The sequence below is a fragment of the Citrobacter sp. CK206 genome, assembly GCF_030333125.1.
In the GTDB taxonomy this organism is placed as follows: domain Bacteria; phylum Pseudomonadota; class Gammaproteobacteria; order Enterobacterales; family Enterobacteriaceae; genus Citrobacter_B; species Citrobacter_B koseri.
In genome coordinates this window covers 1-114,731 of record NZ_JAOWGM010000023.1, presented here as the reverse complement: position 1 = coordinate 114,731, position 114,731 = coordinate 1, and the positions used below count along the sequence as shown (strand labels likewise).

The following is a 114,731-nucleotide window of genomic DNA, read 5'->3' as shown; positions in this document are numbered from 1 at the left end:
GTCGTCCTGCCGCGCGTGCTTTCCATTCATCAGGTGAAACAGCTCGCCCGCGTCACGCCCGTGCCGCTGGAGGTCTTCGCCTTCGGCAGCCTGTGCATTATGGCGGAAGGCCGTTGCTACCTCTCCTCTTATCTGACGGGTGAATCCCCCAATACCGTCGGCGCCTGCTCTCCGGCCCGCTTCGTGCGCTGGCAACAGACCCCTCAGGGGCTGGAATCGCGCCTGAACGAGGTGCTCATCGACCGCTATCAGGACGGTGAGAACGCCGGTTATCCAACGCTGTGTAAAGGTCGCTATCTGGTTGATGGCGAGCGCTACCACGCGCTGGAAGAACCTACCAGCCTCAACACGCTGGAACTGCTGCCTGACCTGCTGGCGGCGAATATCGCCTCGGTGAAAATTGAAGGGCGTCAGCGCAGCCCGGCGTATGTCAGCCAGGTGGCGAAAGTGTGGCGTCAGGCGATCGACCGCTGCATGGCCGACCCGCAAAACTTCGTCCCGCAAAGCGCCTGGATGGAGACGCTTGGCTCCATGTCCGAAGGCACTCAGACCACGCTTGGCGCGTATCACCGTAAATGGCAGTGAGAGAAGCAATGAAATATTCCTTAGGGCCGGTGCTTTACTATTGGCCGAAAGAGACGCTGGAAGCATTTTATCAGCAGGCCGCCACCAGCAGCGCCGACGTGATTTACCTTGGCGAAGCGGTGTGCAGCAAACGCCGCGCCACCAAAGTGGGCGACTGGCTTGATATGGCGAAATCCCTTGCCGGAAGCGGCAAGCAGGTCGTGCTCTCCACGCTGGCGCTGGTACAGGCCGCCTCTGAATTAGGCGAACTAAAACGCTATGTGGAAAACGGCGACTTCCTGCTGGAGGCCAGCGACCTCGGCGTCGTGAATATGTGCGCCGAGCGCAAGCTGCCGTTTGTCGCCGGTCATGCGCTTAACTGCTATAACGCGGTAACGCTGCGTCTGCTGCTTAAACAGGGCATGGTGCGCTGGTGCATGCCGGTCGAGCTTTCCCGCGACTGGCTGGTGAATCTGCTGAACCAGTGCGATGAGCTCGGCATCCGCAATCAGTTTGAAGTGGAAGTGCTGAGCTACGGTCATCTGCCGCTGGCGTACTCCGCCCGCTGTTTTACCGCGCGTTCGGAAGACCGCCCGAAAGACGAGTGTGAAACCTGCTGCATCAAGTACCCGAACGGGCGTAACGTGTTGTCGCAGGAGAATCAGCAGGTGTTCGTGCTTAACGGTATTCAGACCATGAGCGGCTACGTTTATAACCTCGGCAACGAACTGACCTCCATGCAGGGGCTGGTCGACATTGTGCGCCTTTCCCCGCTGGGTACGGAGATATTCGCCATGCTCGACGCCTTCCGCGCCAATGAAAACGGCAGCGCGCCGTTGCCGCTGGCCGCGCACAGCGACTGCAACGGTTACTGGAAACGCCTGGCCGGTCTGGAACTACAGGTGTGACTGAACCTTGCCGGATGGCGGCATAAATGCCTTATCCGGCCTACAATGCGCTTGTAGGCCTGATAAGCGAAGCGCCATCAGGCAGTTGATGTTTGCTCCCCGCCTTATACCGCTCACTTTGTTAACAACGGTAATCAAATTTTAATGCAGTATTAAATGATTCACCGACGACAAAGTGAGCCGTTATGACTGACAAAACCATTCCATTTTCGCTGCTGGATCTGGCACCGATCCCCGAAGGCTCCTCTGCGAAAGAGGCCTTCTCACACTCACTGGATCTCGCCCGTCTGGCAGAGCGGCGCGGCTATCACCGCTACTGGCTGGCGGAACATCACAACATGACCGGTATCGCCAGCGCGGCGACATCGGTGCTGATTGGCTATCTGGCCGCCAATACCACCACATTGCATCTGGGTTCTGGCGGGGTGATGCTCCCCAACCACTCGCCGCTGGTTATCGCCGAGCAGTTCGGTACGCTGAATACGCTCTATCCTGGACGGATTGATCTGGGCCTGGGGCGCGCGCCGGGAAGCGATCAGCGCACCATGATGGCGCTGCGCCGTCATATGAGCGGCGATATTGATAATTTCTCGCGCGACGTCGCTGAACTGGTGGACTGGTTCGACGCGCGCGATCCCAATCCGCATGTACGCCCGGTTCCGGGCTATGGCGAGAAGATACCGGTGTGGCTGCTGGGTTCCAGCCTGTACGGTGCACAGCTGGCGGCGCAGCGTGGTCTGCCGTTCGCCTTCGCCTCCCACTTCGCGCCCGATATGCTGTTCCAGGCGCTGCATCTCTATCGCACCCAGTTCAAGCCGTCCGCGCGGCTGGAAAAACCGTATGCAATGGTGTGCATCAATATCATCGCCGCTGACAGCAATCGCGATGCGGAATTTCTGTTTACCTCTATGCAGCAGGCGTTTGTGAAACTGCGTCGCGGCGAGACCGGGCAGCTACCCGCGCCAATTCAAAATATGGATCAGTTCTGGTCGCCGTCCGAGCAATATGGCGTGCAGCAGGCGCTGAGTATGTCGCTGGTGGGCGATAAAGCCAAAGTGCGTCACGGGCTGGAATCTATTCTGCGCGAAACGCAGGCGGATGAGATTATGGTCAACGGGCAGATTTTCGATCATCAGGCGCGGCTGCATTCGTTTGACCTGGCGATGCAGGTGAAAGAAGAGTTGGTGGGGTAGTGCGTTGTTTTGCCCGGTGGCGCTTCGCTTACCGGGCCTACGAGATTGTTCAGGCCGGATAAGGCATAGCCGCCATCCGGCACAACAAACTTACTGGTACACTGGTAACAGGTTCACGCTCGACAGAATATGCACCAGCGCATTGCCGATACCGAATACCAGAATCAGCGCAATCATCGGCTTGCCGCCCCAGACGCGGAATTTCGGGCTGCCGAAGCGTTGGCGTGAAGCTCGCGCCAGCAGAGCCGGAACAATGGCTGCCCAGATGGTTGCCGCCAGCCCCGCATAGCCAATAGCATACAGGAACCCGTTCGGCCACAGCAGACCGCCAATCACCGGCGGCAGGAAAGTCAGCAGCGCAGTTTTGAAGCGCCCCAGCGCCGAATCATCAAAACCAAACAGATCCGCCAGATAGTCAAACAGACCGAGCGTCACGCCGAGGAACGAACTCGCCACCGCAAAGTTAGAGAACACCACCAGCAGCAGATCCAGACTGCGGCTGTTCAGTACGCCGCTCAGCGCCTGTACCAGCACATCAATATTACCGCCCTGCTGCGCAATACCGATAAACGCCGGGCGCGGAATATTACCCATCGTACCCAACAGCCAGATGGTATACAGCACCAGCGCCATCAGCGTACCGTACACCAGGCATTTCACGATGGTACGCGGATCTTTACCGTAATATTTCATCAGGCTTGGCACGTTGCCGTGATAACCAAACGACGCCAGACAAAACGGCAATGTCATCAGCAGGTACGGCGTGTAAGACGCGTTGCTTTCGGCTACGTTAAACAGCGTCGCCGGCGTGACGTGCCCCAGCAGACTGCCGAAGGTCAGAAAGAAGGTGATGACTTTCGCGCCCAGTACAATCGCCGTCATCCGGCTAACCGCTTTCGTACTCAACCAGACGACAAAGGCCACCAGCAACGCAAACGCAAAACCTGCTGCCCGCGCCGGAACGTTCAGCGACATTTCAGCAAAGGTATGATGCAGAATCGAGCCGCTCGCCGAGATATAGGCGTAGGTCAGGATATAGAGCACAAAGGCAATAGAGATCCCATTCACCACGTTCCAGCCTTTACCCAGCAGGTCTTTGGTGATGGTGTCAAAGCTGGAGCCAATCCGGTAGTTGAGGTTGGCTTCGAGGATCATCAGCCCGGAATGCAGCATACAGAACCAGGTAAACACCAACGCCGCCATCGACCAGAAGAACCACGCACCGGACATGACCACCGGCAGGGAGAACATTCCCGCGCCAATAATGGTGCCGCCGATGATCACCACGCCGCCAAGCAGCGAAGGTGACGTTTGGGTGGTGGTTAGTGTTGCCATTCAGCCCTCTCTCCAGTGAATAATATTGCGACTGCATTTTATTGTGTCGCACTGTACCAGTACACGAGTACAAAAGAAATAAAAAAAGCCCCGATCGCAATCATCGGGGCTGTATATTTTACTTTACGGTGCGAGACCGCGATTTAGCGTGAATTACGCATCACCGCCGAAACGACGACGACCGGTGGAGTCGTCACGACGCGGCGCACGGCCTTCACGACGCTCACCGCTGAAACGACGACCATCACCACGGCCACCTTCACGACGTTCGCCGCCAAAACCACGACCGCCTTCACGACGCTCGCCACCGAAGCTACGACCACCGCCACGACGCTCGTTACCGGAATGCGGTTGCGCATCGCCCAGCAGCTGCATGTTCATCGGCTTGTTCAGGATGCGGGTGCGCGTAAAGTGCTGCAACACCTCACCCGGCATACCTTTCGGCAGCTCAATGGTGGAGTGGGAAGCAAACAGCTTGATGTTACCAATGTAACGGCTGCTGATGTCGCCTTCGTTAGCAATCGCGCCAACGATATGACGCACTTCAACACCGTCATCACGGCCCACTTCAATGCGGTACAGCTGCATATCGCCAACGTCACGACGTTCACGACGCGGACGATCTTCACGGTCACCACGATCAGCACGCGGGCCACGATCGTTACGATCGCGCGGACCACGGTCATCACGGTCACGGAATTCACGTTTAGGACGCATCGGCGCATCCGGCGGTACGATCAGCGTGCGTTCGCCCTGCGCCATTTTCAGCAGTGCGGCAGCCAGCGTTTCGAGATCCAGCTCTTCGCCTTCTTCGGTCGGCTGGATTTTCGCCAGCAGCGCGCGGTACTGATCCAGATCGCTGCTTTCCAGCTGCTGCTGAACTTTCGCTGCAAATTTTTCCAGACGGCGTTTGCCCAGCAGTTCTGCGTTCGGCAGTTCCACTTCCGGGATGGTCAGCTTCATGGTGCGTTCAATGTTGCGCAGCAGACGACGCTCGCGGTTCTCAACGAACAGCAGCGCGCGGCCAGCACGACCCGCACGACCGGTACGGCCGATACGGTGAACGTAAGACTCGGAGTCCATCGGGATATCGTAGTTTACAACCAGGCTGATGCGCTCAACGTCCAGGCCACGGGCCGCAACGTCAGTTGCAATCAGGATATCCAGACGACCGTCTTTCAGACGCTCCAGAGTCTGCTCACGCAGCGCCTGGTTCATGTCGCCATTCAGCGCGGCGCTGTTGTAACCGCTACGCTCCAGCGCTTCAGCCACTTCCAGGGTCGCATTTTTAGTACGAACGAAGATAATCGCCGCATCAAAATCTTCAGCTTCCAGGAAACGCACCAGCGCTTCGTTTTTACGCATGCCCCAGACAGTCCAGTAGCTCTGGCTGATGTCAGGACGCGTGGTCACGCTGGACTGAATGCGCACTTCCTGCGGCTCTTTCATAAAGCGGCGGGTAATGCGACGAATCGCTTCCGGCATGGTGGCAGAGAACAGTGCGGTCTGATGACCTTCAGGAATCTGCGCCATGATGGTTTCAACGTCTTCGATGAAGCCCATACGCAGCATTTCGTCGGCTTCGTCCAGCACCAGACCGCTCAGTTTAGAGAGATCCAGCGTGCCGCGTTTTAAGTGATCAAGCAGACGTCCCGGCGTACCGACAACGATCTGCGGCCCTTGACGCAGGGCGCGTAACTGCACGTCATAACGCTGGCCGCCGTACAGGGCAACCACGTTCACGCCGCGCATATGTTTAGAGAAATCCGTCATGGCTTCAGCAACCTGAACCGCCAGTTCGCGGGTCGGTGCCAGCACCAGAATCTGAGGTGCCTTCAGCTCAGGATCAAGATTGTTAAGCAGCGGTAAGGAGAACGCTGCGGTTTTGCCGCTACCGGTCTGGGCCATACCCAGAACATCGCGACCGCCCAGCAGATGCGGGATGCACTCTGCCTGGATTGGAGATGGTTTTTCGTAACCCAGATCGTTAAGGGCGTCAAGGATAGGAGCCTTCAGGCCCAGATCTGCAAAAGTGGTTTCGAATTCAGCCATGTAGTACGTGTGCCTCAAAATTAATGGCGGCCAGTCTACATAACTCATCATGAAATTGATCTGCAATTTTCATTGAAAAGTGTGAACCGGCTCAAAGTAGGTGTATTAACGAACAACAACGCCCTCACCCGTGAAGGTGATGGCAATCAAAAAGATTACGGGCTGATGTGTACGTCAGCTATTGCTGGTCCGATTCTGCCAGGTCATCTTGGTCCTGGCCCAGGAGCGATAATTCCAACAATGCGTATCGGTGCTCAACAAAGTTATGAACGTTGTTAGCCACCGCCAGTTTGAACAATGCCGTAGCGTTGTCCAAATCCCCCAGACTTAGGTAATACTTACCTAAATAGAAGTTGGTTTCACTGAGATGCTCAGCGAGCGAGGTGTTATCCGTTGCGTCCGCCTTCAGGCGTTCCATCAGCGTTGCTTCGCTAATGTTGCCCAGGTAGAACTCGACAATGTTCCATCCCCATTGTTCTTTATCCGATTTCTCGAAGCGTTGCTTTAACGCTTCTTTCGCCTGCTTCTCATCGAGCTTCTGCTCAGCGAGATAAAGCCACAGGCTGCGGAAAGGATCATTGGGATCGTCTTGATAAAACGCCAGCAGATCATCTTGCGCTAACTTGTCGCGACCGCCGTAATACAATGCGATACCGCGATTTAAGTACGCGTAGTTGTAAGTTGGATCAAGCTCAAGTACAGAATCAAACGCTTCATAGGCAGCATCAAAATTGCCTGCCTGCGTTAAATAAATGCCTAAGTAATTGAATACTTCAGGCATATCCGGTCGGATTGCCAGCGCTTGTGAAAAATCATTTCGCGCTAATGCCCTCAGACCCAGACTATCATACAACACTCCGCGCTCATATAAAAGCTGTGCGCGTTCGTCATCGGTTAAAGCCCGACTGGCAAGAATTTGTTCCATGCGTGCCAGAATCACTTCCTGCTGCAAAGTCGGTTGCAATGGCACCGCGAGGACTTCACTCTTACGCCAGGCAGAGTTGCTGCATCCTGCCAGCGTGAGTGCTGTCGCAACGAAACACCAGCGCAAAAAAGGCTTCATTTCCCACTCCCGAAGACAACGATTGAATGAACGTCCTGTTCCCCGGTTGCTGACAAGGCGTCCTGCCGGGTCAAAGGCCCTCCGCCAAAGCGGAGGGCAAATGGCAACCTTACTCGCCCTGTTCTGCTGCCGGAGCTTCCGGCGCAGCAGCTGGTTGAGACTGCTCAGTTGCTTCTTTAATGCTCAGACGTACGCGGCCCTGGCGATCAACTTCCAGAACTTTAACCGGTACTTCCTGACCCATTTGCAGGTAATCGGTCACTTTCTCTACGCGCTTGTCAGCGATCTGAGAGATGTGTACCAGACCTTCTTTACCGCCGCCAATGGCAACAAACGCGCCAAAGTCAACGATGCGGGTCACTTTACCATTGTAGATACGGCCCACTTCGATTTCCGCAGTGATCTCTTCGATACGACGGATAGCATGTTTCGCTTTTTCGCCGTCGGTCGCCGCGATCTTCACCGTACCGTCATCTTCGATTTCGATGGTGGTGCCGGTTTCTTCGGTCAGAGCACGGATAACAGAACCGCCCTTACCGATAACGTCTTTGATCTTGTCCGGGTTGATCTTGATGGTGTGGATACGCGGAGCGAACTGAGAAATGTCGCCACGCGGCGCGTTGATCGCCTGTTCCATCACGCCCAGGATGTGCAGACGCGCACCTTTTGCCTGGTTCAGCGCAACCTGCATGATCTCTTTGGTGATACCTTCAATTTTGATATCCATCTGCAACGCAGAGATACCGTCGCGGGAACCCGCCACTTTGAAGTCCATATCGCCCAGGTGGTCTTCGTCGCCCAGGATGTCAGACAGAACAACAAAGTTGTCGCCTTCTTTCACCAGACCCATCGCGATACCCGCAACGGCCGCTTTAATCGGCACGCCTGCGTCCATCAGCGCCAGGGAAGCGCCACACACGGAAGCCATAGAGGAAGACCCGTTGGATTCGGTGATTTCAGACACCACGCGAACGGTGTACGGGAATTTGTCCATTTCCGGCATAACTGCCAGAACGCCGCGCTTCGCCAGACGACCGTGACCAATTTCACGACGCTTCGGAGAACCGACCATGCCGGTTTCGCCAACGGAGTACGGAGGGAAGTTGTAGTGGAACAGGAAGCTGTCAGTGCGTTCGCCCATCAGTTCATCAAGAACCTGCGCGTCACGAGCGGTACCCAGCGTCGCCGTGACCAGCGCCTGCGTTTCGCCACGAGTGAACAGCGCGGAACCGTGAGTACGCGGCAGCACGCCAGTACGCACGTCCAGGCCACGGATCATGTCTTTTTCACGGCCATCAATACGCGGCTCGCCGGCCAGTACGCGGCTACGAACAACGTTTTTCTCGATAGCGTGCAGGATTTCGCCCAGTTCGTTTTCGTCCAGGGTTTCGTCTTCTGCAACCAGCGCAGCGATGGTTTCAGATTTGATCACGTCAACCTGAGCATAACGCTCCTGTTTGTCGGTGATACGGTAAGCGTCGCTCAGGCGAGCTTCGGCCAGTGCAGCAACGCGCGCGTTCAGCGCTTCGTTTACCGCTTCCGGCTGCCAGTCCCAACGCGGTTTGCCCGCTTCTTTCACCAGATCGTTGATGTTCTGAATCACAATCTGCTGCTGCTCGTGGCCGAATACCACGGCGCCCAGCATGGTGTCTTCGCTCAGCAGTTCTGCTTCGGATTCAACCATCAGAACAGCCGCTTCAGTACCGGCAACCACCAGGTCCAGCTTACTTTCTTTCAGTTCGTCCTGAGTCGGGTTCAGTACATACTGGTCATTGATATAACCAACACGCGCGGCGCCAATCGGGCCGTTGAACGGAATGCCGGACAGAGACAGCGCGGCGGAAGCACCGATCATCGCGACGATATCCGGGTTAACCTGCGGGTTAACGGAAACGACGGTTGCGATAACCTGAACTTCGTTAACGAAGCCTTCCGGGAACAGCGGACGAACCGGGCGGTCAATCAGACGCGCGATCAGGGTTTCGCCTTCGCTCGGACGGCCTTCACGACGGAAGAAGCTGCCCGGGATACGGCCAGCAGCGTAAGTACGCTCCTGATAGTTAACGGTCAGCGGGAAGAAATCCTGGCCCGGCTTCGCTTTTTTCTGACCAACAACGGTAACGAATACCGCAGTGTCATCCATGCTTACCATAACGGCGGCAGTTGCCTGACGCGCCATCATGCCAGTTTCCAGCGTAACGGTATGCTGACCGTACTGGAATTTACGAACGATCGGATTAAGCAAAATAATACCCTTTCTTAATTTTTGACGGCACACTCAGGCGCCATCGTTAATACCCGATCTTCTGCGCATCCTCGCGACTAATGACAACCCTAACCCATGCTCTTTGGGTGAAGCCTCTCATTAGCCGCGCGAACCTCTGCAACGGAAGATCATCCATAGCAACAATACATTAGTTTCCAGTGAATTGCTGCCGTCTGGTTGAAAAAAGGGGCCATGAAGGCCCCCTCTTTCTGAAACTCGCAAGAATTAGCGACGCAGACCCAGACGCTCGATCAGCGCGGTGTAACGTGCAACATCTTTACGTTTCAGGTAGTCGAGCAGTTTACGACGCTGAGAAACCATGCGCAGCAGACCACGACGGCTGTGGTGATCTTTTTTGTGCTCTGCAAAGTGGCCCTGCAGGTGGTTAATCTGTGCAGTCAGCAGAGCAACCTGAACTTCGGTAGAACCGCTGTCGTTAGTACCACGACCAAACTCAGAAACGATTTTAGCTTTAGCTTCAACGCTTAGAGACATGATGAACTCCAAAAATAATAAAGAATGAAAGGGTGCCAATCTCTAATTCAGCGACCCCATGTAAACGCCGCGCGAACTTGTTAAAAAATTTACGTGACGTTAAGCGGCGGTATTCTACTCGTAGCGTCCTGTTATCGCAAGACGGAGCAGCATTACGCCGGGTACTCAACCACTAACCGACGAGGCGCCACGCGGCCTTCATCGTCGATTTCGCCCATGCCAATAAATTTTTCGTCATCACCTTCCGTCACGCGAACCAGCCCTTCAAGCGGCACGCCTGTCGTCCGTACCGGGTTACCGTTTTTAAAGTAAACCGATGACGTTAAAGGAAGATTGACAACTGGATAGTCCGAAGCCGGACTGTCCATCGGCATCAGCAGCGGATCTAACAGTTGCGCAGCCGGAATATCCTGCCGTTCCGCCTGTTCAACAAGCTCACGTAGCTGTTCCAGCGTGACCATACGGTCAACCGGATATTTACTGACCGCCAGACGTCGCAGGAAGATCACATGCGCGCCACACCCAAGTTTCTCACCCAAATCATCGATAATGGTGCGAATGTAGGTGCCCTTCGAGCAGTGAACCTCCAGCTCCAGTTCATCCCCTTCATGGCGAATAAACAGCAGTTCGTAAACGGTAATCGGGCGGGCTTCACGGGGAACTTCAATCCCCTGACGCGCATATTCGTAGAGCTTCTTGCCCTGATACTTCAGCGCCGAATACATCGATGGAATCTGCTCGATATCGCCACGGAACGTCTCCAGCGCGGCAGCTAACTGCTCTGCGCTGAAGGTCACCGGACGTTCCTGCACGATTTGACCATCGGCATCGGAGGTGTCGGTACGCTGCCCCAGGCGGGCAATCACGCGGTAACGTTTGTCAGAATCCAGCAGATACTGCGAAAACTTTGTCGCTTCCCCAAGGCAGATGGGCAACATGCCCGTCGCCAGCGGGTCCAGCGCGCCGGTATGTCCGGCACGGTTGGCGTTATAGATGCGTTTTACTTTCTGCAAGACGTCATTGCTGGACATGCCCTGCGGCTTATCCAGCAGCAGGACGCCGTGAATGTCGCGACCACGACGACGAGGACGACTCATTAGTCCTCCTTGCTGTCGTCCGGGTTCACACGACGTTCTTCGTCATGTTTCACCACGTTAGTCACCAGGTTAGACATACGCATCCCTTCAACCAGCGAGTTGTCGTAGAAGAAGGTCAGTTCCGGCACGATACGCAGACGCATCGCTTTCCCCAGCAGGGTACGGATAAAGCCAGACGCTTCCTGCAACGCTTTGATGCCCGCTTTTACCGCGTCTTCATCTTTGTCGTTCAGAAAGGTGACATACACTTTGGCATAGGCCAGATCGCGGGACATCTCCACACCGGAAACGGTGGTCATCATGCCAAGACGCGGATCTTTAATTTCGCGTTGCAGGATGATAGCGATCTCTTTTTGCATTTCCTGGGCTACGCGCTGCGGGCGACCAAATTCTTTCGCCATAATAAATTCTCCAGAATAAAGACAAAAAAGGGGCCAAAAGCCCCTTTTTAAATTTCATGCCGGGTGGCGTGGGCTATAAACTGTAGGCCTGATAAGCATGGCGCCATCAGGCATTACATTGCCGGATGGCGGCGTAAACGCCTTATCCGGCCTACAACCCGGCCGACCTTACGCAATCGTACGTTGGATCTCGATGATCTCGAACACTTCGATCATATCGCCAACGCGAACGTCGTTGTAGTTCTTAACGCCGATACCACATTCCATGCCGTTACGGACTTCGTTAACGTCATCTTTGAAGCGGCGCAGGGATTCCAGCTCGCCTTCGTAGATAACCACGTTGTCGCGCAGTACGCGGATCGGGTTGTGGCGTTTAATCGTACCTTCAGTAACCATACAGCCTGCGACAGCGCCAAATTTCGGTGATTTGAACACGTCACGGACTTCAGCCAGACCAATGATCTGCTGTTTCAGTTCTGGAGACAGCATGCCGCTCATTGCCGCTTTCACTTCGTCGATCAGGTTATAGATGACGGAGTAGTAGCGCAGATCCAGGCTTTCCGCTTCAATCACTTTACGCGCAGAGGCATCAGCACGCACGTTGAAGCCAACCAGGATCGCATTGGATGCAGCAGCCAGGGTTGCGTCGGTTTCGGTGATACCACCTACGCCGGAACCGATGATCTTCACTTTAACTTCGTCGGTAGACAGTTTCAGTAAAGAGTCGGAGATTGCTTCCACAGAGCCCTGAACGTCCGCTTTCAGCACGATGTTCACTTCATGAACTTCGCCTTCGGTCATGTTAGCGAACATGTTCTCAAGTTTAGATTTCTGCTGACGCGCCAGTTTAACTTCGCGGAATTTACCCTGACGATACAGCGCAACTTCACGGGCTTTCTTCTCGTCACGAACCACGGTCACTTCATCACCGGCAGCCGGAACACCGGACAGACCCAGGATCTCAACCGGAATGGACGGACCCGCTTCCAGCACTTCCTGACCCAGTTCGTTACGCATTGCACGAACGCGGCCATATTCGAAGCCACACAGGACGATGTCGCCTTTGTTCAGCGTACCTTCACGAACCAGGACGGTTGCAACCGGACCACGACCTTTATCCAGGAAGGATTCGATTACCGCGCCGCTCGCCATGCCTTTACGAACTGCTTTCAGTTCGAGGACTTCAGCCTGCAACAGGATTGCATCCAGCAGTTCGTCGATGCCGGTACCCGCTTTTGCAGATACGTGGACGAACTGGCTTTCGCCGCCCCACTCTTCCGGCAGGATGCCGTACTGGGACAGTTCGTTTTTAACACGATCCGGATCGGCTTCTGGCTTATCGATCTTGTTCACCGCAACCACAACCGGCACACCCGCCGCTTTCGCGTGCTGGATAGCTTCGATGGTCTGCGGCATCACGCCGTCGTCTGCCGCCACAACCAGAACAACGATATCCGTTGCCTGCGCACCACGAGCACGCATAGAGGTAAACGCGGCGTGACCCGGGGTATCCAGGAAGGTGATCATACCGTTGTCGGTTTCAACGTGGTAAGCACCGATGTGCTGGGTAATGCCGCCCGCTTCGCCAGAGGCAACTTTCGTTGAACGAATGTAGTCCAGCAGAGAGGTTTTACCGTGGTCAACGTGGCCCATGATGGTCACAACCGGAGCACGCGGTTCTGCCGCCGCACCTGTATCACGGTCGCTCATTACCGCTTCTTCCAGCTCGTTTTCACGACGCAGGATAACTTTATGGCCCATCTCTTCAGCAACCAGCTGTGCGGTTTCCTGGTCGATGACCTGGTTGATGGTTGCCATCGCGCCCAGCTTCATCATCGCTTTGATGACCTGAGAGCCTTTTACCGCCATCTTGTTCGCCAGCTCGCCAACGGTGATGGTTTCACCAATCACAACGTCACGGTTAACAGCCTGAACCGGTTTCTGGAAGCTCTGTTGCAGAGCAGAACCTTTACGGTTTTTACCGCCTTTACCGCCGCGAACGGCCGCACGGGCTTCTTCACGATCGGCTTTCGATTCAGAGTGTTTGTTGCCTTTTTTCGCCGGACGCGCTGCTTTCGCATTGCGACTACGACCACGGCCGCCTTCAACTTCACGGTCGTTTTCGTCTTCGGCCTGGCGGGCGTGTTGAGACGTGGTAACGTGATAATCGCTGGTGTCTTCAGTCGGCTCCGCGTTATCAGTCCATTTGTTCTCTTCCGCCATGCGGCGAGCTTCTTCTGCTACGCGACGCGCTTCTTCTTCAAGTTTGCGACGCGCTTCTTCTTCCGCTTTACGCTTCAGCTCTGCTGCTTCATTTTCACGGCGGGCTTTTTCGGCCTGGGCGGTTTTGGTCATATCGTCAGTCTGTTGATTGCTCACTTTGTCTTTTTCCGCAGCTTCACGTTTCGCTTTTTCAGCGGCGTCACGTTTAGCTTGTTCTGCGGCCTCACGGTCAGCTTTTTGTTGCGCCTCGCGTTTGGCTGTTTCTTCTGCCTCACGACGGGCTTGCTCTTCCGCTTCACGCTGCGCCTGCTCTTCCGCGGCGAGACGTTCTGTCTCTTGCGGATCGCGTTTCACAAAGGTGCGTTTCTTGCGGACTTCGATTTGTACCGATTTACTTTTTCCACCGGTACCTGGAATATTCAACGTGCTGCGCGTTTTACGTTGCAGCGTCAACTTATCCGGCCCTGAACCATTTTCACGATTCAGGTGCGCCAGTAAAGTCTGTTTTTCTTGTGCGGACACAGAGTCATCAGCAGACTTCGGGATACCGGCATCAGCGAATTGCTGTACCAGGCGATCCACGGAGGTCTGTATCTCTGCGGCCAGCGCTTTTACGGTTACATCTGTCATGCTGTTCCTTCCTGCTACAGTTTATTACGCTTCGTCGCCGAACCAGCAAATATTACGGGCAGCCATAATCAGCTCACCGGCTTTTTCGTCGGTCAACCCTTCGATATCAGCCAGATCATCAATGCCCTGCTCAGCGAGATCTTCCAGCGTACAAACACCACGGGCAGCCAGTTTGAATGCCAGGTCGCGACCCAATCCTTCCAGATTCAGCAGATCGTCAGACGGTTTGTTATCACCAAGGCTTTCTTCCTGGGCCAGTGCCAGAGTGGTCAGTGCGTTTTTGGCACGCTCGCGCAGCGCTTCAACGGTCGGTTCATCCAGCCCGTCGATTTCCAGCAGTTCTTTCATTGGCACGTAGGCCAGTTCTTCCAGCGTCGCGAAACCTTCTTCAACCAGTACGGTTGCGAACTCTTCATCAATATCGAGATATTTGGTGAAGGTATCGATAGCTGCATGTGCTTCAGCCTGATGCTTAGCCTGCAAGTCATCAACCGTCATCACGTTAAGTTCCCAGCCGCTCAGTTGCGCAGCCAGACGGACGTTCTGACCATTACGTCCGATCGCCTGAGCCAGGTTACCGGCTTCAACAGCGATATCCATGGTGTGTTTATCTTCATCCACCACGATAGAAGCGACGTCTGCTGGCGCCATCGCGTTAATCACGAACTGCGCCGGGTTATCATCCCACAGGACGATATCGATACGCTCGCCGCCCAGTTCAGTAGAAACGGCCTGAACGCGCGCACCACGCATACCCACACAGGCGCCGACCGGATCGATACGCTTGTCGTTGGTTTTCACCGCGATTTTCGCACGGGAACCCGGATCGCGGGCCGCCGCTTTAATTTCGATGACTTCTTCGCCGATTTCCGGTACTTCGATACGGAACAGCTCGATCAGCATTTCCGGTTTGGAACGCGTCACAAACAGTTGCGCACCGCGCGCTTCCGGGCGAACGGAGTACAGAACGCCACGAATACGGTCGCCAGGACGGAAGTTTTCGCGCGGCAGCATATCTTCACGCAGGATCACGGCTTCAGCATTGCTGCCCAGATCCAAAGAGATGTTGTCGCGGTTTACTTTCTTCACCACGCCGGTGATGATTTCGCCTTCGTGCTCGCGGAACTGATCGACCACCATCGCACGCTCGGCTTCACGAACTTTCTGTACGATAACCTGTTTTGCCGTCTGGGTGGTGATACGGTCAAAGGTGACAGATTCAATCTGATCTTCAACGTAGTCGCCCAGGTTCAGGCTTTCGTCTTCAAAACGCGCCGCTTCCAGCGTAATTTCTTTTGTCGGCAGCGTGACTTCTTCTACGATTAACCAACGACGGAAGGTATCGAAATCACCGCTTTTACGATCGATTTGTACGCGAACATCGATCTCTTGTTCGTATTTTTTCTTCGTTGCTGTAGCCAGCGCACTTTCCAGCGCTTCAAAAATCTTCTCGCGTGGCAGCGCTTTCTCATTGGAAACGGCTTCAACAACGGCCAAAATTTCTTTGTTCATCGCGGGCTTTTCACCTCAATCCAGACTATTAAAAGTGGGGAACCAGGTTCGCCTTCTGGATATTACTCAGCGCGAACACTTCATCTTTACCTTCGACTGTGACAGTGATCATTTCACCGTCAACCGCTTTGATAACGCCCTGCCATTTACGACGGTTTTGTACCGCCATACGAAGTACCAGCGTCACTTCTTCACCCAGGAAACGCGCGTAGTGCTCAGCCGTGAACATAGGACGGTCGAGACCTGGCGAGGAGACTTCCAGGTTGTATGCCACAGTGATGGGATCTTCGACATCCAGCACCGCGCTCACCTGGTGACTCACATCAGCACAATCATCAACATTGATGCCATCTTCACTATCAATATAGATGCGCAGTGTGGATGTGCGACCGCGAATAAATTCGATGCCGACCAGTTCGTAACCTAAGGCTTCAACTGGCGCTGTAATCATCTCTGTTAATTTTTGCTCTAATGTGGACAAGCCCACCCCCAAGACATAAAAAAAGGGCCTAAAGCCCAGTTATTCTGTAGTCAGATAACAAAAAACCCCGATAAATCGGGGCTTTAGATAACTGAACCCTATAACCGCAACTGCGGTCTGGAGAACCTTCCGAAAGAATTTTTTTCAAATCCAGCTACGAAGGCCTAAGTCTTCACAGTATATTTGAAAAAGAACTCTAAGGGAAAGTGGTTGCGGGGGCCGGATTTGAACCGACGACCTTCGGGTTATGAGCCCGACGAGCTACCAGGCTGCTCCACCCCGCGCCTGAAACGTGGCAAATTTTACTCGCTTTGGGTAAAAGATGCAAATACTGCTGGGATTTGGTACCGAGGACGGGACGTAAAATCTGCGCGTATTATATTGATTCAATATGCGATATGTCAACCGCGTTAATAATATGCACATGAATGAATACTAACCCGGCCTCCGTTAAGAAACCGTACCAGTCAGGAAAGAAGCCACCCCATACCGTTTTTTAACGAAATTATCACTAAACTCTTCCTGTCATCCGTAAAAGATGATTAAATGAAAACTCACTTATTTTGCATAAAAATGCACTGAGAGCAGAAAGCCGATCTCTTCATCAGTCTATCAAGCAGGGTTTTATTTATGACGACGATTCTCAAGCATCTTCCGGTAGGTCAACGTATTGGTATCGCTTTTTCCGGCGGCCTGGACACCAGTGCTGCACTGCTGTGGATGCGACAAAAAGGCGCTGTCCCTTATGCATATACTGCGAATCTGGGTCAGCCGGATGAGGATGACTATGACGCCATTCCTCGTCGCGCAATGGAATACGGCGCAGAGAACGCTCGCCTGATTGATTGCCGTAAACAGCTGGTTGCCGAAGGGATCGCCGCGATCCAGTGCGGCGCTTTCCATAACACCACCGGCGGACTGACCTATTTCAACACCACGCCGCTGGGCCGCGCCGTTACCGGCACGATGCTGGTCGCCGCGATGAAGGAAGATGGTGTTAACATCTGGGGCGACGGCAGTACCTATAAAGGAAACGACATCGAGCGTTTCTACCGTTACGGCCTGTTGACCAACGCGGAGCTACAGATTTACAAACCGTGGCTGGATACCGACTTTATTGATGAGCTGGGCGGTCGTCATGAGATGTCCGAGTTTATGATTGCCTGCGGTTTCGACTACAAGATGTCCGTCGAAAAGGCCTATTCCACTGACTCCAACATGCTCGGCGCGACCCATGAAGCCAAAGATCTGGAATTCCTGAACTCCAGCGTCAAGATCGTCAATCCAATCATGGGCGTCAAGTTCTGGGATGAAAACGTGAAAATCCCGGCGGAAGAAGTTACCGTGCGCTTTGAACAGGGGCATCCTGTCGCGTTGAACGGTAAGACCTTCAGCGATGATGTTGAACTGATGCTGGAAGCCAACCGTATCGGCGGCCGTCACGGTCTGGGTATGAGCGATCAGATTGAGAACCGTATCATCGAAGCGAAGAGCCGGGGTATCTATGAAGCGCCGGGGATGGCGCTGCTGCATATTGCCTACGAGCGTCTGCTGACCGGCATCCACAACGAAGACACGATCGAGCAGTATCATGCGCATGGCCGTCAGTTAGGCCGACTGCTGTATCAGGGCCGCTGGTTTGACTCCCAGGCGCTGATGCTGCGTGACGGTCTGCAACGTTGGGTGGCCAGCCAGATTACCGGTGAAGTCACGCTGGAGCTGCGTCGTGGTAACGACTACTCGATCCTGAATACCGTCTCTGACAATCTGACCTACAAACCAGAGCGTCTGACGATGGAAAAAGGAGACTCCGTGTTCTCGCCGGATGACCGTATCGGTCAGTTGACGATGCGCAACCTGGATATCACCGATACGCGTGAAAAACTGTTTGGTTATGCGCAGTCAGGCCTGCTTTCCGCCTCTTCCGCGACAGGTTTGCCGCAGGTTGAGAATCTGGAAAACAAAGGCAAGTAAGTTAACGGACAACGATTAAAGGCCGCGTAAGCGGCCTTTTTTGGGCGGTGTAGGCCTGATAAACAAAGTGCCATCAGGCACATTACGTAACATGTCGGATGGCGGCGTAAACGCCTTATCCAACCGACAAAAACAAAGTCTATAACCCCCGCGGAATGCAGACGAAAAAAAAGACGCTTTTCAGCGTCTTTCTTTCGGAATATTGGTACCGAGGACGGGACTTGAACCCGTAAGCCCTATTGGGCACTACCACCTCAAGGTAGCGTGTCTACCAATTCCACCACCTCGGCACGGAAATCTTAGTGTGGGATATCGCTGCTCGGCTGTGCCGGTGCAACTGGCTGAGTCTGCTCGTTTTTTGCCGGAGCGCTCAGATTTTCCCACTCACTTCCTTTATTGGTCTTGTTGCTGTTGATATTGCCCAGCGCCAGACTGATGATGAAGAACAGCGTTGCCAGCACAGCCGTCATACGGGTCATGAAGTTACCAGAACCACTTGAACCAAACAGCGTAGCGGAAGCGCCTGCTCCAAAGGAGGCTCCCATATCAGCGCCTTTACCTTGCTGTAGCATGATCAAGCCTACCAGGCCAATTGCCACAATAAGGAAAACTACCAAAAGAGCTTCGTACATAATCAACCTGTTCCTTGCGGAGTTGCCGCATACCAATGCTTCAACCAATAAAGCGGGATAATTTACTGTTTCCCACTGAAGCGGGTGTGAATACTAACCAAAGCGAATGACCTTCGCAAGGGCAATTTTAGTGCATTGTATCAACTGCGGAAAAAAACAGCAAAAAGGTCTTTTTCCTGCAACAAAAAGGCGGCAAACGCCGCCTTTTTAGTCACTTATCACCAGGATTAAACCGCTTTTACGGCATCCGCAATACGATGAGCAAACTCAGTAACCTGCGCTTCATCCTCGCCTTCTACCATTACGCGAATTAACGGTTCAGTACCGGACTTACGCAGCAGCACGCGACCACGATTTCCCAGCGCCGCTTCGACTTCCGCCGTCACAGCCTTAACGTTGTCATTCTCCAGCGGATCGCCGCTACCGGCTGCATAACGTACGTTAACCAGAATCTGCGGGAACATTTTCATGCCGCTGCACAAATCGTGCAGACTCATGTGGTTACGCACCATCGCCGCCAGAACCTGTAGCCCCGCGACAATACCGTCACCGGTGGTGGTTTTATCCAGCAGAATAACGTGGCCGGAGTTTTCCGCCCCAATACGCCAGCCTTTTTCTTGCAGTTTTTCCAGCACGTAGCGGTCGCCGACTTTAGCACGCGCGAACGGAATGCCCAGCTGTTTCAACGCCAGCTCCAGGCCCATGTTGCTCATCAGCGTACCGACTGCGCCACCGCGCAGTTGACCCTGACGCAAACCTTCGCGGGCGATGATATACATGATCTGATCGCCATCGACTTTATTCCCTTCATGGTCAACCATGATCACGCGATCGCCGTCGCCGTCCAGCGCGATCCCTAAATCGGCTTTCTCCGCGATCACGCGCGCCTGTAGCGCACGCACATCCGTAGCGCCGACTTCTTCATTAATATTGACGCCGTTCGGCTCACAGCCAATCGCAATGACATTCGCACCCAGTTCACGCAGGACGTTCGGTGCAATGTGATAGGTCGCGCCGTTGGCGCAATCCACAACAATCTTCAGCTCATTCAGGCTCAGTTCGTTCGGGAACGTACCTTTGCAGAACTCAATGTAGCGCCCCGCAGCATCCACAATACGGCTGGCTTTACCCAGCTCTGAGGAATCCACGCAGGTGATCTCTTTTTCCATCTCTGCTTCAATAGCCTCTTCAACTTCATCAGGCAGTTTGGTGCCGTCAATGGAGAAGAATTTAATCCCGTTGTCATAAAACGGGTTATGCGAAGCGGAGATAACGATCCCGGCCTCTGCACGGAAGGTTCGGGTCAGGTAAGCCACCGCAGGCGTCGGCATCGGGCCGGTAAAAGAGGCAGACAATCCCGCCGCCGCCAGACCGGCTTCCAGCGCAGACTCCAGCATATAGCCAGAAATACGCGTGTCTTTACCGATAATGATTTTACGTGAACCATGACGCGCCAGCACTTTCCCTGCGGCCCAGCCCAGCTTAAGCACAAAGTCAGGAGTAATGGGCGCATCGCCTACACGACCACGGATCCCATCGGTGCCAAAATATTTACGATTACTCATAGCGTTTATTTTCCTTTGCAGACAGGGTGGCTTCTACCACACGCATCGCTTCTACGGTTTCTTTAACGTCATGGACACGAATGATATGCGCCCCCTGCATTGCGGCGATAACCGCACACGCCAGGCTCCCGCTCAAACGATCGGAGGGCCCGACGTTGAGCAACTGACCAATCATCGATTTACGTGACATTCCCACCAGCAGCGGCAGGTTAAAATGATGAAACTCCGCCAGACGTGCCAGTAACGTATAGTTATGGGAGAGATTTTTACCGAAACCGAATCCCGGGTCGAGCAACAATTTCTCTTTTGCGATGCCAGCCCTTTCACAGCGTGCTATTTGGTCAATAAAGTAGCGATTGACCTCCGCAAAAACGTCTTCGTACTTTGGCGCTTCCTGCATTGTTTTAGGCTGCCCTTGCATATGCATCAGGCAGACCGGTAAACCAGTCTCAGCCGCCGCCTCAAGCGCGCCCGGTTCAGAGAGGGAGCGAATGTCGTTGATGATGTGAGCGCCCACTCTTGCCGATTCCCGAATCACCTCCGGTTTTGAGGTATCCACTGAAATCCATACCTCAAAACGCTGGGCGATGGACTCAACTACCGGGATCACGCGTTCCAGTTCTTCTTCAACGCTGACATCCGCCGCGCCAGGTCGCGTTGATTCGCCGCCGACATCAATAATCGTCGCTCCGGCGTTAATCATCAGATTAGCGTGCTTCACCGCCTCCACCAGCGTATTGTGCGTCCCGCCATCGGAGAAAGAATCCGGCGTGACGTTCAGGATGCCCATTACGTGTGGGTGAGAGAGATCCAGCGTGGAGCCCTGGGCGAAGAGTTTCATAGCTAATCCTTCTGATGTTATTTCAAATATAAAAAACCCCGGAGCAAGCCCCAGGGTTTCGGTGAAGCAGAGTCATCAATAACAGATAACTTATTTGTCGCCTAACTGCTCTGACATGGTGTTGCCTGGGTTCGGCGTACGCGGTTCATCAACCGGGCGCGGCGCACGAGGCGTGCCATTGTTGTCAGAGTTGTTGGTGCCGTTCGGATCTTCCCAGCCAGCCGGCGGGCGAACTTCGCGGCGCGCCATCAGGTCATCAATCTGCGGCGCATCGATGGTCTCATACTTCATGAGCGCATCTTTCATTGCATGCAGGATGTCCATATTGTCATTCAGGATCTGACGAGCACGATTGTAGTTACGTTCAATCAGCGCTTTCACTTCCTGGTCGATGATACGCGCGGTTTCATCAGACATGTGTTTGGCTTTCGCAACGCTACGCCCCAGGAACACTTCACCCTCTTCCTCTGCATACAGCAGCGGACCGAGCTTATCGGAGAAGCCCCACTGGGTGACCATGTTACGCGCCAGGTTAGTCGCGACTTTAATGTCGTTCGACGCACCGGTAGAAACATGCTCTACGCCATAGATGATCTCTTCCGCCAGACGACCGCCGTACAACGTGGAGATCTGGCTTTCCAGTTTCTGACGGCTGGCGCTAATCGCGTCGCCTTCAGGCAGGAAGAAGGTCACACCCAGCGCACGACCGCGCGGAATAATCGTCACTTTATGCACCGGATCGTGCTCTGGAACAAGGCGACCAATAATCGCATGGCCTGCTTCGTGGTAAGCGGTAGATTCTTTCTGCGCTTCCGTCATCACCATGGAGCGGCGTTCCGCACCCATCATGATTTTGTCTTTCGCTTTCTCGAACTCAACCATGGATACCACACGCTTGTTGCCACGGGCAGCAAACAGTGCCGCTTCGTTCACAAGGTTCGCCAGATCGGCGCCAGAGAAGCCTGGCGTGCCGCGTGCGATGATTGCCGCATCGATATCCGGCGCCAGCGGTACGCGACGCATATGCACTTTCAGGATCTGCTCACGACCACGCACGTCTGGCAGACCTACCACGACCTGACGGTCGAAACGGCCAGGACGCAGCAGCGCAGGGTCAAGTACGTCTGGACGGTTAGTCGCCGCGATAACGATGATACCTTCGTTACCTTCAAAGCCGTCCATCTCAACCAGCATCTGGTTCAATGTCTGTTCACGTTCATCATGACCGCCGCCCAGACCCGCGCCACGCTGGCGGCCTACGGCGTCGATTTCATCGATGAAGATAATGCACGGCGCCGCTTTCTTAGCCTGTTCGAACATGTCACGCACACGAGATGCGCCAACACCGACGAACATTTCGACAAAGTCAGAACCGGAAATCGTAAAGAACGGGACTTTCGCTTCGCCTGCGATAGCTTTCGCCAGCAGGGTTTTACCCGTACCCGGAGGACCGACCATCAGGACGCCTTTCGGGATTTTACCGCCCAGCTTCTGGAAGCGGCTTGGTTCACGCAGATACTCGACCAGCTCAGCCACTTCTTCTTTCGCTTCGTCACAACCTGCGACATCGGCAAAAGTGGTTTTGATCTGATCTTCCGTCAGCATGCGCGCTTTACTCTTACCGAACGACATGGCGCCTTTGCCACCGCCGCCCTGCATCTGACGCATGAAGAAGATCCAGACGCCGATCAGCAACAGCATCGGGAACCAGGAAATAAAGATTGAAGCCAGCAGGCTCGGCTCTTCAGGTGGTTCGCCAACAACCTTGACGTTTTTGGTCAGCAGGTTATCAAGCAGCTTCGGATCGTTAACCGGAATGTAGGTCGTGTAACGGTTACTATCTTTCTTGGTAACGTTGATCTCACGTCCGTTGATACGCGCTTCACGAACCTGGTCCTGGTTGACCTCTTGCAGGAAGGTAGAGTAATCCACCTTACGGCCATTAGACTCGCTGGGCCCAAAGCTCTGGAATACTGACATCAGCACAACGGCAATGACCAGCCAGAGTATTAGGTTTTTCGCCATGTCACTCAAGGGATTAACCTCTTATTACAACTGTGTTAAAAACAGCGTCAGGATACTCTATATCCAGCTTCTTTCAAACTTTCGTCTGAAATCCCCCGGTTATGGTTTTCGCCCGGTCGCTACAATATACACTTCGCGTGAACGCGCACGCGAAGAGTCCGGCTTACGAACTTTAACCTTCGTAAACAGGGAGCGAATTTCCCTTAGGTACTCATCGAAACCTTCGCCCTGGAACACCTTCACTACAAAACTTCCACCTGGCGCCAGCACATCACGACACATTTCTAACGCCAGTTCCACCAGATACATGGCGCGGGGGATATCCACCGCCGGTGTTCCGCTCATGTTTGGTGCCATATCTGACATGACAACTTGTACTTTACTGTCACCCACGCGTTCCAGCAGCGCTTTCATAACAAGTTCATCACGAAAATCGCCCTGAAGAAAGTCCACACCAACGATAGGATCCATAGGTAAAAGATCGCAAGCGATGATACGGCCTTTGCCGCCAATCTGCGTGACCACATACTGTGACCAGCCTCCCGGCGCAGCACCGAGGTCGACAACCGTCATCCCCGGCTTAAAAAGTTTGTCACTTTGCTGTATTTCATCAAGTTTAAACCAGGCACGGGAACGTAACCCCTTTTTCTGCGCCTGTTGAACATATTTATCGCTAAAGTGTTCCTGAAGCCAGCGACTCGAGCTGGCAGAACGCTTTTTACCTGTCATTTAACTTTCCCATCGGGGCAATTCATCGTTACCCGTAGCGTAAATTTTTACGCGCTCATTTGGTGATATATGGGAGATGGCGGTAGAATGACCCGTTTTCAATCCCAACGTAAGCAAAAATATACGATGAATCTGAGTACTAAACAAAAACAGCACCTGAAAGGTCTGGCACATCCGCTCAAGCCGGTAGTTATGCTTGGCAACAATGGTTTGACCGAAGGGGTACTGGCCGAGATTGAACAAGCGTTAGAGCACCATGAACTTATCAAGGTGAAGATCGCCTCGGAAGATCGCGAAACCAAAACCTTGATCGTGGAAGCTATCGTACGCGAAACCGGCGCCTGTAACGTACAGGTCATCGGTAAAACGCTGGTACTTTATCGCCCAACTAAAGAACGTAAAATCTCGCTGCCACGCTAAGAATATCCTAAAGTCGAACACAAAATCTGTGTAAAACGAGGGGTTTTCCGCAAGCAGGAGAGCAAAATGCCACGCTCTCTTCGTTGATAAAAGGCCGCATAGCGGCCTTTTTCCTTTCTTTACAATACATCAACATCTTGAGTATTGGGTAATTCTTACAGGTATTCCACCTTAATCACTTCGTATTCCACTTCGCCGCCAGGCGTTTTGATGGTCACGACGTCATCCTGCTCTTTGCCAACCAGGCCGCGCGCGATAGGTGAATTCACGGAAATCAGGTTCTGTTTAAAATCCGCTTCGTCATCGCCGACAATACGCCAGGTCTGCTCTTCATCGTTATCGAGATTCAGAACAGTTACCGTTGCGCCGAAAACAACACGTCCGTTGTTCGGCATCTTCGTCACGTCGATCACCTGCGCATTCGACAGCTTCGCCTCGATATCCTTGATACGTCCTTCGCAGAAACCCTGCTGTTCACGCGCAGCGTGATACTCGGCGTTCTCTTTCAGGTCGCCATGCTCACGCGCTTCCGCGATAGCGGCGATGATTTCAGGACGGCGCACAGATTTCAGAAAATCCAGCTCTTCGCGCAGTTTTTCGGCACCACGTAAAGTCATCGGAATAGCTTGCATTTGTTATACCTCTTGAACATTCCTGTAGGGGGTGATTGACCCCGCCTCGGCTGCTAAGCCTGCTCCGGTATGCGTTCTACCAAAGCCAGAAGCAAAAAAATACCGACCCGGGTACAAAGCCCCAGGTCAGCTACAATTCTCAATTTGATACGTATTTTACCCTGGAGTTCCCTATGGGTCATCGTTTACTTTCCAGGGCATTGCGCCGTAGTATGACGGCTTGTTTCCAGGTTGTTAGCGCGAGATTATGCGATTTTCCAGATTTATCATCGGATTGACCACCAGTATAGCGTTCAGCGTCCAGGCCGCGAATGTTGATGAATACATCAATCAGCTCCCTGATGGGGCCAACCTTGCTTTCATGGCTCAGAAGGTCGGCGCGTCCACGCCCGCGATTGATTACCATAGCCAGCAGATGGCGCTGCCCGCCAGTACGCAAAAAGTGATCACGGCCCTCGCGGCATTGATTCAGCTCGGCCCCGATTTTCGTTTTACCACCACGCTGGAGACAAAAGGCAACGTGGACAATGGCGTCTTAAAAGGGGACTTAGTGGCGCGATTTGGTGCCGATCCGACGCTAAAACGCCAGGATATTCGCAATATGGTCGCGACGCTGAAAAAATCCGGCGTGACGCAAATTGCGGGAAATGTGCTCATCGACACCTCCATTTTCGCCAGCCATGATAAAGCGCCAGGCTGGCCCTGGAATGACATGACGCAATGTTTTAGCGCACCACCCGCAGCCGCCATTGTCGATCGCAACTGCTTTTCCATCTCCCTCTACAGCGCGCAAAAACCGAATGACTTAGCGTATATTCGCGTGGCGTCCTATTACCCGGTGACCATGTTCAGTCAGGTTCGCACTCTCCCACGCGGCTCTGCGGAAGCGCAATACTGTGAGCTGGATGTCGTTCCGGGGGATTTAAACCGCTTCACGCTGACAGGCTGCCTGCCGCAGCGCGCCGAACCGTTACCGCTAGCCTTCGCCATTCAGGACGGCGCCAGCTATGCCGGAGCGATCCTGAAAGACGAGTTAAAACAAGCAGGTATTACCTACAGTGGTACGCTGTTACGCCAGACGCAGGTCAACGAACCCGGAACGGTGGTTGCCAGCAAGCAGTCTGCGCCGCTGCATGATTTGCTTAAGATTATGCTGAAAAAATCGGACAACATGATTGCCGATACCGTCTTTCGCATGATCGGCCACGCACGCTTCAACGTTCCCGGCACATGGCGGGCGGGATCTGATGCCGTACGCCAGATCCTGCGTCAGCAGGCTGGCGTTGATATTGGCAATACCATCATCGCTGACGGTTCGGGCCTCTCTCGCCACAACCTGATTGCCCCGGCCACCATGATGCAGGTGCTGCAATACATCGCCCAACACGACAACGAGCTGAACTTTATCTCCATGCTGCCGCTGGCGGGATATGACGGCTCTCTGCAATACCGTGCGGGTCTGCATCAGGCTGGGGTCGATGGTAAAGTTTCGGCGAAAACAGGCTCGCTGCAAGGGGTCTATAATCTGGCGGGATTTATTACAACGGCAAGTGGGCAACGGATGGCGTTTGTTCAGTATCTTTCCGGGTATGCCGTTACGCCAGCTGACCAGCGCAATCGTCGAATTCCGTTAGTACGTTTTGAAAGCCGGTTGTACAAAGATCTTTATCAGAACAACTAGGTGAGGATAGTGCCGGATGGCGGCGCTTTGCGCCTTATCCGGCCTACTATCCGTAAGCCCGGTAAGCGTAAGCACCACCGGGCATTTGAACCATATTAACGCTTGTAGATGAACTCGACGCCTTCTTCGTCGTCTTCGTCCCAGTCGTCATCCCAGTCATCTTCCGCTTCATCTTCGACTTCAGCGAGCTGCTGACGGTGATAATCGTCCCACATGAACTCCACTTTCTCCGGCTGCTTCGCTTCATCAGCCTGAACGATGGGGTTCTCAATGATAAAGGTCATCACATCCCAGCAGAGATCTTTCACGCCAGTCTGGCTGGCAGCGGAAATCATGTAGTACTTATCTTCCCAGCCCAGCGCCTGCGCGATAGCTTTCGCTTTTTCTTCCGCTTCGGCCTGGTCCAGCAAATCAATTTTGTTGAACACTAACCAGCGCGGCTTAGCAGCCAGATCCTGACTGTATTTTTCCAGTTCGCCGATAATGATACGGGCGTTTTCCACCGGATCGGAACCGTCGATCGGATCGATATCAATAAGGTGCAGCAGTACGCGGCAACGTTCCAGGTGCTTCAGGAAGCGAATCCCCAGACCCGCGCCTTCCGCCGCGCCTTCAATCAGCCCCGGAATATCGGCAACCACAAAGCTCTTTTCGTTGTCCATACGCACAACGCCAAGGCTCGGCACCAGAGTGGTAAACGGATAGTCCGCCACTTTCGGTTTTGCCGCAGATACCGCGCGGATAAAGGTTGATTTACCGGCATTTGGCATACCCAGCATACCCACGTCCGCCAGCAGCATCAGCTCCAGCATCAAATCACGCTTATCGCCCGGCGTACCCATCGTTTTCTGACGCGGAGTGCGGTTAACAGAGGACTTAAAGCGGGTATTGCCCAGGCCGTGCCAGCCGCCTTTGGCAACCATCAGACGCTGACCGTGTTTGGTCATATCGCCCATGGTTTCGCCGGTGCCCTGATCGATAACACGCGTACCGACAGGCACTTTGATCGTGACATCTTTCCCACGTTTACCGGTGCAGTCACGGCTTGCGCCATTCTGACCACGTTCAGCACGGAACGATTTTTCAAAGCGATAATCGATCAGCGTGTTCAGGTTTTCGTCGGCTTCCAGCCAGACGTCGCCACCATCGCCGCCATCACCGCCATCCGGGCCGCCTTTCGGGATGTATTTTTCGCGGCGGAAGCTCACGCAACCATTGCCGCCATCGCCAGCAACGACCAGAATCGATGCTTCATCAACAAACTTCATTTTACTCTCCGTAAATCATTCGCCTGAGCGGGGTTGCGAAACCACCGTTTCATGCTTGCGTAAACCGCCCCAAATACGATGACCAATGGCGGAATACATCGCGCCCGCAACCACGACAAACGCACCGAGATAACCTAAAAGGTTTAACATCGGTCTGGCGAAGAAATCGGGCCAGGCCATAGATAATAGATCTGAAAATAACAGCGTAAACAGCGGAGTGAGCGTGATTAACGCACTCACCTGCGCTGCCTGCCAACGCGCCATCGCTTCCGCCAGGGCGCCATATCCTACCAGCGTATTCAGCCCACAGAAAATCAAACACGCGAGCTGCCAGTCGCTTAACTGCGAGATAACCCCCGGCTTCGCCAGCGGCAATAACGCAATCGTACATAAAGTGTACAGTAAAAACAGGATCTGCTGTGAGGCCAGACGACGCAATAACACCTTTTGCGCGACGCCATAACTCACCCAGACCGTCGCCGCACCGACCCCAAAGATCACACCCCAGGTGTAATCAGTCAGTTTGGTAAAAATCTCGATCAGACTGGTATTAAAGAACATCACCAGCCCACAAAGCAGCATGAGCGCGCCAATCACCTGCGTGCCGCGCATCTTTTCTTTCAAAATAAAGACGCTGGCGACCATCATGCCAACCGGTGACAGTTGACCGATAACCTGCGATGCCGTCGGACTCAAATATTGCAGGGAAGAGCTGAACAGGATGAAATTCCCGAAAAGTCCACCTGTTGCAATCGCCAGCAACACCAGCCAGCGCGGTTTGCGAAAAATACGCAATGGCGGGAGCTTTCTTTTAACTGCCAGGATCGCGCCGAGGCCGATACTCGCCATTAAAAAGCGATAGAAGACAATGGTTGGAGGTTCCATCACCTCCAGCACCTGCTTCATTGCAATTGGCAAGGCGCCCCAACACATTGCAGTGGTGAGTGCTAAAAGGATGCCAATGCCAGCCTGCTGCTTCATGCCCGTTTTCCCTACAAGAAAATTTTCCGGGTTTTCAATGTAAAAAGCCCCGCAACACGTTGCGGGGCTTTAATCCGTTACCGGACCACGAAGAACTTACTCAGCAACGATGCTGATGTATTTACGGTTGTTCGGGCCTTTAACTTCGAATTTCACTTTACCGTCTGCTTTAGCAAACAGAGTGTGGTCACGACCGCAACCTACGTTAGTGCCAGCGTGGAATTTGGTGCCACGTTGACGAACGATGATGCTACCCGCCAGAACGGTTTCGCCACCGAAACGCTTAACGCCCAGGCGTTTAGCTTCTGAATCGCGACCGTTACGAGTTGAGCCGCCAGCCTTTTTATGTGCCATTTAAATCTCTCCTCAGGTCTTAGGCGCTGATGCCAGTAATTTTCACATCAGTGAACCACTGACGGTGGCCTTGCTGCTTACGATAGTGTTTACGACGACGAAACTTAACGATTTTAACTTTCTCGCCACGACCGTGAGCAACAACTTCAGCTTTGATTACGCCGCCATCAACGAAAGGAACGCCGATTTTGACTTCTTCACCGTTTGCGATCATCAGAACTTCAGCGAACTCAATAGTTTCGCCAGTTGCGATGTCCAGCTTTTCCAGGCGAACGGTCTGACCTTCGCTTACTCGGTGTTGTTTACCACCACTTTGGAAAACCGCGTACATAAAAAACTCCGCTTCCGCGCACGCCTTTTCAATGATTCAGAGTGCGCTATAAATATTCACAATAGGGCGCGAATATTACGCAAAACGCGAGCCTTTGACAAGTGCTACCGTCAATACATGAAGAAAAAAAACACAACGTGTACGGTAACGTTTATCTGCGCCGTTTTTTCAGTACAATCAGCATATATTCCTAACCCTAAACCCTTAGTTATCTCATCCCATGATGAGTTAATCGGGGCGATAAGCCCGGCTTTTGCGATGAATTTAGAAAAAATCAATGAGTTAACCGCGCAAGATATGGCGGGTGTCAATGCGACAATCCTTGAACAGCTCAATTCCGACGTCCAACTGATCAATCAGTTAGGGTATTACATCGTTAGCGGCGGCGGAAAACGTATCCGCCCGATGATTGCCGTACTCGCTGCGCGCGCCGTTGGTTATCAGGAAAATGCGCACGTCACGATCGCTGCCTTAATCGAGTTTATCCACACCGCCACCCTGCTACACGACGATGTTGTGGATGAATCCGATATGCGTCGTGGGAAGGCAACGGCGAATGCGGCATTTGGCAACGCCGCCAGCGTCCTGGTCGGTGATTTTATCTACACCCGCGCGTTCCAGATGATGACCAGCCTTGGCTCGCTGAAAGTGCTGGAAGTAATGTCAGAAGCGGTGAACGTCATCGCCGAAGGCGAAGTGCTGCAACTGATGAACGTCAACGACCCGGACATCACCGAAGAAAATTACATGCGCGTGATTTACAGCAAAACGGCGCGCCTGTTTGAAGCTGCGGCGCAGTGTTCCGGTATTCTTGCAGGCTGCACTCCTGAGCAGGAAAAAGGGTTGCAGGATTATGGTCGTTATCTCGGTACGGCCTTTCAGCTGATTGACGATTTACTCGATTACAGCGCTGATGGCGAGCAGTTAGGTAAAAATGTCGGCGATGACCTCAACGAAGGAAAACCAACGCTGCCGCTGCTGCACGCTATGCGTAACGGTACGCCAGAGCAGGCACAAATGATCCGTACCGCCATTGAACAAGGCAATGGTCGCCACCTTCTGGAACCCGTTCTGGAAGCTATGACCGCCTGCGGTTCACTGGAATGGACGCGTCAGCGTGCAGAAGACGAGGCCGATAAAGCCATCGCCGCCCTACAGATTCTGCCTGATACGCCGTGGCGCGAAGCCCTGATCGGTCTGGCGCACATCGCCGTACAACGCGATCGTTAACCCTCCCTTCTCATCCCGTGCTTTGCGCGGGATGAATCTTTAAGTTCCAGTAAATTCCAGTTACTCATTTCTTTTCCGGCCCTTTTCCCATCGCACGTATGCTGTCACATTTTATGAATATGCATACTCTTTACAGGAACATATTAGAGCAATACTATCACCTGGCGTATAGTATTTCTCACAGGCTGATTATCCAGGCCGCAAGCGACTGACTGACCGAAGGAGTGAGGGAATAATGGAAAATAAACTCATTGACTGGCATCCCGCAGACATCATTGCCGGATTACGTAAAAAAGGGACATCTATGGCGGCGGAATCACGCAAGAATGGATTAAGTTCCTCGACGCTGGCAAACGCCCTGACCCGACCGTGGCCGAAAGGAGAGCTCATCATTGCGAAGGCACTGGGTACAGAACCCTGGGTGATCTGGCCGTCGCGCTATCATGACCCAGAAACCCATGAGTTCATTGACAGAACACGTCTGATGCGGGCTCGAAAAGGGAAATAGAGAAGTAAGGAACGGATAACGCTCTGAACGGTAGCCCCCGAACAGGGGCTACCAGTGCATGAGGAAAAAATTACTCGCCTTTCACACGCTCAATATTCGCGCCCAGCGCGCGCAGTTTGTCTTCAATGCGCTCATAGCCACGATCGATGTGATAAATACGATCGACCAGCGTCGTGCCTTCTGCAATGCATCCCGCCAGCACCAGGCTCGCAGACGCACGCAAGTCGGTCGCCATCACCTGCGCCCCGGAGAGTTTTTCAACGCCGTGGCAAATCACGGTGTTGCTCTCGATTTCCGCGTGCGCGCCCATACGGATCAGTTCAGGCACATGCATAAAGCGGTTTTCGAAAATGGTTTCCGTGATGAAACCCGTCCCTTCCGCGACAAGGTTCAGCAGCGTGAACTGCGCCTGCATATCGGTCGGGAAAGCCGGGTGCGGCGCGGTGCGCACATTCACAGCTTTCGGACGCTGGCCATGCATGTCCAGGCTGATCCAGTCTTCACCGGTTTCAATATCCGCTCCGGCGTCACGCAGTTTAGCCAGTACGGCATCCAGCGTATCCGGCTGCGCGTTACGGCAGACGATTTTACCGCCGGAAATCGCCGCCGCGACCAGGAAGGTGCCGGTTTCAATGCGATCGGGCAGAACACGGTATACGCCGCCGCCCAGACGCTCAACGCCCTCAATGGTAATACGATCGGTGCCCTGACCGCTGATCTTCGCTCCCAACGTCACCAGGAAGTTCGCGGTATCGACGATCTCCGGCTCACGCGCGGCGTTTTCAATCACGGTGGTCCCTTCGGCCAGCGTTGCCGCAGACATGATGGTCACCGTCGCACCGACGCTGACTTTGTCCATCACGATATGCGCGCCTTTCAGACGACCATTAACAGACGCCTTCACATAGCCTTCTTCCAGCTTGATCTCAGCGCCCAATTGTTCCAGGCCGGTGATGTGCAGATCGACCGGACGCGCGCCGATGGCGCAGCCGCCTGGCAGAGAAACCTGTCCCTGACCAAAACGCGCAACCAGCGGCCCCAGCGCCCAAATCGACGCGCGCATGGTTTTTACCAGTTCGTAAGGCGCGCAGAAGATGTTGACCTGGCTGGCGTCGATCCAGACAGAACCGTTACGTTCCACTTTCGTTCCAAGCTGGCTGAGCAGTTTCATCGTCGTATCGATGTCTTTCAGCTTTGGAACGTTCTGGATCTCTACCGGCTCTTCTGCCAGCAGCGCCGCGAAAAGGATCGGCAATGCGGCATTTTTAGCGCCTGAAATTGTGACTTCGCCCTGGAGCGTTGTCGGCCCCTGTACACGAAATTTATCCATTATTCTGTTCTCTGTTAAGAATTCATATCTGCTACCGGCGTGTCGCCCGTCGCTCAAAAACCGTTAAGTTTGCGATCGCGTTCCCATTCCGCTGGGGTATACGCTTTGATCGATACGGCATGGATACGGTTATCCGCAATAAACTCCATCAACGGGCCGTAAACAGACTGCTGCTTCTTGACCCGGCTCATGCCGTCAAACATCTCACCCACGGCGATAACCTGAAAGTGACTGCCATCGCCAGAGACGTGGACTTCCTGGAGGGAGAGTGCGCTCATCAGCACGCTCTGAATTTCATGATTTTCCATGGGCTCTTCATTCGTCAAATAGGGAAAACAGCCCAACATCTTAGAGCAAAGTGGCGCTGTCATAAATAAGCAAAAAGCCCAGCTGATAAATCAGGCAAGGCTTTGGTGGCAAATCCCACTTAGGGGTTTTGCCGGATGGCGGCACAAGGCCTTATCCGGCCTACAAAAATTAACGTGGAAGCACGTCAGCAGGCAAATTATAGAGCTTCGCCAGCGTGTAAACCTTCTCGTTTACCCCTTGCAGCGAAACGCTGTTGCCCTGTCGTTTCGCCTGATCGACAAGATGCACCAGTAACGCCAGACCACCGGTATCCACCCGGGAGACCTGGCTCAGATCGATGCAGGTTACGCCTTTCATCGCATCAACGCGCGCATCCCACAGAGGGTTCAGCACGTCCTGGTCCAGCTCCCCCGCTAATGCCAGCGTGTCACCTTCGCGCGTCCAGCTAAGTGACTGCGTCATTATTTTTTCTCTTCCAGCGAAATTTTCTGACGAGAAATTGACTGCAACTGCGCGGTCAGGCCGTCGATGCCTTTGGTACGCAGCAGATCGCTCCACTCATTCTGTTTTGTGGTGATCATGCTGACGCCTTCCGCGATCATGTCATAAGCCTGCCAGTTACCGGTCTGGGTGTTTTTACGCCACTGGAAATCCAGTCGAACCGGAGGACGGCCATTCGGATCGATGATCGTCACGCGGATCGGCACGATGGTCGCATTGCCCAGCGGTTGTTCCGGCGCAATCTGGTAAGTCTGGCCGTGGTACATTGCCAGCGCCTGACCATAAGCCTGTTTCAGGTATTCACGGAACGCCGCGAAATAGGCGTCACGCTGCGCCGGCGTCGCCTCCCGGTAGTAACGACCCAGTACCAGCGCGCCCGCGTATTTCACCTGCACATACGGCAGCAGTTCCTGGTCAACGACGTCGCGCAGGTAATCCGGGTTGGCACGGATTTTCGGCTGTTCGTTTTTCAGACGATCGAAGGTTTTCTGCGCCGCCTCATTCATCAATTTATACGGGTTAGTCTGGTCCGCCGCGGTTGCCGCGCTCAACGGTGCAATGACCAGCAGCGCTACCATCATTAATCGCTTAAACATACATCGATTCTCCTGTGATTAATTTGTTGCGCCCGCAGGCGGTGTCGCTTCATTATTGCCTTCAGTTGGCGCTGGCGCATCGCCAGAATTCTTATTGTCGTCCCCTTTACTGTTGTAAAGGAACTGACCAATCATGTCTTCAAGCACCATCGCGGACTTGGTGTCCTGAATAGTGTCGCCATCTTTGAGGATAGACGTTCCCAGTTCAGGATCTTCAAACCCGACGTTTAACGCCAGATATTGCTCCCCCAGCAGGCCAGAGGTGCGGATACTCAGCGAACTGGTATCAGGAATGTGGTTATAGCGCTCTTCAATATCCAGCGTGACGCGCGGCAGGTAGGTTTTCGGATCCAGCGAGATATCCGCAACCCGGCCGACAACCACCCCGCCGATGCGCACCGGAGAGCGCGCTTTCAGGCCGCCAATATTGTCGAAGGTCGCATAAATCGTGTAGGTCGGCTCCGTACGCATTGAGGTGACATTGGCCGCTTTCAGGCAAACAAACAGCGCCGCCAGCAACGCAACCAGCAAGAAGATCCCTACCCAAATTTCACTTTTTTTCGTTTGCATGAACTCAATTCCCAAACATCAGTGCGGTCAACACAAAATCCAGCCCCAGAACGGCCAAAGACGAGTGCACAACGGTGCGCGTGGTTGCGCGGCTAATCCCAGCAGAGGTCGGAATCGCGTCATACCCATTGAACAGCGCAATCCACGTTACCGTGATGGCAAACACCACGCTCTTAATCAAACAGTTCACGAGATCCAGACGCCAGTCGACGGCATCCTGCATCGCCGACCAGAAGAAACCGGCATCGATCCCCTTCCAGCTAACGCCAACCAGCGATCCTCCCCAGATGCCAACGGCCACGAAGATAATCGTCAGCAGCGGCAGCGAAATCACCCCCGCCCACAGGCGCGGAGAGATCACCCGACGCAGCGGATCGACGGCCATCATTTCCATACTGGAGAGCTGCTCAGTCGCTCGCATAAGACCAATTTCTGCGGTCAGCGCAGACCCTGCGCGCCCGGCAAACAGCAACGCCGCGACAACCGGCCCCAGTTCACGCAGCAATGAAAGCGCCACCAGCATACCCAGGCTGGTTTCCGCGCTGTAAGTCGTCAGAACCAGATAGCCCTGCAACCCGAGCACCATGCCGATAAAAACGCCAGAGACGATAATAATGAGCATCGACAGGACGCCCACATTATAGAGCTGACGCACCAGCAGTGGCGCATGCTTGCGAAATTCCGGCTTACCAATCACCGCATTGAATAACATTAACCCGGCACGCCCGAACGTTCTGAGGGTTTTGATCCCCCGGTGTCCAAGCGATGCCAGCGCATTTAACAGCATGAGTGGCTTAACTCCCTGTTTCGAGTAAATCGGAGTGATAATCGCCCGCCGGATAGCGGAACGGAACCGGCCCGTCGGCAATACCGTCCAGGAACTGGCGGACGCGCGGGTCGGCATTTTCTTGCAGTTCCTTTGCGCTACCGTGCGCCACGATTTTTTTGTCCGCCATAATCCAGGCGTGATCCGCGATGCTCAGCACCTCCGGCACATCGTGGGACACGACAACGCAGGTTACGCCCAGCGTGCTGTTCAGTTCTGAAATCAGCTTCACCAGTACGCCCATCGTAATCGGGTCCTGACCCACAAACGGCTCATCGAACATAATGAGGTCGGGTTCCAGCGCAATAGCACGGGCTAATGCCGCACGCCGCGCCATCCCCCCGGACAGTTCAGAGGGCATGAGCTTTGCCGCGCCGCGCAGACCAACGGCTTCCAGTTTCATCATCACCGTGCTTTTCAACAGCGGCGCGGGTAAATTCGTGTGCTCCCGCAGCGGGTAGGCTACGTTATCAAACACGTTCATGTCGGTGAACAGCGCCCCCGACTGAAACAGCATGCTCATCCGTTTTCGTACCGTGTACAACCGCGAGCGAGACATAGCAGGTACGTTTTCGCCATCAAACAGTATTTCCCCGCTATCCGGCGGGATCTGTCCGCCAATCAGTCGTAACAGCGTGGTTTTACCGATCCCCGATGGCCCCATGATCGCCGTAATCTTCCCGCGTGGCACGGTCAGGGAAATATTATCGAAAATGCAGCGGTCGCCACGCGAAAAGCTGACGTCGCGCATATCGACTAAATTCGCCACAGACTGACCCATTGATTCATCCTTTGTATCGCCTTGTTGATCTAAGCATGGCGCTGAATTTAGCCATGAACCCAACATATTTACAGAATATTACCTGCCCTGGTTAGCTAAAGCTGGCATTTGTTTTACTTTTTAGCCGCATAAAGTCAAAATTAAGACTTCGTTACGGCTTCCAGAAGATCCCTCCAGTGGACCGGCGAGTATACCTGAAGAAAGGACTTTAGATGCTTTTAGCTACGGCGCTGTTAATTATTGGTTTACTTCTGGTGGTCTACAGCGCCGATCGTCTGGTGTTTGCCGCATCGATTTTGTGTCGGGCAGTGGGGATTCCTCCGCTCATTATCGGGATGACAGTCGTCAGTATCGGAACATCATTACCGGAGATAATTGTCTCGGTTGCCGCGTCGCTTCACGGGCAACTGGACTTAGCCGTAGGCACCGCGCTCGGCTCCAACATCATCAATATCTTGCTGATTCTGGGCCTGGCGGCGCTGTTTCACCCTTTTACCGTGCATTCTGATGTTTTGCGTCGCGAATTGCCGCTAATGTTATTTGTCAGTGTGCTGGCGGGTTCCGTCCTGCACGATGGCGAGCTGAGCCGTAGCGACGGAATCTTTCTTCTGCTGCTGGCCGTGCTATGGCTGCTGTTCATTGTTAAGATCGCGCGCCTGGCGGAGCGGCAAGGAAATGACAGCCTCACCCGGGAGCAGGTGGCGGAGCTGCCGCGCGAAGGCGGCTTACCCGTCGCGTTTTTGTGGCTGGGTATCGCGCTGATTATTATGCCGATGGCGACGCGGATGGTGGTTGATAACGCCACCGTACTGGCGAACTACTTCGCCATGAGCGAACTGACTATCGGCCTGACGGTGATTGCGATTGGCACCAGCCTGCCGGAGCTGGCGACGGCGATCGCGGGCATCCGTAAAGGTGAAAATGATATCGCCATTGGCAACATTATCGGCGCCAATATTTCCAATATCGCCATCGTTCTGGGGCTGCCTGCATTGATTACGCCAGGCGACGTCAACCCGCTGGCGTTTGGGCGTGACTATAGCGTGATGCTGTTAGTGAGCATTGTTTTGGCATTGCTGTGCTGGCGGCGTCCGCGCCAGATTGGTCGGGGCGCAGGCGTGCTGCTGACCGGCGGTTTTATCGTATGGCTGGCGATGCTGTACTGGCTATCGCCGCTTCTTATTGGATAACGGGAAAACGGACTATGTCGCACTTAGCGTTACAACCGGGTTTTGACTTTCAGAAAGCAGGCAAAGACGTCCTGGAGATTGAACGTGAAGGCCTGGCGGAGCTTGATCAATACATCGACCAGAACTTCACGCTCGCCTGTGAAAAAATCTTCTCGTGCACAGGCAAAGTCGTTGTCATGGGGATGGGAAAATCAGGTCATATCGGGCGGAAAATGGCCGCCACCTTTGCCAGCACCGGCACTTCCGCCTTTTTTGTTCACCCGGGCGAGGCCGCGCATGGCGATCTCGGCATGGTCACCTCGCAGGATGTGGTGATCGCGATTTCCAACTCTGGCGAATCCAATGAGATTGCCGCATTAATCCCGGTTCTCAAACGCTTGCAGGTGCCGCTGATTTGTATCACCGGGCGGCCAGAAAGCAGCATGGCGCGTGCGGCGGATGTGCATCTGTGTGTTAAAGTGCCGAAAGAAGCCTGCCCGTTGGGTCTGGCGCCGACCAGCAGCACTACGGCTACGCTGGTCATGGGCGATGCGCTCGCGGTCGCGTTATTAAAAGCCCGCGGCTTTACCGCCGAAGATTTTGCGTTGTCGCATCCGGGCGGCGCACTTGGCCGTAAACTTCTGCTGCGCGTTAACGATATCATGCACACCGGCGATGAAATCCCGCATGTGAATAAAAACGCCAGCCTGCGTGATGCCCTGCTGGAAATTACGCGTAAAAATCTCGGCATGACCGTCATTTGTGATGACACAATGAAGATTGACGGCATCTTTACCGATGGCGACTTGCGTCGTGTTTTCGATATGGGTGTGGATGTTCGCCAGTTAGGGATTGCCGACGTCATGACGCCAGGGGGAATTCGCGTTCGCCCCGGTATTCTCGCCGTTAACGCCCTGAACTTAATGCAGTCCCGTCATATCACCTCCGTTTTGGTTGCTGATGGCGACCAGTTACTGGGTGTGTTACATATGCATGATTTACTGCGTGCAGGCGTAGTGTAGAAACTCAAGGATAAAAGAAATGAGTAAAGCAGGTGCGTCGCTTGCGACCTGTTATGGCCCCGTCAGTACACAGGTTATCGCCCAGGCGGAAAACATCCGTCTGCTCATCCTCGATGTGGATGGCGTGCTGTCTGATGGTCTGATTTATATGGGCAACAACGGTGAAGAGCTGAAGGCCTTTAACGTCCGTGATGGCTACGGCATTCGCTGTGCGCTCACTTCCGGGATTGAGGTCGCTATTATTACCGGACGAAAGGCTAAACTTGTAGAAGATCGCTGTGCCACCCTGGGGATCACGCATCTCTATCAGGGGCAGTCGGACAAACTTATCGCGTTTGGCGACCTGCTCGATAAGCTGGGCGTTGCGCCTGAAAATGTGGCTTACGTCGGTGACGATCTGATCGACTGGCCGGTGATGGAAAAAGTGGGTCTGAGCGTTGCGGTCGCTGATGCGCATCCGCTCCTGATCCCTCGCGCCGACTATGTGACGCATATCGCCGGTGGACGCGGCGCGGTGCGGGAAGTGTGCGATCTACTCTTGCTGGCGCAGGGTAAGCTTGATGAGGCCAAAGGGCAATCGATATGAGTAAAACCAGACGTTGGGTTATCATTCTACTGTCGTTGGCCGTACTGGTGTTGATCGGAATTAATCTGGCGGATAAAGACGATCCTGCTCAGGTTGTGGTGAACACCAGCGATCCGACTTATAAGAGCGAGCATACCGATACGGTCGTCTATAGCCCGGAAGGCGCGTTGAACTATCGTCTTATTGCGCAGCACGTTGAATATTATTCAGAACAGGCGCTTTCGTGGTTTACCCAACCGGTATTAACCACCTTTGATAAAGATAAAGTCCCGACATGGTCGATTAAAGCGGATAAGGCGAAATTGACCGAAGACCGGATGCTCTATCTGTATGGTCACGTTGAAGTCAATGCGCTGGCGCCTGACGCTCAACTACGCAGAATCACGACGGATAACGCGACGATCAACCTGGTGACGCAGGATGTCACCTCTGAAGATCTGGTCACGTTATACGGAACAACATTTAACTCCAGCGGACTGAAAATGCGCGGCAACTTACGCAGCAAGAACGCCGAGCTGATTGAAAAGGTTAGAACCTCCTATGAAATTCAAAACAAACAAACTCAGCCTTAATCTTGTGCTTGCCAGCACACTTCTGGCCGCCAGTCTTCCGGCGTTCGCGGTCACCGGCGATACCGAACAACCGATTCATATTGAATCGGATCAGCAGTCACTGGATATGCAGGGTAACGTGGTGACGTTTACCGGAAATGTCGTCGTGACTCAGGGCACCATCAAAATCAATGCCGACAAAGTGGTCGTCACCCGTCCGGGCGGCGAGCAAGGCAAAGAGGTGATCGACGGCTTCGGCAACCCGGCGACGTTTTATCAGATGCAGGACAACGGCAAGCCGGTAAAAGGCCATGCCCAAAAAATGCATTATGAACTGGCGAAAGATTTCGTCGTCCTGACCGGTAACGCCTACCTGGAGCAGCTCGACAGCAACATCACCGGCGATAAGATCACTTACCTGGTGAAAGAGCAGAAAATGCAGGCGTTCAGCGAAAAAGGCAAACGTGTAACGACGGTTCTGGTGCCGTCGCAGTTGCAGGACAAAAACAAAGACCAGACCCCGGCACAGAAGAAGGGTAACTAATTCGTTATGGCAACATTAACTGCAAAGAATCTTGCGAAAGCCTATAAAGGCCGTCGCGTGGTGGAAGATGTCAGCCTGACCGTGAATTCCGGGGAGATCGTCGGTCTGCTCGGGCCGAACGGCGCAGGCAAAACCACTACCTTCTACATGGTGGTGGGCATTGTGCCGCGCGACGCTGGCAACATTATTATTGACGATGAAGACATCAGCCTGCTGCCGCTGCATGCCCGCGCGCGTCGCGGTATTGGCTATTTACCGCAGGAAGCCTCCATTTTCCGCCGTCTGAGCGTGTTTGATAACCTGATGGCGGTGCTGCAAATTCGCGACGATCTCACGACCGAACAGCGTGAAGACCGCGCCAATGAACTGATGGAAGAGTTCCACATCGAGCATCTGCGCGACAGCCTCGGACAAGCGTTGTCCGGCGGTGAACGCCGCCGCGTGGAGATTGCCCGCGCGCTGGCCGCAAATCCAAAATTTATCCTGCTGGATGAACCGTTTGCAGGCGTTGACCCGATTTCCGTCATCGACATCAAACGCATTATCGAGCACCTGCGCGACAGCGGCCTCGGCGTTCTGATTACCGACCACAACGTTCGTGAGACGCTGGCGGTGTGTGAACGCGCGTATATTGTCAGCCAGGGGCATCTGATCGCACACGGCACACCGACAGAAATCCTGCAAGACGAGCACGTTAAGCGCGTATACCTTGGGGAAGACTTCAGACTCTGATAGGGTAGAAGACTGCGACGTCACAGCGGGAGAAAACGACTCTGAACATGAAGCAAGGTTTGCAACTCAGGCTCAGCCAACAACTGGCGATGACGCCCCAGCTACAACAGGCCATCCGTCTGTTGCAGTTGTCTACGCTGGAACTTCAGCAGGAACTTCAGCAAGCGCTGGAGAGTAATCCGCTGCTTGAGCAAACCGATCTTCACGATGAAATCGACACGCGCGAAACCCAGGACAACGAAGCCCTGGATACCGCAGACGCGCTCGAACAGAAAGAGATGCCCGAAGAGCTGCCGCTTGACGCCAGCTGGGATGAGATTTACACCGCAGGTACGCCGTCCGGCACCAGCGGCGACTACATCGACGACGAGCTGCCGGTGTACCAGGGCGAAACCACGCAGTCCCTCCAGGACTACCTGATGTGGCAAGTCGGGCTGACTCCGTTCTCGGATACCGATCGCGCGATTGCCACCTCAATTGTCGATGCCGTTGATGATACCGGCTATCTCACCATTTCGCTGGATGACATTCTCGAAAGCATCGGCGATGAAGAGATCGGCCTCGATGAAATAGAAGCGGTACTCAAACGCGTTCAGCGCTTCGATCCCATCGGCGTGGCGGCGAAAGATCTCCGTGACTGCCTGCTGATCCAGCTCTCACAGTTCGATAAATCCACGCCCTGGCTGGAAGACGCCCGGTTGATCATCAGCGATCACCTCGATCTGCTGGCCAATCATGACTTCCGCACCCTGATGCGCGTTACACGGCTGAAAGAAGAGGTACTGAAAGAGGCGGTCAATCTTATCCAGTCGCTCGATCCCAGACCGGGTCAGTCTATCCAGACCGGCGAACCTGAATATGTGATCCCGGATGTGCTGGTGCGTAAGCATAACGGTTACTGGATGGTGGAGCTGAACGGCGACAGCATTCCCCGTCTACAGATCAATCAACATTATGCCGCCCTGTGCAACGGCGCGCGTAATGATGCCGACAGCCAGTTCATTCGCAGCAACCTTCAGGATGCGAAGTGGCTGATCAAAAGTCTGGAAAGCCGCAACGACACCCTGTTACGCGTGAGCCGCTGTATTGTTGAGCAGCAGCAGGCCTTCTTCGAGCAAGGCGAAGAGTTTATGAAACCGATGGTGCTGGCGGACATCGCCCAGGCCGTCGAGATGCACGAATCGACGATTTCCCGTGTGACCACGCAGAAGTATCTGCACAGTCCACGCGGCATTTTTGAACTGAAGTATTTCTTTTCCAGCCATGTGAATACCGAAGGCGGAGGCGAAGCCTCTTCCACGGCGATACGTGCGCTGGTGAAGAAATTAATTGCTGCGGAGAACCCCGCGAAGCCGCTGAGCGACAGCAAGTTAACCTCTATGTTGTCGGATCAGGGTATCATGGTGGCGCGCCGCACCGTTGCGAAGTACCGAGAGTCTTTATCCATTCCGCCGTCCAATCAGCGCAAACAGCTGGTTTGAACCAACCGATAAGGAAGACACTATGCAGCTCAACATCACTGGAAATAACGTCGAAATTACTGAAGCCCTGCGCGACTTTGTCTCAACCAAATTCGCCAAACTTGAGCAGTATTTTGACAGGATTAATCAGGTCTACGTTGTTTTGAAAGTGGAGAAGGTAACACACATCTCGGATGCGACACTGCATGTAAACGGTGGCGAAATTCACGCCAGCGCGGAAGGTCAGGATATGTATGCCGCCATTGACGGTTTGATCGATAAACTGGCAAGGCAGCTAACGAAACACAAAGATAAACTGAAACAACACTAATTGTCCGGGCAGTTAGCGAGTGCAGGACGGCCTGTTGTGACGCACAACAGGCCATTTGTACAGTTAGCGCTCCGAATCTGCCTCATCAGGAATCATTCTGATGGAACAGGTTCTTAGGTGAAATTATGACAAATAACGATACGACTCTACAACTGAGCAGCGTACTTAACCAGGAATGTACGCGCAGCGGCGTTCACTGCCAGAGCAAAAAACGTGCGCTGGAGATTATCAGTGAACTGGCGGCAAAACAGCTCAGCCTGCCTCCGCAGGTGGTATTTGAAGCAATCCTGACGCGTGAGAAAATGGGCAGTACCGGCATTGGCAATGGTATCGCCATCCCACACGGCAAGCTGGAAGAAGATACGCTGCGCGCCGTCGGCGTGTTCGTCCAACTCGAAACGCCTATCGCTTTCGATGCCATTGATAATCAACCGGTCGATCTGCTTTTCGCCCTGCTGGTGCCCGCAGATCAAACCAAAACGCATCTGCATACACTGTCGCTGGTCGCTAAACGTCTGGCGGATAAAACCATCTGCCGCCGTCTGCGCGCCGCGCAGAGTGACGAAGAGCTGTATCAAATCATCACTGACACCGAAGGTGGAAAGGATGAGGCATAACCACCCAATGGCATCTGTTGTGAGGAGAAACGGTACATGGTACTGATGATCGTCAGCGGTCGTTCAGGGTCAGGGAAATCTGTCGCCCTGCGTGCGCTGGAAGATATGGGTTTTTACTGCGTGGACAACCTCCCCGTGGTGCTGTTGCCCGATCTGGCTCGTACGCTGGCCGATCGCCAGATTTCTGCGGCCGTCAGCATTGACGTGCGTAACATGCCTGAGTCCCCTGAAATTTTCGAGCAGGCGATGAACAACCTGCCCGATGCGTTTTCACCACAGCTTCTGTTCCTTGATGCCGATCGCAACACGCTGATTCGCCGTTACAGCGATACGCGCCGTCTGCATCCGCTTTCCAGCAAAAATCTCTCCCTGGAGAGCGCCATCGACCAGGAAAGCGATCTGCTGGAACCGCTGCGTTCCCGCGCCGATCTGATTGTCGATACCTCTGAAATGTCCGTGCATGAACTGGCGGAAATGCTGCGTACCCGTCTGCTGGGCAAGCGCGAACGCGAGCTGACAATGGTGTTCGAGTCCTTCGGCTTCAAGCACGGTATTCCAATTGATGCCGATTATGTTTTTGACGTGCGCTTCCTGCCTAACCCGCACTGGGACCCGAAACTGCGTCCAATGACCGGCCTCGATAAACCGGTTGCGGCATTCCTCGACAGGCACACAGAAGTACACAATTTTATCTACCAGACTCGCAGCTATCTTGAGTTATGGTTACCCATGCTGGAGACAAACAACCGTAGCTATCTCACCGTAGCCATCGGCTGTACCGGCGGGAAACACCGTTCGGTGTATATTGCAGAACAGCTGGCAGACTACTTCCGCTCACGCGGTAAGAACGTGCAGTCACGCCATAGAACGCTGGAAAAACGCAAAACATGACCGTGAAGCAGACTGTAGAAGTCACGAACAAGCTGGGTATGCATGCCCGGCCTGCCATGAAACTGTTTGAATTAATGCAGGGTTTTGAGGCCGAAGTGCTGTTACGCAATGATGAAGGAACCGAAGCCGAAGCCAATAGCGTCATCGCCCTACTGATGCTGGACTCTGCTAAAGGTCGCCAGATAGAAATTGAAGCTACCGGCCCGCAGGAGGTCGAAGCGCTGGCGGCGGTGATCGCGCTGTTCAATTCAGGATTCGACGAAGATTAGGCCATTTCGCTTTCGTCTCCTCCTTTCTCCCAGAAAACGCCATCCGGCGTTTTTTTATTCTCTCGCCTTTCTGCCTGCGTCGATATTGTACATTCCGTGCGCTTTTCCGTCCTGATTAAACCTTAAGAAAACCTTAAGAGGGGTTGTTTACGTTCTATTTAAGTTGAGCGTTCATACTGGTTCTATTAGCAACATTACCAGGAGATCTCATGATACTTTTATCTGAACAAAATCCCCTGGGCACCGGACGCCATCGTAAATGTTATGCGCATCCGGGCGATGCCCAACGCTGCATTAAGATCATTTACAATGCCGACCGCAGCGGCAAGAAAGAGATCCGCCGCGAGCTGAAATATTACGCGCATCTGTCACGTTACCTGCAAGACTGGAGCGGCATCCCGCGCTATCACGGTACGGTAGAGACCGATTGTGGTACGGGCTACGTCTACGATGTGATAACCGATTTCGATGGCAAACCGTCCGTCACGCTGACTGAATTTGTGGCGCAGTGCCGCAATAACGAAGATGCCGCCGTCCTGCGCCAGTTGCTGAAAACGCTCAAGCGTTATATCTACGATAACCGCATCGTCACCATGACCCTGAAGCCGCAAAATATTCTGTGTCACCGCATTAGCGAATCCGAAGCGATCCCGGTGATCTGCGACAACATCGGCGAGAGTACGCTGATCCCGCTGGCAAGCTGGTCAGCCTGGTTTTGCCATCGCAAACAGGAAAGACAGTGGGAACGGTTGATCGCCCAACCGGGTCTGGTGGCGGCGCTGAAGATGAACCGCCAGGAAGAAGACAAAAGCGCGCTGCCGCTCCCCTCTCTTGAGGCCGCGCGTCAGCGCAATCTTAATACAGATGGTTACGCGTCATAAACGATTCGCCGCCCAACTGGCGCATTTGACGCAAAATCCACGCCTGACGGCTACGCACGTAGCCTGAAGGCGCGTTCGCTTTAAAGCGTAAAGGGTTTGGCAGCACCGCCGCTAATAGCGCGGCTTCTGACATACTTAACCGGCTGGCAGGTTTATTAAAATAGCGCTGCGACGCCGCTTCCACGCCAAACACGCCATCGCCAAACTCCGCAATATTCAGGTAGACGGTCAGAATGCGTTTTTTACTCCAGACGGTTTCCAGCCCGACGGTGAGCCCGGCCTCCAGCCCTTTACGCAGCCAACTGCGGCCATCCCATAAAAAGAGATTCTTCGCCGTTTGCTGAGAAAGCGTGGACGCCCCACGAATTCGGTTTTCATTGCGCTCATTGTGCGCCAGCGCCTTCTCAATGGCCGAAACATCAAAGCCCCAGTGTTCCAGGAATTTCTGATCTTCCGCCGCAATCACCGCCAGCCCCATCCACGGCGAGATCTCATCCATGCCAGCCCAGTCGGAATGCGCAACATAGCCGAAATCGCCTTGCAGCCACGCGCTAATCTGCCGCTCCACCATCACTGCGGAAAAAGGCACCGGAACGACGCTGAACAGCGCGATGCCGCCGCCCCAAAAAACCGCCAGCACCACAAGGATGCGCAGGAGCAAACGGCGCAGGGACGCCAGCGGAGTGAAACGCCCTTTACTCATTCAGCCAGAACCAGTACGCGAGACACCAGTTTTTCAATGCCGGTCGCCGCCTGTGCAATATCCTGCGCCAGCATGTAAGCAGGCGTGGTGACAATTTTGTTATCTTCATCCACCACAATATCGTCAACCGGACATGGCACATGCTCGGCCCCCATATCTTCCAGCACTTCCGCCGTATCGATATCGGTGCCAATCGTCAGACGAAGCGGGAAACCAAAAATCCTGGGCAGCATTGCCGGGGCAATGCACATAAACCCTAACGGCTTACCCGACTGGTGCATGGCGATTGCCAGCGCGGCCAGGTCGCTATCTACCCGGCACTCGCTGCCCTGGCTGGCAAAATTACTCAGGTTTTTCGCCGCGCCAAATCCACCCGGAACAATCAGCGCGTCCAGATCGCTGGAGACCGCCTGAGCAAGTGGACGAATTTCCCCTCGCGTAATGCGCGCGGCTTCGATCAGGACATTTCGCGTCTCCGCCATCGCTTCGCCCGTCAGGTGATTAATCACATCAGCCTGCTGTTTATCCGGCGCAAAGCAGATGGCCTGCGCGCCGCTGCGGGCAATCGCCAGAAGGGTCAGAACGGCTTCATGAATCTCGGCGCCGTCGTATACGCCACATCCACTGAGCACTACGCCAATTTTTTTCATCGTGATGATCCTTTTCGCAACTTACTGAAGCGTATTAATAATTCTGATTAAAATGCTGCGCTTCACACATTTAACTGATTCATGTAACAAAACATTTAAGATTTGCTATCTTAACTGCGTGCGGCCTGAAAAGCAGAGCTGCGCCTGTGTAAAAAACAATCATAACTTACGGCGCAGCCACGATTTCCCTGGTGTTGGCGCAGTATTCGCGCACCCCGGTCAATCCGGGGTCATTTTTTTTCCGCGTTTGCCACCCAGGCTTTCAGCACCGCGACGTCGTGCTGCCACTCCTGCTTCATCTCTTCAACCCATTCACCCACGTTATCTTCCCAGGCAGGAAGATCCGGCGACTGAATTTGCTGACCCAGTTGCTGTAGATGACGCAACCCGACGGAGCCCGCCGCGCCTTTAATTTTGTGGCCTTCTTCAACAACGCCTTTGGTATCTCGCGCCGTCAGGTTGGACTCCAGAATGCTTAAGTAACCCGGCATCATTTTCTCGAACACCGCCAGTCCATCCGTAATTAATTTCGGGCCGACCAGTTCGATATACTGCTCTAACATCGGGATATCTAACAACGCTTGCGATTTGCTGCTCTCTTCAGATGTCACAGTGCTCTCCTCTTCGTTACGGGTATCCCAGTATTTTTTAATCATGGCGGTTAACGCCGGAACCGACAGCGGCTTGCTCAACACATCGTCCATTCCCGCGTCCAGATACTCTTTCTTGTCTTTCAGGACGTTAGCAGTGAGTGCGACCAGCGGCGGTAATTCTTCCCGCGCATAGCGGCGGGTAAGTTCTCTGGAGATATCCAGACCCGTCATATCCGGCAGTTGAATATCCAGCAGCAGCAGATCGTATTCACCCGGGGTGAACATTTCCAGCGCGGCTTTCCCGGTCATCGCCACGTCAACGCTGTTGCCCAGTTTTTCCAGCACTGAACGCGCCACAATGACGTTCAGCTCAATGTCCTCGACCAGCAGCACATGCAGCGCAGGCAGCGGCATGTCATTCTCTTCCAGCGTGTCCTCGACCTCTTCCGCCACGGCGGGCGCATGTACGGTTAACGTAAAGACGGAACCTTTACCCGGCTGGCTGGAAACGGTGATGTCGCCGCCCATATTTTTTGCCAGACGGCGCGATACCGCCAGGCCAATCCCGGTCCCCGTCGCGGGTTTACCGCCATGACTGTCTTTCACCTGATAATACATGGCGAAGATTTTATCCTGCTCATCCTGCGGAATACCGATGCCGGAATCTTCCACGTCAAAATGCAGCACATCGCCTTCGTCATAGCGTACGCGCACCGTCACCTGCCCTTGTTGGGTAAACTTCACGGCGTTGCTGATCAGGTTCCACAGAATTTGGCGCAAACGCGTGCCGTCGGTGATCACCTTATGCGGCAGCGGCAACGTCGGATCGAGCACAAAGCGTAGCCCTTTTTGCTGCGCCTGCAGGCCGGAGAGATTCTCCAGATCCGCCATGAAACTGGTGAAATCTACCGGCTGGTTATCCAGCTGGACTTTACGCCGCTCCATCTTATCCATATCAATGATATCGTTGAAAATATTCCCCAACGTGACCGCAGAGACATGGATGGTTTTCAGGTATTTTTCCTGCTCGCTGGTAAGGTCGGTGTCCAGCAGAATGCGGCTTAAGCCGACAATGCCGTTCAGCGGCGTACGCAGCTCGTGGCTGATCGTAGAGATAAACGTGGTCTTGTCGCGGCTGGCGCGTTCAAGCGCGTCCTGATAACGCTTACGTTCCGTAATATCGCGCCCAAAGCCCATCAGGCCATGACGTTTACCAACGCGGTCGTAATAGGGCACCTTGCGAATTTCAAAGCACGCTTTGCGCCCGTCCGGGTAATCGAGCCACTGTTCATAGGTCAGCGAGACGTTATGGCGGAAGACTTTTTCGTCGGTCTCAATCACTTTTTCCGCCGCTTCGGGGGAATAGACGTCAGCCGGTTTTAAATGGACGAGCTGTTTTTCACTCTTGCCGGTCAGCAGTTCCATCGCGCGGTTACAGCCGGAAAACTCTTTATCTTCATTGCGATAAAAAACCAAATCCGGCGACGCATCGAGGAAAGAGCGTAAGAAAGAGGATTGCTGTTCAAGCTGAATCTGCGTCTCTTCACGCTCCTTGATTTCCACTTTTAGCTGTTCGAAGGTCGACTGGCGCTCAGCCTCCGCTTTTTCGCGATCGGCAATTTCCTGATTAAGCTGAGCAATATTGTCTTTCAGTTGTACCGTGAGTTTGAGATCGCGCTCGCGCATCTCTTCCAGCTTTTGTACCAGCCGTGACAGGCGCTGCCTGGACTCCTCCAGTTGCTCCACCACCACCGACAAGAAATAGACGGCCCAGGGCGTGATTAACAAGCCAAAAAAGATGGAGCGGATGACATCAATACTTTCGACCTGACCATGCAACACCATGGTGACCGCCATCTGCACCACTATCGCCAGCACCACCAGCGCTAATGCCAACAGCATCGAAAAGCGCACCAGACCCAGCTTCATCATCAGGTCGACATAGTATTGCGCCAGCATACGGATTTGCTTCATAGGGGATTCCTTCACGACAACTTCGCACAATAATACTCAATTCTGAGCAGTACGTTGAAAATTGTGCAATAAATGCGGAGGTTATCGGTGAAATGACCGGGTAGGCGGTAGGCCGGATAAGGCATACACGCCTACGGATGGTTAGCTCTCCGGCTGAATCCACGGAGTGCCAAGCGCGGAGCCTTGCGCGCCACGTTCGTTAAGATAGCGGTCCAGCTCCACCATGCCCGTCCAGCGATTCTCACACCATAGCGGGGCGAGCAACGTCGGACGACGGGCGCTGGCGGAAATGCGATGATAAATAACCTCCGGCGGCGTATGGCGAATCATCTCCCCCGCCGTCAGCGTGTACGCCTCCAGCGCAATGCCGTTCAGGCGTCCCGCCTCCCAGGCTTTCGCCATAATGCTGCCTTTTACAATATGCAGCGGGTGCAGCTTAATGCCATCCACGCCCGTTTCCACCACGCGCTCCAGCGTTTGCAGGCATTCCGTCTGCCCTTCGCCGGGTAAACCCACAATCAGATGCGAGCACACTTTCAGCCCACGCTCACGCGCCAGTTGGGTGGTTCGCTGATAACAGGCAAAATCATGGCCGCGATTAATACGGCGCAGCGTTTTGTCATGCGCGGTTTGCAATCCCAGTTCCAGCCACACTTCATAGCCCTGGTCTTTATATTCGCAGAGCAGATCGAGCACCGCATCCGGTACACAGTCGGGGCGCGTCCCGACACACAGCCCGACAATGCTGGTCTGGCTTACCGCCTGCTGATACATAGAACGCAGCACCTGCACTTCGGCAAAGGTACTGGTGTACGCCTGGAAATAGGCCAGATAACGTTTGGCGCGATTGACCAGATGCGCCTGATGCGCCAGTTGTTCGGCAATAGAGCGATACTGCTGCGCCTCATCGGCGAAAGAGGCGACATTACAGAAAGTACACCCGCCACGTCCGATGGTGCCATCGCGGTTTGGACAGCTAAATCCGCCGTGCAACGTCAGTTTATGAACTTTTTGCCCATAACGACGAGAAAGATCCCCACCAAACATATTGACTAATTTCTGTAACTGCATAATCTGATAGACCGCGCCTTGAAAAGAGGCCAAAGCCTGCCATTTTTAGCCTTTGTCGGCGATGACCTGGATCAATCGCTCCGGCAGGCTTTTATTTATTGCATAATCAAGCAAAATTACCGAAATTTCATTCACTCCATAGCTAATTACTTTTCCTTATAACTGCACACTTTTTTTATCTTCTGATGACACTGGCTAAAAAACAGTATCATGAAATGCCTGCGCCGCTTAAACCAGCATAAAATACTAAGCATTACGGATAATCAAGGTGAGATAAGGGTTAACAGGCCGTTATGATAGTGAGACAGATCACACTCTTCCCCGCGCTTATGCCGCATCAAATCAATGTAAAAAAGTCATTATTTTCAATACATTCATAAAGTTAATCGACCCATAGCACATTTTTGCATAAATAAGATTGCCATTTGACCTGTGTGTGGATTCCCGATAAGTTGGAAATCCGCTGGAAGCTTTCTGGATGAGCAGCCTGCTCATCATATTTATGCAGTAATTGAGATTCCCTCTTAAACGTATTTACCGATGCGAAAAGGATAAAAGAGGGCGAATGCGAGGTAAGCGTATGATACGCAACCCCCGTCGCCACGCTCTTTCTGTGCCCGTGCGCAATCGGTATCGGATGGGAGTCCCGCAGAGCCTGGGGAGGTTCACTGATATGTTGTACGATAAATCCCTTGAGAGGGATAACTGTGGTTTCGGCCTGATCGCCCACATAGAAGGCGAACCTAGCCACAAGGTAGTGCGTACCGCCATACACGCACTGGCCCGTATGCAGCACCGTGGCGCGATCCTCGCTGACGGTAAAACCGGCGACGGTTGCGGTTTGCTGCTGCAAAAACCCGATCGCTTTTTTCGCATCGTTGCAGAAGAGCGCGGCTGGCGTTTAGCCAAAAACTACGCTGTCGGTATGCTCTTCCTGAATAAGGACTCTGAGCTGGCGGCGGCATCACGTCGTATCGTCGAAGAAGAATTACAGCGGGAAACCCTGTCGATTGTGGGCTGGCGCGATGTGCCGACCAACGAAGGTGTCCTCGGTGAAATCGCCCTCTCCTCCCTGCCACGTATTGAGCAAATTTTTGTTAACGCGCCTGCGGGCTGGCGTCCCCGGGATATGGAACGCCGCCTGTTTATCGCCCGCCGCCGCATTGAGAAACGCCTTCAGGACGATAAAGACTTCTACGTTTGTAGCCTGTCGAACCTGGTGAACATCTATAAAGGTCTGTGTATGCCGGCGGATCTGCCGCGCTTCTACCTGGACCTGGCGGATTTGCGTCTGGAATCGGCCATTTGCCTGTTCCACCAGCGCTTCTCCACCAATACCGTGCCGCGCTGGCCGCTGGCGCAGCCGTTCCGCTACCTGGCGCACAACGGCGAAATCAACACCATTACCGGCAATCGTCAGTGGGCGCGCGCCCGTACTTATAAATTCCAGACGCCGCTGATCCCGGATTTACAATCCGCCGCGCCGTTCGTCAACGAGACCGGTTCCGACTCCAGCTCGCTGGATAATATGCTGGAACTGCTGCTGGCAGGCGGGATGGACATCGTGCGCGCCATGCGCCTGCTGGTGCCGCCCGCATGGCAGAACAACCCGGATATGGACCCGGACCTGCGCGCCTTCTTTGACTTTAACTCCATGCACATGGAGCCGTGGGATGGCCCGGCGGGCATCGTGATGTCCGACGGTCGCTTCGCTGCCTGTAACCTCGACCGTAACGGTCTGCGTCCGGCGCGCTACGTCATCACCAAAGATAAACTGATCACCTGCGCCTCTGAGGTGGGGATCTGGGACTACCAGCCTGACGAAGTCGTGGAAAAGGGCCGCGTCGGCCCCGGTGAACTGATGGTGATCGACACCCGTGGCGGGCGCATCCTGCACTCTGCGGAAACCGATGACGATCTGAAAAGCCGCCATCCGTATAAAGAGTGGATGGAGAAGAACGTCCGCCGCCTGGTGCCGTTTGAAGATCTGGCCGACGATCAGGTCGGAAACCGCGAGCTGGACGACGACATGCTCGCCAGCTATCAGAAACAGTTTAACTACAGCGCCGAAGAGCTGGATTCCGTCATCCGCGTACTGGGCGAAAACGGCCAGGAAGCAGTCGGTTCAATGGGTGATGACACCCCCTTCGCCGTGCTTTCCAGCCAGCCGCGCATTATTTACGACTACTTCCGCCAGCAGTTTGCGCAGGTGACCAACCCGCCAATCGACCCGCTGCGTGAAGCGCACGTCATGTCGCTGGCCACCAGCATTGGCCGCGAGATGAACGTCTTTTGCGAAGCGGAAGGGCAGGCGCACCGTCTGAGCTTTAAATCGCCAATTCTGCTGTACTCCGATTTCAAACAGCTCACCACCATGAAAGAGGAGCATTACCGCGCCGATACGCTGGATATCACCTTCGATGTGACGGAAACCTCGCTCGAAGAAACGGTGAAAGCGCTGTGCGATAAGGCTGAACAGATGGTGCGTAACGGCACCGTCTTGCTGGTGCTCTCTGACCGTAACATCGGGAAAAACCGTTTACCGGTTCCGGCGCCGATGGCTGTCGGGGCGGTACAGACTCGTCTGGTGGATAAGAGCCTGCGCTGCGATGCCAACATCATCGTAGAAACCGCAAGCGCGCGTGACCCGCACCACTTTGCCGTGCTGCTGGGCTTTGGCGCCACGGCGATCTATCCGTATCTCGCCTATGAAACGCTGGGCCGTCTGATCGACACCCAGGCCATCGCCAAAGACTACCGTACCGTGATGCTGAACTACCGTAACGGCATCAATAAAGGTCTGTACAAGATCATGTCCAAAATGGGCATTTCGACCATCGCCTCATACCGCTGCTCCAAGCTGTTTGAAGCGGTCGGTCTGCATGACGACGTGGTGAGCCACTGCTTCCAGGGCGTGGTCAGCCGCATTGGCGGCGCCGGTTTTGCCGACTTCCAGCAGGATCTTCTGAACCTCTCGAAACGTGCCTGGCTGGCGCGTAAACCGCTGGATCAGGGCGGTCTGCTGAAATACGTGCACGGCGGCGAATACCACGCCTATAACCCGGATGTGGTGCGCACCCTGCAACAGGCGGTGCAGAGCGGCGAGTACCGCGATTACCAGGCATATGCCGCGCTTGTTAACGAACGCCCGGCGGCAACGCTGCGCGATCTGCTGGCACTCAATCCTGGCGATAACGCCATCAGCATCAACGATGTTGAACCTGCGAATGAGCTGTTTAAACGCTTCGATACCGCCGCGATGTCCATCGGCGCGCTGAGCCCGGAAGCGCACGAAGCGCTGGCGGAAGCGATGAACAGCATCGGCGGTAACTCCAACTCCGGCGAAGGCGGCGAAGACCCGGCGCGCTACGGCACCAACAAAGTGTCGCGCATCAAACAGGTCGCTTCCGGCCGCTTCGGCGTAACGCCAGCGTATCTGGTCAATGCTGACGTCATTCAGATTAAAGTCGCTCAGGGCGCGAAGCCGGGCGAAGGCGGCCAGTTGCCGGGTGACAAAGTGACCCCGTACATCGCCAAACTGCGCTATTCCGTACCGGGCGTGACGCTGATTTCTCCGCCGCCGCACCACGATATCTACTCTATCGAGGATCTGGCGCAGCTGATTTTCGACCTGAAACAGGTCAACCCGAAAGCGATGATCTCCGTGAAGCTGGTTTCTGAACCGGGCGTCGGCACCATCGCTACCGGCGTGGCGAAAGCCTATGCAGACCTGATCACTATCGCCGGATATGACGGCGGCACCGGCGCCAGCCCGCTCTCCTCCGTGAAATATGCGGGCTGTCCGTGGGAGCTGGGCCTGGTGGAAACCCAGCAGGCGCTGGTGGCTAACGGTCTGCGTCACAAGATCCGTTTGCAGGTGGACGGCGGCCTGAAAACGGGCCTCGACATCATCAAAGCGGCGATTCTCGGCGCGGAAAGCTTTGGCTTCGGCACCGGCCCGATGGTGGCGCTGGGCTGTAAATACCTGCGTATTTGCCACCTGAACAACTGCGCGACGGGCGTGGCGACTCAGGATGACAAACTGCGTAAGAACCACTACCACGGCCTGCCGTTCAAAGTGACCAACTACTTTGAGTTTATCGCCCGCGAAACCCGCGAGCTGATGGCGCAGCTTGGCGTGAAGCGTCTGGTGGATCTGATTGGCCGTACCGACCTACTGAAAGAGCTGGAAGGGTTTACCGCTAAGCAGCAGAAGCTGGAACTGTCCCGACTGCTGGAAACCGCTGAGCCTCATCCGGGTAAAGCGCTGTACTGCACCGAGCATAACCCGCCGTTTGATAACGGCGTGCTGAACGCGCAACTGCTGCAACAGGCGAAACCGTTCGTCGATGAGCGCCAGAGCAAAACCTTCTGGTTCGACATTCGCAACACCGACCGCTCCGTGGGCGCGTCGCTCTCTGGCTATATCGCTCAGACGCATGGCGATCAGGGGCTGGCCTCTGACCCGATCAAGGCGCACTTCAGCGGCACCGCAGGCCAGAGCTTCGGCGTCTGGAACGCGGGCGGCGTGGAGCTGTATTTGACGGGCGATGCCAACGACTACGTCGGTAAAGGCATGGCGGGCGGTCTGCTGGCGGTGCGTCCTCCGGTGGGTTCAGCGTTTCGCAGTCATGAGGCCAGCATCATCGGCAATACCTGTCTGTACGGCGCGACCGGCGGTCGTCTGTATGCGGCGGGCCGCGCGGGCGAACGTTTCGCAGTACGTAACTCCGGGGCCATCACCGTGGTAGAAGGCATTGGCGACAACGGCTGTGAATACATGACGGGCGGTATTGTCTGTGTACTGGGCAAAACGGGCGTTAACTTCGGTGCTGGCATGACGGGCGGCTTCGCCTACGTGCTGGATGAAGACGGCGAGTTCCGCAAACGCGTGAACCCGGAGCTGGTGGAAGTGCTGAATGTCGATGATCTGGCCATCCACGAAGAACATCTGCGCGGTCTGATTACCGAGCATGTGCAGCATACCGGTTCCCAGCGCGGTGAAGAGATCCTGGCTAACTGGTCAGTATTCTCAACCAAATTCGCGCTGGTTAAGCCGAAGTCCAGTGATGTGAAAGCACTGTTGGGTCACCGTAGTCGTAGCGCAGCTGAGCTGCGTGTGCAGGCGCAGTAAGGGGTAGAGCAATGAGTCAGAACGTATACCAATTTATCGACCTGCAACGTGTTGATCCGCCGAAGAAGGCGCTGAAGATCCGCAAAATCGAGTTTGTTGAAATTTACGAACCGTTTTCCGAAGGCCAGGCCAAAGCGCAGGCGGATCGCTGCCTCTCCTGCGGCAACCCGTACTGCGAGTGGAAGTGCCCGGTACATAACTACATCCCGAACTGGCTGAAGCTGGCGAACGAAGGACGTATTTTCGAAGCGGCGGAGTTGTCTCACCAGACCAACACGCTGCCGGAAGTGTGCGGCCGCGTCTGCCCGCAGGATCGTTTGTGCGAGGGCTCCTGTACGCTCAACGACGAGTTCGGCGCAGTGACTATCGGCAACATCGAGCGTTATATCAACGATAAAGCGTTCGAAATGGGCTGGCGCCCGGACATGACTGGCGTGCGTCAGACCGACAAACGCGTGGCGATTATCGGCGCGGGCCCGGCAGGGCTGGCCTGTGCCGACGTACTCACCCGTAACGGCGTGAAGGCGGTGGTCTTTGACCGTCACCCGGAAATCGGCGGTCTGCTGACGTTCGGTATCCCGGCTTTCAAGCTGGAAAAAGAGGTGATGACCCGCCGTCGTGAGATCTTCACCGGCATGGGCATTGAGTTCAAACTGAATACCGAAGTGGGTCGCGACGTGCAGCTGGACGACTTGCTGGCAGAGTACGATGCGGTGTTCCTCGGCGTTGGCACCTATCAATCAATGCGCGGCGGGCTGGAAAACGAAGATGCCGACGGCGTGTTCGATGCCCTGCCGTTCCTGATTGCCAACACCAAACAGATCATGGGCTTTGGCGAAACCACTGACGAACCGTTCGTCAGTATGGAAGGCAAACGCGTCGTGGTACTGGGCGGCGGCGACACCGCGATGGACTGCGTGCGTACCTCGGTTCGCCAGGGCGCGACGCACGTCACCTGCGCCTATCGTCGTGACGAAGAGAACATGCCAGGCTCCAGACGCGAAGTGAAAAACGCGCGCGAAGAAGGGGTCGAATTCCAGTTCAACGTGCAGCCGCTGGGCGTAGAAGTGAATGCCAACGGTAAAGTAAGCGGCGTGAAGATGGTGCGTACCGAAATGGGTGCGCCGGACGCGAAAGGCCGTCGTCGTGCGGAAATCGTCGCCGGTTCCGAGCATGTGATCCCGGCAGATGCGGTGGTAATGGCGTTTGGTTTCCGCCCGCACAGCATGGCGTGGCTGGCGAAACACAGCGTGGAGCTGGACTCCCAGGGGCGGATTATCGCGCCGGAAGGCAATGAAAACGCTTTCCAGACCAGCAACCCGAAAATCTTCGCTGGTGGCGACATCGTGCGCGGCTCGGATCTGGTGGTCACGGCAATTGCCGAAGGCCGTAAAGCGGCAGACGGTATCCTGAACTACCTGGAAGTGTAATACTTCTGGCTCCCCTGCCACAGCCTGACGCTGATGGATGGGGAGCCAATATTTCTCTGCTAAATATATGCGAATTCGTTCTTCGAAAGCCGCTCGCAAATACGGCTGTAACTCAATGTAATACACCTCTCCTGGATTGACCGGAATATGCCTGAAGCGTATTGGTAGCGATATATTTTTCATTTCGCAACTATCGCGCCAGGGATGACATGACTGTACCAACACCACTTCAACACGCTGACGATTATCAGCAAATCCATGACGGTATTATTCGATTAGTGGACAATGCCCATACCGAGGCCGTCCGCAGTATTAATGCTTTTATGACAGCAACCTACTGGGAAATCGGCAGGAGAATTGTCGAGTTTGAACAAGGCGGCGAAGCACGAGCGGCTTATGGTATTCAACTCATTGAGCGGTTATCCGCAGATTTAAGCCAGCGCTATAAGCGTGGGTTCTCCACCGCAAACCTACGACAAATGCGCATGTTTTATCTTTATTTTCAAGATATTGAAATTCAGCAGACACTGTCTGGTGAATCTTCAAATCTCATTTACCTCGCTAAAGTTTTTCCGCTTCCCTGGTCAGCTTACGTGCGTTTACTATCGGTAAAAAATCCCGATGCCCGCACTTTTTACGAGAAAGAGACGCTACGTAACGGCTGGTCTGTGCGGCAACTCGATCGGCAAATCTCCACCCAGTTCTACGAACGGACGCTACTGTCCCATGACAAATCCGCCATGTTGCAGCAGCCTGCGCCCGCCGAGCCAACAGTCTTGCCGGAGCGAGCCATACGCGACCCGTTCATTCTGGAATTTCTTAACCTGAAGGACGAGTATTCCGAGTCGGATCTCGAAGAGGCGCTGCTCAGTCACCTGATGGACTTTATGCTGGAACTTGGTGACGATTTTGCTTTTGTCGGCCGCCAGCGCCGATTACGCATAGACGATAGCTGGTTCCGCGTCGATCTGTTGTTCTTCCATCGCCGCTTGCGCTGCCTGTTGCTCGTTGACCTGAAGGTCGGCAAATTCAGTTATGCGGATGCCGGGCAGATGAATATGTACCTGAACTATGCCAAAGAGCACTGGACAATGCCGGGAGAAAACCCGCCCGTCGGGTTGGTTTTGTGCGCAGGAAAAGGCGCGGGGGAAGCGCATTACGCGCTGAACGGCCTGCCGAATACCATCATGGCGAGCGAGTACAAAGTGCAGTTGCCTGACGAAAAACTACTGGCAGATGAGCTCATTCGTTCACAAATAGCACTGACTGCACAGCAAGTTGAATCAACTGAATAACCAATTTACTTTGCACATCAGGAAAAGCACTGCGTCACGAGCTGAATTTTCAACAACTCGACTGACGGGATTATGCACTATCGGAAGATATAAAACGTTACACCGGATGGCTATAAACCATCCGGTATTTTCATGCCTCTAATAAGCTGGCGCGCACCTTCACCACAGCTTTCTTAATCTCCCCTGACTCGCCAGCCATACACCCGGGCTTATGGGGTTCCCCCGGCATAAACACGGAGAACATCCCCGGTGTCAGCGTAATGGACTGCTGTTCATGGATACGGCGGCAAAGCTGGTAATCCTCTTCACCATGCAGCTCCTCGCATTCGCGCGCTGACCCGACTACGCCAAACAGAATGCGCTCCTCACCCGTCAATAACAGCTGAATGTCGATGTACTGCACATGCAGCTCCGCTTTTTTCTCCTGCGGCGACTGCGTGGCAAACTGCATCACATTCATAAACACATCGTCGCCCTGCAATTCGTAGCGCCCGGGCGTTTTCTCCTGCGGCCTTGCCGCCAGCGCCAGGGTTAACGCATCCAGCAATACCGGATGCAGCCCGGCAGACGGTAACGACTGAATTTCTCCCATCAACATCATTTATCTCCCTGAGCTAACAACGCAGCGCCCAGTAGCCCCGCGTCATGTCGGTAATGCGCTGCGCTCAACGCCACCTGATAAACCGCCGGCTCCTGCGCCAGAAAGTGGCGTACCTGCGCCAGATATCCCTCAGCTAACCCTACGCTGCCGCCAATAACCACCTGCTGGCAATCCGTTGTCGCTTTAACATCGGCAATTAACCGCGCGACAACCTGCGCGGAGTGCTGAACCAGACGCACAGCCTGTTCGTTCCCGGCCGCCGCATGTGCAAAGACAGTTCTGGCGTCGCACCCGGCCAGGGAACCCTGCGCCGCTGCCGCGATGCCGCGTCCTGAGGCGATAGCCTCCACACAGCCGCGTCGGCCGCAACCGCAAACCGGCCCCTGCGGATCGGCCAGAGTATGCCCCAGATGCCCGGCCAGACCGCTCATCCCGGTGAGCAATCTGCCGTCGCTCACCACGCCGCCGCCAACGCCGGTCGACACGGTAATAAACACCATATCGCGGACATCAGACGTAAGGGCATGGTATTCCGCCCATGCCGCCGCCTGCGCGTCATTCACCGCCAGCGTCGGCAGACCGGTAAGATCTTCTAACGTCTGCACCAACGGAAAATGCAGCAGACCACCCAGGTTATGCGGATTTATCGCCAGTAGCGCGCCTTCTCTGATAATGCCGGTAGAGGCTATCGCCACCCGCTGCGCGGTCGTTTGCAGCGGTTCAACCAGCGCTTTTAGCGCCTCTCGCAGCGCATCCGGCGTTTTGCTGGCGGGGGTCGGCAATTCACGTCGTTCGCGGATGCGTAAATCATCATCCACCCGCGCGGCAGCCAGCTTGGTGCCGCCAATATCGATCGCCAGCGTGCTCATGACGTCGCCTTTTTCAATGCCGTGTTGTACCACTGACAAATATGTTCCAGCCGCGTAATGGCAGATCCCACCGTCACCGCCCACGCGCCGTGACGCATGGCTTCAGCGGCCTGTGCCGGCGTGTTGTAACGCCCCTCGGCAATCACCCGGCATCCGGCATCATGCAGGGCTTTGACCAGCGCGAGGTCAGGTTCGTCCGGTGTGTCCGGCGTGGTGTATCCCGACAGCGTGGTGCCGATAATTTCCGCACCACGCCGCTGACAGGCTAATCCATCCTCCAGTGACGAGCAGTCGGTCATCGCCAGCAACTGGTGCTGATGAATACGCGCCAGCAGCGCATCAACGGTCGCCGGACGTACACGGTCAGTACCGTCAACCGCAATAATATCCGCCCCGGCCTGTGCCAGCGCATCCACATCCTCAAGAAATGGCGTGATGCGTACCGGGGAGTCGTCAAGGTCACGCTTGAGAATACCGATAATCGGTACGGAGACCAGCGCACGGGTCGCCCGCAAATTGTCCACGCCTTCAATGCGTAGCGCGACGGCGCCAGCCTGCTCCGCCGCCAGCGCCATCGCAGCCACGATGTCCGGTTTATCGAGCGGGCTGCCTGGAACCGGCTGGCAGGAGACAATCAACCCGCCATTGGCGGCAATGTTTTTATCCAGTTGTTCAAGTAACGACATATCCACTTCCTTACGCAGGTCGCCCGGCAAACTGGCCGGGCAAGCCTCATCAGCTTTTGGTTTTTACAAAGGCGCTTTTGTCGCCGCCAAACGGCACGGCCCCGCTGAATGGTTTTCCGTCGATAGCATCATGCATACGCAATGCTTCAGGACGCAGCCAGCGCTGTACGCGGGACGGCATATCCAACCCAATCAACAGGATCACCACAAAGGTCAGGCTGAAGGAGAGCGATCCCAGCGCGGTGCCCAGATCCAGACGCTGTGCGATCAGCGCCCCGAGGATAGGGGCCAGCGCGCCGCCCAGTGCGCCAACGTTATAGGTAAAACCCAGACCTGCCGCTCGCTGGTCGGTATCAAAATAACCGCCAATGAGTTTCGGTAAGATCCCGGAGATCCCCTGCCCCAGCATCTGCTGGAAAAACAGTAGCAGACCCAGTACCCAGACGTTTGCGCCGCCAATCGCAAATACCGGAATGATCAGCACCTGGGAAGCCAGCAAACTGCAAACGTAGGCTTTGCGCGTACCCAGCCAGTCGCCGAGGAAACCGCCCACGCAGCAGCCGACTGCCGCCCCAAAGCCGCTAAAGAAAAGCACCTGCGCAACGGTGTGAGGATCGTAAGCCAGTTCAGTTTTCAGATACGTTGGCAGCAGCGCCTGAATCGGCCATGAATAGAGGAAAGCAAAGAGCACCACGATCATCAGCATCACGCCCGTTGGCCAGCGTTTGCCGCTGCTTTGCACCATAAAACTGATGAAGATAACGGCGCACAGTAACCCTAACACCGCCACGATCGCCGCGTTTTGCAGGTCGCCCGCAAAGCAGAACCACAGCGCGGTTGCGGCGGCGATCGTCATCAGCACATTGACGACGCGATGTTCGCCCCGGTAGAGAATATCCACCATCGTGCGCACCGGCGCTTTGCCTTCGTGTTTCTCTTTCCAGTCTTCCGCTTCAGGGATATTTTTACGCAGCCAGAGCGCGAAAATGATCGGCAGAATGCCAATGAAGAACAGCGCGCGCCAGCCCCAGACCGGAACCACCAGGCTGTAAACCTGCGCCGCCACGACCGCCCCGACGGAGAAACCGGAAATCAGGAATCCACTGGCTTTATTACGTAAGTGCTTCGGCCAGCTTTCAATGACATAGGTGGCGCTGGAGCCATATTCGCCCGCCATTCCCATACCGATCACCAGACGGGCGATAAACATGGTGGTATAGCCGGGCGCAAAGCCGCAGGCCAGCGTCCCCATAGAGAAAAGAATGATACTGGTGACCATCGCCAGACGTCGGCCATAGCGGTCACCCATTGCGCCCAACATCAGCCCGCCAAACCAGCGGGAAATAAACGCCGCCGAGATCAGGCTGGCCGCCTGAACCGTCGTTAACCCAAACTCGCCCTGTACTTCCGTCAGAACAAGGGCAATCAACACAAAATCAAAACCATCAAGCAAATATCCCAGCCAGGCGGCGGAAAATGCCCGCCACTGCGCCCGGTTGAGATGGCGATACCACGGGATATTCTGGGTAGAAGTACTCATTTTTCATTCTCCCGACGATTTTTATTGTCGCTTTGCCGGATGGCGGCTTCGCCTCGCCTTACCCGGCCTACGTTTCATATTTTGTAGGCCGGATAAGCGTTAGCGCTATCCGGCAACCGGTCAACCGCGTTCCTGCATTAACTGCTGCGCCAGCGCTTTCAGTTCAGGCAGATACTTCTCATCAACCGGCGCAAACGGCTTACGGCACAGCGGTACGGAGACCACGTCCATGTAGTGCAGCACCGTTTTCAGCCCACGGAACACGCCGGTTTTAATGAGCAGATCGATGACCTTATTGCACTCGGTTTGCAGATGCTGCGCTTTCGCTACATCGCCTTCCTGCAAGGCCTTAACAATCCCCTGATAACGCCAGCCCATAATGTTGTAAGTGCTGCCGATTCCCCCGTCTGCGCCTGCCAGCAGACCGGAAGCGAAGATTTCGTCATAACCGTTGTAGAGCACCAGATCAGGATGCGCACGGCGGATCTGCTCCATCTGATAGAGATCGCCGGAGGTTTGTTTCAGCGCGCCAACGCCGGGCAGCGTAACCAGCGTGTTGATTTGCTCCAGCGTCAGCTTCACGCCGCTCAGCGCAGGAATGTTGTACACCACCATCGGTAATCCTTCAGCGGAATCGATAATGGCGCGGTAGTGATCGCAATGCTCTTCAAAGCTAAACGGATAATAAAACGGCGTCACGGCGGAAACGGCATCAAAACCGTAACGATGCGCCGCGCTGGCCAGTTGCTGGCTCTCTTCGGTACTGACCGTACCGACATGGGCAATCAGCGTCACCTTGCCCTTCGCCTCTTCCGCCACAATTTCCAGGACCTGCTCTCTTTCTGCGCGGCTCTGAACGAACGCTTCCCCGGTCGAGCCGCCGACGTACAGCCCATCAATGCCCTGTGCAATGTTGAAACGCACCAGACGGCGCAGGCTCTCAATATCCAGTTTCTGCTGGTTATCAAAAGGAGTTAACAACGCTGGCATTACGCCTCGTAAATCTTTTGCCATAACGACCTCTGTCGATGATTAGTGTTATCTGACTACATACCTTTATACCTGTTATACCAGATCAAATAAGCAGCACCCCAGTACAGAACGCACAGAGTGCGATCTACTTCACTAAACGATCGTCATGATCGCGATCGCTAACGCAATTTTTTCTTTTGATCAAAGGCGTGCCAGGTGGCGGATACGCTATTGAGGTGGGTTTGCAGCGCGCGGTCAGCTTCATCTGGATCGCGCCGACGAATGGCATCGACAATAGCGATATGCTCTTGATAGCTCACGCTATTATGCTCATGTAACTCCTGCCCGGAGACCGCAGGACGCGCAGCGATCAGCCAGTCCAGCAGCGCGACATGAATCGCCATGAAGATCGGATTGCCGGGGATTTCCGCCAGCACGCGGTGAAACTCGACGTCGGAACGAATGAAGAGCGCGTTATCGTCCAGCGACTGGCTGTTGATCTCCAGGGCTTTCGCCAGCAGATCAATTTGCTCATCCGTCGCGTGTTCCGCCGCATAGCGCACAAGGCTTGATTCAAAGAACAGGCGCAGTTGCTCAAAGTGGGCGATACCGCCGGGGTGCGAGAGGAAATCTTTCGCCATGCCGGAAAGTTCGCTGATGATGGTATCAGCAGAAGGCCGCGACACGCGGGCGCGTTCGCCGTTATTGATTTGCACCAGACCTTTACGCTTGAGCGCGGCAAGCGCTTCACGCACCGACGGGCGGCCCACGTTGAAGAAGGTCATCAACTCCCGCTCAGACGGCAGCTGCTCCCCTTCGCCGAATTCACCGCGACGAATCATCTGCTCCAGTTCTTCTTCTACCATTTCCGACAGTTTTTTACGCGCCAGCGGACGGCTGCGCAAACTACGGCCGATGGTTGGCGGAGAATTTTCTGCTTGCGAATCAAATGCGTTCATAGCGTCCATTATGTAAATCGTCGAGGAAAACAGCAACTAAAGCCATCCTATCACAGGATCGAAAGTGGGGTGAAATCGTGGCAGGCGTGAAAAAAAACAGGCCCTGAGGGCCTGTCTGTCTTGGTTACTTCACTACGCGTAATGCGGGTCGACCACCACGCGGCGGCGGCGGATCGTCATCAGGATTGTTGTCATCGCCATGATCGGGCTTATCACCATCAATCACGGACATGACCGTTTCGCTCTCCGCGCCCGGCGTTACATCGTCATCATTTAAGCTGGCGACGTCTTCATCGTAAGCGGCTTCAGGTTCAAACATTGTGCCTGCGCCGTTTTCACGCGCATAGATCGCCAGTACCGCAGCCAGCGGTACGGAGACCTGGCGTGGGACGCCGCCAAAGCGCGCGTTGAAACGCACTTCGTCGTTGGCCAACTCCAGATTGCCAACCGCACGGGGAGCAATGTTCAGAACAATTTGCCCGTCGCGCGCATATTCCATAGGGACATGCACGCCAGGCAGCGTCACATCCACCACCAGGTGCGGCGTGAGCTGGTTATCCAGCAACCATTCATAGAATGCACGCAGCAAATATGGACGGCGTGGGGATAGCTGTGACAAATCCATACTGATTAACCCCGACCGAGGCGCATTTCACGTTCAGCTTCAGTTAAAGAAGCGAGGAACGAGTCACGTTCAAAGACGCGGGTCATATAGCCTTTCAGCTCTTTAGCGCCCGCACCGCTGAACTCAATACCCAGTTGCGGCAAACGCCACAGCAGCGGCGCCAGATAGCAATCAACCAGGCTGAACTCATCGCTCAGGAAATACGGTTTTTGACCAAACACAGGCGCGATCGCCTGCAACTCTTCACGCAGTTGTTTACGCGCAACGTCAGCTTCAGAAGCGGACCCGTTCACGATGACGTTCATCAGCGTGTACCAGTCTTTTTCGATACGGTGCATGTACAGGCGGCTTTCGCCACGCGCAACCGGGTAAACCGGCATCAGCGGCGGATGAGGGAAACGCTCATCCAGGTATTCCATAATGATGCGAGATTCCCACAGGGTCAGCTCACGATCCACCAGGGTCGGTACGCTCTGACTCGGGTTGAGGTCAATCAGATCCTGAGGTGGGTTATCCTTCTCCACATGCTCGATCTCGAAACTAACACCTTTCTCCGCCAGCACAATGCGGACCTGATGGCTATAGATGTCAGTAGGACCAGAAAACAGCGTCATTACCGAACGTTTGTTGGCAGCGACAGCCATGAAAACCTCCAGGTATATTCAGAATTTTTACTGCTACCAGCCACCGCGTGGCCAGCCAGAAGTTATGTCACCCGCCTGCGGAAAAGTCATCATTGTTCAAAAAGCAAACAAAAAATGAACAATACCCGTTATTTGGGCAGAAAATTGGATGATAGTTTACCAGATTTTGTGACCTTTGTGGTGAGTCGATTCTGGAAATGGGGAAAAAGAGGTGGCAATCAGAGGATTACTTTGGACACACGCGCATTTTTTCCATAAAAAAACCCGCCGAAGCGGGTTTTTTCGCCAATGGTAATCTGCCGGAGCAGAAACCCATTAACGTTTGGAGAACTGCGGACGACGACGTGCTTTACGCAGACCGACTTTCTTACGTTCAACCTGACGAGCGTCACGAGTAACGAAGCCAGCTTTACGCAGTTCAGAACGCAGAGACTCGTCGTACTCCATCAGAGCGCGGGTGATACCGTGACGGATCGCACCAGCCTGACCAGAGATACCACCACCTTTAACAGTGATGTACAGATCCAGTTTCTCAACCATGTCGACCAGTTCCAGCGGCTGACGAACTACCATGCGGGCAGTTTCACGACCGAAGTACTGTTCCAGAGAACGTTGGTTGATAACGATTTTGCCGTTGCCCGGTTTGATGAACACGCGAGCTGCGGAACTTTTGCGGCGACCAGTGCCGTAGTATTGATTTTCAGCCATTGCCTATAATCCCGATTAGATGTCAAGAACTTGCGGTTGCTGTGCCGCGTGGTTGTGCTCGTTGCCAGCGTAAACTTTCAGTTTACGGAACATAGCACGACCCAGCGGGCCTTTTGGCAGCATGCCTTTAACCGCGATTTCAATCACACGCTCAGGACGGCGAGCAATCATCTCTTCAAAGGTCGCTTGTTTGATACCACCGATGTGACCGGTGTGGTGATAGTACACTTTGTCAGTACGCTTGTTGCCGGTTACAGCAACTTTGTCAGCGTTCAGAACGATGATGTAATCACCGGTATCGACGTGCGGAGTGTATTCCGCTTTATGCTTACCGCGCAGGCGAAGAGCCAGTTCAGTAGCCAGACGGCCCAGAGTTTTACCGGTCGCGTCAACAACGTACCAGTCGCGTTTTACGGTTTCTGGTTTAGCTGTAAAAGTTTTCATTAAAAGCTTACCCAATAGATAGTTACACGTTGGTGAACACCCAAACGTTTTCAATTGTTGAGGTTCACACGACAAAGTCCGGCAAACCTACCCCTTCGAATAGCCAATGCCAGCACACAAAAAGTTTTGGGAAAAAAACTTTCTTGTAACGTGGGGTCGCAGGATTATAGAGAAGTCAGGGGCAAAGATCGACCCCTTTTTGTGATTTGCAATGGGTTTTGTGCGAGGCATTTCTGCCGGTCTGATAAGCGAAGCGCCACCAGGCAACCTGCGCCGGATGGCGGCGAAACGCCTTATCCGGCCTACGGCATATGCGAACGTTTCAGATACTCCTCGCTCTGCATCTCCTGCAAACGCGACAAACAGCGCTGGAACTCAAACTTCAGGCGTTCGCCCTGATAGATCTCATATAAAGGCGCGTCGGCGCTCACCACCAGCTTCACATGGCGCTCGTAGAATTCATCCACCAGCGCGATAAAACGGCGCGCTTCGCTTTCCATCAGCGGCGTCATGACCGGCACATCAAACAGCAGAACCGTATGGAACAGGCGCGACAGCGCAATATAGTCATGCTGGCTGCGAGCGTCTACGCATAAGGTGACGAAGGAGACCGCCAGCGTCTGGTTTTCCACTCCCATCGTCGGTAACGGACGATGATTCACCTCCAGCGTTGGCGCATTCTCACGTTTCGCACCGGCCAGCGCCAGCCAGAGTTTATCCATCTGTTGCTGCGTTTCGTTATTACGCGGCGAAAGCCACAGATGCGCCTGCGTCAGCGTGCGCAGACGATAATCCACCCCGGCATCCACATTCATAATGTCGCAATGCGCTTTGATAGCGTCGATAGCCGGAAGGAAGCGGGTACGTTGCAGACCATTGCGGTACAGCTCATCCGGCGGGATGTTCGAGGTCGCCACCAGGGTAATGCCGCGGGCAAACAGCGCTTTCATTAAGCCGCCAAGCAGCATCGCGTCGGTGATGTCGGAAACAAAAAACTCATCAAAGCAGAGCACATCCGTTTCGGCTTTGAAACGATCGGCAATAATCTCCAGCGGGTCGGTCTGCCCCTGTAGCGCCGTCAGCTCCTCATGCACGCGCAGCATAAAGCGGTGGAAATGCAGACGCTGTTTCCGCTCGCCCGGCAGACTATGATAGAAGAGATCCATCAGCCAGGTTTTCCCTCGCCCGACCCCGCCCCACATATACAGACCACGCACCGGCGCATTCGCTGACGGTTCACGTTTGCCAAGCAGTTTACCGAAACGGGCCATCAGTCCGCCGGTTTGCGGCGCCGGGGGCGTTTTGGCGCTCAGCGCCTGGTAAATCGACTCCAGCCGGTTGACCGCATCTTTTTGCACGTCGTCGGGTTGATGGCTGCCATCATTGAGGGCCTGAAGGTAACGCGATGTGGGGGAAATGCTTTGCATGATGTTATTGTTATTCCTTGAAAATCGATGTGCCGACGTTCACGGCTGACGAAAAAAAGGCCGTTCTACATTACGTGATATAAACACGGGATTCCACTTCTACGGGATTAGCGGTTATAGTGGCATAATCAGGCGCAGGCATGGAGCCTAAAGCCAACACCCTACGGAAACAAAAGACAACGGGAGATGTTCATGACCTGGGAATATGCGCTAATTGGGTTAGTCGTCGGTATCATCATTGGTGCCGTAGCCATGCGTTTTGGTAATCGTAAATTACGCCAACAGCAGGCATTGCAGTACGAACTGGAAAAGAATAAAGCTGAGCTGGAAGAGTATCGTGAAGAGCTGGTCAGCCACTTTGCCCGCAGCGCCGAGCTGCTGGATACCATGGCGCATGATTATCGTCAGCTGTATCAGCACATGGCGAAAAGCTCCAGCAGCCTGCTGCCGGAACTGTCTGCGGAATCGAACCCGTTCCGTAACCGTCTGGCGGAGTCTGAAGCCAGTAACGATCAGGCGCCGGTCCAGATGCCGCGTGACTATTCCGAAGGCGCTTCCGGCCTGCTGCGTAGTGGCGCAAAACGCGACTAATCGCACATCGTTAAGAAATTTTTCGGGCGCAGCGATTGCGCCCGTCTCTTCTCTCCTGTCCCAGCTATTATTTAGTCATTAACCTCATTGTTACCAGGCCGAAAATTCAATAACATCAAACTGTTTTGAATCGTCTTTCCGTTCACTCAAGGTACGAGAGCAGGCTCCATGAAAAAACAAATCCCGTTGTTAAGTGCATTAGCGTTAAGTGTCGGGTTAACGCTCTCGGCACCGTTTCAGGCCGTCGCATCGATACCCGCGCAGATTCCCGGTCAGGCGGCGCTCCCCAGTCTCGCGCCAATGCTGGAAAAAGTGCTGCCGGCCGTGATTAGCGTGAAGGTTGAGGGAACCGCGACCCAAAGTCAGAAGGTTCCAGAAGAGTTTAAAAAGTTTTTTGGCGACGAGTTGCCTGATCAACCCTCTCAGCCGTTCGAAGGGCTGGGATCGGGCGTCATCATTGACGCCGCCAAAGGCTACGTTCTGACCAATAACCATGTCATTAATCAGGCACAGAAGATCAGCGTTCAGTTAAATGACGGACGCGAGTTTGACGCTAAACTGATCGGCAGCGACGACCAGAGCGACATCGCGCTGCTGCAAATCCAGAACGCCAGCAACCTGACGCAAATCGCCATCGCCGACTCCGACAAACTGCGCGTCGGCGACTTTGCCGTCGCGGTAGGCAACCCGTTTGGTCTGGGGCAAACCGCCACCTCCGGCATTGTCTCCGCGCTTGGCCGGAGCGGGCTGAATCTGGAAGGACTGGAAAACTTTATTCAAACCGACGCCTCGATTAACCGCGGCAACTCCGGCGGCGCGCTGCTGAATCTCAACGGCGAGCTGATCGGCATCAACACCGCTATTCTGGCACCTGGCGGCGGTAGCATCGGCATTGGGTTTGCGATTCCGAGTAATATGGCGCGCACGCTGGCGCAACAGCTGATTCAGTTTGGTGAAATTAAACGCGGCCTGCTGGGAATTAAAGGCATGGAATTGACCGCCGATATCGCCAAAGCCTTCAAGCTGGATGTACAGCGCGGGGCGTTCATCAGCGAAGTGCTCCCGGGTTCAGGTTCCGCGAAAGCGGGTGTGAAATCCGGCGACGTGATCACCAGTCTCAACGGCAAGCCGCTGAGCAGCTTTGCCGAACTGCGCTCACGCATCGCAACGACGGAACCCGGCACGAAAGTGAAGCTCGGTCTGTTACGCGACGGCAAACCGCTGGAAGTCGAAGTCACCCTCGACACCAGCACGTCATCCTCCGCCAGCGCGGAGATGATCGCCCCGGCATTGCAGGGCGCAACGCTGAGCGATGGTCAGTTAAAAGACGGCAATAAAGGCATCAAAATTGATAACGTTGAAAAAAGCAGTCCCGCCGCCCAGGCCGGTTTGCACAAAGATGACGTGATCATTAGCGTTAACCGCGATCGCGTGCACTCGATTGCGGAAATGCGCAAAGTGCTGGAAGCGAAACCGTCGATTATTGCGCTACAGGTCGTACGCGGTAACGAGAACATTTACCTGCTCCTGCGTTAAGTCATCGTTAACCGGACATCAGCCCCGCGTGCGATGTCCGGTTAACTCGTGGTATGCTGCTGCCGTTCCCTTTTTTAATGACGCCTCCATCATGTTTGTGAAGATCTTACGTTCGGTCGCAATTGGTCTTATTGTGGGTGCCATTCTGTTGGCGGCCATGCCCTCGCTGCGCAAAATAAATACCCTGACCACACCGCAATTCGACAGCGCGGATGAGACGCCAGCCAGCTATAATTCGGCGGTTCGCCGCGCCGCGCCTGCCGTCGTCAACGTTTATAACCGCAGTATGAACAGCACCACGCATAATCAGCTTGAGATCCGCACGCTGGGATCGGGCGTGATCATGGATCAGCGCGGTTACATCATCACCAATAAGCATGTGATCAACGATGCGGATCAGATCATCGTCGCCCTACAGGATGGACGCGTGTTTGAAGCGCTGCTGGTTGGTTCGGATACGCTGACGGATCTGGCGGTGTTAAAGATTAATGCCACGGGCGGTCTGCCGACGATCCCGATCAACACGAAACGCTCACCGCATATTGGTGATGTGGTTCTGGCCATTGGCAACCCGTATAACCTGGGGCAGACCATTACTCAGGGGATCATCAGCGCCACCGGGCGTATCGGTCTGAACCCGACCGGACGACAAAACTTCCTGCAAACGGACGCCTCCATCAACCACGGTAACTCCGGCGGAGCGCTGGTTAACTCGCTGGGCGAACTGATGGGCATTAACACCCTGTCATTTGATAAGAGTAACGACGGCGAGACGCCGGAAGGGATCGGTTTTGCAATCCCGTTCCAGTTAGCGACCAAGATTATGGATAAGCTGATCCGCGATGGTCGCGTGATTCGCGGTTATATCGGCATCGGTGGGCGGGAAATCGCGCCGCTGCATGCGCAGGGCGCCGGGATGGATCAAATCCAGGGGATTGTGGTCAATGAAGTGTCGCCGGATGGCCCGGCTGCGCAGGCGGGTATTCAGGTCAATGATGTGATCATTTCAGTCAACAACAAACCTGCCGTTTCCGCTCTGGAGACTATGGATCAGGTTGCTGAAATACGTCCAGGTTCGGTGATCCCGGTGATTGTGATGCGTGACGATAAAAAGCTGACGCTCCAGGTCACCATTCAGGAATACCCGGCGACAAATTAACATAATAAAAAAACCGGAGTCATCTCCGGTTTTTTACTGTGTCTCGGTTAACTTGTAGGCCGGATAAGGTGTTTACACCGCCATCCGGCCTGCACAAAAGCGCTTACTTGTTAACGAACTCTTCGCCCAGGGCGATATCTTTTTTCAGCGTATCCAGCATACCTTCCAGCGCATTCTGTTCAAACGCGCTCAATTTGCCGATAGACTTGCGCTCTTCCACGCCGTTTTTACCCAGCAGCAGCGGCTGAGAGAAGAAGCGCGCATACTGGCCGTCGCCTTCAACGTAGGCACATTCCACCACGTCCTTCTCGCCTTGCAGCGCGCGCACCAGAGAAAGACCAAAGCGCGCAGCAGCCTGACCCATAGACAGAGTTGCCGATCCGCCGCCAGCCTTCGCTTCAACCACTTCCGTACCCGCATTCTGGATACGTTTGGTCAGGTCAGCCACTTCCTGCTCGGTGAAGCTGACGCCCGGGATCTGCGACAGCAGCGGCAGAATGGTCACGCCAGAGTGACCGCCGATAACCGGAACTTCAACGTCGGTCGGCAGTTTGCCTTTCAGTTCCGCGACAAAGGTGTTGGAGCGGATGATGTCCAGCGTGGTCACGCCAAACAGTTTGTTCTTGTCGTAAACGCCTGCTTTTTTCAGCACTTCAGCAGCGATAGCGACGGTAGTGTTCACCGGGTTGGTGATGATGCCCACACAGGCTTTCGGACAGGTCGTTGCGATCTGTTGTACCAGGTTCTTCACGATACCTGCGTTGACGTTAAACAGGTCGGAACGATCCATACCCGGTTTACGCGCCACGCCAGCCGAGATCAGTACGACGTCTGCGCCTTCAAGCGCCGGGGTCGCGTCTTCGCCGGAGAAACCTTTGATTTTTACTGCTGTAGGGATATGGCTCAAGTCAACGGCCACACCTGGGGTCACTGGAGCGATGTCGTACAGGGAGAGTTCTGAACCTGAAGGCAGTTGGGTTTTTAACAGTAGTGCAAGCGCCTGGCCGATACCGCCGGCAGCGCCGAGGACTGCGACTTTCATCCTAAACTCCTTATTATATTGATAAGCTAAGTGTTTGTTGCTCCGCGGCGGCGACCATAATTCACAAATCCAATGAATACAACCACCACGCGTCAAGAATGCGTAGTCACGCAAATTTGGCTTTTATGCATTTAACTTACGTAATAGAAAAGCTAATTTACGTAATTCAAAAGCGCCTGAACCACAGAACAACTTTCCAACAGGTGCTGACAATATACTCTACTGCCCCTCCAAAACAACATCAATTTGATAACATTTAATTTACTTTTAAGCTTATTTGCGCGCCGTGACGCAGGCATGTTTCTTGATAACGGAATTTGATAGAATTCCGCTCTTTCATAACATTATTTCAGCCTCCGGTGAGGCAGACTGTTTGCATAAAAATTCATCTGTATGCATAATAATGTTGTTTCCATCCTCATATTACGGGTGACTTATGCGAAGCTCGGCTAAACAAGAAGAATTAGTCAAGGCGTTCAAAGCGCTACTCAAAGAAGAAAAATTCAGTTCACAGGGCGAAATCGTCCTCGCGTTACAGGATCAGGGCTTTGATAACATCAACCAGTCCAAGGTCTCGCGCATGCTGACCAAGTTCGGCGCGGTGCGTACCCGCAACGCAAAAATGGAGATGGTCTACTGTCTCCCGGCTGAGCTAGGCGTGCCAACCACCTCCAGCCCTTTAAAGAATCTGGTGTTAGATATCGACTACAACGATGCTGTTGTGGTGATCCATACCAGTCCTGGCGCCGCACAGCTGATCGCGCGTCTGCTGGACTCGCTGGGGAAAGCGGAAGGCATTCTCGGAACCATTGCCGGTGACGACACCATTTTCACCACCCCCGCGAATGGCTTTACGGTGAAAGATCTGTACGAAGCCATTCTGGAACTGTTCGAACAAGAGCTGTAATCCCTTCTCCCCGTCGTTAAGCGCGACGGGGAAAAAACCTGCCGCCACCTCTTCTGCCGTCATTTTTCACTGCCTGTCATTTAACAAATAGTGCGTTTAACCGTCAAAAATCATTTACATGGTGAATGTGCATTGGAAAAAACGCACAAATTGCAAAATTTCATATCCTTATGATTTTATTGAATTTAATCTTAACAACATGCTTTTTAACACGTTTTTAATTCCATACGGTTATAAAAAAACAAATCATTAACACACAATAACCCATGAAACCATTAGCGTGGTATTAATTAATCGCGTGATTAGTGTATACTTGATTTTGTGATGAGGGTCACGAAACACAGACCCTAATAAAAGAATTCGACGAGGTAAAAATCATGAAAATCAAAACTACTGTTGCAGCATTAAGCGTTCTGTCCGTTCTCTCTTTTGGCGCATTCGCAGCCGAATCCATCAACGCAGAACAAGCGCAAGGCCGTCAGGCTATCGGCTCTGTTTCCGTAAGCGCTATCGGTTCTTCCCCGATGGATATGCATGAAATGCTGAACAAAAAAGCAGAAGCAAACGGCGCATCCGCCTATCAGATTACTGAAGCACGTAGCGGCGACAACTGGCACGCTACGGCAGAACTTTACAAATAAACCCTCGTCGTCTAGTCCGACGACTTGCCCCCGACTGCCGGGGGCTTTTTTATGTTTGTCGTCACGAATGGCGAACATTAAACCGCAGCTGCCCTTCCAGTTCCTCTTCTGCTTCATCAAACAGCAAAATCAGCGCGCCGTAGCGCCTGCGCAGTTTTTCCGGCAGATGAACAAACTCAATCTCCAGCGGCAATGGCAGCACCTCGCTCATGAGAGTATCCCATAGAGAATCAAGATCGCCGACTTTCTCTCTGGCAAGGCCAAACATCCGCGTAAACTCGCGGTAAAAATCGTTCTGGTCTTCTATTTCATCAAAATCAAAGGTATAGATGTTCATAGCCAGCCACCATCCCCGACGCAGTCACATTACAGGCCGCCGATGTGCAGGGTCTTCACTTCCAGAAACTCTTCAAGCCCCAGCACCGATCCTTCACGTCCCAGACCCGACTCTTTCACCCCGCCAAATGGCCCCAGCTCGGTTGATACGGCGCATTCATTAATCCCAATCATGCCGCTTTCAATCGCCTGGGAAACACGGAATACGCGTTGTAAATTTTGCGTGTAGAAGTAAGCCGCCAGGCCAAACGGCGTATTGTTGGCGCGCTGAATGACCTCGTCTTCACTGGTAAAACGAAAGCAGGCCGCGACCGGCCCGAAGGTCTCTTCACTGGCCAGTTTCATCCCATCGCTACAGTCGCCCAGTACGGTGGGCTGCCAGAAATTCCCGCCTAACGAATGCGCTTTAGCGCCTGCCAGCACCTTCGCCCCTTTTGCGATAGCGTCCTCAACGTGCTCACGCACTTTATCGACAGCCGCCGGTTCAATCAGCGGGCCGACGATCACGCCCTCCTCCAGACCATTTCCGACCTTCAGTTTTTGTACGGCATCCGCCAGCTTGCGGGTAAATTCGTCATAGACCGACTCATGGATATAGAAACGGTTAACGCTGACGCACACCTGCCCCGCGTTGCGGAATTTATTGGCGATCGCCCCCTGTACCGCAGCGTCAATATCCGCATCGTCAAACACGATATACGGCGCATTGCCCCCCAGTTCCATCGAGACTTTCTTCATCGTGTCAGCCGCGTTACGCACCAGCGTTTTCCCAACGGCGGTCGATCCGGTAAAGGAGATTTTGCGTACCTCGTGGCTGGCCATAATGGCGTCGCTGATCTCTGGGGTATTGCCCGCGACGGCGTTCAGCACGCCGTCAGGTACGCCAGCTTTCTTCGCCAGCGTCAGCAAGGCGAATGCGCTAAGCGGCGTGTTATTCGCCGGTTTAATGACCCCTGTACAGCCTGCCGCCAGCGCCGGGCCTAATTTACGGGTCAACATTGCCATCGGGAAGTTCCACGGCGTAATCGCCGCCACGACGCCAATCGGTTCACGGGTGGCAAAGATCCGCGATCCGGGTTTAATCGGCGGAATTATTTCGCCATTTGCCCGCTTCGCCTGTTCAGCAAACCACTGGATGAAACTGGCGGCGTACTCCACTTCGCCTTCTGCCTCTTTCAACGGCTTCCCCTGCTCAGTGGTCATCAGACGGCCCAGCCAGGATTTATGCTCAATGATCAGTTCATACCAGCGATACAGAATGGCCGAGCGCTCTTTTGCCGTTTTGACCCGCCAGGTAGGGAAGGCTTTTGCCGCCGCCGCAATCGCCTCTTCGGTCTCTTTTTTACCGGCTTTGGCAACGGCGGCTATCGTTTCACCGGTTGCCGGATTAAGAACATCGAAGGTGTTATCCAGCGTTTTCCAAAGTCCATCAACCAGATATCCCGTCTGAAAAAGTTCGTTGTCCTGGAGCGTTTGCATGGTTCTTTCTCCTCCTGATGTCATGTTTTTCGCACGTCAGATAAGTATAGCCACAAAAAAACCGACGCTTTTGGCGTCGGCTCCTGAGTGTTAGTTATCCGTCAAGGCGTGCTGATATTTGTGCAACATGCCGGATAGCCGTTTTACCGGCTCCGTCACCCGTGGCGGCGCTTCCCAGACTCGCAATTTTTCCTGATAGACATCAAGCTCATCCAGCAGTTGTCCAAAGTAGCGCCGACGCTTATCGTCATTTCCGGCTGAAATCACATGATCGGCCGTACGCCGGAGCTGGCGGTGAAAAGCAGATAAATCATGATTGACCGGGATGGGCGCATCACGCAGACGTTGGTGTGCAATGATCATCGTCAGCGCCAGACGAAACTTCGGCAGGTCGCCCGGGAATTTGTTCATTAACAAGAACAACTGCTGATACAGCGCCGGAAGGTGGTTCTCTTTACGGCGCACAACGTTGGTGGTCATTGCAGACACCGCTGCGGAAACGAACTGGTTAAGCAGTACACGTCCGGTTCTGTCGCGTGAATTATCACGAACCAACAGAATGACGATAAACGCCATCATGCACCCCACAATCTGCCCGAGCGCGCTGTCAAGGAACTGGCTGAAGTGGAAGGTCATCGGGTTGTCCAGCACGATGATGTTAATGGTACTGGCCAGCGCCCCCATTGAACCCAGCCGCCGTTTCTGGACTTCGATCCCGAGAAAGAATCCCAGCACCGCCAGGCTCAGACACAGCAGCAACATGCTTTGCTGTGTATTCGGGATGATCACTAAAAAATAGAGCAGGCCCAACGGCAGCGCCGCCAGCGTCCCGTAAATAAAGTCGATAGCGACCATGCGCGGGTTGGGCAAGCGCATCGCCAGCGACGTGACGACCGCAATCATCACCATCGCGCCACTTCCCGACGTCCAGCCCGTCCACAGCCAGAATAAAGTACCCAGCACACAGGACAGCGTGGTACGCCAGAAGTTAACCATCGCGTGATGTCGCTCGGCAGATTCCACCTTCACGACGGGCTCGCCCTGCAACACTTCCTCTTCCGTCACGCTGATTTTGGCGTTGCCAATCACGCCGCGCTTCAGCAGCAGATAGCGCGTCGCCGCACCGGCCCAGGTGTAAAGGGTTACGGGCGTTTCACGTTCGCCGGTCCAGGCGATGATGCGACGCATCCGCTTAAGTTGTTTATGTACGTCCTGCGCGGTTTCGACGGGCGTTTCGAACAGCTCGCGGAAGGTATCGGTGATCAACTCCGGGTGAGTGTTCTGAATCAGGTATGTTTCACAGGACTGGGTGATCAGCGTCAACGAGAGCGTATTCAGCGCTTTCAGGCGGCGGTTGGCGCGCCCCCAGCGCGATGACTCCATATTGAGATTGCTGCGCATGCCTTCCAGCGCCGCCGTCCGCCGCACCAGATCGCCCCAGGCTTTGTCCACTTCCTCACTGTCGCCGTGCTTAATACACAGCTGCATCAGCTGGTATTGCGCCACCAGCAGACCGTCGACTTCACGATCCACTTCCTGTTTCACTGAACGCGGCGAAAAGAGCAGATCCGCCATAATGGCGCAGACGATACCAATCACGATCTCGCTGCAACGTTCAACCGCGAACTGCGGCGTCAGTAGTGGCTCCGCCTGAATAGTAATGACGATGATCAGCGCCGTATACCCGGACAGCCCCCATGCATAGGAGTTTTCAACCCGCACCAGCGAGGAGATCCAGGTACAAAATCCCGCCCAGATACAGCACACCAGAATCATTAATAACGGCGCGCGAATCATGGTGATGATAATGGTCAGCGCGGCGATACAGCCAATAAATGTCCCGATGATACGCAGCATCCCGCGATAGCGAATCGCGCCGGAATAGGGTTCCCCACCGGCGGCGAATGCCGGGCCTGCGGCGACAATCGCGGCGGTCAGCACCGCCCAGCGCGGCGTCTCAAGCTGAAAGTGAAAGCCAACGAACAGCGCCAGGACGATGGCGCATGCCAGTTTTACCGCAAAGCGGATATGCTGGTTGGCAATGGAGAAAATACCCATGGTGATTAACCAAACTCGCGCAGACGGTGCGCCATTTTACGGAAGAAGGAGTCCTGCGTTTCATCTCGATCCTGCTTGCCGGTAATCACAACGGTTGCGGTTGTCCCGGCAGGCCACAGGTTGTCCTGCTGATCGTCCAGACGGATACGTACCGGAACACGCTGCGCCAGACGTACCCACTCCAGATTAGAGTCGATGGTCGCCATCCCTTTGGCGTCACGCGTGCTGCTGGCGTTAGTGACCCCAGCCGCCACGCTGTCAACGGTGCCTTTCAACACTTTGTTACTGCCAAGCGGCGTTATCTCTGCGCGATAGCCTGGACGGACGCCTTCCAGTTTGGTCTCTTCCATATAGGCCAGCACGTAGAAAGAGTGCTGTTTCACCAACGCAACCGCCGTTGAGCCACGGGTAATAAACTCGCCGGTGTAGACGTTCAGGTTGGTGACCCAACCGTCAGCAGGGGCGCGAATCACGGTACGTTCGAGGTCTAATTTTGCCAGATCGCGCGTCACCTGCGCTTTGGCAAGCTGATGTAATACGGTTTGCAGAACGTTATTGGCCTGATCGATCTCTTCACGCGACATCGCCTGGACGCCAAGGCGGTTACGGCGGCCAGCCTCCTGACGTTTTTCCTGTGCCAGCACCTGGTAGTAGGCAACATCAGCTTCCGCTTCTTCGAGGGCTTTTTTATAGCGCGGCTGATCGATGGTGAACAGTATCTGGTCTTTCTTCACCAGCTGGTTATCATGCACACTCACGTTGGTGATAAGGCCCGCGACGTCTGGCGCAATGGCAACCACGTCGGCGCTGAAGCGCGCGTCACGCGTCCACGGCGACTCGGTGTAATAGACCCAGGCACGGAAAATTGCGATGAAGGCCAGAATGACCAGTACGAGCGTGATGGCCGTACGAGAGAGTTTTCTTGTTAGTGTTTTCACTTCTACCTCAAACGAACAAGCGCGATATTAAATAGAACAGGCAGCAATACAGCGCGGTATTAAACAGAGCCGGATGCCAGACGAAGTCATAAATGCCGGTTGGAACCAGCATCCGGCGCACCAGCCAGAAAATCGCCAGTGACAAAAGCAATTCGAAAAATATCGGTGGGAAGGAGAGACCAAACACCACGATAACGGGAAACAGACTCATGTTGACCTTGATTTATAAAGAGAGTGCAGGCGATACAGTTTTCAGCCAATGCCACCGCAGGGAAGGGCGTGGAAAGCCAGGCGAGAGCGGCATAGCGGTTATTTGAATAATAATATATTAACGTAACTGTTATGCTGTTATCTATAATATGTGATCTAAATCACTTTTAAGCCAGAGTGAATAATGGAAAGATTAAAACGCATGTCGGTGTTCGCCAAAGTCGTTGAATTTGGCTCCTTTACCGCTGCTGCCAGACAGCTACAAATGAGCGTTTCCTCTATCAGCCAGACCGTGGCAAAACTGGAAGATGAGCTACAGGTTAAGCTGCTAAACCGCAGTACGCGCAGCATTGGGCTGACCGAAGCCGGTAAAATTTATTATCAGGGTTGCCGTCGGATGCTGCACGAAGTGCAGGATGTCCATGAGCAGCTTTATGCCTTCAACAACACGCCTATCGGCACCTTGCGAATTGGTTGTTCTTCAACCATGGCACAAAATGTCCTCGCCGGGTTAACGGCCAAAATGCTGAAAGAGTACCCTGGCCTGACGGTTAACCTGGTGACCGGCATCCCGGCGCCGGACCTGATCGCCGATGGTCTGGACGTGGTGATCCGCGTCGGTGCGTTGCAGGACTCCAGCCTGTTTTCACGCCGTCTGGGGGCAATGCCGATGGTGGTGTGCGCCGCCAAAAGCTATCTCGCGCAATTTGGCGTGCCGGAAAAACCCGCCGACCTCAGCAATCACTCATGGCTGGAATACAGCGTGCGCCCGGATAACGAGTTTGAGTTGATTGCGCCGGAAGGGATCTCCACCCGGCTGATCCCACAAGGGCGCTTCGTCACCAACGATCCGATGACGCTCAGCCGCTGGCTGACCGCAGGCGCCGGGATCGCCTACGTTCCGTTGATGTGGGTGATCAATGAGATCAACAGCGGAGAGCTGGAGATCCTGCTGCCCCGCTACCAGTCCGATCCACGCCCGGTTTACGCGCTGTATACCGAAAAAGATAAGTTGCCGCTGAAGGTGCAGGTGGTGATTAACTATCTGACAGACTATTTTGTCGATGTCGCGCAGTTATTTCAGGGAATGTACGGTCGAGGGAAAGAGAAGTGATCAACGGCCCGACTACAGAACAGGCAGGCCGGATAAGGCGTTCACGCCGCGCCCGGCAAAATGCCCGATAACGCAATGGCGTATCGGGCCGACAAAACGACTTTACGCGGTGCCGCCCACGGTCAGGTTATCCACTTTTAACGTCGGCTGGCCCACGCCTACCGGCAGACTCTGCCCTTCTTTACCGCAGACGCCAACGCCGTTATCCAGTTTCAGATCGTTCCCGACCATAGAGATCTGCTGCATCGCTTCGATACCAGAACCAATCAGCGTCGCCCCTTTCACGGGTTTCGTCACCTTACCGTTTTCGATCAGGTACGCTTCTGAAGTCGAGAACACAAACTTCCCGGAGGTGATATCCACCTGCCCGCCGCCAAAGTTAGGCGCATAGATACCGTATTCCACAGACTCGATAATCTCCTGCGGCGTGGATTTCCCGGCCAGCATATAGGTGTTAGTCATACGCGGCATCGGCAGATGCGCATATGATTCACGACGTCCGTTACCGGTCGGCGCAACGCCCATCAGACGCGCGTTGAGTTTATCCTGCATGTACCCTTTCAGGATGCCGTTTTCAATCAACACGTTGTACTGGCCCGGCGTACCTTCATCATCAATAGCGACCGAACCACGGCGATCGGCGATCGTGCCGTCATCAACCACGGTACACAGCTCAGATGCGACCAGTTCACCGATATGGCCGCTGAACACCGACGTACCGCGACGGTTGAAATCCCCTTCCAGTCCGTGGCCTACCGCTTCGTGCAGCAGCACGCCAGGCCAGCCCGCGCCCAGCACAACGGGTAATGTTCCCGCCGGAGCGGCAACCGCCGACAGATTCACCAGCGCCATGCGCACCGCCTCTTTCGCCCAGGCATCGGCGCGTACTTCACCGTCCAAATCGCTTAAGAAAAAGTCATAACCAAAACGACCGCCGCCGCCGCTGGAGCCACGCTCGCGTTTACCGTCTTCCTCTACCTGCACGCTGACAGACAGACGCACCAGCGGGCGCACATCCGCCGCCAGCGTACCGTCGGTCGCTGCCACCAGAATCAGCTCATACACGCCGGTCAGGCTGGCCGTCACTTCCTGTACGCGCTTGTCGGCTTCACGCGCCGCCTTGTCCACGCGACGCAGAATGTCGAGTTTCTCTTCGCGGCTCATGCTCTGTAGCGGGTCAATAGCGGTATAAAGCATCGGGTGCTCTACCGCGCCCAGTGTTTTTACTTTGCCGTCGCCGCTGTCGCGTACGATGGTACGCGCGGCCTGCGCGCTCTGCTCCAGCGCTTGCAGGCTGATCTGATCGGCATAGGCAAACCCTGTTTTTTCACCGTTGATAGCGCGCACGCCAACGCCCTGATCGATATTGTAAGAACCATCTTTGATGATGCGATCTTCTAAAACCCAGGATTCGTGATAGCTCGACTGAAAATAGAGATCGCCGTAATCGAGACGGCGTTCGGCCAGTTGGCCCAGAATGGCAAACAAATCCTGATGGTTCAGGCCGTTCGCCGCTAGCAATTGTTCACTTACCAGGTTCAGACTCATCGTTTTGCTACTCGTTAGTTACTGTTGTAGGCCTGATAAGACGCGCCTGCGTCGCCATCAGGCGCTTCAATGCCGGACTGCGGTAGAAGTTATGTAGGCCGGATAAGCGCAGCGCCATCCGGCTTTTGCAGTTCGTCATTCATTTCTATTTACTGAGATTGGGGCAATTACTCGCCCCCGTCAAATCATTGCTGGCTTTCTTTACGCGGCTGGCGCAGGACTTCGTTAATCTGCGGTTTGTCTACCGGGCCCGTGATGCGATAGCGCAGAATGGAGACTTTGCTCCACAACGGCCCCAACACTTTACTCGCGGCAAATACCGCCGCCCCGACAATCGGGTTCACCGCAAACGCGGCGGCAACCCCTACCGTGGCGGAGATTTCCGGTGCGACGACGGCTTCAATATCGAGTTCCCGACGCACCAGATTGACAGAACCTTTCATGGCGATGTCGGCCTCCAGCCCATCCACCAGCGTATCGTCAGTGTGCATCACACCGTCTTTGATCCACGCCGTACTGCGAATAGAGTCAAAGTAGAAACCGTCGCTGAACGTATCGCTAAAATCAAAACGCAGCTTACGCAGCAGTGCGTCAAAGCTCAGCAAACGCAGAAGCTGCCCCGCATGACCGGTGCTCAGCTCGGTAATTTCACCTTTCCCCAGGCGGGTACGTAAAATGCCATTAAGGGAAGCCTCATCCGGCTGCCAGGGCAGGTTACGCCAGTGTAAGTCATAGTCCACGTTAAACGAGGCGTTGCGGATGGGGGTCGAAACGCCAAAGAATCCCGCTGCGGCATCAATTTTATGGCCGCGCAGTTTCCCCTTCAGCGACGTGCGCTCGCTACCCGGCGTGTTCACCCAGACACCCTCAGCCGTCAGCCGGGAGAAGCCCGTATCCAGCAGCCCGTTACTCAGGGTCAGCGTATTTCCCTGAATCGCGACGTCGCCGTCAATACGCCCATATTTTTGCCCCCACAGCCAGCATTCGACGCAGCGTAACTGCACATCAGGCCAGCCGCGGAAACTGACTCGCTCAAGGGAGGAGAACGGCGAGGTCGCCTGCGCGCCGTCTGTACGCTTCGCCGCGCTCGGGTTGTAATACAGGTATTTGATGTTCGCCTGCCACGGGGCATTATTGCGTATCGCCAGCGTGGCGTTAACCTCGCGCCCCTGCGCTTCGATCTTCTGACCATTCAGCGACGGCTCAGAGACAATGCTCAGGTTATTCCACTGTTGCCCGCCCAGCGACAGCGAAGGCGTTCGTAGCGTCACGCGCTGCGGCAAACTGGTCTTTGCGCCAACGTTATCCGCCGCGCCTTTCTGGAACAGCGCCAGCCACTCTGCGCCATCCATTGCCGGAAGATTAAGCTCAACGCCTTGTCGGTCAGGCAATGTCGGCGTGGTGCGGCTATCCGTTGTCCAGATCGCCCGATCCAGCGTCAGTTTCTGATTCAGCAGCCAGCGGCTGTTAAAGTGATTATTTTTCCCGGCGCTGCCGGTCAGCGCGAAGCCACGCAAGTTACCGTCAGCCTTAATGCTCACCGGCAAGGATTCCCCGGCCTGCTTGTCGAGCGGTGACGGTAAGTGACTGCTCACATTCTTCAGGTCGCCTTTCAGTTCTACGTTGTATGTCGCACCAGAGTGATAAGGAAGCGCAATGCCCACTTTACCGTTCCACGCCATACCGCCGCTTATAGCATCGTTCACCTGCGCAGGTAGCACGCCCATACGGCCCGGCTGCCAGTTGCCGTTAAGGTTGACGTCGACCTGATAGGCCTTTTCCCCTTCATTGGTGGAGAAATCCACGTTCAACGGCTGATTAAACCAGTTTGCCGTTAACGGTTCGCTCTTAAGATTGCCGTTGTTGAAGCTGAACTTACCGCTCAGGTTCTTCAGCGTGCTGTCGAGCGGCTTAATGAACAAACTATTATTACGCAGCAAGACATCCCCTTTGGCGGTGACCAGCTCGCCATCCAGCGGAATATCAAGATGTAAGCGAGCATTCACATCGCCGTCAATCTGGAGCTGCTCCAGCGTGGCACCGAGAGAATCTTTCAGCGGCGTGTCGTCAAAATACGGGCCGACCGCTTTACCCGGCCCATTGATATCGGCATCAATCAGCAGCTTTTCTTTGGCATAGTCCGGGATGATCGCGGTCAGATTGCTGGCCTTAACACCGCCCAGATTGACGCTATCCGCCTTCATCCACAGGCCATCGTTCAGGAAGTCCAGCTCAATGTTGAGGTCGGTCAGCGCGGGCCAGTCAGGCTGGAAAGCAAACTTCGCGTTACGCAGCGGCACCAGCACTTCAAACTGACCTTCATTATGTTTGTAGGGGAAAAGATGTGGATTGCCGCCATACACCAGCGTAGCGTTATCCGCTTCGCCGCCCTGAATCGCGCCGCTAAGGTAATCAACCAGCTCTTTGCCCATCAGGTTTTCCGGGAAATAACGCCAGGCCTGTGAACCGTCATCGGTGCTGATCCCCGCCAGAATCCCCAGCCAGGGCTCCTCTCCGGCGGGTTGCAGATAACGAAAACCGCCGCGCGCATGTACGGCTTTCGCTTTCACGTCGATGTTGCGCCCGTCCAGCTGAAACCCTTTGTCATTCTTCAGCCAGGTGAGCGTCGCCACGCCGCTTTCAATTTCCAGCGGTGCGCGAAAGACGGTTTCATACGGCATTTCGGCCTGCTGCATCGAGGCGGTCAGCGCGCCGTTTTCCACGCTGCCGGACAAGGTGCCGGAGAAGTGTTCCGCGCCCGGTAAGAGCTTCCACTGCTTCCAGGCGAGGTTATCCCACGACGCCTGGAAACGCGTTTTCTCCGTCGCCTGTAGCGGGATATCCAGCGCGAGAGTGTCTATTTTTCCGCGTGGCTGTGTGGCCTGCCAGATGTCGCCCAGCGCAGGCGAGAGTTTCGCCGCCACCGGACGCAGCCCGTCCATATCGGCCAGTTCAAGGTTGCTGGCGCGAATACGCAATTCATCGCTGCGTATGTTGTTCTGACCGCCAACTTCTTGTTCCGGCACCCAGGCCAGCGTTAACGCGCCGCGCGGCCAGGGTTTGCTATCCAGCGTGATACGCGTGTCAGGAATATAAAACTGCCAGCCCGGCTGTTCGCGCGTAATGTGCGCGGTCAGGTTATCAACGGAAAGCGTGTGCGAATGATTATCGCCCTGCCAGCTCGCGCCGCCCTGCTTAAGCCAGATATCGCCGCTGGAGACTTCGCCTTTCGTGAGCGTCATCCAGCCTTCCAGACTAAAGCGCGCGGTTTGCAGCGCCACGTTATCCTGCATCCATTTGCCCAGCCACGGCTTCACGTCAATATCGTCGGCCTGTAGCCAGACCCGACCGTTGTTCAGCAGCCCGTCGTCGTCACGCAGATCCATACGAACCTGCATCACGCCATGCTGCCCGGTCAGGCTGGAGAGGCTGACCTGACCTTCCGCGCGGTGCCTGTCTTTGCCGTTCAACCAGGTAAGCTGCGGGATCGCCAGTTCGGCTCGCTGGCCTGATAAGGTCAGAAAGCTAATTTGGCTGTCCCGGAGATCGAAGTGATCAAACTGACGCAGGAAAAGATCGCTAATACGGTTGGTTTCAATGCCTTCGTCGCTGTCGCTGCGTTGGATCGGCGTATTGGTGCGGATGTGCAGTTGCCAGAAGGTGAGATCGCGAAACTGCCAGCGCATGTGCAACAGGCTTTGCCAGACATCCAGCGCCAGCGTGACGCGCTTTACTGAAAGCTCGCCGCCATCTTTCAAACTGGCATGGATGTCCCGGGCTTCAAGCGTGGGGCCAAAGGTTTGCCAGTTCGCATGCAACTGGCTGGCGGCAACAGGAATACCCGTGGCAGATTCAATTTTGCTGAGGATCGCCGGGCGCCAGCTATCCAGATGGGGGAGCGCAAGGCGCAATCCACTGATCAGCAGCGCAACGACGACGACGAGCGCGGCTCCAGTGAGCAGTAATATCCCCGGCAATCGCCTCACGCGTCTCTCCTTGTCTGCCAAAAATGTGACTCACAAACCCGTTATCCGGCCTGGAAACGGCGGTCTTTTACATCATTACGACGTCAAATTGCTCCTGGTTATAGAGCGGTTCAATCTGGACTTTAACTTGCTTGCCGACAAAAATTTCCACCTCTGCCAGCGCGTGCGACTCTTCGCCTTTTAACGTTTCCGCCACCGCCGGAGAGGCATAAACGAGGAAACGATCGGAGTCGTAGGCATGATGCACACGCACGATTTCACGCATAATTTCATAGCAGACGGTTTCCACCGTTTTCACCGTACCGCGTCCATGACACGTTGGACATTCATTGCATAGCACATGTTCCACGCTTTCGCGGGTACGCTTGCGGGTCATCTCTACCAGACCCAGTTGCGAAAAGCCGTTGATGCTGGTTTTCACGCGATCTTTGCTCAGCGCCTGCTCCAGAGAATGCAGTACCCGACGGCGATGATCTTCATTATTCATGTCGATAAAATCGATGATGATGATACCGCCCAGATTGCGCAGACGCAGCTGCCGCGCAATCGCCTGCGTCGCCTCAATATTGGTATTGAAGATCGTGTCATCGAGATTACGGTGCCCGACAAACGCCCCGGTATTGATATCAACGGTGGTCATGGCTTCGGTTTGATCGATAATCAGATAACCGCCGGATTTCAGTTCCACCTTGCGTTCCAGCGCGCGCTGAATCTCATTTTCAACATCAAAGAGATCGAAAATCGGCTGATGACCGCTGTAGTGTTCGAGCTTGCTGGTCATCTCAGGGATATATTCCGCAGTAAATTCCAGCAATGCCTCGTACGTCAGACGCGAATCCACGCGGATTCTGTCCAGCTCGGCATCGGCAAAATCACGCAGTACGCGCTGCGCCAGCGCCAGTTCGCCGTACATCTGATAGCGCGTTTGCGGCCGCTTTTTACGCTCCATGACTTTCGTCCAGACGCGTTTGAGGTAAGCGGCATCCGACGCCAGATCCTCTTCGCACACCCCTTCCGCCGCCGTACGGATGATAAATCCGCCCTGCTCGTCGCAATACTCCGCCACCACCTTCTTCAGGCGTTCACGTTCGGTTTCGCTTTCAATACGCTGAGAAACGCCAACGTGCGACGCGCCGGGCATAAAGACGAGGTAGCGGGAAGGCAGCGTGATGTCCGTCGTCAGGCGCGCGCCTTTGGTGCCAAGCGGATCCTTTACCACCTGCACCATCAGATCCTGCCCCTGACGCACCAGCTCAGAGATGTCGCGTACGGTGAAGTTCTTTTGCTCTTCACCCGCCACGCATTCGGTATGCGGCATAATGTCTGAAGCATGAAGAAACGCGGCTTTCTCCAGTCCAATATCTACAAAAGCCGCCTGCATACCCGGAAGTACACGGCTTACACGGCCTTTGTAGATATTGCCTACGATGCCTCGTCGCGCTTCACGCTCAATATGAATTTCCTGAAGAATACCGCCATCAATGTACGCCACGCGTGTTTCCGATGGCGTTACGTTTACCAACAATTCAGCCGTCATGTTTATCTCTTTTCTCACGCAGTGCGTTAAAATTGCTCAGCAACTCATACGTTTCAACCAGCGGTAAGCCGACCACGGCGTGATAGCTGCCGTTTATCTTCCTGACAAAACAGCCACCCTGCCCCTGAATACCGTATGCTCCAGCTTTATCCATAGGCTCACCGCTGGCAACATAGCCCGCGATGTCCTCATCACTCAGTGTTCTGAACGTCACCTCCGTCACCACCAGACAATCCAGCACGTACTGGCTGTCCGCCAGCGCGACGGCCGTCATCACCTGATGCGTCTGCCCCGACAGTTTGCGCAGCATATGCGCCGCGTGTTCTGCATCGCGCGGTTTTTCCAGCACTTCACCGTTAAGAATCACGATAGTATCGGCGCCCAGCACCGGCAAGTCGCGCGCCGTTTGCGCCACGCCTGCCTGCGCCTTTTCCCGCGCCAGACGGGAGACATACTGTTGCGCGCTTTCGCCTTCGCCACGCGTTTCTTCAATTCCCGTAACGATACGTACAAAAGAGACGCCCAGCTGCGCAAGCAGCTCCTGGCGGCGAGGTGAACCGGAAGCAAGATAAACGTCAGTCATAGAAACCTTTACTGCACAGCAAACTGCTGGCGCACTTTGCGCATCAGCAGGAAAAGCCAGGGCCAGAGCACACCGTTTACTACACTACTCCAGAATACTTCCGGTCTGAAAGAGACGTTGATCACTAAAAACTCGGCCCAGAAAACAATAATGTCCACGACCAGTGAGAGCAATATCACCACCAGCGCCTGTTGCCAGAGCGCCAGGTTACGGAATAGCTGGAATTTCAGTGCAACCAGATAAGCAATGATACTCATCGACAAGGCCCGCACGCCAAGCGTGGAGCCGCTGATCAGATCCAGTATGGCACCCATCACAAAACCTGTACCCACATTTACGCGGTGCGGCAGTGCGAGGATCCAGTACAGCAAGATAAGGAGCACCCAGTTTGGCCGGAAAACGATGATGTCATCCGGCCAGGGCATGATTTGCAGCAATAGCGCAATAAGAAACGAGAGCCAGATAACCCAGCGACCCTGGCTACGATAACTTGCCACTATTGCCCCCCCGTTGCGCGCGTAGCCGCCGGTTGTTGAGGCGCGGCAGGCGCCGGGCTAATCCCCGTGGCAGGGTCCGGCATTGGCGCTGGCGGCCCCATCGCATCTGGCGAAGGCAGAACCTGCGGCATCATCTGCATCAGTCGTTCGTTAGCGACGCGATGCACATCTTCCGGCGTCATCGGATTAGCGCCGTTGCGATCGGCTCCCCACAGCAGCAGCAGATAACGCAAACGCTGTAAACCCGCAGTCGGACGCGCCTGAATCACGGTGTAAGCACGTTGGGTGTCCAGCTTGACGGACGAAACCACGCCCACCGGATACCCTTCCGGGAAACGGCCGCCCAGACCCGACGTTACCAGCACATCGCCAACGCGAATGTCGGTGTTTGCCGGCAAATGCTCAAGCTGTAAATCGTCCGTGCAGCCGTTACCGGCGGCAATGACGCGGATATCGTTACGCAGCACCTGAATCGGCAACGCATGTGTCGCATCGCAAATAAGCAGAACGCGGCTGGTCAGTTTCGCCACCGCAACGACCTGGCCCACTACGCCTTTGTCGCTGATGACCGGTTGCCCCTCATAGACCCCGTTCACGCTTCCTTTGTCGATCACCACCTGATCGCTGTAAGGATCGTTAACCGTGGAGATGACCTGAGTCACCATTTTTTGTTCGTCCTGACGCAGCGGCGAACCCAGCAGCTCGCGCAAACGCGCGTTCTCCTGTTTGTATTGCCCCAGCATCAGCAATTCGCTGTTTTTCAGCAACAGTTCCTGGCGCAGCGCCCGGTTTTCAAGTTCGAGTTGGTCACGCGAAGCCAGCGTTTGCGACACGCCGTCGAGTAATTCACGGGGACCATTGGAAATAAAGTAGAAAGGGCTGACGGCGGTATCCATGTACGTGCGGATTTGGCTGAACGTCCCCAGGCGGCTGTCGGCTATAATCACGCCGAGCGCCACCAGCACCGCCAGAATAAGGCGAATCTGTAGCGACGGGCCACGGCTAAAAATTGGCTTCATAAGTTTGCGTATTCTCGTATCAGAGTCGGCAGGGTAATCAAACCATCACCCTGCCGGTATCCGATTACTCTTCGCTGAACAGGTCGCCGCCGTGCATATCGATCATTTCCAGCGCCTTGCCGCCGCCGCGCGCCACGCAGGTCAGCGGATCTTCAGCAACAACGACAGGAATGCCGGTTTCTTCCATTAACAGACGATCAAGGTTACGCAGCAGCGCGCCGCCGCCCGTGAGCACCATACCGCGCTCGGAGATATCAGACGCCAGTTCCGGCGGGCACTGTTCCAGCGCAACCATCACCGCGCTCACAATACCGGTCAGCGGCTCCTGCAACGCTTCCAGAATCTCGTTGGAGTTCAGGGTAAAGCCGCGTGGAACGCCTTCCGCCAGGTTACGCCCGCGAACTTCGATTTCACGCACTTCGTCGCCCGGATACGCAGAACCGATTTCGTGTTTGATACGTTCTGCGGTCGCTTCGCCGATCAGAGAACCGTAGTTACGGCGCACGTAATTGATGATCGCTTCGTCGAAGCGGTCGCCGCCAATACGCACAGAAGAAGAGTAAACCACGCCGTTCAGAGAGATAACGGCCACTTCCGTCGTACCGCCACCGATATCGACAACCATTGAACCGGTTGCTTCAGACACCGGCAGACCGGCGCCGATTGCCGCAGCCATCGGTTCTTCGATCAGGAACACTTCACGAGCGCCAGCGCCCTGTGCGGATTCACGAATCGCACGACGCTCTACCTGGGTCGCTCCTACCGGTACACACACCAGCACACGAGGGCTTGGACGCATAAAGCTGTTGCTGTGCACTTGTTTGATGAAGTGCTGGAGCATTTTTTCAGTCACGAAGAAGTCAGCGATAACGCCGTCTTTCATCGGGCGAATAGCAGCGATATTGCCCGGCGTACGACCCAGCATCTGCTTCGCATCATGACCTACTGCGGCCACGCTTTTCGGTGAACCGGCACGATCCTGACGAATGGCCACAACGGAAGGCTCATTCAATACGATGCCTTGTCCTTTTACGTAAATGAGGGTATTCGCAGTACCCAGGTCAATGGACAGGTCATTGGAAAACATGCCACGAAATTTTTTCAACATACTAAGGGATAATCCTGAAAGCTGGGGCGGAAAACAAAATCCGCTTACTTTACCAACCACACGCAGCAGCGACAAGGCGCAAAAATCATCTGCTACGGTGAAAATTAGCGCAGTACGTTTCCTTTGTTACAAATCTCTGTCTGGGTCCATCAGAACTGAATACATCAGCAGCAATCCTGGCCTTCATTTGCAACCTGTAAAAGGTCGTTTACCTGCATATTTGCTGCAACAATCTGGCGAGCAGACAAGCACACCCCCATGAGGCACAGCGCGCGTTATTCTACGTGAAAACAAATTAAACGGCAGGTTAAACCGAGTATCTTTGCGAATATTTTTTCACGTTGGTGTCAAGTGGTTGGGAGGAGGCAAAAAAATCCCCCTGTCCGCCCGCCACTCCGCGCCCCGTCAGCGTATGCCACTCGCTACGCGAACGGACGCCTGTCGCGTAAACCTGCGTATGCGTTCCCGTGCAAGCTTCCACCAGGCTCTGTACCAGCAACTGGTTTTCCGTTCGTTTCTCAATGTTTCTTACCAGACTCGGATGAAGTTTCAGTAATTCCACATTAAGTTCTTTAATCCAGCTGGTACTCACCAGCGTCAAACCCGCCTGTGTCACCGCGATCCGAACGCCAAGCGCATTCATTAAACGAATAACAGGCTGTAACCGACTGATGTGTTGACAAACATCTGCCTCGGCAAGTTCAAAAATAATACGTTTTCGCTGCGATTTTTCGCACTGCATCAACGTATCACGCAGCCAGCGCTGAAACCGTGGGCGGATCAACGATTCTACCGTTACCTGCATCGCCAGATTTTCCTCCGGCCAGTATTTCAGCAGCGGGATCAAACGGCTAATTTGCAAGCGGTCATACTCTTCCGATAAACCGAACTGCAATACCATCGGCATGTATTCCGCCGAAATCACCTCTTCGGCGCCGTCAAAGATACGGCACATCAGCTCCCGGTGGTGTACGCGTCCTTCACGCATTACCGCCGGTTTCTGATAAATCCGCGGCCCGCCCCGGCTGAGCATCTGCTCAATAAGGGTGCGCCAGCGTACGTTGCCTCGGCCTTTTTCCGGCAGCGAATCGTCATACACCGCCCAGCTGTTCCCTCCCTGCAACACGGCATTTCGGGTCGCGGCTTCGGCATGTTCCATCACCTGCTCCGTTGACTGACCGCTACGCCATGCGCAAATGCCGATATGTACCATATCGTCACGATCGAGCTTTTTATTAACCGGTAATGCATCTACCGCTTTTAATAACTGCCCGGCGATGCTCTCCGCTTCTTTCAATGTGCGGTGCGGCAACAGGACGGCAAAGTCGCTGCGGTGGTAGCGCGCCAGCAGCGAACCCGGGTAGCGCATAATAAATGTCGACAGCAGATTAATCAGCGCAAACAGCTGTTCTTCCGCGAGATCGCGTCCCCAGCTGTCGTGAAGCAGGTTAAAGTCTGGCAGGCGGATCATCATCACCACGCCATGCGATCCCACTTTTTCCTGATCTTCCAGCAGCGTCGCCAGTTGGTTATCAAAAAACAGGCGATTGCCCAGCCCGGTTTTGACATCCTGCGCCGCATAAGAACGGATAAGCGTATCCAGACGGCTGCGCTGTTCGCTGGCAAACTGAATTTCAGACAGCAGCATATCCAACGCGCTGCTGGTACGCGCGGGCCATTCATAGACCGACCCTCGCGCATTCGGCCCGCGCTCGCCGTTCAGAATACGCGTTGCACGAATTTCCAACAGCTCCTGCCCGGACAGCTGGCGCTGTAGCCAGCGTACCGATAAGAACAAGATGAGAACGATAAAGCCGATCGCCAGCGTGAGCGGCGCGGTGGTCACGAGCGAGTGAAAATAGTTGCCCATCGGGTCCTGAAACACCACATGCAGCGAGGTGCCGGGATGCTTTACCAGCGGAATCGTCAGCTCACGATACAGGTTGTTGCTTCCCGCTGGCCGATAGCTGCTGTTGCGCGAATGGCTATACACCTGGCGGCCATCCTGCAACAAATCGACGCGCACGATATCGACCGATACCATCAGTTCATTAATCTGCGGCGTTAGCGTGACAAAATCAGAGGAGACAAGATGCGTGTCAATAGCGGTGGCGACCGCCTGAATGCGGCTGGTGAATTTATTCTCGATGGCATTGTAAAAACTCAGCGAGCAGCCGATGAGCGTAACGAAAATCGTTAACCCGGTAAGCAGCGTGACAAAGGCTGAGAATTTCGTCGTTAATCGCATCCGTGTGTTAACTCCGACAGTTATAAACGACATGAAAGAGCAACTCTGAACGCGAAGTCCGTTAAATTGCACAGCTAAGCGGGCATACTACCAAATCAGGTCTATCTGGCAATTTATTGCGTTGAATCGGCATCACGTTTTGATTAGCGAGTATAGTCTTCATAAATATTTTTCCAATCCACTATGCAAATTGAGGACAGGTTATGCAGGCTTTGATCTTAGAACAGCAGGACGGTAAAACCCTTGCTTCCGTTCAGACCCTTGAAGAAAGTCGGCTACCGGAAGGGGATGTAACGGTAGATATCCACTGGTCCAGCCTGAACTATAAAGATGCTCTGGCCATCACCGGGAAAGGGAAAATCATCCGTAACTTTCCGATGATTCCTGGCATCGATTTCGCTGGAACCGTACGCGCCAGTGAAGATCCCCGCTTCCATGCCGGTCAGGAGGTTTTACTGACCGGCTGGGGCGTGGGCGAAAACCACTGGGGCGGTCTGGCTGAGCGCGCCCGCGTAAAAGGCGACTGGCTGGTTGCTCTCCCGAAAGGTCTTGATAGCCGAAATGCGATGATTATCGGCACCGCCGGTTTTACCGCCATGCTGTGCGTGATGGCGCTGGAAGACGCGGGCATTCGTCCTGAAGATGGCGAGATTGTCGTGACTGGCGCCAGCGGCGGCGTGGGCAGCACTGCCGTTGCGTTGCTGCATAAGCTGGGCTACCAGGTTGTGGCCGTGTCAGGACGCGAAAGCACCCACGACTACCTGCGTAACCTGGGCGCCAACCGCATTCTGGGGCGCGATGAGTTTGCCGAATCCCGCCCGCTGGAGAAACAACTCTGGGCCGGTGCCATCGACACCGTTGGCGATAAAGTGCTGGCGAAAGTGCTGGCGCAGATGAACTACGGCGGCTGCGTTGCGGCCTGTGGTCTGGCGGGCGGCTTCGCGCTCCCCACCACGGTCATGCCGTTTATTCTGCGTAATGTCCGCTTGCAGGGCGTGGATTCCGTGATGACTCCGCCTGCCCGCCGCGCAGAAGCCTGGAAACGCCTGGTCAACGACCTGCCAGCCTCTTTCTATGCGCAGGCTGCAACAGAAATCACGCTGGCAGACGCGCCGAAATTCGCCGATGCCATCATCAATAACCAGGCGCAGGGCCGTACGCTGGTGAAGATTGCCTAATCTTCAAATTTTCGTGACATATTCGCGTTAACGTTTCGCCTCCGTCATGCTTAAAAAAACGCATGACGGAGGATGCTATGAAAATGAAAAAACTGACGGAAGCCGACGTAACCGCGGAGTCCGTTTTTATGTTGCAGCGCCGCCAGGTACTGAAAGCTTTAGGCATCAGCGCGGCCGCCCTTTCTCTGCCCGCCACCGCCCAGGCCGACCTGCTGAGCTGGTTTAAAGGCAACGATCGTCCCCCTGCGCCTGCCGGTAAGCCGCTTGATTTCAGCAAACCCGCCGCCTGGCAAAACGACCTCCCGTTAACGCCGGAAAACAAAGTCACCGGTTATAATAATTTCTATGAATTCGGCCTCGATAAAGCAGACCCGGCCGCCAACGCGGGTAGCCTGAAAACCGATCCCTGGACGTTGAAAATTAGCGGCGAAGTGGCGAAACCCCTAACGCTCGATCACGATGCGCTCACGACGCGTTTCCCGCTGGAAGAGCGAATCTATCGTATGCGCTGCGTTGAAGCATGGTCGATGGTGGTTCCCTGGATTGGCTTCCCCTTACATAAACTGCTCGCACTGGTCGAACCCACCAGCAATGCCAACTATGTGGCGTTCGAAACGATCTACGCGCCCGATGATATGCCGGGACAAAAAGACCGCTTTATCGGCGGCGGGCTAAAATACCCTTACGTCGAAGGATTGCGTCTGGACGAGGCAATGCACCCACTCACGCTGCTGACTGTCGGCGTCTATGGTAAAGCGCTGCCGCCGCAAAACGGCGCCCCCATCCGTCTGACGGTGCCGTGGAAATACGGGTTCAAGGGGATTAAGTCGATCGTCAGTATTAAACTGACCCGCGAACGCCCGCCGACCACCTGGAATCTGGCCGCGCCAAACGAATACGGATTTTACGCCAACGTGAATCCGCACGTTGATCATCCGCGCTGGTCACAGGCGACCGAGCGTTTTATTGGCGCGGGCGGCATTCTGGATGTACAAAGACAGCCGACGCTGCTGTTTAACGGCTATGCCAGTGAAGTGGCGTCTTTATATCGCGGTCTGGATCTGCGGGAGAATTTCTAAGTGCGTCTGACACAAAAACAGATCGTCTGGCTAAAAGTACTGCTGCATCTTGCCGGATTATTACCGTTTCTCTGGCTCGTCTGGGCGGTGAATCAGGGAGGGCTCAGCGCCGATCCGGTCAAAGATATTCAACACTTTACCGGTAGGACAGCGCTGAAATTTTTGCTCGCTACCTTGCTGGTTTCACCGCTGGCACGCTACGCTAAACAGCCATTATTGATCCGCACCCGCCGCTTGTTAGGGTTATGGTGCTTCGCCTGGGCCACGCTGCATTTAACCAGCTATGCGCTACTTGAACTGGGCATAAATAATCTGGCGCTGCTGGGCCAGGAGTTAATCACTCGTCCTTATTTAACGTTGGGCATTATCAGTTGGTTCATTTTATTCGCCCTTACGTTGACCTCCACGCAGGCGGCGCAACGAACACTGGGGAAACGCTGGCAACGTTTGCATAACTTCGTTTATCTTGTCGCGATTCTGGCTCCCATTCATTATCTGTGGTCGGTAAAAATTTTATCGCCGCAGCCAGTCATTTATGTCCTGCTGGCGCTGGCGCTTTTAGCCTGGCGCTACAAGACATTTCGCCAGTGGTGGCGGTCGTTTGCGGGCAAAATGCTGTAACGCCTCCGTTATGTGCGGTTTGTTGCAAAACCAGGACTCGCCTTGGGTCTTTGCGTGTTAGCAGTTGATAATCTTCCCTGATAAGACCAGTATTTAGCTGCCAATTGCTACGAAATCGTTATAATGTGCGACCTTGGTTTCCCGGACAGGGTTTTTAAGCCGCTGAAAGGGTGACAATCGCGCATCAAAGGTATATTTTGTTTTTTACCGGAGAATCGCAGGAGATAGCTGCACGATGGCCGACAAATTACACATTTTGCTTTTAAACGGTCCGAACCTTAATATGCTCGGCACCCGTGAACCCGATAAGTACGGCACCCTGACATTAACGGAAATTGTTAACCGTTTGAATGCAGAGGCCGACGCGCTGAATGTGACGCTGGATCATTTGCAGTCTAACGCGGAGTACGCACTCATCGACCGTATTCATCAGGCTAAAGACACTGTGGACTATATCCTGATTAATCCGGCCGCGTTTACGCACACCAGTGTTGCGATTCGCGATGCGCTGCTCGCGGTGAGCATCCCGTTTATCGAGATTCACCTGAGCAACGTACATGCGCGGGAACCGTTTCGCCAGCATTCGTATCTTTCCGATATTGCGGCTGGCGTTATTTGCGGATTCGGCGCTGACGGTTACTCATACGCTTTACAGACGGCGGTAAAACGCCTGTCACAATCACACTAAACAAAGAGTACGGAACCCACTCATGGATATTCGTAAGATTAAAAAACTGATCGAGCTGGTTGAAGAATCAGGCATCTCCGAACTGGAAATTTCTGAAGGCGAAGAGTCTGTGCGCATCAGCCGCACCGCGCCAAACGCAGGTTTTCCAGTGATGCAACAAGCTTATGCTGCGCCAATGCAGCAGCCAGCTCTGTCTAACGCTGTCGCTCCGGCGGCTGTTCCAGCAATGGAAGCGCCTGCTGCATCAGCGGAAATCAGTGGTCACATCGTACGTTCCCCAATGGTTGGTACTTTCTACCGCACCCCGAGCCCGGATGCGAAAGCATTCGTCGAAGTCGGTCAGAAAGTTAACGCGGGCGATACCCTGTGCATCGTTGAAGCCATGAAAATGATGAACCAGATCGAAGCCGATAAATCCGGCGTGGTGAAAGCAATTCTGGTCGAAAGTGGTCAGCCGGTAGAATTTGACGAGCCGCTGGTCGTCATCGAATAACGAGGCGAACATGCTGGATAAAATTGTCATCGCCAACCGTGGCGAGATTGCACTGCGTATTCTTCGTGCCTGTAAAGAACTGGGTATCAAGACCGTGGCTGTGCACTCAAGCGCGGATCGCGATTTAAAACACGTATTGCTGGCGGATGAGACGGTCTGTATTGGCCCGGCTCCGTCCGTAAAAAGCTATCTGAACATCCCGGCTATCATCAGCGCCGCTGAAATCACCGGCGCGGTGGCAATCCATCCGGGTTACGGCTTCTTGTCTGAGAACGCCAACTTCGCTGAGCAGGTTGAACGCTCCGGCTTTATCTTCATTGGCCCGAAGGCCGACACCATCCGCCTGATGGGCGATAAAGTGTCCGCAATCAGCGCAATGAAGCAGGCTGGCGTTCCATGCGTACCGGGTTCTGACGGCCCGTTGGGCGACGATATGGATAAAAACCGCGCCATTGCAAAACGCATCGGCTACCCGGTTATTATCAAAGCGTCCGGCGGCGGCGGCGGTCGCGGTATGCGCGTTGTGCGCGGCGATGCCGAACTGGCGCAATCCATTTCCATGACCAAAGCGGAAGCGAAAGCAGCCTTCAGCAATGACATGGTGTACATGGAAAAATACCTGGAAAACCCACGCCACATCGAAATTCAGGTGTTGGCTGACGGCCAGGGTAACGCTATCTATCTGGCTGAACGTGATTGCTCCATGCAGCGTCGTCACCAGAAAGTGGTCGAAGAAGCGCCAGCGCCGGGCATTACCCCGGAACTGCGTCGTTACATCGGCGAGCGTTGCTCCAAAGCGTGTGTCGATATCGGCTATCGCGGAGCAGGTACGTTTGAGTTCCTGTTCGAAAACGGCGAGTTCTATTTCATCGAAATGAACACCCGTATTCAGGTAGAACACCCGGTTACTGAAATGATCACCGGCGTTGACCTGATCAAAGAACAGCTGCGTATCGCTGCGGGCCAGCCGCTGTCCATCAAGCAGGAAGAAGTTGTGGTGAAAGGCCATGCGGTAGAATGCCGTATCAACGCCGAAGACCCGAACACCTTCCTGCCAAGCCCGGGTAAAATCACGCGCTTCCACGCGCCGGGCGGCTTTGGCGTACGCTGGGAGTCCCATATCTACGCGGGTTACACCGTACCGCCGTACTATGACTCCATGATCGGCAAGCTGATCTGCTACGGTGAAAACCGTGACGTAGCGATTGCCCGTATGAAAAACGCATTGCAGGAACTGATCATTGATGGCATCAAAACCAACATTGACCTGCAAACCCGCATCATGAACGACGAGCACTTCCAGCACGGTGGCACCAACATCCACTATCTGGAGAAGAAACTCGGTCTTCAGGAAAAATAAGCGTGCGTTAATTGAAAAAGGCCGGTTTTCCGGCCTTTTGTTTTTTTCCCTCCGGTACATCCCATAAGGTACAATCCCCGCTTTCTTCATCCACAAGGGACAAAAAATGGACACGCGTTTTGTTCAGGCCAACAAAGAGGCGCGTTGGGCGCTGTGGCTGACCCTTCTGTATCTGGCTGCGTGGTTAGTGACTGCTTACTTACCAGGCGCGGCACCCGGCATAACGGGCCTTCCACACTGGTTTGAAATGGCCTGCCTGCTGACGCCGCTTGTTTTCATTTTACTGTGCTGGGCTATGGTGAAATTTATCTATCGCGACATTCCTCTGGAGGACGATGATGCAGCTTGAAGTCATTCTGCCGCTTATCGCCTATCTGCTGGTGGTGTTTGGTCTGTCGGTCTATGCCATGCGAAAAAGGACGACGGGCACCTTCCTGAATGAGTATTTCCTCGGTAGCCGTTCGATGGGCGGAATTGTATTGGCGATGACGCTGACCGCCACCTACATCAGCGCCAGCTCATTTATCGGCGGCCCGGGCGCGGCCTATAAATACGGCCTGGGCTGGGTATTGCTGGCGATGATCCAGTTACCCGCCGTCTGGCTCTCGCTGGGTATTCTGGGTAAGAAGTTCGCTATTCTGGCGCGGCGCTACAACGCCGTCACTCTTAACGATATGCTGTTTGCCCGCTATCAAAGCCGTCTGCTGGTCTGGCTGGCAAGCCTCAGCCTGCTGGTGGCTTTCGTCGGGGCGATGACCGTACAGTTTATTGGTGGCGCGCGTCTGCTTGAGACCGCAGCGGGCATCCCCTACGAAACAGGGCTGTTAATCTTTGGCGTCAGCATCGCGTTGTATACCGCATTTGGCGGTTTTCGCGCCAGCGTGCTCAACGATACGATGCAGGGCATGGTCATGCTAATTGGCACCATCGTCCTGTTGGTCGGCGTGGTTCATGCGGCAGGAGGGCTCGGACACGCGGTCGAAACCCTGCAAACAATCGACCCGAAACTGGTGACGCCGCAGGGCGCGGATGACATTCTGTCACCGACCTTTATGACCTCATTCTGGGTGCTGGTGTGCTTTGGCGTGATCGGCCTGCCGCATACTGCCGTGCGTTGCATCTCCTATAAAGACAGTAAAGCGGTGCATCGCGGCATTATCATCGGCACGATTGTGGTGGCGATCCTGATGTTCGGTATGCACCTGGCGGGCGCGCTGGGACGGGCGGTGATTCCTGACCTGACCGTACCGGACCTGGTCATTCCAACGCTGATGGTTAAGGTTCTGCCGCCGATTGCCGCCGGCATCTTTCTCGCCGCGCCGATGGCGGCCATTATGTCGACAATCAATGCCCAGTTGCTGCAAAGTTCCGCTACGATCATTAAAGATCTCTATCTGAATATTCGCCCGGAGCAAATGCATAACGAAACTCGCCTGAAGCGGATGTCAGCCATCATCACGCTGCTGTTAGGCGCGTTGCTGCTGCTCGCGGCCTGGAAACCGCCGGAAATGATTATCTGGCTTAACCTGCTGGCTTTCGGCGGCCTGGAAGCGGTGTTCTTATGGCCGCTGGTGCTGGGCCTGTACTGGGAGCGTGCAAACGCGACAGGCGCGCTAAGCGCCATGATCATTGGCGGCGTGTTGTATGCCGTGCTCGCCACCTTTAACGTTCAGTACCTGGGCTTTCACCCCATCGTGCCCTCGCTACTGCTCAGTTTATTGGCTTTTCTGGCCGGAAACCGTTTTGGTTCATCTGCCCAGCAAGCCACCTTATTGACTACTGATAAATAAAGAGTTTTGCCATGCCGTGGATCCAACTGAAACTGAATACGACCGGTACGAACGCCGAAGAACTTAGCGATGCGCTGGTGGAAACCGGCGCGGTCTCTGTGACCTTCCAGGACACGCACGACACGCCGGTATTTGAGCCGCTGCCAGGTGAAACGCGTCTGTGGGGCGATACCGACGTTATCGGCCTGTTCGATGCCGAAACCGACATGAAAGAGGTGGTGGCAATCCTTGAGCATCATCCGCTGCTGGGCGCGGGTTTCGCGCATAAGATTGAGCAACTGGAAGATAAAGACTGGGAACGCGAATGGATGGACAACTTTCACCCGATGCGCTTTGGCGAGCGTCTGTGGATTTGCCCGAGCTGGCGCGATGTACCGGATGAGAACGCCGTCAACGTCATGCTGGACCCGGGTCTGGCCTTCGGTACCGGCACGCATCCCACCACATCCCTCTGCCTGCAATGGCTCGACGGGCTTGATCTGAACGGTAAGACGGTGATCGACTTTGGCTGCGGTTCCGGCATCCTGGCGATTGCCGCATTAAAACTGGGCGCTGCGAAAGCTATCGGGATCGATATCGATCCGCAGGCGATCCAGGCCAGCCGTGATAACGCAGAGCGCAACGGCGTATCTGAGCGTCTGGAGCTCTATCTCCCCAAAGACCAGCCAGAAGCCATGAAAGCCGATGTGGTGGTCGCTAACATCCTGGCTGGCCCATTACGTGAACTGGCCCCGTTAATCAGCGTACTGCCCGTTGAGGGCGGTTTACTGGGGCTTTCCGGCATCCTGGCCAGCCAGGCGGAAAGCGTATGCGAAGCCTATACCGAACTCTTTACGCTCGACCCGGTGGTAGAGAAAGAAGAGTGGTGCCGCATTACCGGTCGTAAAAAATAATCAGTCCTTTCCGGCGTGGTCATCTGGCCACGCCTTCTTCACACGATTCGCTTTCCTCTCCTGCTCGTCACCGATACAATATTCTTTATAATTGATTGATTTATATAATGTTATGTTGTTTTCAATTCATCGGGTAAATGCATGAAGTTAATTTCTTTGACCACTGCCTTTCTGGCAATCTGTATGATGCCCGTTTCTGTTTCGGCAACTGACTGGAGCTATGAAGGCGACACCTCTCCCGCGCACTGGGGTGAAATCAATAAAGCATACAAACTGTGCCAGACCGGGATGAGCCAGTCCCCTGTTGATATTCTCACCACGAATGAAATCCAGCTCCCGCCGCTTAACGTACAGTACATCGATCGCGCCGACATGCTCCTGAACGTTAACCACACTCTTCAGGTAACAATGAACCCCTATTCTTCTGCTTCCGCTCAGATTGACGATCAGCCTTATGCTTTAGCAGAATTTCATTTTCATGCCCCAAGTGAAAATACCATCAATGGTAAACACTATGCGATGGAGCTGCACCTGACGCACAAAAACCAGGAAGGTGAGATTGCCGTTGTTGCCGTCATGTTTGATATCGGTGAGCCAAATGAGGCAATTGAACGCTTATGGCAATCCATCCCGGCAACCCCGGGCGACAGCATACCGCTGCTTTCCCCCGTCGATATCAATCTGCTGTTGCCGGAAGACAGAACCTACTGGCGCTTTAGCGGCTCGTTAACGACGCCTCCCTGTAGCGAAGGCGTAACCTGGATTGTCCTGAAACAGCCTATGACGCTTTCTGCCGGTCAACTGGAAAAATTTCGCCATACGATACACCCTGCCAACAATCGCCCTGTCCAGCCTTTGAATGGCCGCGTCATTAACGAATGGTCGATACCGACGCTTCGCGATCCTGTCCTGAAATGAGGCGGCGATCACACTATGAAACGATAATCTGCTGGTTAAATCAGCAGATTATGTTGTCCAGCCGTCAGCCATAGAAGAAAAAATGAGAAGTTACGCAAAATTGTAAGCGTATAAAAATTCGGCTTCATTTTATAACGCAATGATTTATAAAGTTAATTAATTCTCATCATTCATCTTAACTGCGATTCTTTGATCCACCTCAGAGGATTGGTCAAAGTTTGGCCTTTCATCTCGTGCAAAAAATGCGTAATATACGCCGCCTTGCAGTCACAGTATGGTCATTTCTTAACTCATGCGCATCGGACAATACCAGCTTAGAAATCGCCTGATCGCAGCGCCCATGGCTGGCATTACTGACAGACCTTTTCGGACGCTGTGCTATGAGATGGGAGCAGGATTGACGGTATCCGAGATGATGTCTTCTAACCCGCAGGTTTGGGAAAGCGACAAATCTCGTTTACGGATGGTGCACGTTGATGAGCCAGGCGTTCGCACGGTGCAAATCGCCGGTAGCGACCCTGTTGAGATGGCCGATGCCGCACGTATTAACGTGGAAAGCGGCGCCCAAATTATTGATATCAATATGGGGTGTCCGGCTAAAAAAGTGAATCGCAAGCTCGCAGGTTCAGCCCTCTTGCAGTACCCGGATTTAGTGAAGTCGATACTAACCGAGGTCGTGAGTGCAGTGGACGTTCCTGTCACCCTGAAGATTCGCACCGGCTGGGCCCCGGAACACCGTAACTGCGTAGAGATTGCCCAACTGGCTGAAGACTGTGGCATTCAGGCTCTGACCATTCATGGACGCACCCGCGCCTGTTTGTTCAATGGAGATGCTGAATACGACAGTATTCGGGCAGTTAAGCAGAAAGTTTCCATTCCGATTATCGCGAATGGCGACATTACTGACCCGCATAAAGCCAGAGCTGTGCTCAACTATACGGGGGCGGATGCCCTGATGATAGGCCGCGCAGCTCAGGGAAGACCCTGGATCTTTCGGGAAATCCAGCATTATCTGGACACTGGGGAGTTGCTACCCCCCCTGCCTTTGGCAGAGGTTAAGCGCTTGCTTTGCGCGCATGTTCGGGAACTGCATGACTTTTATGGCCAGGCAAAAGGGTACCGAATTGCACGTAAACACGTCTCCTGGTATCTCCAGGAGCACGCTCCAAATGACCAGTTTCGGCGCACATTCAACGCCATTGAGGATGCCAGCGAACAGCTGGAGGCGTTGGAGGCATACTTCGAAAATTTTGCGTAATGAAATAAAGAGCTGACAGAACTATGTTCGAACAACGCGTAAATTCTGACGTACTGACCGTTTCTACCGTTAACTCTCAGGATCAGGTGACTCAAAAGCCCCTGCGTGACTCGGTTAAACAGGCACTGAAGAACTATTTTGCTCAACTGAACGGTCAGGATGTTAATGACCTCTATGAGCTGGTACTGGCTGAAGTAGAACAGCCCCTGTTGGACATGGTGATGCAATACACCCGTGGTAACCAGACCCGTGCTGCTCTGATGATGGGCATCAACCGTGGTACGCTGCGTAAAAAATTGAAAAAATACGGCATGAACTAATTTCGATTAGCTAATTGCTTGTTTAAAAAGGCGCTACTCGGCATGGGGAAGCGCCTTTTTTATTCGCGTCAGACAGGAGTTTGTTCATGAATGTCGGATTTGAGCCGCAATATTTTGGCGATGAATCGAAGAAGATCATTCACGGTGATGCGCTTTCAGAATTGAAAAAACTGCCCCCGGAAAGTGCCGATTTAATTTTTGCCGACCCGCCCTACAACATCGGAAAAAATTTTGACGGTCTGGTGGAGTCCTGGGACGAAGAGACCTTTTTGGCCTGGCTGTTTGAATGCATTGATGAGTGCCATCGGGTGCTGAAAAAACACGGCACGATGTACATCATGAACAGCACAGAGAACATGCCCTATCTCGACCTCAAATGCAGGAAACTGTTCGATATCAAAAGTCGCATCATATGGTCGTACGACAGCTCAGGCGTGCAGGCCAAAAAGTATTTTGGCTCAATGTATGAACCCATCCTGATGATGGTAAAAGATGCGAAGAACTATACGTTTAATCGTGATGACATCCTGGTTGAAACCAAAACCGGCGCAAAAAGAGCGTTGATCGATTACCGCAAAAATCCGCCCCAGCCCTACAACACGCAAAAAGTCCCCGGAAACGTCTGGGATTTTCCCCGCGTCCGCTACTTAATGGATGAGTATGAGAACCATCCCACGCAAAAACCCAGAGCGCTGTTGAGCCGGATCATCCTGGCCTCCTCAAACCCGGGCGACACGGTGTTAGATCCCTTCGCCGGAAGCTTCACGACGGGCGCCGTAGCCGTGGAAACCGGGCGAAAATTTGTCGGCATCGAAATCAACGATGAATACGTAAAAATGGGCATCAGAAGGCTGAACGTCACCTCTCACTATGCGGAAAACGAACTGGCAAAGGTGAAAAAGCGCAAGACAACAAACCTGTCCAAAAAGAGCCGTATGGCCGAAATGACGGATGCGTCTCAGGTGAAGTAAAAGCATTGTAAGTCTGCTTTTCTGCCGCGTTGTTTCGTGTATATTCCTTGCACGCTTGGGCATGAATACACAGGATTTGGCAATGATTCGTAAGTATTGGTGGCTGGTTGTTTTCGCAGTCTCCGTTTTCCTTTTTGACGCATTACTCATGCAGTGGATCGAACTGATGACAACGGAATACGATAAATGCCGCAACATGAATTCGGTTAACCCGCTCAAACTCGTCAACTGCGCCGACCTTGAGTAGTACGCCAGCCAGTTCTATGCAAATTATGCCGACGCACAGTTAGGGATAACCGTTACGCTTCCCCGACCGGGTTGTTATTCTGCGTTAGTACCATCACATTGCCATTCGGAACTAACATTTTTAATACATTATCCACTAATTGCGGCGCCTGCTTATAGAGATCATAACTGGAAGGATTCATTAACCAGTTCTTTACGATCCCGCTAAAACTGCCATGAAGCACAATTAAATTGACCTCGACATCAAGACCGGTCGCAATCAGTCCTTTATTCATACATTGCTGTAATGCTTCACGCATTACCTGATAACTGAAGCCTATTTTTTCCCGAATATCCTGCTCTGATATCATATCATTATGAAATTCACATTTATGATATAAAATCTGCATTAATGCCTGTTGTCGGGGCACCTCAGCAATATATTGCAAAGCGGCAATCAGTTTTTCACGCAAATTCTGTAGCGGATTATCGCCCCCACACGTTGTTAACCTGTCCTGAATGAGATCGCGTAGCGGCGGTTGCTGACCCCATACCTCATTAAACAACTGCGTCTTGTTCTCAAAATGCCAATAGATAGCGCCCCGTGTAACATTCGCGGCGTCTGCAATGTCGTTTAGCGTGGTGTTGCCGACCCCGTGCAAGGCGAACTGTACGATCGCTGTTTCAATCAAGTGTTGTCGGGTTCTGAGGGCGTCCGCTTTTGTTTTCCTGGCCATAGTGAAGTGTGTCTGAAACCGAAGGATGACAGTAAATACTGTTCAGGGATAACGCGCAAATGTATCACTTCATTTTTATTTAAACGAGAGCCCTCGTGTATTATTACGCACAACACATCCAAATAAATAATAAACACAAATGAATCAAATAAAACTATTCACCAAAAGAATGTATATTTCTATTTGTGTTAATGAAAGACAGGGTTTTACTTTTCCACCGCATTATGAAACGACAGGATATTAATCTTTTTTTGCTTTTACGTGCCGTGCATGACGACCGGAAATAAGTATTGCTTACATCACGAGCTGATAATTTGTAGGATAGCCAACTGCTATTTTATTTGTGCGCGTTAACGCCTTACCGTTATCCGGTAAATAACGAGCTTCGGTTTTCTAAGGAACAGTAATGACGAAACATGCCAGGTTTGCACTCCTGCCCTCATTCATCATAATCTCCGCTGCGTTACTCGCCGGTTGTAACGATCAGGGAGATACGCAAGCTCACCCTGCTGAGCCGCAAGTCACCGTCCACGTAGTCGAATCTGCCCCCTTAGCGGTGACGACTGAGCTGCCGGGGCGCACGACGCCATTTCGTATTGCGGAAGTCCGGCCTCAGGTCAGCGGCATTGTACTGAAAAGGAATTTCACCGAAGGTAGCGATATCGAAGCAGGCCAGTCGCTTTATCAGATTGACCCGGCGACTTATCAGGCTGATTACGACAGCGCCAAAGGCGAGCTGGCAAAAAGCGAAGCTGCCGCCGCCATTGCGCACTTAACGGTTAAACGCTACGTTCCGCTGGTTGGCACAAAATACATTAGCCAACAAGAGTACGACCAGGCCATCGCCGATGCTCGTCAGGCCGATGCCGCCGTTATCGCCGCAAAAGCCGCAGTAGAAAGCGCGCGCATCAACCTCGCCTACACCAAAGTGACTTCGCCGATCAGCGGCCGCATTGGTAAATCCAGTGTCACCGAAGGCGCGCTGGTGACCAATGGTCAGGCAACCGAACTGGCGACCGTGCAACAGCTTGACCCTATTTACGTTGATGTGACGCAGTCCAGCAGCGATTTTATGCGTCTCAGGCAGTCCGTCGAGCAGGGTAGCCTGCACAAAGACAACACCCGCAGCAACGTCGAGTTGGTAATGGAAAATGGTCAGGCGTACCCGCTGAAAGGCACGCTGCAATTTTCCGACGTTACGGTAGATGAAAGTACCGGTTCTATCACCCTTCGGGCTGTTTTCCCCAATCCTCAGCACACCCTGCTTCCCGGTATGTTTGTCCGCGCGCGAATTGATGAAGGCATTCAGCCCAATGCCATTCTCGTTCCACAGCAGGGCGTAACGCGTACGCCGCGTGGCGATGCGATAGTGATGCTCGTCAATGATAAAGATCAGGTTGAAGCGCGCGACGTTATCGCTACTCAGGCGATCGGCGATAAATGGTTAATCAGCAAAGGGTTGCAACCGGGCGACAAAGTTATCGTCAGCGGCTTGCAGAAAGCCCGCCCGGGCGAACAGGTTAAAGCCACCACCGATGCCCCTGCGGCGAATGCAGCGCAATAAGGTAACCGGACATGGCAAACTTTTTTATTAATCGCCCGATTTTTGCCTGGGTTCTGGCCATCATTCTCATGATGGCTGGCGCCCTGGCGATCATGCAACTGCCTGTTGCGCAGTACCCGACCATCGCACCGCCCGCCGTTGCGATTTCCGCAACCTACCCGGGAGCGGACGCGCAAACGGTGCAGGATACCGTAACGCAGGTTATCGAACAGAATATGAACGGTATCGATAACCTGATGTATATGTCGTCCACCAGCGACTCGTCCGGTAGCGTAACCATTACGTTGACGTTCCAGTCCGGCACCGACCCGGATATCGCACAGGTTCAGGTACAAAATAAACTGCAACTGGCCATGCCTTTGTTGCCGCAGGAAGTACAGCAGCAAGGTATCAGCGTCGAGAAATCAAGCAGTAGCTTCCTTCTGGTGGCCGGTTTTGTTTCCGACAATAAGAACCTGACGCAGGATGATATTTCCGATTATGTGGCGTCTAACGTTAAAGATACCATCAGCCGGACATCCGGCGTCGGCGACGTCCAACTGTTTGGCGCGCAGTACGCGATGCGTATCTGGCTCGACAGCAATGCGTTAAACAAATACCAACTGACGCCGTTAGATGTTATTAACCAGCTGAAAACGCAGAACAACCAGATTGCCGCAGGCCAACTGGGCGGGACGCCTTCTATCCCGGGACAGCAGCTTAACGCCTCTATCATCGCGCAAACACGCCTGAAAACGCCGGAAGAGTTTGGCCGCATCACGCTGAAAGTGAATCAGGATGGTTCGATGGTCCATCTTAAAGATGTGGCCCGCATCGAACTTGGCGGCGAAAACTACAACATGGTGACGAAGATTAATGGCCAGGCGGCGACAGGCCTGGGTATTAAGCTGGCAACCGGCGCGAACGCGCTGGATACGGCGGCGGCCATTAAAGCGAAGCTTGCGGAACTACAGCCCTTCTTCCCGCAAGGGTTGAAGGTGGTCTACCCGTATGACACCACGCCGTTTGTGAAAATATCGATTCATGAAGTGGTGAAAACGCTGTTTGAAGCGATCATCCTCGTTTTCCTGGTCATGTATCTTTTCCTGCAAAACATACGCGCGACGTTGATACCGACCATTGCGGTGCCGGTTGTACTGCTGGGTACATTCGCCATCCTGGCGGCGTTCGGTTTCTCTATTAATACGTTAACAATGTTCGGGATGGTGCTCGCCATCGGCTTGCTGGTCGATGACGCTATCGTCGTCGTGGAAAACGTCGAACGCGTGATGGTGGAAGAAAAGCTACCGCCCAAAGAAGCGACCCAGAAATCAATGTCGCAGATTCAGGGCGCGCTGGTGGGGATCGCGATGGTGCTTTCCGCCGTATTTGTGCCGATGGCCTTCTTTGGCGGCTCAACCGGCGCAATTTACCGCCAGTTCTCGCTGACTATCGTTTCTGCAATGGCGCTTTCTGTACTGGTTGCGCTCATCCTGACGCCTGCGCTTTGCGCCACGCTGCTTAAACCTGCGTCTGCCGATCACCATGAAAAGAAAGGTGGCTTCTTCGGGTGGTTTAACACGCTGTTTGAAAAAAGCGTCGGGCATTACAGTAACAGCGTCAGCGGTATTTTGCGCAAGACCGGGCGTTATTTGCTGCTGTATGTCCTTATCGTCGGCGGCATGGCCATTTTGTTCCTGCGCTTACCCACCTCCTTCCTGCCGGAAGAAGATCAGGGCGTATTCATGACGATGGTGCAGTTACCGGCTGGCGCGACGCAGACACGTACGCAGCAAGTGCTGGATCAGATTCAGAACTACTATCTGAACCAGGAAAAAGCCAACGTTGAATCCGTCTTTACCGTGAATGGTTTTAGCTTTAGCGGACAGGGGCAGAACTCCGGTATCGTCTTTATTAGCCTGAAGCCCTGGGAAGAACGCCCCGGCGAAGAAAATGGCGTAGAAGCGATCGTTGCCCGCGCAACCAGGGCATTCAGCCAGATAAAGGATGGTCTTGTCTTCCCGTTCAACCTGCCCGCGATTATTGAGCTGGGTACGGCAACGGGGTTTGACTTTGAACTGATCGATCAGGCGAACCTGGGTCACACGGAGCTCACCAAAGCCCGGAACCAGTTGCTGAGTATGATAAAAGAGCATCCCGACCTGCTGGTTCGCGTCCGCCCTAACGGACTGGAAGATACGCCACAGTTCAAGCTGGATGTCGATCAGGAAAAAGCACAGGCTCTGGGAGTCAGCCTGTCAGACATCAACCAGACGATTTCCACCGCGCTTGGCGGCACGTACGTGAATGATTTCATCGATCATGGACGAGTGAAGAAAGTCTATGTCCAGGCGGATGCGCCGTTCCGCATGTTGCCCGGTGACATCAACAATCTGTATGTCCGTAGCGCAAACGGTGAAATGGTTCCGTTCTCCACCTTCAGTTCGGCACGGTGGATTTACGGCTCACCACGTCTGGAACGCTACAACGGTATGCCTTCAATGGAGCTGTTGGGTGAAGCGGCGCCCGGCAGAAGTACCGGGGAAGCGATGGCATTAATGGAAAGCCTGGCGGCAAAATTACCGAACGGTATTGGTCATGACTGGACAGGCATGTCGTATCAGGAGCGCCTCTCCGGCAACCAGGCTCCGGCGTTGTATGCAATCTCACTGATTGTGGTCTTCCTTTGCCTGGCTGCATTGTATGAAAGCTGGTCCATTCCGTTCTCCGTTATGCTCGTCGTACCGCTCGGCGTGGTCGGCGCATTGCTGGCCGCCTCGCTTCGCGGACTGAATAACGACGTTTACTTCCAGGTTGGCCTGCTCACAACCATTGGTCTTTCTGCTAAAAACGCCATCCTGATTGTGGAGTTTGCCAAGGATCTGATGGAGAAAGAGGGACGAGGGTTGATTGAGGCAACGCTTGAAGCGTCGCGTATGCGTTTACGCCCAATCCTGATGACATCTCTGGCGTTCATCCTCGGCGTTATGCCGCTGGTTATCAGTCATGGCGCAGGCAGTGGCGCACAAAATGCGGTGGGAACAGGGGTTATGGGAGGAATGCTGACGGCGACATTGCTGGCAATCTTCTTCGTTCCGGTCTTCTTTGTGGTCGTGAGACGTCGTTTTAACCGGCATCATGATTAACCACTAAAATTACGGCGCCCTCGGGCGCCTTTTTCCAAAATAATTATCCATTTATGTATTAAAAAGATAGTCATTTATTTTCCCTGCTATTTACCAGACATGCACCACTTAGCCATCCTTTTCTCCATTATTTTTACAATCCACATGAATTGAAATTATTCCACATGCGGGTGCCCTTTTAAGGCGTGATAAAATAGCGTCGGGTTCGCAGCTAGCGGAGCATTCGACTTTGCTGGATGTAGCGAAACGTTTATTTTTGAGGTAACACCATGAAAAGATTAATTCCTGTTGCATTGCTCACAACCTTGCTGGCGGGGTGTGCGCATGACTCTCCTTGCGTTCCGGTTTATGACGACCAGGGTCGTCTGGTTCATACCAATACCTGTATGAAGGGCACCACGCAGGATAACTGGGAAACAGCGGGGGCGATTGCCGGTGGCGCAGCCGCTGTCGCAGGCCTGACGCTGGGGATTGTTGCCCTGACGAAATAGGTTTTATTAAAAGCGCGGCAACCCGCGCTTTTAATATAAGACAAAGCTCTGGATAATCGACTTATTATTAATCATTAATTATAGATTTCTCTCACATATCTACTCTATAAGATTGGCATTTTTCATTATTCTGTCTTAGTGAAACTGCATTTATCATACTTATCCTGCCGATATTAACGGGCGAAATCGTTATTCCGCACAGCGCCCGTAAATTTAAATATTTTGCTCCAAAATGTGGCTTACGTTTCATTTTCGCACCATTTCAGGGCGCTGCATTTATTTTTTCCTGTCTACACTCTGCATATTGCGTCGAGCATTCGTTCGCAAAACCTGGCACTACCTTTGCTTAAAAGAGTATGGCCAAAGCCACAGACAGGTAAAGACGTTCCAGAACGTCTCTCTATAACGATAATTTCTCCACACAGGATGCATTATGAAAAAGATGATGATAGCCAGCCTGGCTGCGGTCGGCGTGCTGCTTGCTGTTGCAAATCAGGCGCATGCTGGCGCAACACTGGATGCCGTAAAGAAAAAAGGATTCGTACAATGTGGGATCAGTGACGGCCTGCCTGGTTTTTCTTATGCAGATGCAAGCGGTAAATTCACGGGTATTGACGTCGATGTTTGTCGTGGCGTTGCCGCAGCCGTCTTTGGCGATGATACAAAAGTAAAATATACCCCACTCACTGCAAAGGAGCGCTTCACCGCCTTGCAATCCGGCGAAGTCGATCTGTTATCCCGTAATACAACCTGGACCTCTTCACGCGACGCAGGTATGGGCATGTCATTCACTGGCGTGACGTATTACGACGGGATTGGTTTCCTGACGCATAACAAAGCGGGGTTAAAAAGCGCTAAAGAGCTGGACGGCGCCACCGTCTGTATACAGGCAGGCACGGATACCGAACTGAACGTGGCCGATTACTTTAAAGCCAACAAAATGAAATACACCCCGGTCACTTTTGATCGCTCTGATGAGTCAGCCAAAGCGCTGGAATCGGGCCGCTGCGACACGCTGGCTTCTGACCAGTCTCAGTTATATGCCCTGCGAATCAAGCTGAGCGACCCTGCCGAATGGATCGTCTTGCCTGAAGTCATCTCAAAAGAGCCTCTGGGCCCCGTTGTGCGCCGTGGTGATGATGAGTGGTTCTCTGTCGTCCGCTGGACGCTGTTCGCTATGCTGAATGCTGAAGAAATGGGGATTAACTCGCAGAACGTAGATGAGAAAGCGGCGAATCCGGCAACACCGGACATGGCGCATTTGTTGGGTAAAGAAGGGGATTACGGTAAGGATCTGAAACTGGATAACAAATGGGCCTACAACATCATTAAACAGGTTGGTAACTACGCGGAGATCTTTGAACGTAACGTGGGATCGGAAAGCCCGCTGAAGATCAAACGAGGCCAGAACAATCTCTGGAATAACGGCGGCATTCAGTACGCACCACCCGTACGCTAAGCCGTTGTGATGTAACGGGCGCCGCACCTGCGGCGCTCAGCCCAGAGTTATGGTTACCGAGGTTTTCTTATGTCCCATCGCCGCTCAACCGTAAAAGGAATGCTCTCCTTTTCTAACCCTGCGGTCCGCGCCTGGTTATTTCAAATACTCGCCGTTATTGCGGTTGTCAGTGTTGCGGTCTATTTAATTCATAATACGATTAACAATCTGAGCAGCCGGGGGATTACCTCAGGATTCGCGTTTCTCGATCGCAGCGCCGGGTTCGGTATTGTTCAGCACCTGATCGACTATGAGCAAGGGGATACATATGGCCGCGTCTTTCTGGTCGGCTTGCTCAATACGCTGTTGGTCTCCGCACTGTGTATTGTTTTTGCGTCATTTTTAGGTTTTTTCCTCGGCCTTGCACGCCTGTCGGATAACTGGTTATTGCGTAAGTTATCGACCATTTACATCGAAACCTTTCGCAATATTCCGCCATTGCTGCAAATCTTCTTCTGGTACTTTGCCGTCCTGCGTAATTTACCCGGGCCACGGCAGGCGGTAAGCGCGCTGGATTTGGTTTTTCTGAGTAATCGGGGACTCTATATTCCGGCACCACAGCTGGGTGAAGGCGTTATCGCTTTTTGTGTGGCAATCCTTCTGGCGATCGTCATCTCCACTGGGCTCTTTCGCTTCAATAAAACGCACCAGATTAAGACGGGGCAATTGCGCCGAACATGGCCTACGGCGTTGGCGCTCATCGTGCTATTGCCGGCTGTCGCTCAGTGGCTATTTGGCGCGGCGCTGCACTGGGATGTGCCTGAGTTACGCGGGTTTAACTTCCGGGGAGGGATGGCATTAATTCCAGAACTGGCTGCGTTGACGCTGGCGCTTTCGGTATATACCTCGGCATTTATTGCTGAGATCATCCGTTCCGGTATCCAGGCGGTTCCTCACGGCCAGCATGAAGCCGCGCGTTCACTGGGCCTCCCTAATCCGGTAACGCTGCGTCAGGTCATCATTCCCCAGGCACTGCGCGTGATCATTCCTCCATTGACCAGCCAGTATCTGAATATCGTGAAGAACTCATCGCTTGCTGCCGCTATCGGCTACCCGGATATGGTTTCCCTGTTTGCCGGAACGGTACTGAACCAGACGGGTCAGGCCATTGAAACCATCGCCATCACCATGTCGGTTTATCTGATCATCAGCCTCAGTATTTCCCTGCTGATGAATATTTATAACCGCCGTATCGCCCTGATTGAGCGCTAAGGAACCATGATGACAAAAGTTCTTCTGTCTCATCCCATGCGCCCGGCCAATAACGGCGCAGGTCGCATAATTTTGTGGGTACGTAAAAATCTCTTTTCCAGTTGGTCCAATAGCCTGCTAACCCTTTTTTGTCTGTGGCTCATGTGGATACTCATTTCCCCCTTGCTGAACTGGGCGTTTCTACAGGCTAACTGGGTGGGTTCGACGCGTGCTGATTGCACGAAGGCGGGTGCCTGCTGGGTATTTATCCACGAACGTTTTGGTCAGTTTATGTATGGGCTTTATCCACATGACCAACGCTGGCGCATCAACCTGGCATTACTTGTTGGTCTGGCCTCCATTGTGCCGATGTTCTGGAAAGCAATGCCCCGTTGCGGGCGCTACATCGCCGCATGGGCGGTTATCTATCCCATTGTTGTCTGGTGGCTGATGTATGGCGGTTTCTTCGGGCTGGAGCGGGTAGAAACGCGGCAATGGGGAGGATTAACACTCACGTTGATCATCGCTTCCGTCGGTATTGCGGGTGCCCTTCCTCTGGGAATTTTGCTGGCGCTGGGCCGTCGCTCTCATATGCCGATCGTTCGGATGCTCTCCGTTATCTTTATCGAGTTCTGGCGAGGCGTACCGTTAATCACCGTGCTGTTTATGTCTTCGGTCATGCTGCCGCTGTTTATGTCGGAAGGAACCAGTATCGACAAACTTATCCGGGCGCTGGTTGGGGTGATCCTTTTTCAGTCTGCCTACGTCGCGGAGGTCGTACGCGGAGGGTTACAGGCATTACCGAAAGGGCAGTATGAGGCCGCGGAATCTCTGGCGCTCGGGTACTGGAAAACCCAGGGACTGGTCATTCTACCCCAGGCGTTGAAGCTGGTGATTCCGGGTCTGGTGAACACCATTATCGCCCTGTTTAAAGATACCAGCCTGGTGATCATTATCGGTTTATTTGACCTTTTCAGTAGCGTTCAGCAGGCGACTGTTGACCCTGCATGGCTGGGGATGTCGACCGAAGGGTATGTTTTTGCCGCACTGATTTACTGGATTTTCTGCTTCAGCATGTCGCGTTACAGCCAGCATCTGGAGAAACGTTTTAACACCGGGCGTACGCCGCACTGAGGATTTTATGAGCCAATTATTAATTCAACCTGCCGACGCGATGATCACGCTGGAAAACGTCAATAAATGGTACGGTCAGTTTCATGTTCTGAAAGACATTAATCTGAACGTGAAACAGGGGGAGCGTATCGTGCTGTGTGGCCCTTCCGGCTCGGGTAAATCCACGACCATTCGCTGTATTAATCATCTGGAGGAACATCAACAAGGGCGTATTGTGGTAGACGGTATTGAACTCAATGAAGACATTCGCAATATCGAGCGGGTAAGACAGGAAGTCGGTATGGTGTTCCAGCACTTCAACCTCTTCCCACATCTGACGGTACTGCAAAACTGTACTCTGGCGCCGATTTGGGTGCGGAAGATGCCAAAGAAAGAAGCTGAAGCACTGGCGATGCATTACCTGGAACGTGTGCGCATCGCTGAGCACGCCCATAAGTTTCCAGGGCAGATTTCCGGCGGGCAACAGCAGCGCGTGGCTATTGCACGTTCGCTATGCATGAAGCCCAAAATTATGCTGTTTGATGAGCCGACTTCCGCGCTGGATCCTGAGATGGTGAAAGAGGTGCTGGATACCATGATTGGTCTGGCACAGTCCGGGATGACAATGCTTTGCGTCACCCACGAAATGGGCTTTGCCCGAACGGTAGCAGACAGGGTGATCTTTATGGATCGTGGTGAAATTGTTGAGCAGGCGCCACCGGAAGAGTTCTTTCCCCATCCTAAATCAGAGCGTACCCGGGCGTTTTTGTCGCAAGTCATTCACTAACTGCCTGGTGGCGCTGCGCTTATCTGGTGGAACGTGAGCCGGATAAGGCACCGCCGCCATCCAGCAGTTCTCAGGGCGCGTAAACGCAAAAAGGCCCGGTCTTTCGACCGGGCCCTTCGCTTGATTTGATGTCTGGCAGTTCCCTACTCTCGCATGGGGAGACCCCACACTACCATCGGCGCTACGGCGTTTCACTTCTGAGTTCGGCATGG

General features: G+C 54.1%; 108 protein-coding genes, 2 tRNA genes and 1 rRNA gene (1 of these 111 running past the window's edge). 50 read left to right on the top strand and 61 right to left on the bottom strand.

Annotated features, from left to right (window positions below; genetic code table 11):
• From ubiU to OGX81_RS07200, 3 genes are all read left to right on the top strand, one after another.
• On the top strand, positions 1–585 hold the 3' portion of the coding sequence (gene ubiU, locus OGX81_RS07210; protein WP_012135289.1) for a ubiquinone anaerobic biosynthesis protein UbiU. The gene continues 411 nt to the left of window position 1, outside the view; only the last 585 of its 996 coding nucleotides appear in the window; its start codon lies beyond the left edge, outside the window; the stop codon is at positions 583–585.
• An 8-nt stretch (positions 586–593) separates the two neighbouring features.
• Positions 594–1,472, top strand: coding sequence for a U32 family peptidase (locus OGX81_RS07205; RefSeq protein WP_104868140.1), 879 nt, complete (start codon positions 594–596; stop codon positions 1,470–1,472).
• Between the two features lie 185 nt (positions 1,473–1,657).
• Positions 1,658–2,665: a luciferase-like monooxygenase gene (locus OGX81_RS07200; RefSeq protein WP_104868139.1), complete on the top strand. Its 1,008-nt coding sequence runs from the start codon at positions 1,658–1,660 to the stop codon at positions 2,663–2,665.
• Between the two features lie 90 nt (positions 2,666–2,755).
• Here the strand turns inward: OGX81_RS07200 and mtr are convergent, their stop codons facing one another.
• The 12 genes from mtr to OGX81_RS07140 form a co-directional block, all read right to left on the bottom strand.
• Positions 2,756–4,000 (bottom strand): tryptophan permease, encoded by a 1,245-nt coding sequence (gene mtr / locus OGX81_RS07195; protein WP_047461011.1) that lies wholly within the window; start codon positions 3,998–4,000, stop codon positions 2,756–2,758.
• A gap of 153 nt (positions 4,001–4,153) precedes the next feature.
• Positions 4,154–6,052: an ATP-dependent RNA helicase DeaD gene (gene deaD, locus OGX81_RS07190; protein ID WP_024130983.1), complete on the bottom strand. Its 1,899-nt coding sequence runs from the start codon at positions 6,050–6,052 to the stop codon at positions 4,154–4,156.
• Positions 6,045–6,125, bottom strand: a complete 81-nt coding sequence (gene yrbN / locus OGX81_RS07185) for a protein YrbN (protein WP_010723222.1) — start codon at positions 6,123–6,125, stop codon at positions 6,045–6,047. The genes deaD and yrbN overlap by 8 nt, the downstream gene beginning before the upstream one ends.
• A gap of 105 nt (positions 6,126–6,230) precedes the next feature.
• Positions 6,231–7,115: a lipoprotein NlpI gene (gene nlpI, locus OGX81_RS07180; protein WP_012135296.1), complete on the bottom strand. Its 885-nt coding sequence runs from the start codon at positions 7,113–7,115 to the stop codon at positions 6,231–6,233.
• Between the two features lie 109 nt (positions 7,116–7,224).
• Positions 7,225–9,360, bottom strand: a complete 2,136-nt coding sequence (gene pnp / locus OGX81_RS07175) for a polyribonucleotide nucleotidyltransferase (RefSeq protein WP_047461008.1) — start codon at positions 9,358–9,360, stop codon at positions 7,225–7,227.
• 246 nt (positions 9,361–9,606) lie between these two features.
• Entirely contained in the window at positions 9,607–9,876 is a 270-nt protein-coding gene (rpsO, locus tag OGX81_RS07170) for a 30S ribosomal protein S15 (protein ID WP_003861789.1), read from the bottom strand.
• Between the two features lie 152 nt (positions 9,877–10,028).
• Positions 10,029–10,973, bottom strand: a complete 945-nt coding sequence (gene truB / locus OGX81_RS07165) for a tRNA pseudouridine(55) synthase TruB (protein ID WP_012135299.1) — start codon at positions 10,971–10,973, stop codon at positions 10,029–10,031.
• Complete coding sequence (gene rbfA, locus OGX81_RS07160) at positions 10,973–11,374, bottom strand: 30S ribosome-binding factor RbfA (RefSeq protein ID WP_001040203.1); 402 nt, start codon at positions 11,372–11,374, stop codon at positions 10,973–10,975. Before rbfA ends, truB begins: the two co-directional genes overlap by 1 nt.
• Before the next feature lie 168 nt (positions 11,375–11,542).
• Positions 11,543–14,227 (bottom strand): translation initiation factor IF-2, encoded by a 2,685-nt coding sequence (gene infB, locus OGX81_RS07155; RefSeq protein WP_012135301.1) that lies wholly within the window; start codon positions 14,225–14,227, stop codon positions 11,543–11,545.
• A 24-nt stretch (positions 14,228–14,251) separates the two neighbouring features.
• Entirely contained in the window at positions 14,252–15,739 is a 1,488-nt protein-coding gene (gene nusA, locus OGX81_RS07150; RefSeq protein ID WP_012135303.1) for a transcription termination factor NusA, read from the bottom strand.
• A 28-nt stretch (positions 15,740–15,767) separates the two neighbouring features.
• Positions 15,768–16,220 (bottom strand): ribosome maturation factor RimP, encoded by a 453-nt coding sequence (gene rimP, locus OGX81_RS07145; protein ID WP_012135304.1) that lies wholly within the window; start codon positions 16,218–16,220, stop codon positions 15,768–15,770.
• 207 nt (positions 16,221–16,427) lie between these two features.
• Positions 16,428–16,504 (bottom strand) — tRNA-Met (locus tag OGX81_RS07140).
• Positions 16,505–16,850: 346 nt separating this feature from the next.
• Between OGX81_RS07140 and argG the strand changes: the two genes are divergently transcribed.
• The gene (gene argG, locus OGX81_RS07135) at positions 16,851–18,194 is read left to right on the top strand and encodes an argininosuccinate synthase (RefSeq protein WP_012135306.1); all 1,344 of its coding nucleotides are present in this window, start codon (positions 16,851–16,853) and stop codon (positions 18,192–18,194) included.
• Positions 18,195–18,397: 203 nt separating this feature from the next.
• Here the strand turns inward: argG and OGX81_RS07130 are convergent.
• The 6 genes from OGX81_RS07130 to rlmE form a co-directional block, all read right to left on the bottom strand.
• Positions 18,398–18,484 (bottom strand) — tRNA-Leu (locus tag OGX81_RS07130).
• A gap of 9 nt (positions 18,485–18,493) precedes the next feature.
• Positions 18,494–18,826, bottom strand: a complete 333-nt coding sequence (gene secG / locus OGX81_RS07125; protein WP_104868138.1) for a preprotein translocase subunit SecG — start codon at positions 18,824–18,826, stop codon at positions 18,494–18,496.
• Positions 18,827–19,053: 227 nt separating this feature from the next.
• Complete coding sequence (gene glmM / locus OGX81_RS07120) at positions 19,054–20,391, bottom strand: phosphoglucosamine mutase (protein ID WP_012135308.1); 1,338 nt, start codon at positions 20,389–20,391, stop codon at positions 19,054–19,056.
• Positions 20,384–21,232 carry a dihydropteroate synthase gene (folP, locus tag OGX81_RS07115; RefSeq protein ID WP_058668151.1) on the bottom strand — a complete coding sequence of 283 codons (849 nt, stop codon included), beginning with the start codon at positions 21,230–21,232 and terminating at the stop codon, positions 20,384–20,386. Before folP ends, glmM begins: the two co-directional genes overlap by 8 nt.
• 90 nt (positions 21,233–21,322) lie before the next feature.
• Positions 21,323–23,257, bottom strand: coding sequence for an ATP-dependent zinc metalloprotease FtsH (gene ftsH, locus OGX81_RS07110; protein WP_012135310.1), 1,935 nt, complete (start codon positions 23,255–23,257; stop codon positions 21,323–21,325).
• A 99-nt stretch (positions 23,258–23,356) separates the two neighbouring features.
• Complete coding sequence (rlmE, locus tag OGX81_RS07105; protein WP_000145975.1) at positions 23,357–23,986, bottom strand: 23S rRNA (uridine(2552)-2'-O)-methyltransferase RlmE; 630 nt, start codon at positions 23,984–23,986, stop codon at positions 23,357–23,359.
• A 126-nt stretch (positions 23,987–24,112) separates the two neighbouring features.
• On the opposite strand from rlmE, the gene yhbY reads away from it, so the two are divergent.
• Complete coding sequence (yhbY, locus tag OGX81_RS07100) at positions 24,113–24,406, top strand: ribosome assembly RNA-binding protein YhbY (RefSeq protein WP_004139797.1); 294 nt, start codon at positions 24,113–24,115, stop codon at positions 24,404–24,406.
• A gap of 155 nt (positions 24,407–24,561) precedes the next feature.
• Here the strand turns inward: yhbY and greA are convergent, their stop codons facing one another.
• The gene (gene greA, locus OGX81_RS07095; protein ID WP_012135312.1) at positions 24,562–25,038 is read right to left on the bottom strand and encodes a transcription elongation factor GreA; all 477 of its coding nucleotides are present in this window, start codon (positions 25,036–25,038) and stop codon (positions 24,562–24,564) included.
• Between the two features lie 247 nt (positions 25,039–25,285).
• Here greA and dacB point away from each other — a divergent pair, with 247 nt between their 5' ends.
• Positions 25,286–26,719, top strand: coding sequence for a serine-type D-Ala-D-Ala carboxypeptidase (gene dacB / locus OGX81_RS07090; RefSeq protein WP_049010979.1), 1,434 nt, complete (start codon positions 25,286–25,288; stop codon positions 26,717–26,719).
• 95 nt (positions 26,720–26,814) lie between these two features.
• Here dacB and cgtA read toward each other — a convergent pair whose 3' ends face one another.
• The 4 genes from cgtA to rplU all read right to left on the bottom strand — a co-directional run bounded on the left by cgtA (position 26,815) and on the right by rplU (position 29,653).
• The gene (gene cgtA / locus OGX81_RS07085) at positions 26,815–27,987 is read right to left on the bottom strand and encodes an Obg family GTPase CgtA (RefSeq protein WP_012135316.1); all 1,173 of its coding nucleotides are present in this window, start codon (positions 27,985–27,987) and stop codon (positions 26,815–26,817) included.
• A 15-nt stretch (positions 27,988–28,002) separates the two neighbouring features.
• Positions 28,003–28,968: a DMT family transporter gene (locus tag OGX81_RS07080; protein ID WP_104868137.1), complete on the bottom strand. Its 966-nt coding sequence runs from the start codon at positions 28,966–28,968 to the stop codon at positions 28,003–28,005.
• Between the two features lie 96 nt (positions 28,969–29,064).
• The gene (gene rpmA / locus OGX81_RS07075) at positions 29,065–29,322 is read right to left on the bottom strand and encodes a 50S ribosomal protein L27 (RefSeq protein ID WP_012135319.1); all 258 of its coding nucleotides are present in this window, start codon (positions 29,320–29,322) and stop codon (positions 29,065–29,067) included.
• A gap of 19 nt (positions 29,323–29,341) precedes the next feature.
• Positions 29,342–29,653: a 50S ribosomal protein L21 gene (rplU, locus tag OGX81_RS07070; RefSeq protein ID WP_000271396.1), complete on the bottom strand. Its 312-nt coding sequence runs from the start codon at positions 29,651–29,653 to the stop codon at positions 29,342–29,344.
• Positions 29,654–29,911: 258 nt separating this feature from the next.
• Here rplU and ispB point away from each other — a divergent pair, with 258 nt between their 5' ends.
• Both ispB and sfsB read left to right on the top strand, forming a co-directional pair.
• Positions 29,912–30,883: an octaprenyl diphosphate synthase gene (gene ispB, locus OGX81_RS07065; protein ID WP_047460989.1), complete on the top strand. Its 972-nt coding sequence runs from the start codon at positions 29,912–29,914 to the stop codon at positions 30,881–30,883.
• 235 nt (positions 30,884–31,118) lie between these two features.
• On the top strand, positions 31,119–31,391 hold the full coding sequence (sfsB, locus tag OGX81_RS07060) for a DNA-binding transcriptional regulator SfsB (protein ID WP_012135321.1): 273 nt from the start codon (positions 31,119–31,121) through the stop codon (positions 31,389–31,391).
• 70 nt (positions 31,392–31,461) lie between these two features.
• Here the strand turns inward: sfsB and murA are convergent, their stop codons facing one another.
• From murA to mlaF, 7 genes are all read right to left on the bottom strand, one after another.
• The gene (murA, locus tag OGX81_RS07055; protein WP_012135322.1) at positions 31,462–32,721 is read right to left on the bottom strand and encodes a UDP-N-acetylglucosamine 1-carboxyvinyltransferase; all 1,260 of its coding nucleotides are present in this window, start codon (positions 32,719–32,721) and stop codon (positions 31,462–31,464) included.
• Positions 32,722–32,774: 53 nt separating this feature from the next.
• Complete coding sequence (ibaG, locus tag OGX81_RS07050) at positions 32,775–33,029, bottom strand: BolA family iron metabolism protein IbaG (protein ID WP_024130986.1); 255 nt, start codon at positions 33,027–33,029, stop codon at positions 32,775–32,777.
• A gap of 169 nt (positions 33,030–33,198) precedes the next feature.
• Positions 33,199–33,492, bottom strand: a complete 294-nt coding sequence (gene mlaB, locus OGX81_RS07045; protein ID WP_049010395.1) for a lipid asymmetry maintenance protein MlaB — start codon at positions 33,490–33,492, stop codon at positions 33,199–33,201.
• Positions 33,492–34,127: a phospholipid-binding protein MlaC gene (gene mlaC, locus OGX81_RS07040; protein WP_012135325.1), complete on the bottom strand. Its 636-nt coding sequence runs from the start codon at positions 34,125–34,127 to the stop codon at positions 33,492–33,494. Before mlaC ends, mlaB begins: the two co-directional genes overlap by 1 nt.
• An 18-nt stretch (positions 34,128–34,145) precedes the next feature.
• The gene (gene mlaD / locus OGX81_RS07035) at positions 34,146–34,697 is read right to left on the bottom strand and encodes an outer membrane lipid asymmetry maintenance protein MlaD (protein ID WP_012135326.1); all 552 of its coding nucleotides are present in this window, start codon (positions 34,695–34,697) and stop codon (positions 34,146–34,148) included.
• 4 nt (positions 34,698–34,701) lie between these two features.
• Positions 34,702–35,484: a lipid asymmetry maintenance ABC transporter permease subunit MlaE gene (mlaE, locus tag OGX81_RS07030; RefSeq protein WP_047460983.1), complete on the bottom strand. Its 783-nt coding sequence runs from the start codon at positions 35,482–35,484 to the stop codon at positions 34,702–34,704.
• Positions 35,485–35,491: 7 nt separating this feature from the next.
• Positions 35,492–36,304, bottom strand: a complete 813-nt coding sequence (gene mlaF / locus OGX81_RS07025; protein WP_012135328.1) for a phospholipid ABC transporter ATP-binding protein MlaF — start codon at positions 36,302–36,304, stop codon at positions 35,492–35,494.
• Between the two features lie 212 nt (positions 36,305–36,516).
• Between mlaF and OGX81_RS07020 the strand changes: the two genes are divergently transcribed.
• From OGX81_RS07020 to yrbL, 12 genes are all read left to right on the top strand, one after another.
• Entirely contained in the window at positions 36,517–37,494 is a 978-nt protein-coding gene (locus OGX81_RS07020) for a calcium/sodium antiporter (RefSeq protein ID WP_012135329.1), read from the top strand.
• Positions 37,495–37,508: 14 nt separating this feature from the next.
• On the top strand, positions 37,509–38,495 hold the full coding sequence (gene kdsD, locus OGX81_RS07015) for an arabinose-5-phosphate isomerase KdsD (protein ID WP_012135330.1): 987 nt from the start codon (positions 37,509–37,511) through the stop codon (positions 38,493–38,495).
• 19 nt (positions 38,496–38,514) lie between these two features.
• Positions 38,515–39,081: a 3-deoxy-manno-octulosonate-8-phosphatase KdsC gene (gene kdsC, locus OGX81_RS07010; protein ID WP_012135331.1), complete on the top strand. Its 567-nt coding sequence runs from the start codon at positions 38,515–38,517 to the stop codon at positions 39,079–39,081.
• Positions 39,078–39,653, top strand: coding sequence for an LPS export ABC transporter periplasmic protein LptC (gene lptC, locus OGX81_RS07005; RefSeq protein WP_012135332.1), 576 nt, complete (start codon positions 39,078–39,080; stop codon positions 39,651–39,653). Before kdsC ends, lptC begins: the two co-directional genes overlap by 4 nt.
• A complete protein-coding gene (lptA, locus tag OGX81_RS07000) occupies positions 39,622–40,176 on the top strand; it encodes a lipopolysaccharide ABC transporter substrate-binding protein LptA (protein ID WP_047460976.1) in 555 nt (184 codons plus the stop codon). Before lptC ends, lptA begins: the two co-directional genes overlap by 32 nt.
• A 6-nt stretch (positions 40,177–40,182) precedes the next feature.
• Entirely contained in the window at positions 40,183–40,908 is a 726-nt protein-coding gene (lptB, locus tag OGX81_RS06995; protein WP_012135334.1) for an LPS export ABC transporter ATP-binding protein, read from the top strand.
• A gap of 47 nt (positions 40,909–40,955) precedes the next feature.
• A complete protein-coding gene (gene rpoN / locus OGX81_RS06990; protein ID WP_012135335.1) occupies positions 40,956–42,389 on the top strand; it encodes an RNA polymerase factor sigma-54 in 1,434 nt (477 codons plus the stop codon).
• Between the two features lie 22 nt (positions 42,390–42,411).
• Complete coding sequence (gene hpf, locus OGX81_RS06985; RefSeq protein ID WP_012135336.1) at positions 42,412–42,699, top strand: ribosome hibernation promoting factor; 288 nt, start codon at positions 42,412–42,414, stop codon at positions 42,697–42,699.
• Positions 42,700–42,824: 125 nt separating this feature from the next.
• Positions 42,825–43,316 carry a PTS IIA-like nitrogen regulatory protein PtsN gene (gene ptsN, locus OGX81_RS06980; protein WP_012135337.1) on the top strand — a complete coding sequence of 164 codons (492 nt, stop codon included), beginning with the start codon at positions 42,825–42,827 and terminating at the stop codon, positions 43,314–43,316.
• A gap of 36 nt (positions 43,317–43,352) precedes the next feature.
• Positions 43,353–44,207: an RNase adapter RapZ gene (gene rapZ / locus OGX81_RS06975; protein WP_012135338.1), complete on the top strand. Its 855-nt coding sequence runs from the start codon at positions 43,353–43,355 to the stop codon at positions 44,205–44,207.
• Positions 44,204–44,476 carry a PTS phosphocarrier protein NPr gene (gene npr, locus OGX81_RS06970; RefSeq protein ID WP_012135339.1) on the top strand — a complete coding sequence of 91 codons (273 nt, stop codon included), beginning with the start codon at positions 44,204–44,206 and terminating at the stop codon, positions 44,474–44,476. Before rapZ ends, npr begins: the two co-directional genes overlap by 4 nt.
• Before the next feature lie 209 nt (positions 44,477–44,685).
• Positions 44,686–45,357 carry a PhoP regulatory network protein YrbL gene (gene yrbL / locus OGX81_RS06965; RefSeq protein ID WP_104868135.1) on the top strand — a complete coding sequence of 224 codons (672 nt, stop codon included), beginning with the start codon at positions 44,686–44,688 and terminating at the stop codon, positions 45,355–45,357.
• Here yrbL and mtgA read toward each other — a convergent pair.
• From mtgA to mnmL, 4 genes are all read right to left on the bottom strand, one after another.
• On the bottom strand, positions 45,332–46,060 hold the full coding sequence (gene mtgA, locus OGX81_RS06960; RefSeq protein ID WP_104868134.1) for a monofunctional biosynthetic peptidoglycan transglycosylase: 729 nt from the start codon (positions 46,058–46,060) through the stop codon (positions 45,332–45,334). The two genes, yrbL and mtgA, sit on opposite strands and share 26 nt — an antisense overlap.
• Positions 46,057–46,710, bottom strand: a complete 654-nt coding sequence (gene elbB / locus OGX81_RS06955) for an isoprenoid biosynthesis glyoxalase ElbB (RefSeq protein WP_012135342.1) — start codon at positions 46,708–46,710, stop codon at positions 46,057–46,059. Before elbB ends, mtgA begins: the two co-directional genes overlap by 4 nt.
• 230 nt (positions 46,711–46,940) lie before the next feature.
• Complete coding sequence (gene arcB / locus OGX81_RS06950; protein ID WP_012135343.1) at positions 46,941–49,277, bottom strand: aerobic respiration two-component sensor histidine kinase ArcB; 2,337 nt, start codon at positions 49,275–49,277, stop codon at positions 46,941–46,943.
• A gap of 141 nt (positions 49,278–49,418) precedes the next feature.
• On the bottom strand, positions 49,419–50,348 hold the full coding sequence (gene mnmL / locus OGX81_RS06945) for a tRNA modification radical SAM protein MnmL/YtqA (RefSeq protein ID WP_104869100.1): 930 nt from the start codon (positions 50,346–50,348) through the stop codon (positions 49,419–49,421).
• A gap of 673 nt (positions 50,349–51,021) precedes the next feature.
• Between mnmL and gltB the strand changes: the two genes are divergently transcribed.
• The 3 genes from gltB (at position 51,022) to OGX81_RS06930 (ending at position 58,207) form a co-directional block, all read left to right on the top strand.
• Positions 51,022–55,482, top strand: coding sequence for a glutamate synthase large subunit (gene gltB, locus OGX81_RS06940; RefSeq protein WP_104868133.1), 4,461 nt, complete (start codon positions 51,022–51,024; stop codon positions 55,480–55,482).
• An 11-nt stretch (positions 55,483–55,493) separates the two neighbouring features.
• Positions 55,494–56,912 carry a glutamate synthase subunit GltD gene (gene gltD / locus OGX81_RS06935; protein WP_012135351.1) on the top strand — a complete coding sequence of 473 codons (1,419 nt, stop codon included), beginning with the start codon at positions 55,494–55,496 and terminating at the stop codon, positions 56,910–56,912.
• A gap of 209 nt (positions 56,913–57,121) precedes the next feature.
• Positions 57,122–58,207, top strand: coding sequence for a PDDEXK nuclease domain-containing protein (locus OGX81_RS06930; protein WP_104868132.1), 1,086 nt, complete (start codon positions 57,122–57,124; stop codon positions 58,205–58,207).
• 130 nt (positions 58,208–58,337) lie between these two features.
• Here OGX81_RS06930 and nanQ read toward each other — a convergent pair whose 3' ends face one another.
• The 11 genes from nanQ to zapE all read right to left on the bottom strand — a co-directional run bounded on the left by nanQ (position 58,338) and on the right by zapE (position 67,682).
• A complete protein-coding gene (nanQ, locus tag OGX81_RS06925) occupies positions 58,338–58,805 on the bottom strand; it encodes an N-acetylneuraminate anomerase (RefSeq protein ID WP_104869099.1) in 468 nt (155 codons plus the stop codon).
• Positions 58,805–59,677, bottom strand: a complete 873-nt coding sequence (gene nanK, locus OGX81_RS06920; RefSeq protein ID WP_104868131.1) for an N-acetylmannosamine kinase — start codon at positions 59,675–59,677, stop codon at positions 58,805–58,807. Before nanK ends, nanQ begins: the two co-directional genes overlap by 1 nt.
• Complete coding sequence (locus tag OGX81_RS06915) at positions 59,674–60,363, bottom strand: N-acetylmannosamine-6-phosphate 2-epimerase (protein WP_104868130.1); 690 nt, start codon at positions 60,361–60,363, stop codon at positions 59,674–59,676. The genes nanK and OGX81_RS06915 overlap by 4 nt, the downstream gene beginning before the upstream one ends.
• Positions 60,364–60,412: 49 nt before the next feature.
• Positions 60,413–61,903 carry a sialic acid transporter NanT gene (gene nanT, locus OGX81_RS06910; protein WP_012135356.1) on the bottom strand — a complete coding sequence of 497 codons (1,491 nt, stop codon included), beginning with the start codon at positions 61,901–61,903 and terminating at the stop codon, positions 60,413–60,415.
• Positions 61,904–62,023: 120 nt separating this feature from the next.
• On the bottom strand, positions 62,024–62,917 hold the full coding sequence (nanA, locus tag OGX81_RS06905) for an N-acetylneuraminate lyase (RefSeq protein ID WP_047460947.1): 894 nt from the start codon (positions 62,915–62,917) through the stop codon (positions 62,024–62,026).
• 137 nt (positions 62,918–63,054) lie between these two features.
• A complete protein-coding gene (nanR, locus tag OGX81_RS06900; protein WP_012135359.1) occupies positions 63,055–63,843 on the bottom strand; it encodes a transcriptional regulator NanR in 789 nt (262 codons plus the stop codon).
• A 115-nt stretch (positions 63,844–63,958) separates the two neighbouring features.
• Complete coding sequence (gene sspB / locus OGX81_RS06895; protein ID WP_104868129.1) at positions 63,959–64,459, bottom strand: ClpXP protease specificity-enhancing factor; 501 nt, start codon at positions 64,457–64,459, stop codon at positions 63,959–63,961.
• 5 nt (positions 64,460–64,464) lie between these two features.
• Positions 64,465–65,103, bottom strand: coding sequence for a stringent starvation protein SspA (gene sspA, locus OGX81_RS06890; RefSeq protein WP_012135361.1), 639 nt, complete (start codon positions 65,101–65,103; stop codon positions 64,465–64,467).
• A 315-nt stretch (positions 65,104–65,418) separates the two neighbouring features.
• Positions 65,419–65,811 (bottom strand): 30S ribosomal protein S9, encoded by a 393-nt coding sequence (gene rpsI, locus OGX81_RS06885; protein ID WP_000829818.1) that lies wholly within the window; start codon positions 65,809–65,811, stop codon positions 65,419–65,421.
• Between the two features lie 15 nt (positions 65,812–65,826).
• On the bottom strand, positions 65,827–66,255 hold the full coding sequence (gene rplM, locus OGX81_RS06880) for a 50S ribosomal protein L13 (protein WP_000847556.1): 429 nt from the start codon (positions 66,253–66,255) through the stop codon (positions 65,827–65,829).
• A gap of 302 nt (positions 66,256–66,557) precedes the next feature.
• Positions 66,558–67,682, bottom strand: coding sequence for a cell division protein ZapE (zapE, locus tag OGX81_RS06875; RefSeq protein WP_104868127.1), 1,125 nt, complete (start codon positions 67,680–67,682; stop codon positions 66,558–66,560).
• A gap of 192 nt (positions 67,683–67,874) precedes the next feature.
• Here zapE and zapG point away from each other — a divergent pair, with 192 nt between their 5' ends.
• The 3 genes from zapG (at position 67,875) to degS (ending at position 70,968) form a co-directional block, all read left to right on the top strand.
• Positions 67,875–68,273 carry a Z-ring associated protein ZapG gene (zapG, locus tag OGX81_RS06870; protein ID WP_042292056.1) on the top strand — a complete coding sequence of 133 codons (399 nt, stop codon included), beginning with the start codon at positions 67,875–67,877 and terminating at the stop codon, positions 68,271–68,273.
• 168 nt (positions 68,274–68,441) lie between these two features.
• On the top strand, positions 68,442–69,809 hold the full coding sequence (gene degQ / locus OGX81_RS06865) for a serine endoprotease DegQ (RefSeq protein ID WP_049010581.1): 1,368 nt from the start codon (positions 68,442–68,444) through the stop codon (positions 69,807–69,809).
• 91 nt (positions 69,810–69,900) lie between these two features.
• Positions 69,901–70,968, top strand: a complete 1,068-nt coding sequence (gene degS / locus OGX81_RS06860; protein ID WP_012135367.1) for an outer membrane-stress sensor serine endopeptidase DegS — start codon at positions 69,901–69,903, stop codon at positions 70,966–70,968.
• Between the two features lie 103 nt (positions 70,969–71,071).
• On the opposite strand, the gene mdh is transcribed toward degS, so the two are convergent.
• Positions 71,072–72,010, bottom strand: coding sequence for a malate dehydrogenase (gene mdh / locus OGX81_RS06855; protein WP_012135368.1), 939 nt, complete (start codon positions 72,008–72,010; stop codon positions 71,072–71,074).
• A 436-nt stretch (positions 72,011–72,446) separates the two neighbouring features.
• On the opposite strand from mdh, the gene argR reads away from it, so the two are divergent.
• Positions 72,447–72,917: a transcriptional regulator ArgR gene (gene argR / locus OGX81_RS06850; RefSeq protein WP_012135369.1), complete on the top strand. Its 471-nt coding sequence runs from the start codon at positions 72,447–72,449 to the stop codon at positions 72,915–72,917.
• A 377-nt stretch (positions 72,918–73,294) separates the two neighbouring features.
• Positions 73,295–73,558 (top strand): peroxide/acid stress response protein YhcN, encoded by a 264-nt coding sequence (gene yhcN, locus OGX81_RS06845; protein WP_012135371.1) that lies wholly within the window; start codon positions 73,295–73,297, stop codon positions 73,556–73,558.
• A 61-nt stretch (positions 73,559–73,619) separates the two neighbouring features.
• Here yhcN and OGX81_RS06840 read toward each other — a convergent pair whose 3' ends face one another.
• The 5 genes from OGX81_RS06840 to aaeX form a co-directional block, all read right to left on the bottom strand.
• A complete protein-coding gene (locus OGX81_RS06840) occupies positions 73,620–73,895 on the bottom strand; it encodes a barstar family protein (RefSeq protein ID WP_047460936.1) in 276 nt (91 codons plus the stop codon).
• Between the two features lie 29 nt (positions 73,896–73,924).
• A complete protein-coding gene (locus tag OGX81_RS06835) occupies positions 73,925–75,373 on the bottom strand; it encodes an NAD-dependent succinate-semialdehyde dehydrogenase (RefSeq protein ID WP_104868126.1) in 1,449 nt (482 codons plus the stop codon).
• Positions 75,374–75,463: 90 nt separating this feature from the next.
• Positions 75,464–77,431 (bottom strand): p-hydroxybenzoic acid efflux pump subunit AaeB, encoded by a 1,968-nt coding sequence (gene aaeB / locus OGX81_RS06830; RefSeq protein ID WP_012135374.1) that lies wholly within the window; start codon positions 77,429–77,431, stop codon positions 75,464–75,466.
• 5 nt (positions 77,432–77,436) lie between these two features.
• Positions 77,437–78,369: a p-hydroxybenzoic acid efflux pump subunit AaeA gene (aaeA, locus tag OGX81_RS06825; protein WP_286487535.1), complete on the bottom strand. Its 933-nt coding sequence runs from the start codon at positions 78,367–78,369 to the stop codon at positions 77,437–77,439.
• A gap of 7 nt (positions 78,370–78,376) precedes the next feature.
• Complete coding sequence (aaeX, locus tag OGX81_RS06820) at positions 78,377–78,580, bottom strand: p-hydroxybenzoic acid efflux pump operon protein AaeX (RefSeq protein WP_000051840.1); 204 nt, start codon at positions 78,578–78,580, stop codon at positions 78,377–78,379.
• A gap of 183 nt (positions 78,581–78,763) precedes the next feature.
• On the opposite strand from aaeX, the gene aaeR reads away from it, so the two are divergent.
• On the top strand, positions 78,764–79,693 hold the full coding sequence (aaeR, locus tag OGX81_RS06815; protein WP_049010571.1) for an HTH-type transcriptional activator AaeR: 930 nt from the start codon (positions 78,764–78,766) through the stop codon (positions 79,691–79,693).
• A gap of 102 nt (positions 79,694–79,795) precedes the next feature.
• Here the strand turns inward: aaeR and tldD are convergent, their stop codons facing one another.
• The 8 genes from tldD to csrD all read right to left on the bottom strand — a co-directional run bounded on the left by tldD (position 79,796) and on the right by csrD (position 92,219).
• Entirely contained in the window at positions 79,796–81,241 is a 1,446-nt protein-coding gene (tldD, locus tag OGX81_RS06810; protein WP_104868125.1) for a metalloprotease TldD, read from the bottom strand.
• A gap of 185 nt (positions 81,242–81,426) precedes the next feature.
• Positions 81,427–85,227 carry an AsmA2 domain-containing protein YhdP gene (gene yhdP, locus OGX81_RS06805; RefSeq protein ID WP_104868124.1) on the bottom strand — a complete coding sequence of 1,267 codons (3,801 nt, stop codon included), beginning with the start codon at positions 85,225–85,227 and terminating at the stop codon, positions 81,427–81,429.
• A gap of 67 nt (positions 85,228–85,294) precedes the next feature.
• On the bottom strand, positions 85,295–86,764 hold the full coding sequence (gene rng / locus OGX81_RS06800; RefSeq protein ID WP_012135381.1) for a ribonuclease G: 1,470 nt from the start codon (positions 86,762–86,764) through the stop codon (positions 85,295–85,297).
• Entirely contained in the window at positions 86,754–87,347 is a 594-nt protein-coding gene (locus OGX81_RS06795) for a Maf family protein (RefSeq protein WP_012135382.1), read from the bottom strand. Before OGX81_RS06795 ends, rng begins: the two co-directional genes overlap by 11 nt.
• An 8-nt stretch (positions 87,348–87,355) precedes the next feature.
• The gene (gene mreD / locus OGX81_RS06790) at positions 87,356–87,844 is read right to left on the bottom strand and encodes a rod shape-determining protein MreD (RefSeq protein ID WP_012135383.1); all 489 of its coding nucleotides are present in this window, start codon (positions 87,842–87,844) and stop codon (positions 87,356–87,358) included.
• Positions 87,844–88,863 (bottom strand): rod shape-determining protein MreC, encoded by a 1,020-nt coding sequence (gene mreC / locus OGX81_RS06785; protein ID WP_049009237.1) that lies wholly within the window; start codon positions 88,861–88,863, stop codon positions 87,844–87,846. The genes mreD and mreC overlap by 1 nt, the downstream gene beginning before the upstream one ends.
• A gap of 64 nt (positions 88,864–88,927) precedes the next feature.
• Complete coding sequence (gene mreB / locus OGX81_RS06780; RefSeq protein ID WP_000913396.1) at positions 88,928–89,971, bottom strand: rod shape-determining protein MreB; 1,044 nt, start codon at positions 89,969–89,971, stop codon at positions 88,928–88,930.
• A 307-nt stretch (positions 89,972–90,278) separates the two neighbouring features.
• Positions 90,279–92,219 carry an RNase E specificity factor CsrD gene (csrD, locus tag OGX81_RS06775; RefSeq protein ID WP_047460917.1) on the bottom strand — a complete coding sequence of 647 codons (1,941 nt, stop codon included), beginning with the start codon at positions 92,217–92,219 and terminating at the stop codon, positions 90,279–90,281.
• A 203-nt stretch (positions 92,220–92,422) separates the two neighbouring features.
• Between csrD and acuI the strand changes: the two genes are divergently transcribed.
• From acuI to OGX81_RS06705, 14 genes are all read left to right on the top strand, one after another.
• The gene (gene acuI, locus OGX81_RS06770; RefSeq protein WP_104868123.1) at positions 92,423–93,397 is read left to right on the top strand and encodes an acrylyl-CoA reductase (NADPH); all 975 of its coding nucleotides are present in this window, start codon (positions 92,423–92,425) and stop codon (positions 93,395–93,397) included.
• A gap of 77 nt (positions 93,398–93,474) precedes the next feature.
• Positions 93,475–94,476 (top strand): protein-methionine-sulfoxide reductase catalytic subunit MsrP, encoded by a 1,002-nt coding sequence (gene msrP, locus OGX81_RS06765; RefSeq protein ID WP_024130995.1) that lies wholly within the window; start codon positions 93,475–93,477, stop codon positions 94,474–94,476.
• Positions 94,477–95,097 carry a protein-methionine-sulfoxide reductase heme-binding subunit MsrQ gene (msrQ, locus tag OGX81_RS06760; RefSeq protein ID WP_104868122.1) on the top strand — a complete coding sequence of 207 codons (621 nt, stop codon included), beginning with the start codon at positions 94,477–94,479 and terminating at the stop codon, positions 95,095–95,097. It abuts the gene before it with no gap.
• 235 nt (positions 95,098–95,332) lie between these two features.
• Positions 95,333–95,785: a type II 3-dehydroquinate dehydratase gene (aroQ, locus tag OGX81_RS06755; RefSeq protein ID WP_012135390.1), complete on the top strand. Its 453-nt coding sequence runs from the start codon at positions 95,333–95,335 to the stop codon at positions 95,783–95,785.
• A gap of 22 nt (positions 95,786–95,807) precedes the next feature.
• Entirely contained in the window at positions 95,808–96,278 is a 471-nt protein-coding gene (gene accB, locus OGX81_RS06750; RefSeq protein WP_012135391.1) for an acetyl-CoA carboxylase biotin carboxyl carrier protein, read from the top strand.
• Positions 96,279–96,288: 10 nt separating this feature from the next.
• Positions 96,289–97,638, top strand: coding sequence for an acetyl-CoA carboxylase biotin carboxylase subunit (gene accC, locus OGX81_RS06745; protein ID WP_012135392.1), 1,350 nt, complete (start codon positions 96,289–96,291; stop codon positions 97,636–97,638).
• Positions 97,639–97,744: 106 nt separating this feature from the next.
• Entirely contained in the window at positions 97,745–97,987 is a 243-nt protein-coding gene (locus tag OGX81_RS06740) for a YhdT family protein (RefSeq protein WP_012135393.1), read from the top strand.
• Positions 97,977–99,428, top strand: a complete 1,452-nt coding sequence (gene panF, locus OGX81_RS06735; RefSeq protein WP_047460907.1) for a sodium/pantothenate symporter — start codon at positions 97,977–97,979, stop codon at positions 99,426–99,428. Before OGX81_RS06740 ends, panF begins: the two co-directional genes overlap by 11 nt.
• Before the next feature lie 11 nt (positions 99,429–99,439).
• On the top strand, positions 99,440–100,321 hold the full coding sequence (gene prmA, locus OGX81_RS06730; RefSeq protein ID WP_047460904.1) for a 50S ribosomal protein L11 methyltransferase: 882 nt from the start codon (positions 99,440–99,442) through the stop codon (positions 100,319–100,321).
• 141 nt (positions 100,322–100,462) lie between these two features.
• A complete protein-coding gene (locus OGX81_RS06725; RefSeq protein ID WP_012135396.1) occupies positions 100,463–101,239 on the top strand; it encodes a carbonic anhydrase in 777 nt (258 codons plus the stop codon).
• A 292-nt stretch (positions 101,240–101,531) separates the two neighbouring features.
• Entirely contained in the window at positions 101,532–102,497 is a 966-nt protein-coding gene (gene dusB, locus OGX81_RS06720; RefSeq protein WP_047460900.1) for a tRNA dihydrouridine synthase DusB, read from the top strand.
• A gap of 23 nt (positions 102,498–102,520) precedes the next feature.
• Positions 102,521–102,817: a DNA-binding transcriptional regulator Fis gene (gene fis / locus OGX81_RS06715; protein WP_000462905.1), complete on the top strand. Its 297-nt coding sequence runs from the start codon at positions 102,521–102,523 to the stop codon at positions 102,815–102,817.
• Between the two features lie 86 nt (positions 102,818–102,903).
• Positions 102,904–103,788, top strand: coding sequence for an adenine-specific DNA-methyltransferase (gene yhdJ, locus OGX81_RS06710; RefSeq protein ID WP_104868121.1), 885 nt, complete (start codon positions 102,904–102,906; stop codon positions 103,786–103,788).
• An 82-nt stretch (positions 103,789–103,870) separates the two neighbouring features.
• Positions 103,871–104,035 carry a DUF2556 family protein gene (locus OGX81_RS06705; protein WP_047460895.1) on the top strand — a complete coding sequence of 55 codons (165 nt, stop codon included), beginning with the start codon at positions 103,871–103,873 and terminating at the stop codon, positions 104,033–104,035.
• 52 nt (positions 104,036–104,087) lie between these two features.
• Here OGX81_RS06705 and envR read toward each other — a convergent pair whose 3' ends face one another.
• Positions 104,088–104,750 (bottom strand): acrEF/envCD operon transcriptional regulator, encoded by a 663-nt coding sequence (gene envR, locus OGX81_RS06700; protein ID WP_110123633.1) that lies wholly within the window; start codon positions 104,748–104,750, stop codon positions 104,088–104,090.
• 406 nt (positions 104,751–105,156) lie between these two features.
• Between envR and OGX81_RS06695 the strand changes: the two genes are divergently transcribed.
• The 7 genes from OGX81_RS06695 (at position 105,157) to OGX81_RS06665 (ending at position 114,519) form a co-directional block, all read left to right on the top strand.
• On the top strand, positions 105,157–106,314 hold the full coding sequence (locus OGX81_RS06695; protein WP_012135401.1) for an efflux RND transporter periplasmic adaptor subunit: 1,158 nt from the start codon (positions 105,157–105,159) through the stop codon (positions 106,312–106,314).
• An 11-nt stretch (positions 106,315–106,325) separates the two neighbouring features.
• A complete protein-coding gene (locus tag OGX81_RS06690; RefSeq protein ID WP_110123634.1) occupies positions 106,326–109,439 on the top strand; it encodes an efflux RND transporter permease subunit in 3,114 nt (1,037 codons plus the stop codon).
• A gap of 269 nt (positions 109,440–109,708) precedes the next feature.
• Positions 109,709–109,930, top strand: a complete 222-nt coding sequence (locus OGX81_RS06685) for a putative periplasmic lipoprotein (RefSeq protein ID WP_012135403.1) — start codon at positions 109,709–109,711, stop codon at positions 109,928–109,930.
• Positions 109,931–110,363: 433 nt separating this feature from the next.
• Positions 110,364–111,389, top strand: coding sequence for an amino acid ABC transporter substrate-binding protein (locus OGX81_RS06680; protein WP_012135405.1), 1,026 nt, complete (start codon positions 110,364–110,366; stop codon positions 111,387–111,389).
• 69 nt (positions 111,390–111,458) lie between these two features.
• Complete coding sequence (locus tag OGX81_RS06675; RefSeq protein ID WP_058668172.1) at positions 111,459–112,640, top strand: amino acid ABC transporter permease; 1,182 nt, start codon at positions 111,459–111,461, stop codon at positions 112,638–112,640.
• A gap of 9 nt (positions 112,641–112,649) precedes the next feature.
• Positions 112,650–113,753, top strand: a complete 1,104-nt coding sequence (locus OGX81_RS06670; protein WP_104868118.1) for an amino acid ABC transporter permease — start codon at positions 112,650–112,652, stop codon at positions 113,751–113,753.
• 7 nt (positions 113,754–113,760) lie between these two features.
• Positions 113,761–114,519 carry an amino acid ABC transporter ATP-binding protein gene (locus tag OGX81_RS06665; RefSeq protein ID WP_104868117.1) on the top strand — a complete coding sequence of 253 codons (759 nt, stop codon included), beginning with the start codon at positions 113,761–113,763 and terminating at the stop codon, positions 114,517–114,519.
• A 130-nt stretch (positions 114,520–114,649) separates the two neighbouring features.
• On the opposite strand, the gene rrf is transcribed toward OGX81_RS06665, so the two are convergent.
• Positions 114,650–114,731, bottom strand: a 5S ribosomal RNA gene (gene rrf / locus OGX81_RS22095); the annotation flags it as partial.

What these genes read in the sequence shown, in the direction of transcription:
- OGX81_RS07200 (WP_104868139.1), top strand. Translation starts at nt 1,658, where the DNA reads ATGACTGACAAAACCATTCCATTTTCGCTGCTGGATCTGGCACCGATC.
- mlaD (WP_012135326.1), bottom strand. Translation starts at nt 34,697, where the DNA reads ATGCAAACGAAAAAAAGTGAAATTTGGGTAGGGATCTTCTTGCTGGTT.
- yrbL (WP_104868135.1), top strand. Translation starts at nt 44,686, where the DNA reads ATGATACTTTTATCTGAACAAAATCCCCTGGGCACCGGACGCCATCGT.
- yrbN (WP_010723222.1), bottom strand. Translation starts at nt 6,125, where the DNA reads ATGAAAATTGCAGATCAATTTCATGATGAGTTATGTAGACTGGCCGCC.
- rplM (WP_000847556.1), bottom strand. Translation starts at nt 66,255, where the DNA reads ATGAAAACTTTTACAGCTAAACCAGAAACCGTAAAACGCGACTGGTAC.
- OGX81_RS06840 (WP_047460936.1), bottom strand. Translation starts at nt 73,895, where the DNA reads ATGAACATCTATACCTTTGATTTTGATGAAATAGAAGACCAGAACGAT.
- OGX81_RS06670 (WP_104868118.1), top strand. Translation starts at nt 112,650, where the DNA reads ATGACAAAAGTTCTTCTGTCTCATCCCATGCGCCCGGCCAATAACGGC.
- lptC (WP_012135332.1), top strand. Translation starts at nt 39,078, where the DNA reads ATGAGTAAAACCAGACGTTGGGTTATCATTCTACTGTCGTTGGCCGTA.
- mlaE (WP_047460983.1), bottom strand. Translation starts at nt 35,484, where the DNA reads ATGCTGTTAAATGCGCTGGCATCGCTTGGACACCGGGGGATCAAAACC.
- rpmA (WP_012135319.1), bottom strand. Translation starts at nt 29,322, where the DNA reads ATGGCACATAAAAAGGCTGGCGGCTCAACTCGTAACGGTCGCGATTCA.
- rpsI (WP_000829818.1), bottom strand. Translation starts at nt 65,811, where the DNA reads ATGGCTGAAAATCAATACTACGGCACTGGTCGCCGCAAAAGTTCCGCA.
- sspA (WP_012135361.1), bottom strand. Translation starts at nt 65,103, where the DNA reads ATGGCTGTCGCTGCCAACAAACGTTCGGTAATGACGCTGTTTTCTGGT.
- rapZ (WP_012135338.1), top strand. Translation starts at nt 43,353, where the DNA reads ATGGTACTGATGATCGTCAGCGGTCGTTCAGGGTCAGGGAAATCTGTC.
- infB (WP_012135301.1), bottom strand. Translation starts at nt 14,227, where the DNA reads ATGACAGATGTAACCGTAAAAGCGCTGGCCGCAGAGATACAGACCTCC.
- rplU (WP_000271396.1), bottom strand. Translation starts at nt 29,653, where the DNA reads ATGTACGCGGTTTTCCAAAGTGGTGGTAAACAACACCGAGTAAGCGAA.
- mlaC (WP_012135325.1), bottom strand. Translation starts at nt 34,127, where the DNA reads ATGTTTAAGCGATTAATGATGGTAGCGCTGCTGGTCATTGCACCGTTG.
- mtr (WP_047461011.1), bottom strand. Translation starts at nt 4,000, where the DNA reads ATGGCAACACTAACCACCACCCAAACGTCACCTTCGCTGCTTGGCGGC.
- accC (WP_012135392.1), top strand. Translation starts at nt 96,289, where the DNA reads ATGCTGGATAAAATTGTCATCGCCAACCGTGGCGAGATTGCACTGCGT.
- OGX81_RS06685 (WP_012135403.1), top strand. Translation starts at nt 109,709, where the DNA reads ATGAAAAGATTAATTCCTGTTGCATTGCTCACAACCTTGCTGGCGGGG.
- OGX81_RS06835 (WP_104868126.1), bottom strand. Translation starts at nt 75,373, where the DNA reads ATGCAAACGCTCCAGGACAACGAACTTTTTCAGACGGGATATCTGGTT.
- mlaF (WP_012135328.1), bottom strand. Translation starts at nt 36,304, where the DNA reads ATGGGTCAGTCTGTGGCGAATTTAGTCGATATGCGCGACGTCAGCTTT.
- OGX81_RS06695 (WP_012135401.1), top strand. Translation starts at nt 105,157, where the DNA reads ATGACGAAACATGCCAGGTTTGCACTCCTGCCCTCATTCATCATAATC.
- ftsH (WP_012135310.1), bottom strand. Translation starts at nt 23,257, where the DNA reads ATGGCGAAAAACCTAATACTCTGGCTGGTCATTGCCGTTGTGCTGATG.
- aaeB (WP_012135374.1), bottom strand. Translation starts at nt 77,431, where the DNA reads ATGGGTATTTTCTCCATTGCCAACCAGCATATCCGCTTTGCGGTAAAA.
- lptA (WP_047460976.1), top strand. Translation starts at nt 39,622, where the DNA reads ATGAAATTCAAAACAAACAAACTCAGCCTTAATCTTGTGCTTGCCAGC.
- hpf (WP_012135336.1), top strand. Translation starts at nt 42,412, where the DNA reads ATGCAGCTCAACATCACTGGAAATAACGTCGAAATTACTGAAGCCCTG.
- OGX81_RS06680 (WP_012135405.1), top strand. Translation starts at nt 110,364, where the DNA reads ATGAAAAAGATGATGATAGCCAGCCTGGCTGCGGTCGGCGTGCTGCTT.
- nanQ (WP_104869099.1), bottom strand. Translation starts at nt 58,805, where the DNA reads ATGTTGATGGGAGAAATTCAGTCGTTACCGTCTGCCGGGCTGCATCCG.
- acuI (WP_104868123.1), top strand. Translation starts at nt 92,423, where the DNA reads ATGCAGGCTTTGATCTTAGAACAGCAGGACGGTAAAACCCTTGCTTCC.
- nanT (WP_012135356.1), bottom strand. Translation starts at nt 61,903, where the DNA reads ATGAGTACTTCTACCCAGAATATCCCGTGGTATCGCCATCTCAACCGG.
- rlmE (WP_000145975.1), bottom strand. Translation starts at nt 23,986, where the DNA reads ATGACAGGTAAAAAGCGTTCTGCCAGCTCGAGTCGCTGGCTTCAGGAA.
- mtgA (WP_104868134.1), bottom strand. Translation starts at nt 46,060, where the DNA reads ATGAGTAAAGGGCGTTTCACTCCGCTGGCGTCCCTGCGCCGTTTGCTC.
- envR (WP_110123633.1), bottom strand. Translation starts at nt 104,750, where the DNA reads ATGGCCAGGAAAACAAAAGCGGACGCCCTCAGAACCCGACAACACTTG.
- argR (WP_012135369.1), top strand. Translation starts at nt 72,447, where the DNA reads ATGCGAAGCTCGGCTAAACAAGAAGAATTAGTCAAGGCGTTCAAAGCG.
- prmA (WP_047460904.1), top strand. Translation starts at nt 99,440, where the DNA reads ATGCCGTGGATCCAACTGAAACTGAATACGACCGGTACGAACGCCGAA.
- sfsB (WP_012135321.1), top strand. Translation starts at nt 31,119, where the DNA reads ATGGAAAATAAACTCATTGACTGGCATCCCGCAGACATCATTGCCGGA.
- OGX81_RS06930 (WP_104868132.1), top strand. Translation starts at nt 57,122, where the DNA reads ATGACTGTACCAACACCACTTCAACACGCTGACGATTATCAGCAAATC.
- OGX81_RS07205 (WP_104868140.1), top strand. Translation starts at nt 594, where the DNA reads ATGAAATATTCCTTAGGGCCGGTGCTTTACTATTGGCCGAAAGAGACG.
- arcB (WP_012135343.1), bottom strand. Translation starts at nt 49,277, where the DNA reads ATGAAGCAAATCCGTATGCTGGCGCAATACTATGTCGACCTGATGATG.
- tldD (WP_104868125.1), bottom strand. Translation starts at nt 81,241, where the DNA reads ATGAGTCTGAACCTGGTAAGTGAACAATTGCTAGCGGCGAACGGCCTG.
- csrD (WP_047460917.1), bottom strand. Translation starts at nt 92,219, where the DNA reads ATGCGATTAACGACGAAATTCTCAGCCTTTGTCACGCTGCTTACCGGG.
- deaD (WP_024130983.1), bottom strand. Translation starts at nt 6,052, where the DNA reads ATGGCTGAATTCGAAACCACTTTTGCAGATCTGGGCCTGAAGGCTCCT.
- argG (WP_012135306.1), top strand. Translation starts at nt 16,851, where the DNA reads ATGACGACGATTCTCAAGCATCTTCCGGTAGGTCAACGTATTGGTATC.
- mdh (WP_012135368.1), bottom strand. Translation starts at nt 72,010, where the DNA reads ATGAAAGTCGCAGTCCTCGGCGCTGCCGGCGGTATCGGCCAGGCGCTT.
- dacB (WP_049010979.1), top strand. Translation starts at nt 25,286, where the DNA reads ATGCGATTTTCCAGATTTATCATCGGATTGACCACCAGTATAGCGTTC.
- OGX81_RS07080 (WP_104868137.1), bottom strand. Translation starts at nt 28,968, where the DNA reads ATGAAGCAGCAGGCTGGCATTGGCATCCTTTTAGCACTCACCACTGCA.
- glmM (WP_012135308.1), bottom strand. Translation starts at nt 20,391, where the DNA reads ATGAGTAATCGTAAATATTTTGGCACCGATGGGATCCGTGGTCGTGTA.
- ibaG (WP_024130986.1), bottom strand. Translation starts at nt 33,029, where the DNA reads ATGGAAAATCATGAAATTCAGAGCGTGCTGATGAGCGCACTCTCCCTC.
- rpsO (WP_003861789.1), bottom strand. Translation starts at nt 9,876, where the DNA reads ATGTCTCTAAGCGTTGAAGCTAAAGCTAAAATCGTTTCTGAGTTTGGT.
- OGX81_RS06705 (WP_047460895.1), top strand. Translation starts at nt 103,871, where the DNA reads ATGATTCGTAAGTATTGGTGGCTGGTTGTTTTCGCAGTCTCCGTTTTC.
- sspB (WP_104868129.1), bottom strand. Translation starts at nt 64,459, where the DNA reads ATGGATTTGTCACAGCTATCCCCACGCCGTCCATATTTGCTGCGTGCA.
- nlpI (WP_012135296.1), bottom strand. Translation starts at nt 7,115, where the DNA reads ATGAAGCCTTTTTTGCGCTGGTGTTTCGTTGCGACAGCACTCACGCTG.
- accB (WP_012135391.1), top strand. Translation starts at nt 95,808, where the DNA reads ATGGATATTCGTAAGATTAAAAAACTGATCGAGCTGGTTGAAGAATCA.
- murA (WP_012135322.1), bottom strand. Translation starts at nt 32,721, where the DNA reads ATGGATAAATTTCGTGTACAGGGGCCGACAACGCTCCAGGGCGAAGTC.
- truB (WP_012135299.1), bottom strand. Translation starts at nt 10,973, where the DNA reads ATGAGTCGTCCTCGTCGTCGTGGTCGCGACATTCACGGCGTCCTGCTG.
- secG (WP_104868138.1), bottom strand. Translation starts at nt 18,826, where the DNA reads ATGTACGAAGCTCTTTTGGTAGTTTTCCTTATTGTGGCAATTGGCCTG.
- yhcN (WP_012135371.1), top strand. Translation starts at nt 73,295, where the DNA reads ATGAAAATCAAAACTACTGTTGCAGCATTAAGCGTTCTGTCCGTTCTC.
- OGX81_RS06725 (WP_012135396.1), top strand. Translation starts at nt 100,463, where the DNA reads ATGAAGTTAATTTCTTTGACCACTGCCTTTCTGGCAATCTGTATGATG.
- yhdJ (WP_104868121.1), top strand. Translation starts at nt 102,904, where the DNA reads ATGAATGTCGGATTTGAGCCGCAATATTTTGGCGATGAATCGAAGAAG.
- greA (WP_012135312.1), bottom strand. Translation starts at nt 25,038, where the DNA reads ATGCAAGCTATTCCGATGACTTTACGTGGTGCCGAAAAACTGCGCGAA.
- mnmL (WP_104869100.1), bottom strand. Translation starts at nt 50,348, where the DNA reads ATGCAGTTACAGAAATTAGTCAATATGTTTGGTGGGGATCTTTCTCGT.
- mlaB (WP_049010395.1), bottom strand. Translation starts at nt 33,492, where the DNA reads ATGACGCAGTCACTTAGCTGGACGCGCGAAGGTGACACGCTGGCATTA.
- folP (WP_058668151.1), bottom strand. Translation starts at nt 21,232, where the DNA reads ATGAAACTCTTCGCCCAGGGCTCCACGCTGGATCTCTCTCACCCACAC.
- OGX81_RS06795 (WP_012135382.1), bottom strand. Translation starts at nt 87,347, where the DNA reads ATGACTGACGTTTATCTTGCTTCCGGTTCACCTCGCCGCCAGGAGCTG.
- yhbY (WP_004139797.1), top strand. Translation starts at nt 24,113, where the DNA reads ATGAATCTGAGTACTAAACAAAAACAGCACCTGAAAGGTCTGGCACAT.
- nusA (WP_012135303.1), bottom strand. Translation starts at nt 15,739, where the DNA reads ATGAACAAAGAAATTTTGGCCGTTGTTGAAGCCGTTTCCAATGAGAAA.
- mreB (WP_000913396.1), bottom strand. Translation starts at nt 89,971, where the DNA reads ATGTTGAAAAAATTTCGTGGCATGTTTTCCAATGACCTGTCCATTGAC.
- rpoN (WP_012135335.1), top strand. Translation starts at nt 40,956, where the DNA reads ATGAAGCAAGGTTTGCAACTCAGGCTCAGCCAACAACTGGCGATGACG.
- lptB (WP_012135334.1), top strand. Translation starts at nt 40,183, where the DNA reads ATGGCAACATTAACTGCAAAGAATCTTGCGAAAGCCTATAAAGGCCGT.
- elbB (WP_012135342.1), bottom strand. Translation starts at nt 46,710, where the DNA reads ATGAAAAAAATTGGCGTAGTGCTCAGTGGATGTGGCGTATACGACGGC.
- nanR (WP_012135359.1), bottom strand. Translation starts at nt 63,843, where the DNA reads ATGGACGCTATGAACGCATTTGATTCGCAAGCAGAAAATTCTCCGCCA.
- ispB (WP_047460989.1), top strand. Translation starts at nt 29,912, where the DNA reads ATGAATTTAGAAAAAATCAATGAGTTAACCGCGCAAGATATGGCGGGT.
- ptsN (WP_012135337.1), top strand. Translation starts at nt 42,825, where the DNA reads ATGACAAATAACGATACGACTCTACAACTGAGCAGCGTACTTAACCAG.
- panF (WP_047460907.1), top strand. Translation starts at nt 97,977, where the DNA reads ATGCAGCTTGAAGTCATTCTGCCGCTTATCGCCTATCTGCTGGTGGTG.
- OGX81_RS06665 (WP_104868117.1), top strand. Translation starts at nt 113,761, where the DNA reads ATGAGCCAATTATTAATTCAACCTGCCGACGCGATGATCACGCTGGAA.
- gltD (WP_012135351.1), top strand. Translation starts at nt 55,494, where the DNA reads ATGAGTCAGAACGTATACCAATTTATCGACCTGCAACGTGTTGATCCG.
- OGX81_RS06915 (WP_104868130.1), bottom strand. Translation starts at nt 60,363, where the DNA reads ATGTCGTTACTTGAACAACTGGATAAAAACATTGCCGCCAATGGCGGG.
- degS (WP_012135367.1), top strand. Translation starts at nt 69,901, where the DNA reads ATGTTTGTGAAGATCTTACGTTCGGTCGCAATTGGTCTTATTGTGGGT.
- OGX81_RS06740 (WP_012135393.1), top strand. Translation starts at nt 97,745, where the DNA reads ATGGACACGCGTTTTGTTCAGGCCAACAAAGAGGCGCGTTGGGCGCTG.
- aaeX (WP_000051840.1), bottom strand. Translation starts at nt 78,580, where the DNA reads ATGAGTCTGTTTCCCGTTATCGTGGTGTTTGGTCTCTCCTTCCCACCG.
- rbfA (WP_001040203.1), bottom strand. Translation starts at nt 11,374, where the DNA reads ATGGCGAAAGAATTTGGTCGCCCGCAGCGCGTAGCCCAGGAAATGCAA.
- zapG (WP_042292056.1), top strand. Translation starts at nt 67,875, where the DNA reads ATGACCTGGGAATATGCGCTAATTGGGTTAGTCGTCGGTATCATCATT.
- OGX81_RS07020 (WP_012135329.1), top strand. Translation starts at nt 36,517, where the DNA reads ATGCTTTTAGCTACGGCGCTGTTAATTATTGGTTTACTTCTGGTGGTC.
- gltB (WP_104868133.1), top strand. Translation starts at nt 51,022, where the DNA reads ATGTTGTACGATAAATCCCTTGAGAGGGATAACTGTGGTTTCGGCCTG.
- OGX81_RS06675 (WP_058668172.1), top strand. Translation starts at nt 111,459, where the DNA reads ATGTCCCATCGCCGCTCAACCGTAAAAGGAATGCTCTCCTTTTCTAAC.
- mreC (WP_049009237.1), bottom strand. Translation starts at nt 88,863, where the DNA reads ATGAAGCCAATTTTTAGCCGTGGCCCGTCGCTACAGATTCGCCTTATT.
- aaeR (WP_049010571.1), top strand. Translation starts at nt 78,764, where the DNA reads ATGGAAAGATTAAAACGCATGTCGGTGTTCGCCAAAGTCGTTGAATTT.
- zapE (WP_104868127.1), bottom strand. Translation starts at nt 67,682, where the DNA reads ATGCAAAGCATTTCCCCCACATCGCGTTACCTTCAGGCCCTCAATGAT.
- cgtA (WP_012135316.1), bottom strand. Translation starts at nt 27,987, where the DNA reads ATGAAGTTTGTTGATGAAGCATCGATTCTGGTCGTTGCTGGCGATGGC.
- nanA (WP_047460947.1), bottom strand. Translation starts at nt 62,917, where the DNA reads ATGGCAAAAGATTTACGAGGCGTAATGCCAGCGTTGTTAACTCCTTTT.
- OGX81_RS06690 (WP_110123634.1), top strand. Translation starts at nt 106,326, where the DNA reads ATGGCAAACTTTTTTATTAATCGCCCGATTTTTGCCTGGGTTCTGGCC.
- kdsD (WP_012135330.1), top strand. Translation starts at nt 37,509, where the DNA reads ATGTCGCACTTAGCGTTACAACCGGGTTTTGACTTTCAGAAAGCAGGC.
- aroQ (WP_012135390.1), top strand. Translation starts at nt 95,333, where the DNA reads ATGGCCGACAAATTACACATTTTGCTTTTAAACGGTCCGAACCTTAAT.
- dusB (WP_047460900.1), top strand. Translation starts at nt 101,532, where the DNA reads ATGCGCATCGGACAATACCAGCTTAGAAATCGCCTGATCGCAGCGCCC.
- rng (WP_012135381.1), bottom strand. Translation starts at nt 86,764, where the DNA reads ATGACGGCTGAATTGTTGGTAAACGTAACGCCATCGGAAACACGCGTG.
- kdsC (WP_012135331.1), top strand. Translation starts at nt 38,515, where the DNA reads ATGAGTAAAGCAGGTGCGTCGCTTGCGACCTGTTATGGCCCCGTCAGT.
- fis (WP_000462905.1), top strand. Translation starts at nt 102,521, where the DNA reads ATGTTCGAACAACGCGTAAATTCTGACGTACTGACCGTTTCTACCGTT.
- degQ (WP_049010581.1), top strand. Translation starts at nt 68,442, where the DNA reads ATGAAAAAACAAATCCCGTTGTTAAGTGCATTAGCGTTAAGTGTCGGG.
- msrP (WP_024130995.1), top strand. Translation starts at nt 93,475, where the DNA reads ATGAAAATGAAAAAACTGACGGAAGCCGACGTAACCGCGGAGTCCGTT.
- nanK (WP_104868131.1), bottom strand. Translation starts at nt 59,677, where the DNA reads ATGAGCACGCTGGCGATCGATATTGGCGGCACCAAGCTGGCTGCCGCG.
- npr (WP_012135339.1), top strand. Translation starts at nt 44,204, where the DNA reads ATGACCGTGAAGCAGACTGTAGAAGTCACGAACAAGCTGGGTATGCAT.